The organism is Furfurilactobacillus rossiae DSM 15814, assembly GCF_000428925.1.
GTDB classification, from domain to species: Bacteria; Bacillota; Bacilli; order Lactobacillales; family Lactobacillaceae; genus Furfurilactobacillus; species Furfurilactobacillus rossiae.
Genome location: NZ_AUAW01000010.1, coordinates 1 through 108,966, shown reverse-complemented (window position 1 = coordinate 108,966; position 108,966 = coordinate 1). Strand labels below are relative to the sequence as shown.

Annotated in this window: 82 protein-coding genes, 1 tRNA gene and 2 pseudogenes; 54 read left to right on the top strand and 31 right to left on the bottom strand. The window is 43.7% G+C overall.

The window, feature by feature from the left end:
- On the top strand, positions 1-365 hold a 365-nt coding region (locus G400_RS16650; protein WP_051254421.1), incomplete at its 5' end, for a transposase.
- 26 nt (positions 366-391) lie between these two features.
- Here G400_RS16650 and G400_RS0107910 read toward each other — a convergent pair.
- The 5 genes from G400_RS0107910 to G400_RS0107890 form a co-directional block, all read right to left on the bottom strand.
- A complete protein-coding gene (locus tag G400_RS0107910; RefSeq protein ID WP_017263056.1) occupies positions 392-973 on the bottom strand; it encodes a hypothetical protein in 582 nt (193 codons plus the stop codon).
- The gene (locus G400_RS0107905; protein WP_017263055.1) at positions 960-2,231 is read right to left on the bottom strand and encodes an AAA family ATPase; all 1,272 of its coding nucleotides are present in this window, start codon (positions 2,229-2,231) and stop codon (positions 960-962) included. Before G400_RS0107905 ends, G400_RS0107910 begins: the two co-directional genes overlap by 14 nt.
- Positions 2,232-2,392: 161 nt before the next feature.
- Positions 2,393-3,166, bottom strand: a complete 774-nt coding sequence (locus tag G400_RS0107900; protein ID WP_017263054.1) for a CPBP family intramembrane glutamic endopeptidase — start codon at positions 3,164-3,166, stop codon at positions 2,393-2,395.
- A 44-nt stretch (positions 3,167-3,210) separates the two neighbouring features.
- Positions 3,211-4,281, bottom strand: a complete 1,071-nt coding sequence (locus tag G400_RS0107895) for a YdcF family protein (RefSeq protein WP_017263053.1) — start codon at positions 4,279-4,281, stop codon at positions 3,211-3,213.
- A 76-nt stretch (positions 4,282-4,357) separates the two neighbouring features.
- Entirely contained in the window at positions 4,358-5,272 is a 915-nt protein-coding gene (locus tag G400_RS0107890) for a helix-turn-helix domain-containing protein (protein WP_017263052.1), read from the bottom strand.
- Positions 5,273-5,404: 132 nt separating this feature from the next.
- Here G400_RS0107890 and G400_RS0107885 point away from each other — a divergent pair, with 132 nt between their 5' ends.
- Complete coding sequence (locus tag G400_RS0107885; protein WP_017263051.1) at positions 5,405-6,604, top strand: MFS transporter; 1,200 nt, start codon at positions 5,405-5,407, stop codon at positions 6,602-6,604.
- Positions 6,605-6,669: 65 nt separating this feature from the next.
- Here G400_RS0107885 and G400_RS0107880 read toward each other — a convergent pair whose 3' ends face one another.
- The 5 genes from G400_RS0107880 to G400_RS0107860 all read right to left on the bottom strand — a co-directional run bounded on the left by G400_RS0107880 (position 6,670) and on the right by G400_RS0107860 (position 11,876).
- The gene (locus G400_RS0107880) at positions 6,670-9,450 is read right to left on the bottom strand and encodes a cation-translocating P-type ATPase (RefSeq protein ID WP_017263050.1); all 2,781 of its coding nucleotides are present in this window, start codon (positions 9,448-9,450) and stop codon (positions 6,670-6,672) included.
- Between the two features lie 173 nt (positions 9,451-9,623).
- Positions 9,624-10,043: a GNAT family N-acetyltransferase gene (locus G400_RS0107875; RefSeq protein ID WP_017263049.1), complete on the bottom strand. Its 420-nt coding sequence runs from the start codon at positions 10,041-10,043 to the stop codon at positions 9,624-9,626.
- A gap of 25 nt (positions 10,044-10,068) precedes the next feature.
- Positions 10,069-10,824: an SIR2 family NAD-dependent protein deacylase gene (locus G400_RS0107870; protein ID WP_017263048.1), complete on the bottom strand. Its 756-nt coding sequence runs from the start codon at positions 10,822-10,824 to the stop codon at positions 10,069-10,071.
- A gap of 69 nt (positions 10,825-10,893) precedes the next feature.
- Positions 10,894-11,217 (bottom strand): HIT family protein, encoded by a 324-nt coding sequence (locus G400_RS0107865; RefSeq protein WP_017263047.1) that lies wholly within the window; start codon positions 11,215-11,217, stop codon positions 10,894-10,896.
- 17 nt (positions 11,218-11,234) lie between these two features.
- The gene (locus G400_RS0107860) at positions 11,235-11,876 is read right to left on the bottom strand and encodes a TetR/AcrR family transcriptional regulator (RefSeq protein ID WP_017263046.1); all 642 of its coding nucleotides are present in this window, start codon (positions 11,874-11,876) and stop codon (positions 11,235-11,237) included.
- 165 nt (positions 11,877-12,041) lie between these two features.
- Between G400_RS0107860 and G400_RS0107855 the strand changes: the two genes are divergently transcribed.
- Positions 12,042-12,839: an alpha/beta hydrolase gene (locus G400_RS0107855; RefSeq protein ID WP_017263045.1), complete on the top strand. Its 798-nt coding sequence runs from the start codon at positions 12,042-12,044 to the stop codon at positions 12,837-12,839.
- Between the two features lie 162 nt (positions 12,840-13,001).
- On the opposite strand, the gene G400_RS16560 is transcribed toward G400_RS0107855, so the two are convergent.
- A complete protein-coding gene (locus tag G400_RS16560; protein WP_017263044.1) occupies positions 13,002-13,124 on the bottom strand; it encodes a hypothetical protein in 123 nt (40 codons plus the stop codon).
- Positions 13,125-13,406: 282 nt separating this feature from the next.
- The gene (locus tag G400_RS0107845; RefSeq protein ID WP_017263043.1) at positions 13,407-15,056 is read right to left on the bottom strand and encodes a malolactic enzyme; all 1,650 of its coding nucleotides are present in this window, start codon (positions 15,054-15,056) and stop codon (positions 13,407-13,409) included.
- A gap of 107 nt (positions 15,057-15,163) precedes the next feature.
- Here G400_RS0107845 and G400_RS0107840 point away from each other — a divergent pair, with 107 nt between their 5' ends.
- From G400_RS0107840 to rihA, 17 genes are all read left to right on the top strand, one after another.
- Positions 15,164-16,042 (top strand): LysR family transcriptional regulator, encoded by an 879-nt coding sequence (locus G400_RS0107840; RefSeq protein WP_017263042.1) that lies wholly within the window; start codon positions 15,164-15,166, stop codon positions 16,040-16,042.
- 540 nt (positions 16,043-16,582) lie between these two features.
- The gene (locus G400_RS0107835; RefSeq protein ID WP_020479268.1) at positions 16,583-26,605 is read left to right on the top strand and encodes a KxYKxGKxW signal peptide domain-containing protein; all 10,023 of its coding nucleotides are present in this window, start codon (positions 16,583-16,585) and stop codon (positions 26,603-26,605) included.
- Positions 26,606-26,800: 195 nt separating this feature from the next.
- Positions 26,801-28,771 carry a coiled-coil domain-containing protein gene (locus tag G400_RS0107830; protein WP_017263041.1) on the top strand — a complete coding sequence of 657 codons (1,971 nt, stop codon included), beginning with the start codon at positions 26,801-26,803 and terminating at the stop codon, positions 28,769-28,771.
- Positions 28,772-29,354: 583 nt separating this feature from the next.
- Positions 29,355-39,155 carry a KxYKxGKxW signal peptide domain-containing protein gene (locus G400_RS14805; RefSeq protein ID WP_020479267.1) on the top strand — a complete coding sequence of 3,267 codons (9,801 nt, stop codon included), beginning with the start codon at positions 29,355-29,357 and terminating at the stop codon, positions 39,153-39,155.
- Between the two features lie 221 nt (positions 39,156-39,376).
- Complete coding sequence (locus G400_RS14800) at positions 39,377-41,323, top strand: hypothetical protein (RefSeq protein WP_017263040.1); 1,947 nt, start codon at positions 39,377-39,379, stop codon at positions 41,321-41,323.
- A gap of 409 nt (positions 41,324-41,732) precedes the next feature.
- Positions 41,733-43,295, top strand: coding sequence for an accessory Sec system glycosyltransferase Asp1 (gene asp1, locus G400_RS0107815; RefSeq protein WP_017263039.1), 1,563 nt, complete (start codon positions 41,733-41,735; stop codon positions 43,293-43,295).
- 3 nt (positions 43,296-43,298) lie between these two features.
- On the top strand, positions 43,299-44,024 hold the full coding sequence (locus tag G400_RS0107810) for a glycosyltransferase family protein (RefSeq protein WP_017263038.1): 726 nt from the start codon (positions 43,299-43,301) through the stop codon (positions 44,022-44,024).
- A gap of 160 nt (positions 44,025-44,184) precedes the next feature.
- Positions 44,185-44,841, top strand: coding sequence for an HAD family hydrolase (locus tag G400_RS0107805; RefSeq protein ID WP_017263037.1), 657 nt, complete (start codon positions 44,185-44,187; stop codon positions 44,839-44,841).
- A gap of 11 nt (positions 44,842-44,852) precedes the next feature.
- Positions 44,853-45,446 (top strand): RdgB/HAM1 family non-canonical purine NTP pyrophosphatase, encoded by a 594-nt coding sequence (rdgB, locus tag G400_RS0107800; RefSeq protein WP_017263036.1) that lies wholly within the window; start codon positions 44,853-44,855, stop codon positions 45,444-45,446.
- Between the two features lie 7 nt (positions 45,447-45,453).
- Complete coding sequence (locus G400_RS0107795) at positions 45,454-46,542, top strand: PfkB family carbohydrate kinase (RefSeq protein ID WP_017263035.1); 1,089 nt, start codon at positions 45,454-45,456, stop codon at positions 46,540-46,542.
- 290 nt (positions 46,543-46,832) lie between these two features.
- A complete protein-coding gene (locus G400_RS0107790; RefSeq protein ID WP_017263034.1) occupies positions 46,833-47,792 on the top strand; it encodes a PfkB family carbohydrate kinase in 960 nt (319 codons plus the stop codon).
- A gap of 14 nt (positions 47,793-47,806) precedes the next feature.
- Positions 47,807-48,499 (top strand): phosphoribosylanthranilate isomerase, encoded by a 693-nt coding sequence (locus G400_RS0107785; protein WP_017263033.1) that lies wholly within the window; start codon positions 47,807-47,809, stop codon positions 48,497-48,499.
- A gap of 40 nt (positions 48,500-48,539) precedes the next feature.
- Positions 48,540-49,169, top strand: a complete 630-nt coding sequence (locus G400_RS0107780) for a YczE/YyaS/YitT family protein (protein WP_017263032.1) — start codon at positions 48,540-48,542, stop codon at positions 49,167-49,169.
- 6 nt (positions 49,170-49,175) lie between these two features.
- Positions 49,176-50,333 carry an iron-containing alcohol dehydrogenase gene (locus G400_RS0107775; RefSeq protein ID WP_017263031.1) on the top strand — a complete coding sequence of 386 codons (1,158 nt, stop codon included), beginning with the start codon at positions 49,176-49,178 and terminating at the stop codon, positions 50,331-50,333.
- 24 nt (positions 50,334-50,357) lie between these two features.
- Positions 50,358-51,542: a NupC/NupG family nucleoside CNT transporter gene (locus tag G400_RS0107770; RefSeq protein ID WP_017263030.1), complete on the top strand. Its 1,185-nt coding sequence runs from the start codon at positions 50,358-50,360 to the stop codon at positions 51,540-51,542.
- A 26-nt stretch (positions 51,543-51,568) separates the two neighbouring features.
- Positions 51,569-51,955: a hypothetical protein gene (locus G400_RS14795; RefSeq protein WP_017263029.1), complete on the top strand. Its 387-nt coding sequence runs from the start codon at positions 51,569-51,571 to the stop codon at positions 51,953-51,955.
- A 27-nt stretch (positions 51,956-51,982) separates the two neighbouring features.
- A complete protein-coding gene (rihA, locus tag G400_RS0107760) occupies positions 51,983-52,927 on the top strand; it encodes a pyrimidine-specific ribonucleoside hydrolase RihA (protein WP_017263028.1) in 945 nt (314 codons plus the stop codon).
- A 73-nt stretch (positions 52,928-53,000) separates the two neighbouring features.
- Here rihA and G400_RS0107755 read toward each other — a convergent pair whose 3' ends face one another.
- Positions 53,001-54,323 (bottom strand): MFS transporter, encoded by a 1,323-nt coding sequence (locus tag G400_RS0107755; RefSeq protein WP_017263027.1) that lies wholly within the window; start codon positions 54,321-54,323, stop codon positions 53,001-53,003.
- A 12-nt stretch (positions 54,324-54,335) separates the two neighbouring features.
- On the bottom strand, positions 54,336-56,387 hold the full coding sequence (locus tag G400_RS0107750) for a beta-galactosidase (protein ID WP_017263026.1): 2,052 nt from the start codon (positions 56,385-56,387) through the stop codon (positions 54,336-54,338).
- Between the two features lie 138 nt (positions 56,388-56,525).
- Between G400_RS0107750 and G400_RS0107745 the strand changes: the two genes are divergently transcribed.
- On the top strand, positions 56,526-57,413 hold the full coding sequence (locus tag G400_RS0107745; RefSeq protein WP_017263025.1) for a helix-turn-helix domain-containing protein: 888 nt from the start codon (positions 56,526-56,528) through the stop codon (positions 57,411-57,413).
- A gap of 90 nt (positions 57,414-57,503) precedes the next feature.
- Here the strand turns inward: G400_RS0107745 and arfA are convergent, their stop codons facing one another.
- On the bottom strand, positions 57,504-59,009 hold the full coding sequence (gene arfA / locus G400_RS0107740; protein ID WP_017263024.1) for an arabinosylfuranosidase ArfA: 1,506 nt from the start codon (positions 59,007-59,009) through the stop codon (positions 57,504-57,506).
- A gap of 10 nt (positions 59,010-59,019) precedes the next feature.
- Positions 59,020-60,339 (bottom strand): glycoside-pentoside-hexuronide (GPH):cation symporter, encoded by a 1,320-nt coding sequence (locus tag G400_RS0107735; protein ID WP_404825489.1) that lies wholly within the window; start codon positions 60,337-60,339, stop codon positions 59,020-59,022.
- A gap of 286 nt (positions 60,340-60,625) precedes the next feature.
- Here G400_RS0107735 and G400_RS0107730 point away from each other — a divergent pair, with 286 nt between their 5' ends.
- Entirely contained in the window at positions 60,626-61,480 is an 855-nt protein-coding gene (locus G400_RS0107730; RefSeq protein WP_017263022.1) for a helix-turn-helix domain-containing protein, read from the top strand.
- 132 nt (positions 61,481-61,612) lie between these two features.
- Positions 61,613-63,976 carry a hypothetical protein gene (locus G400_RS0107725; RefSeq protein ID WP_017263021.1) on the top strand — a complete coding sequence of 788 codons (2,364 nt, stop codon included), beginning with the start codon at positions 61,613-61,615 and terminating at the stop codon, positions 63,974-63,976.
- 92 nt (positions 63,977-64,068) lie between these two features.
- Here G400_RS0107725 and G400_RS0107720 read toward each other — a convergent pair whose 3' ends face one another.
- Together G400_RS0107720 and G400_RS0107715 are read right to left on the bottom strand one after the other, a co-directional pair.
- On the bottom strand, positions 64,069-65,340 hold the full coding sequence (locus G400_RS0107720; protein WP_017263020.1) for an oligosaccharide MFS transporter: 1,272 nt from the start codon (positions 65,338-65,340) through the stop codon (positions 64,069-64,071).
- A 29-nt stretch (positions 65,341-65,369) separates the two neighbouring features.
- Positions 65,370-66,344: a glycoside hydrolase family 43 protein gene (locus G400_RS0107715; RefSeq protein ID WP_017263019.1), complete on the bottom strand. Its 975-nt coding sequence runs from the start codon at positions 66,342-66,344 to the stop codon at positions 65,370-65,372.
- Between the two features lie 255 nt (positions 66,345-66,599).
- On the opposite strand from G400_RS0107715, the gene G400_RS0107710 reads away from it, so the two are divergent.
- Entirely contained in the window at positions 66,600-67,490 is an 891-nt protein-coding gene (locus G400_RS0107710) for an ArsR/SmtB family transcription factor (protein ID WP_017263018.1), read from the top strand.
- Between the two features lie 52 nt (positions 67,491-67,542).
- Here the strand turns inward: G400_RS0107710 and G400_RS0107705 are convergent, their stop codons facing one another.
- On the bottom strand, positions 67,543-68,583 hold the full coding sequence (locus G400_RS0107705; RefSeq protein ID WP_017263017.1) for an aldose epimerase family protein: 1,041 nt from the start codon (positions 68,581-68,583) through the stop codon (positions 67,543-67,545).
- A gap of 275 nt (positions 68,584-68,858) precedes the next feature.
- Between G400_RS0107705 and G400_RS0107700 the strand changes: the two genes are divergently transcribed.
- Positions 68,859-69,962 carry a GntR family transcriptional regulator gene (locus G400_RS0107700; RefSeq protein ID WP_017263016.1) on the top strand — a complete coding sequence of 368 codons (1,104 nt, stop codon included), beginning with the start codon at positions 68,859-68,861 and terminating at the stop codon, positions 69,960-69,962.
- Positions 69,963-70,054: 92 nt separating this feature from the next.
- Here G400_RS0107700 and G400_RS16300 read toward each other — a convergent pair.
- Positions 70,055-71,431: pseudogene (locus tag G400_RS16300) on the bottom strand (sugar porter family MFS transporter).
- A 514-nt stretch (positions 71,432-71,945) separates the two neighbouring features.
- Here G400_RS16300 and G400_RS0107690 point away from each other — a divergent pair.
- From G400_RS0107690 to G400_RS0107675, 4 genes are all read left to right on the top strand, one after another.
- Positions 71,946-73,556 (top strand): xylulokinase, encoded by a 1,611-nt coding sequence (locus G400_RS0107690; protein WP_017263013.1) that lies wholly within the window; start codon positions 71,946-71,948, stop codon positions 73,554-73,556.
- Positions 73,557-73,568: 12 nt separating this feature from the next.
- Positions 73,569-74,297 carry an L-ribulose-5-phosphate 4-epimerase gene (locus G400_RS0107685; RefSeq protein WP_017263012.1) on the top strand — a complete coding sequence of 243 codons (729 nt, stop codon included), beginning with the start codon at positions 73,569-73,571 and terminating at the stop codon, positions 74,295-74,297.
- Between the two features lie 168 nt (positions 74,298-74,465).
- A complete protein-coding gene (gene araA / locus G400_RS0107680; protein ID WP_017263011.1) occupies positions 74,466-75,890 on the top strand; it encodes an L-arabinose isomerase in 1,425 nt (474 codons plus the stop codon).
- 438 nt (positions 75,891-76,328) lie between these two features.
- Positions 76,329-76,898: a sugar O-acetyltransferase gene (locus tag G400_RS0107675; protein ID WP_017263010.1), complete on the top strand. Its 570-nt coding sequence runs from the start codon at positions 76,329-76,331 to the stop codon at positions 76,896-76,898.
- Between the two features lie 55 nt (positions 76,899-76,953).
- Here G400_RS0107675 and G400_RS0107670 read toward each other — a convergent pair whose 3' ends face one another.
- Both G400_RS0107670 and G400_RS0107665 read right to left on the bottom strand, forming a co-directional pair.
- Entirely contained in the window at positions 76,954-77,655 is a 702-nt protein-coding gene (locus G400_RS0107670; protein ID WP_017263009.1) for an ABC transporter ATP-binding protein, read from the bottom strand.
- Positions 77,656-77,834: 179 nt separating this feature from the next.
- Positions 77,835-78,899 carry an ABC transporter permease gene (locus tag G400_RS0107665; RefSeq protein WP_017263008.1) on the bottom strand — a complete coding sequence of 355 codons (1,065 nt, stop codon included), beginning with the start codon at positions 78,897-78,899 and terminating at the stop codon, positions 77,835-77,837.
- A 192-nt stretch (positions 78,900-79,091) separates the two neighbouring features.
- Between G400_RS0107665 and G400_RS0107660 the strand changes: the two genes are divergently transcribed.
- On the top strand, positions 79,092-79,325 hold the full coding sequence (locus tag G400_RS0107660; protein WP_017263007.1) for a hypothetical protein: 234 nt from the start codon (positions 79,092-79,094) through the stop codon (positions 79,323-79,325).
- A 245-nt stretch (positions 79,326-79,570) separates the two neighbouring features.
- Positions 79,571-80,557, top strand: a complete 987-nt coding sequence (locus tag G400_RS0107655) for an aldo/keto reductase (protein WP_017263006.1) — start codon at positions 79,571-79,573, stop codon at positions 80,555-80,557.
- A gap of 76 nt (positions 80,558-80,633) precedes the next feature.
- On the opposite strand, the gene G400_RS0107650 is transcribed toward G400_RS0107655, so the two are convergent.
- Both G400_RS0107650 and G400_RS0107645 read right to left on the bottom strand, forming a co-directional pair.
- Positions 80,634-81,128 (bottom strand): GNAT family N-acetyltransferase, encoded by a 495-nt coding sequence (locus G400_RS0107650; protein WP_017263005.1) that lies wholly within the window; start codon positions 81,126-81,128, stop codon positions 80,634-80,636.
- A gap of 138 nt (positions 81,129-81,266) precedes the next feature.
- Positions 81,267-82,217, bottom strand: a complete 951-nt coding sequence (locus G400_RS0107645) for a helix-turn-helix transcriptional regulator (RefSeq protein WP_017263004.1) — start codon at positions 82,215-82,217, stop codon at positions 81,267-81,269.
- Between the two features lie 127 nt (positions 82,218-82,344).
- On the opposite strand from G400_RS0107645, the gene G400_RS0107640 reads away from it, so the two are divergent.
- The 8 genes and pseudogenes from G400_RS0107640 to G400_RS0107610 all read left to right on the top strand — a co-directional run bounded on the left by G400_RS0107640 (position 82,345) and on the right by G400_RS0107610 (position 86,163).
- On the top strand, positions 82,345-82,620 hold the full coding sequence (locus G400_RS0107640) for a Mor transcription activator family protein (RefSeq protein ID WP_017263003.1): 276 nt from the start codon (positions 82,345-82,347) through the stop codon (positions 82,618-82,620).
- A gap of 73 nt (positions 82,621-82,693) precedes the next feature.
- The gene (locus tag G400_RS0107635) at positions 82,694-82,957 is read left to right on the top strand and encodes a Mor transcription activator family protein (RefSeq protein WP_017263002.1); all 264 of its coding nucleotides are present in this window, start codon (positions 82,694-82,696) and stop codon (positions 82,955-82,957) included.
- Between the two features lie 128 nt (positions 82,958-83,085).
- On the top strand, positions 83,086-83,355 hold the full coding sequence (locus tag G400_RS0107630; protein ID WP_017263001.1) for a Mor transcription activator family protein: 270 nt from the start codon (positions 83,086-83,088) through the stop codon (positions 83,353-83,355).
- Positions 83,356-83,368: 13 nt separating this feature from the next.
- The gene (locus tag G400_RS15740) at positions 83,369-83,974 is read left to right on the top strand and encodes a DUF805 domain-containing protein (RefSeq protein ID WP_017263000.1); all 606 of its coding nucleotides are present in this window, start codon (positions 83,369-83,371) and stop codon (positions 83,972-83,974) included.
- A 12-nt stretch (positions 83,975-83,986) separates the two neighbouring features.
- Positions 83,987-84,619 (top strand): hypothetical protein, encoded by a 633-nt coding sequence (locus G400_RS14780; protein ID WP_017262999.1) that lies wholly within the window; start codon positions 83,987-83,989, stop codon positions 84,617-84,619.
- A pseudogene (locus G400_RS16645) lies at positions 84,620-84,691 on the top strand (zinc-ribbon domain-containing protein); the annotation flags it as partial. It abuts the gene before it with no gap.
- A gap of 99 nt (positions 84,692-84,790) precedes the next feature.
- Complete coding sequence (locus G400_RS0107615; RefSeq protein ID WP_225351486.1) at positions 84,791-85,558, top strand: hypothetical protein; 768 nt, start codon at positions 84,791-84,793, stop codon at positions 85,556-85,558.
- Positions 85,559-85,578: 20 nt separating this feature from the next.
- Positions 85,579-86,163, top strand: coding sequence for a hypothetical protein (locus G400_RS0107610; RefSeq protein ID WP_017262997.1), 585 nt, complete (start codon positions 85,579-85,581; stop codon positions 86,161-86,163).
- Positions 86,164-86,284: 121 nt separating this feature from the next.
- On the opposite strand, the gene G400_RS0107605 is transcribed toward G400_RS0107610, so the two are convergent.
- Positions 86,285-86,356: transfer RNA gene (locus tag G400_RS0107605), tRNA-Asn, on the bottom strand.
- Between the two features lie 237 nt (positions 86,357-86,593).
- Here G400_RS0107605 and G400_RS0107600 point away from each other — a divergent pair.
- A complete protein-coding gene (locus G400_RS0107600) occupies positions 86,594-87,421 on the top strand; it encodes a mechanosensitive ion channel family protein (RefSeq protein ID WP_017262996.1) in 828 nt (275 codons plus the stop codon).
- A 17-nt stretch (positions 87,422-87,438) separates the two neighbouring features.
- On the opposite strand, the gene G400_RS0107595 is transcribed toward G400_RS0107600, so the two are convergent.
- Genes G400_RS0107595 through G400_RS0107580 form a run of 4 tightly spaced genes read right to left on the bottom strand, consistent with a single transcriptional unit; the run spans position 87,439 to position 91,012 of the window.
- On the bottom strand, positions 87,439-88,335 hold the full coding sequence (locus G400_RS0107595) for a polysaccharide deacetylase family protein (RefSeq protein ID WP_017262995.1): 897 nt from the start codon (positions 88,333-88,335) through the stop codon (positions 87,439-87,441).
- Positions 88,316-88,633 (bottom strand): hypothetical protein, encoded by a 318-nt coding sequence (locus G400_RS0107590; RefSeq protein WP_017262994.1) that lies wholly within the window; start codon positions 88,631-88,633, stop codon positions 88,316-88,318. Before G400_RS0107590 ends, G400_RS0107595 begins: the two co-directional genes overlap by 20 nt.
- Positions 88,633-89,847 (bottom strand): glycosyltransferase, encoded by a 1,215-nt coding sequence (locus G400_RS0107585; protein WP_017262993.1) that lies wholly within the window; start codon positions 89,845-89,847, stop codon positions 88,633-88,635. Before G400_RS0107585 ends, G400_RS0107590 begins: the two co-directional genes overlap by 1 nt.
- A gap of 19 nt (positions 89,848-89,866) precedes the next feature.
- Positions 89,867-91,012, bottom strand: a complete 1,146-nt coding sequence (locus G400_RS0107580; protein ID WP_017262992.1) for a family 20 glycosylhydrolase — start codon at positions 91,010-91,012, stop codon at positions 89,867-89,869.
- A gap of 347 nt (positions 91,013-91,359) precedes the next feature.
- On the opposite strand from G400_RS0107580, the gene G400_RS0107575 reads away from it, so the two are divergent.
- From G400_RS0107575 to G400_RS0107535, 8 genes are all read left to right on the top strand, one after another.
- Complete coding sequence (locus G400_RS0107575; protein ID WP_017262991.1) at positions 91,360-92,295, top strand: phosphate/phosphite/phosphonate ABC transporter substrate-binding protein; 936 nt, start codon at positions 91,360-91,362, stop codon at positions 92,293-92,295.
- Between the two features lie 71 nt (positions 92,296-92,366).
- On the top strand, positions 92,367-93,149 hold the full coding sequence (gene phnC, locus G400_RS0107570; protein WP_017262990.1) for a phosphonate ABC transporter ATP-binding protein: 783 nt from the start codon (positions 92,367-92,369) through the stop codon (positions 93,147-93,149).
- Positions 93,146-93,931 (top strand): phosphonate ABC transporter, permease protein PhnE, encoded by a 786-nt coding sequence (gene phnE / locus G400_RS0107565; protein WP_017262989.1) that lies wholly within the window; start codon positions 93,146-93,148, stop codon positions 93,929-93,931. Before phnC ends, phnE (G400_RS0107565) begins: the two co-directional genes overlap by 4 nt.
- Positions 93,931-94,734, top strand: a complete 804-nt coding sequence (gene phnE / locus G400_RS0107560; protein WP_017262988.1) for a phosphonate ABC transporter, permease protein PhnE — start codon at positions 93,931-93,933, stop codon at positions 94,732-94,734. Before phnE (G400_RS0107565) ends, phnE (G400_RS0107560) begins: the two co-directional genes overlap by 1 nt.
- Positions 94,735-94,744: 10 nt before the next feature.
- Entirely contained in the window at positions 94,745-95,689 is a 945-nt protein-coding gene (locus tag G400_RS0107555; protein WP_017262987.1) for a nucleoside hydrolase, read from the top strand.
- A 287-nt stretch (positions 95,690-95,976) separates the two neighbouring features.
- Positions 95,977-98,355: an ATP-dependent DNA helicase gene (locus tag G400_RS0107550; RefSeq protein WP_017262986.1), complete on the top strand. Its 2,379-nt coding sequence runs from the start codon at positions 95,977-95,979 to the stop codon at positions 98,353-98,355.
- A gap of 1 nt (position 98,356) precedes the next feature.
- Positions 98,357-98,971, top strand: coding sequence for a uracil-DNA glycosylase (locus G400_RS0107545; protein ID WP_017262985.1), 615 nt, complete (start codon positions 98,357-98,359; stop codon positions 98,969-98,971).
- A gap of 167 nt (positions 98,972-99,138) precedes the next feature.
- Positions 99,139-99,780 carry an SDR family oxidoreductase gene (locus tag G400_RS0107535; RefSeq protein WP_017262983.1) on the top strand — a complete coding sequence of 214 codons (642 nt, stop codon included), beginning with the start codon at positions 99,139-99,141 and terminating at the stop codon, positions 99,778-99,780.
- Positions 99,781-99,959: 179 nt separating this feature from the next.
- Here the strand turns inward: G400_RS0107535 and G400_RS14775 are convergent, their stop codons facing one another.
- On the bottom strand, positions 99,960-100,820 hold the full coding sequence (locus tag G400_RS14775; protein ID WP_017262982.1) for a VOC family protein: 861 nt from the start codon (positions 100,818-100,820) through the stop codon (positions 99,960-99,962).
- Positions 100,821-101,088: 268 nt separating this feature from the next.
- Between G400_RS14775 and G400_RS0107525 the strand changes: the two genes are divergently transcribed.
- The 3 genes from G400_RS0107525 (at position 101,089) to G400_RS0107510 (ending at position 106,322) form a co-directional block, all read left to right on the top strand.
- Entirely contained in the window at positions 101,089-102,279 is a 1,191-nt protein-coding gene (locus G400_RS0107525) for a sensor histidine kinase (protein WP_162129512.1), read from the top strand.
- Between the two features lie 1,068 nt (positions 102,280-103,347).
- A complete protein-coding gene (locus G400_RS0107520; RefSeq protein ID WP_017262980.1) occupies positions 103,348-104,502 on the top strand; it encodes an MFS transporter in 1,155 nt (384 codons plus the stop codon).
- Between the two features lie 677 nt (positions 104,503-105,179).
- Positions 105,180-106,322 (top strand): cation diffusion facilitator family transporter, encoded by a 1,143-nt coding sequence (locus G400_RS0107510; protein ID WP_017262978.1) that lies wholly within the window; start codon positions 105,180-105,182, stop codon positions 106,320-106,322.
- Between the two features lie 84 nt (positions 106,323-106,406).
- On the opposite strand, the gene G400_RS0107505 is transcribed toward G400_RS0107510, so the two are convergent.
- Complete coding sequence (locus tag G400_RS0107505) at positions 106,407-106,625, bottom strand: P8 family protein (protein ID WP_017262977.1); 219 nt, start codon at positions 106,623-106,625, stop codon at positions 106,407-106,409.
- Positions 106,626-106,759: 134 nt separating this feature from the next.
- Here G400_RS0107505 and G400_RS0107500 point away from each other — a divergent pair, with 134 nt between their 5' ends.
- The 3 genes from G400_RS0107500 to G400_RS0107490 all read left to right on the top strand — a co-directional run.
- Positions 106,760-107,074 (top strand): DUF7671 family protein, encoded by a 315-nt coding sequence (locus G400_RS0107500; protein WP_017262976.1) that lies wholly within the window; start codon positions 106,760-106,762, stop codon positions 107,072-107,074.
- 322 nt (positions 107,075-107,396) lie between these two features.
- Complete coding sequence (locus G400_RS0107495) at positions 107,397-108,425, top strand: lipoate--protein ligase (RefSeq protein WP_017262975.1); 1,029 nt, start codon at positions 107,397-107,399, stop codon at positions 108,423-108,425.
- 317 nt (positions 108,426-108,742) lie between these two features.
- Positions 108,743-108,966, top strand: a 224-nt coding sequence (locus G400_RS0107490) for a helix-turn-helix domain-containing protein (RefSeq protein ID WP_027827214.1), incomplete at its 3' end; no start/stop codon positions are given.

The window sequence follows — 108,966 nt, the reverse complement described above, 5'->3', positions numbered from 1 at the left end:
CCAGAGTTCAACTCCAAAGTGACGAAGGTAAGAAGATTTATGGTCAACGAAAAATCGAGGTCGAACCAGTCTTCGCAGATGTGAAGGCTCATTTGAGGTTTACTCGATTTTCGGTTAGAGGGTTAGATAAAGTAAACAACGAAGTTGGATTGGTCCTAATGGCCATGAATATGATTAAATGGGCCCGAGAAAAGGCCCATATAAACATAGAAATTCGAAAAAACCAGGGCAATGAAAAAATCGACCAGAGAAAAGCAAAAATCACTTTTCTCTGGTCGATTTATTTTGAGTTATGTCCCAAACTCGTTATCTTTTTAACGCGTATGTTCAAACATTTGAGAAATTTTGCATCACATAGTGTTTAAGGCGACATCAACAATTGCATAGGCAATCATTTTAAAAGATCAGCCAAATATCCGTAATTCCTGGGGAAACTGCGTAAACTGTGTTTATGTTTCATATCCGTTTGGACATGTTTAATGGCAGCGACCAGTTCTTGAGGAGCATTGCACCAAAGGTTATATACATAATCATATTGCTTAATATTTGTAATGCCAAGACCACCGTGACCGTGGTTGATGAAAAATGCACTGGGTTTTGCATCTTTGCCGCTCATATGCTGCTTATATTTACCATACTGAAGCAACCAATTTTCATTATGGTACAAATGAATTGTTTCAATCTCTTCGCGTGTCACATAATATTTAACCAAGCCAACTTGGTTACTATACTTAGAAAAATCTAGCTTCTTATTCGGGTTGTCCAACAATACGTGTACTTGAACCGGCTCGTCAAAATCATGGTTTAAAAAGTCTTTTGCAAACTTACGAGGGTTCAAAGAATCAAAAATAATTTTTCCGGAATTGTTTTCCAGAAATGTGTCTCGTTGTATGTTCAAGAGGCAGTTTTCGACCAGAATATCTAATATTGCCTTTTCAGCAGCGCCTTCCACTACAAAACTATTTAACGTCACGGCTGTTTTCTCCTGACCCCATAGTGTTGGTAGCATCCTGTGATAACGATTGATTGTGCTTTACAATGGTTCTTTTCAAGTTCATGTAGCGGGTGTAGCTTGGGGCGGTGCCTTTTAGATAGTTGTTCTGAAATATTTCACTGTTTTTCAATTCTGTACGTACTTTGGCGTCATTTAGACGACATAATTTCGTTTGTACTTTGCGAATTAGGATGTACTCTTCATCTTGTCTGTCTAAATCGTCTGTGAGTTCAATGTAGTGAGAAGAATAGACCAACGTTGCGTTATTTACATTAATTTTAGGATCTGAGAAAAAACCGATAAAATCTCGAACAATTTGTTTGTTTACATGCAACTCGATTTCGTCAACAAGTAACGTAGCGCCCTGACGAAGTGCATTTAAAAATTCGTAAAAGAGTGTAATTCCTTTGATAGTACCGGATGACAGATAATTTGCAATATCACTTAAATTTGAAACAACAATGATGTTTTCCTCACCCTTGAATTTGAGAATATAACTTAAAGTATGACCCGAGTCATCGACTTTATATTTCAAATAATCAATGGAACTATCGAGGTATTCCAGCAGTTCGGGTGGAGTTTCATCGGCGAAACTTTTAACAACGTTGCTGTCAGTTAAGGAAACTGTCGAAATGACGTCATAAAACATGGTAGATTGCTGTAGCACGATCCTAAAAATCGAGTCTTTAGGACTGAGTAGTAAACGTTCTTTTTGACTCAGTGCTGATCTTTGAGCAGCTAACTGATTTTCTTTAAATTCAAAATATTTTGACTTAGACGCAGCTGTCTTGCTGTGGTAAATTTTTTCTGCCGTGATAAGCCACTCAAATTGCTTCGTGGGCGCAGGTGTGGTGGATTCATCTGCCAAAGTTTGAGCAAAAGAGGTATCAGCACAAAAACGATCGTCAGTGTCTGATGCAAAAAAAGTACGGACTCTTATTCGTCGTTCATTGGAACGAAAAGAATGAATGAGGGAGGTTTGATCAATAGACAATGATTTTAGATAGAGGTCATTTAGGCCTTTAAAAATTTCCATGAGAGTACTCTTGCCAGTTGCATTAATACCTACAATTCCAATCGTTCGGTTGAGTGTTAAGTGGCCGTTGAGCTGATAAACACGACTTTTAGTGCGGCTTGTAACCTGACTGGCGGTCTGAATAGAAAAAATAGAACCATCCTGAAACAAGGAGTGTCCAAAAATCTGGAAACCAATCAATTTTATTTTAGAATTTTGCATGCTGTCCTCCAGAAAATTACATTTAATTTGTAATTTATATCCAAAATAACACGAAATTTAGAAAAAACACAGTCATAATCTAATATTGGATTCAATTACGACGAAAAAACCTCTTAGATTCATGTGTCTTAAACATGAATCTAAGAGGTTTAACAATGCTGTTATAAATTTCCCGAATAATCATACAGCAGATGACTTGCCGTAAACGTCCACAGGTTCCGCGTTCTTAACCACAGGCAGCCGTCCAGCAACGTTGGCAGCCCGACATCAATCAACACTTCCGTCATGTGGTAGCTATAGGAGCTGTAATGCCAAGCGCCAAACAGCAATGCGGTGATGAGAAAGGCAAGCCAGTAGCGTAGCGTTGGTCGTTTGATCCACAGCAGCGCAACGAAAATTAGTGAAAAGAGACTCAGTCGAAACACGTCCTCACTGGGAATTTCATACCAATTATTGATGGCGTAGCTGATGAACTTGTGCCACGCGGTGCCGTGGAAGGTGACGCTACTTTCTGCCGTGTCGGTGACCGTTTTGACATGCAGTTTGGTGATCAAGCTGTCGGCAATATTAGCGACGACCCCTTGTACAAACGTAATGATGACGACCGCACAAATACTTTCAAGCCAGCCCGTTCGCCGTTTGACACGCGGACGGTTCGGCATCCAGCGACTTAGCTGCCAGAAAAAGAAGAACACAGTTCCTGCAATATAGTAGCTGTACAGCCCGCCAAGCGCGGTCAGTAAGCTTAAAGGCGGCGGTGAAACCAGCAGGTGGAAATGCTCAAGGTCGGGCACCACTTCCGTAATCACGCCAGCCAACGCTGTCAGTGAAATTAATACCCATGCCAAGGCAGAGCTGCGGCCGTATTTGAAGGCCAAGGTGATATCGTCTTGGTCGTTTTTGTCTAATACGAAATATTTTTTGATTCTCGACAAACAAATCACCTGCGTTTCGCGTATGTAATGGGTATAGGAAAAAGCTAAAGGACGTGATATTCGAAAAGAACAGTTAAACCGCCCAGAATCAGCAACGATGCAATGGTTAGCGCATGGGCCCACTTGTGACGGGCAAACACTGCAATGTACTCGCGAATAATGGCGTTTGGTAAGAAGAACTTAGCAGTGCGTGAACCAATTCCATCAGCTTTGAGACCGGCACGCCGGGCAATCATCCCCGCACGGAGCGTGTGGTAATTACTGGTGACAAAAATCGCGTTAGGCTGCTTGCCATCATTAAACGTCATTAGCTTTTTCGAGAACAACATGTTTTGTAGCGTATTGATGGATTGGTCCTCGGCGATTGCGTGATCAGCGGGGATGCCATGTTGTAAAGCATATTCACGCATCGCAACACCTTCTGCGCGGGTCTCGTTGCCACCTTGACCACCTGAGAGAATCAAGATGGGTGCCTTACCTGTCTCACGTAATTGCCGTTGATAGAATTCAATCCCGCGGTCGACACGTTGTGCTAACAGTGGTGGTACGTCGCCACCATTGATCAGTCCGCTACCAAGCACGATGACATAACGCTGATTGCGTTTGGGCCGGTTGAATTGATAGAGCACCAATACGGTAAGGTAGTTATAAAACCAAAAGAGTAGGTACAGCACGACGATATCGGTCACCATGTTGAAGAAAACGAACCATGGTTGTGGTAGCAAACGGCCGGCCCAACCGTCAATCCAGGGAATCAGTAGCACGCCGATACCGAGAATTAACGTTAACATATTGCCGAGTGAGTGGCTTTCCCTACGCCAGACGATGACGGCATTCCAAATTAACAGGATACTTTGAAGTGCAAACACCAACCCAATTGCAATTATGGCCAAAACGAACGGAACACCGAATAGCACGATCAGAATATGATTTTCCATGTTCAAAATCGTTGACCCCAGCGCCAGCAACATCGAGTAGAAGGCGATGTTAAACCAGATACCGTTAATCAGCCGGCGCTTATCTCGGTACCAGGACCAAGCAAAGATTAGTGCAAAAATAATAGCAATCAGCCAGACCGATTTAATTAGTGGACCGGCCCCATAGTTGAAGTGCATGAATCGAATTCCCCCTCGTGTTCGTAACTCAATTGTGCAGGTTGAACGCTATTTTGACAACAATTTACAATTAATTTTATGCGCTGGGAGCGCGGTCAACAGCTTCGCGTAGTTGTTGCCAAACGTCTGACGGCATAAAGCGTTGCAGGTAGTTGATTTCGTGTGCCAGCAATGCTGGTGTGCCAATCTGTTTAACAATGATTAATGCCGCTTGTAGACGATTCAATCCAGCATCTTGTTTACCAGTTAAGTACATAATCATGCCGACAAGAATTTGATATTTAACGGTCTCATAGAATTGCCGAGGATGGATTAATAGGCGTTTGAAGAGTACCAAAAAGTGCTGAGCAGCTTCTAAGCGATTATGTTCAGCACAGGCACAAATCAAGTTGTTCAAGATGCGGAATTGGGCAGACACATTATCCGTTTGTAAATTCACGTAGGTCAGCCCGCGTTTATACATCAGGTTGGCTAAGGTGATTGCCTGATCGACCGGCAGGCACATCAGCGAGTTACCAAATAAGTAAAGCTCGTAGAATCCCCAATGTTCTGCGCTTGATAGGTAGTTAATGATGAGTTCCTGCGAGGACGACGCCAGTGTTGTTTGGGTTAGTGATGCAATACAGGCATCTAACATTGCGTCATTTAAATCGAGAAAGAGTGGCAACAGCTGTTCGTGGTCTTTTCTAAATGTGCTTTTTAACTGACGTAAAGCGCCAATATTATCTGCCAGATATAAACGGCTCACGTCATGCAAATACTGCTCGTTTGTCGAGTGATCTGACTGTGCGGACTGGTCAAAATAGACGAACTCTGCGATGTCGACATTAATCCGTTCGAGCAGGCGGGTTAATGTTGCAAACGAAATATCAGTTAGACCACGCTCGTATTTGGATAAGAATGACGCAGTAACGATGCCATCACTGACCTCTGTCAGCGACAGATGTTTGCCACGACGCAATTGACGGAATGTTGCACCCATTGAGGACATAAAAGGCTTCTTTCTATTTGTATAATATGACAATTTCAACACGCTATTCAGAGTCTAATGCTAATGTGAACAACGAACAATAGCTATTTATTAAACGCGTCGACGCGTGATTAATCGATATGAGGTGTTGTCATGATTAAATCACGCTTTAATTTTCAATTTTTGTGGCTGTCTTTCACAGTTTCGACACTGGGCGACTGGCTACTAAAAATCGCTTTGCCAATTGCCATTTATCAACTGACTGGTTCAGGTGCGCAAATGGCCCTTATCTACGGGATTCAATTTTTACCTTGGCTGTTTATTTCAGTCTTTAGCGGCATTATGGCTGACCGCTTTGAAGAACGCCAGATTTTGTTCTGGGGTAATTTAGGTGCCGCCTTGGCTACCAGCTGTCTAGCCATCTTAGTGTATAGTCACACAACTGGATTCTGGTTCTATCTATTGATTTTCGTGCAGGCTAGCTTCGCGCCGTTGATGCATCCAGCATTTCAAAGTATTATTGCACGGATCGTTGATTCAACGAGACTGTATAAGGCGAATGCTTCTTTACAGGTTGTGGACAACACACTGAGCCTAATTGGTCCGATGGTCGGTGGTTTGTTGACTGCGATTATTGCACCACAGTTAGCGGTTTCCATTGATGCGGCAAGCTTTTTACTGGCGGCCATCTTGAGTTTTGCTGTCCACCCCAGCGCAAAACGTCAAACTGCATTAATTTCAGAATCGACAGTAAGCGCCATAAAGGCCGGCTTCGTTGCTTCATATCAAAACAAAATTGTTTGGTATGGGGCTCTGTTATTCTTTTGGACAAACTTGGGTACCAACATGTTTGCCGCTAACTTCATTTATTTTATGCGCCATTCGCTGCACACATCTGTTTCGATTGCTGGTATCACGATGGGATTAGCAGGCATTGGGGCTATTATCGGCTCTCTTGCGACGCCATGGTTAAGTCGTCATTTTTCGGCAGGCACCTTAATTGTTGGTACGACATTATTAGCAGGCATCGGTTTGGTTGGTGTTGGTCTGAGCCACCACTTCCTTTCAGTAGCAGCCTTTTATGCGCTGGTTAATTTCTGTGGCAATGTGAATGCGGTGGTGTTCTTTTCATTACGGCAAACGGTTATTCCACAAGCAATCCTTGGCCGTGTCGTCAGTGTGACGCGAATGATCTCGTACGCGTCGATTCCCATTGGTAGTTTTCTGGGAGCGGGGTTAGTGGCGGCGCATTGGCCGTTAGCAGTCATCATTGTAGTAGCGGGGATGATTCGTTTTGGCGCCGGTGTATTTGGCTGGTTTACGCCTTTAAATTGTTCTTCGACCGTCAATTAATTTGGTCACAAAAAGTCCGCAATAACTGATTCTAATCAGTCATTGTGGACTTTTGAAACGAACTTTTATTGTTTGGCGTGATGTTGTCGAACCAAGTACTTACGCAATTCTTCCAGCAAGAATAACGGAATTGGAATGACAACCAGAAAAATCCATTCACTAACACCTAGTGGCGCCGTGTTAAATAGTCCCTGCAAGAATGGGATATAGATCAAGCAGGCTAGTAGCAATACTTCAAACGCAATTCCCCACCAGATGCGGTGGTTGCTGAAAATACCGATGCTGAAGACTGAAGATATCTGTGTCCGACAGTTGATAGCTGCGGCAATCTGACAAAAGACAATTGCGGCCAGCGTCATGGTGGTGGCTTCGCGGTAAATATCGCCATTGCTTGCCAGCGCGATACCAGGCCAACCGTTCATCTTGTTAACGAAGAAGTAGGCGACCGTTGAAATAACGGAGGCGACTAAACCATATAAGCCAAACGCTTTCCAGATGATGGACTTGTTTAACAAGTGGGCTGTCCGCGGACGCGGTGGCTGATCCATAATTCCTGGTTCGCTTTGTTCAGCACCAAGGCCAAGGGCAGGAAGCATATCCGTCCCTAAATCAACGGTTAAAATCTGCATAACGGTTAATGGTAATGGCACCAGCCCGCGGGTGAACAAGAAGATAACGGATGGTGCTGCTTCTGGTACGTTGCTGTTTAGAATGTACAACAGGAACTTTTGCAAATTACTGTAAACGGTCCGGCCTTCTTCAATAGCTGCCACGATAGAAGCAAAGTTATCGTCAGTCAGGATCATGTCCGCGGCATCCTTAGCAACATCTGTCCCAGTGACACCCATGGCAATCCCGATATCAGCCTTCTTTAAGGCTGGTGCGTCATTGACACCATCACCAGTGGAGGCAACGATATCGCCGTTTGCCTGACAGGTGGAAACGATACGGAATTTATGTTCAGGTGCAACGCGGGCGAAGATAACTTCACCTTTGACCGCTTCACGAAGTTGATCGTCACTCATTTGGTTGAGTTCATCACCGGTGATGACGCGCACTTTGTCAGAAGTGAGCCCAATTTTGACGGCGACACTCTTGGCAGTTAACGCACTGTCGCCAGTGACCATAATGATCCGGATGTTGGCGCGGTGACACTTTTTGACTGCGTCGTAAATTTCTGGACGTGGCGGGTCGGCCATAATGGTCAGCCCAACGAAGATCATGTGCCGTTCAGCTGCGTCGATACTGATTGCTTTGTTGTCTTGAGGGAGCGTTGAACTATCCGCGCCGACTTCTCGATAGGCAAACGCCAATGCGCGTAACCCTTGAGCCGCGTACATTTCATTGGCGTGATTAATCTCGTTGCGGTCGGCTTCGGTCATGGCACGCACATTACCGCCATCTAGAATCTGATCACTGATGCTTAGCATGCCATCGAGAGCACCCTTTGTGTAAATGACGCGGCCACCATCAGCGGTGGGGTGAATCGTCGTCATCCGTTTGCGATCAGAGTCAAACGGCAATTCAGCCAGCCGCGGCATCTCCTTGGCAACCGTTGCCTTATCCAACCCAGCCTTAGCTGTTAAGATATCGAGGGCTGCCTCAGTCGGCGTGCCCAGAATTTTCGGTGTATCTTGACTGGTCGCTGGCGCCTGAACCTGAGTATCGTTATTAAGTAGCGCAATTTGTAGCAGTCGTGAAAGGTCTGCATCCTGTGTGGCATCGAAGTCTTTGCTACCAAACTGAATGTGGCCGTTGTTGACATATCCAGTGCCCGTAACAGCATAAGTGCGGGTCGGCAGCCACACATTGTTGATGGTCATTTGATTTTGTGTCAGCGTCCCGGTTTTGTCGGAACAGATGACGGTCGTTTCACCCAGTGTTTCCACACTGTTGAGTTGTTTTAGCAAGGCGTGTTTTTTGGCCATCCGTTGTGTGCCTTGAGCTAATGATAGTGTGACAGTTGGTAACAAGCCTTCGGGGATGAATGCCACAATCATGCCGAGCGCAAAGATAAACGATTTAGCGACCGGATAGTGAACGAAGAAGATGGCCAGAACAAAGAAGACAACACCAATCATAATCGCGATAAGTGATAGCTGCCTTGTTAGACGGTTAAGCTCTTGCTGCAACGGTGATGCAGTTTGCTTTTCGTTCTGAGTTAGACTAGCGATTTTACCAAATTCTGTTTGCATTCCAGTGCTGAGTGCAATCGCGGTTGCCGTGCCACTAGTGACCACGGTGCCGGCGTAAACGATGTTCTTTTCGGCAAACTGACCCTCGCCATGATTATAGGTTGAACGTTTGGAAGTGGGGACGGACTCACCAGTGAGGGCTGATTCGTCGACTTGCATCGAGGAGACTTCGGTCAGGCGGGCATCGGCAGGAATCGCGTTACCAGCCTGAATGGCGAAGACATCGCCCGGTACCAGATCATCCGCATTGATTTGCATGTCCTTGCCATCGCGCGTGACCTGGACAAACGTTGGTAACATCTTGCGCAAGGAATCCGTTGCCTTTTGTGCGGCGTGTTCCTGCCAAAATGAGAAACACCCATTGATCAAGTTGACAGCCCAGATGGCAATGCCGAGTTCCACCATTCCAGCGAACATGGCGATGAAACCACTGACCCACAGCAAAATGGCCATCATCGACGTAAAGTTCTTGAGAAAGCTTAGTAACTGCGACTGACGTTTGCCATGCTGAATGGTATTGGTTCCATATTGTGTGAGTCGTTTTGCCGCCTCATCATGACTGAGCCCTTCTGCTGAAGTGCCGAGTTGTTCTTGTAATTGACTGATATCCATCTTAGCAAAATCATCATTTGTTAATGTTTTCGTTGCCATCGTCCTCGCCTACTTACATTTCTAAATTTAGATGCTAGGGCCAGTATAGGCCTTTTATAATTTTCGTTAAATTAGAGTACATCGAAGTCCAAAACAGTCGAGTGAGTGATTACTCACCTAACGAATTGACTACAGCATACGCTTCTCATTAACAAAGTCAAATTTGGATGGATTTATTCACGATGCCACACCATCCCAATGCTTTCGGGAGCCGTTGGTTGGAAACCGAACTGTGCGTATAGGTGGTCAGCGGGCACATCGGCGATCAAACTGACGTCTGCGTCCGCGGGGGCATTTTCAGATAAATAGTTGGTTACAGCGCGCATTAATTGTTTGCCGAGACCGTGACCTTGCTCACTTGGTGTGACGGCAACATCGACGACTTCGAAGACGATGCTGCCATCGCCAACAACGCGTGCCATCGCCACTAATTGGCCCTGTTTACGGATTGAAACGCCCATTAAACTATTTGGCAGACCGCGAGTAGCTGAGATTAGGTTACGTGGACTTAGACCTGCAACTTTGCGAAGTGCACAAAATTCTTCTGGTGTGGGCACAGTGAGTGTTAATTGATAATCTTTTTCGTTGGACATGTTAGCCATCTCAATTCTTTTATACTTAGTTGGTTACGGTCATAATAGGTAAATTTAATTTGTCTGCCAATGCAACAAATGTTTTATCAGCTGTCGCACGAATCACTAAAGTGGCTCGATCATCGAATTCCGTTTGGGCGGGGTTGATGTCAACTAGGGTTGAGCGACTTTCAACATGGTCGTAGTATCCATTAGCGCCAGTGACGAGGACTAAGTCAGCGGTGTTTGTCCATAGATCAGCCCGTTCGCGTTCGGCGGGCACTGTCGCAATATTGCGGAATATGGGGTCTGGCGAAATGAGGCCACCACAGTTTGGGCAGTGAGGTACTGGCTCACGCAAAATTTCGAGGGGATAAATGCGACCGCACTGCACACAGTGATTAATGTTCAAACTACTCCAAATATTGGCTGTGTTGTGACTGCCAGCACGCTCATGAAGATAATCGACATTAGTCGTAATCACGCCGTCTAACAGTTGATGGTGTTCAAGCTGAGCTAAAACTTTATGCGCGGCGGTCGGGCCGACATTAAAAATAGGATCGATAAACAGCTGGTGAAATTGGCGATAAAAATCATCGGGGTGTGCTTCAAGGTAACTTTCAGATGAAAGTGAACCTGTCGTACCGCCACTCAATTGTTCCAAGTCGGGGATGTCACTGGCCACCGAGATGCCGGCACCTGTTAGCGCAATGGTGTGATGTGAATTTGAAATAAGCTGAGCCAACTGATTAATTTGTTCGTCAAAGTTGGCTGATTGATGGTGCGTTAAAGCATTAAACATGACTGAGGACCTCGATAACATTTTTTATTAATAAACGGTCAATTATGAAGGATGTAATGAGGGTAACGTTTACGCAACGGGCACAAGGTGAATGTGAGCGTGATCAACTCGTTGACCAGCAATTTGGCCGACATGACTAAAAACTTGATAACCTCGGGGATGTAGTTGCACATCGAGTGATTGTTTGGCCTGTGATAGTAAATCCATCATGGCATGTTGTTCCTCTGGTGTGGCGTCAAACAAGGTTTGGCAATGCCGTCGCGGCACAATTAACATATGACCGGGAGCCATTGGATGAATGTCATTAAAAGCGACCGCCAGATAGTTTGATAATAAAATTTCGTTAGCTGGCTTGTCACAAAATGGACAATTGGTTTGTTTAGAGGTAGTCATGGAAAGGACGTCCTTCCTTAAAATCGTGATTGAAGAAGTTTGCTGATAGTGGGGTCTAAGTCACGCACACGCAGTTGTCCTTGGTATTCGGGACGCACCACTTGTTGGTATTTAAAGTTTACGTAGTCAATTAGTGCTTGTCGTGCACTCAATGAATGGGTGACAAGATAATGTTCGTCGAGCAGTGTGGAAATCATTTCGTGATCCGCCAGCAGCCAGAGTGTTGGGTTAGCTTGATTGAACAATTTCAGTGTCTGACCATGCGTGTAAAATTGTCGTTGTTGTTGGTCAAATTTTTCAATCGCAGTATTTAGTGTTGAAGATAATTGGGGATATTCAGTCGCTAATTCTTGGCGAAAACGGCGCGACAGACTGCTCTCAAACAGTAATTGAGCTTTAATCAATTCATTAAGGCCGATGAGCATGGCCGTTTGATCATTATTAGCGGTGGGTAGTTGCAAGTCGTCGATGAAGTCGCAATACTCTGTAATGACAGCTATCATTACATCATCTTTTGACGAGAAGTAACGGTAAACGGTTGTGCGGCTTGCATGTGCAATCCGGATAATATCGTCCATTCGCAGGTCCGAAAATCTGTTAATGTTCATATAGCTTATAAGATGATGTAACATGTCGGTTCGCTTTGAAGTTTTGGCCATGATACACTTCCTTTCCAATCTCAGCTAAAATCCTTCATAATTGTGGACGAGTATAACACCATTCTAAAAAAAGTGTACAAAAACGACTAAAAATGTTCTTTTTGTTTCATTCATTACAAGAAAACAGTTTATAATGATGCCAATTAGAAAAGTGGCGAATGAATTATGAAGCGACATACCAAGGTTTTACTGATTATTAGTCTTTTATTGCTCGGATTTGTAGGGTGGGATGCTGGGCACAGTCTCCTATATCAACACCGTTTATTGACACTTCATGCAAGACAGACCCACACAGCCACAGTGTTTATCGGTGGTTATGGTTCAAACGCCAAGGCTTTTGACCAGATGACGACACATTGGCAACGGGCAGGGATTGCTAGCCATCGCGAGCTGGTTCGCATAAACCATCGCGGACAACTCAGCTTTTCTGGTGATCGACGGGCCTCAACTAATTATCTGGTTCAATTGGCGTTTGCAGACAATCGTGATCCGGCTGTTCAAATCAGACTGTTACCTAAAATTATGCATGAATTGCGGACCCGACAGCACATTACCGAGGTTAATTTTGTAACGCATTCGATGGGTGGTGGCGTTGCATATAGTTATCTGGTTACCAATCACCATGACGCACAACCGCAAGTCCGTCATTGGGTCGCCATTGCCAGTCCGTTTGCAACAATTAACAGCAATACTTCCATCGCTCACAGATATAACCGTTATCTCAAGCGGGCGGCTGACCTGCCACGTAATCTGAAGATTCTGGCGATCGGGGGTAATGTGTGGGGCTTAGGCACGGACACAGAGGTATCAGTTGCTGGTGTTAAGGCATTACGACCACTTGCAGCGCAATATGTTCAAACGTACCAGCAGCACATTATTAACGGGGATATCTTATCTGTTCAGCACTCAGCGTTACGTTCTAATCCCGAAGTCGTTTGGCAAACAGCACAATTTCTGTTTTAAAATAACTGTATAAAGTTAACTGGTTACGATTAACGAAAACCAATTAATAAAGGGATTTGTTAATGAAATCGATTTTCTAAATGCTGCATAAAATAAAAAATACGTTGACGTTTAATTGCCATCTTCTGATGGTTAACCAAACGTCAACGTATTTTTTCAAACTCACATTTCAAACATGACAACCCACATCATGTGAATTGCTTCGATAAGCATTGTTAGCAACCCTAATCCTAGGACGCCCCCAGCGACATACCACAAGGCGCGTTGCAATTTAACTTTATCCATGGCAATCTCCTCTATTCACCTTGAATTCTAGTCGAAACAGTCTGGATGTGCAATTAGTAAATTTATGATAGGTGATTATTGGTGATGCGCCAAAGAAAATAGTTTGTTTATGAACGGTCGGCACTCGCTGTTATTTGTGTGAGCCAATGGGATATCGGCATTGAATTGACATATAAGCAAAAAAACGTTCACAAATACTCGCCAGTTATTGACGGGTGATTGTGAACGGTTTGTTTTCGACAAAATGTCAACTCCGATCAGGCTAGGTGCACGAGTTGGAACTTAGTCGTCTAAATTCAGTTTGGTATATTCTGGTGTCCATTTCGTATCCAGGACGGCAGCCTTCACGTCGTCAATCGGTTTCTCGTTCAAACCTTGATCGACAGCGCTTTGAGCAACAGCTTCAGCAACTGTTTCGGAAAAGACATTGAGTTTTTCGATGGGTGGTAATACGGCTGCACCGGGTTCGTTCACATTGACGATCCCGCCGAGTGAGTGGGCAGCCTTGCTAATCATCGTGTCGTTTAGCACTTTGGCAGAAGCGGCGATGGTGCCAAGACCTAAGCCGGGGTAAACTAGTGCGTTGTTGGCCTGACCAATTTTATAAGTAATACCGTTATAGTCAACATCGTGAGCCGGAATCCCTGTGGCAATCAAACCACGGCCATCGGTCCATTTGATGAGATCATCAGCGGAGGCTTCTGCTAACTTGGTTGGGTTAGACAGTGGGAAAATGATTGGCCGTTCCGTGTGGTCCGCCATGTCGCGGACGATGTCTTCCGTGAATGTTCCTGGTTGAGTTGATGTACCAACTAGAATTGTCGGGTGGATAGCGTTTACGACGGCGGCAAGGTTGGTTAATTCATCTGCGTTTGTAAATTCACTTCGTTGACGAGCAAACGGCCGTTGTTCGGGGGTGAGGTCAGTCATGTCATCAAACAGCAAGCCCTGTTTGTCGACCATGTAGAAGTGTTTGCGTGCTTCGTCGGCACTCAGACCCTGTTCGACCATCTCATCGAAAATGCGTTTGGCAATGCCGGCACCAGCGGATCCTGCACCAAACGTCAGGTAGGTTTGGTCGGTCAATTTTTGCTTTGAAATGTTCAATGCGCCGAGGATGCCAGCGAGGGTGATGATACCAGTCCCCTGAATATCATCGTTGAAGGTGACATACTGGCGCTGATACTTCTGCAAAATTTTAGCGGCATTATTGCGACCAAAGTCTTCAAAATGAAGGTACATATTCGGGAAGAGCGATTCAGCAGTGGTAACAAACTGATCGACGAATTGGTAATACTTGTCGCCTTCGACACGTTTGTGGTGATTGCCGAGATAAAGGGGATCGTTCAGCAAGGATTCATTGTTAGTACCAGTGTCCAGAACAACAGGTAAGACTTTGTGAGGATCAATGCCAGCTGCGGCGGTGTAAACCATGAGCTTACCGACAGAAATATCGACCCCTTGAACGCCCCAGTCACCGATGCCGAGAATTCCTTCACCATCTGTGACAACGACCAACTGAATGTCGCGGTCGCCAGCCACATTCTTTAAGGTTGTCGCCATGTCATCGGGGTCGTCAATGGAGAGGAAGGCCGCATATTGTGAGCTTAAAAATAGTTCACTGTAATTTTCAATCGTTTCAGAAATGGTTGGATCGTATACAACGGGCATAAATTCAACGACATGTTGACTAAAAAGCTTATAGAAGAGAATCCGGTTTTCATTGAATAGATTCATCAAGTACAGACGCTTGTCCAACATGGTGGACTTGGCTTGATACTGCGCATAAACACGGTCTAACTGATTTTCCATCGTTTGGACGCGTGGTGGCAACAAACCAATCAGACCAAATTCGCGGCGTTCGGCGTCGGTAAACGCAGTGCCCTTATTTAAAAATGGATCTTCTAAAATTTCAGTTGGTGTCATTTTCATATTAATGCCTCCATGGACGTTTTGATAAATTAAAGATACAACCCTGTTATAATCATAGTCAAACAGTTAGTTTGATATAAAAGATAACAATATGGAGATTATTAAAAATGAATACACGTGATTTGAAATACTTTATGGCTGTGGCGGAGCGTCAAAACTTTTCCGCCGCCGCAACTCAGTTTCACGTTAGTCAGCCAACCATCACGTTAGCGATTAAACGGTTGGAAACAGAGTTCGGTGATACCTTGATTCAACGGGACCGGACCCACGCACAGGCACATTTGACCCCGGCAGGAGAAATTTTACAACGGCGGGCCACTTTGATTTTGCAAAATTTGAAATTATCACAACAGGAGATTATTCAGACCAAAGCGACGACCATTCGGTTTGGCTTGCCACCAATTATTGGAACGGTCTACTTTCCCAAATTAGCGGGTAAACTGATGGCAGACGGCATTCTCACACATATCCGCACACGGGAGGCTGGTTCTGACCAGTTGCTAAAAGAATTGAAGAATGGCGATATCGACATCGCATTGTTGGGTTCAATTCAGCCACTACCAAATGACCTATTGCACACGCAGTTACTGGCGGAGCGGCCCTTTCACGTCATCGTCAGCAAGCAGCACCCTCTGGCTCAACGTGACCGGGTAAGCTTTCACGAACTCGCTAAGGAACGGTTCGTCACGTTAACGGATAATTTTATTCATCCGGCGGCGCTGACTGCTTATTCAAAAACGGCCGGTTTCACGCCAAACGTCATTTATAAGTCGCCAGACATTAACTTGATCAAGGGATTAGTGGCAGAAAACCTTGGCGTCAGCATCATGGTTAGTGATGCCATTAAGTCGGGGGATGAGGTTGCCTCGCTGACGATTGCGGATGCCCTGACAGAACGTTTTAATATTTCACTCGCGTACCGGCAAGGTTTTGTGCCAAATGAGATGCAACAGCAATTTATTGATGATTTAAAGCGCTTAAGATGACCAATATAAACGTTCAGTATCTATTCTGTTCATGTTAGGAAAAGGATATGAATAACAATCGTCCATAAATGTGTTTGATTTTGTCAAGAAAAGGTACAGCTACTAGAAACTTTACTAGCAAAAAGGCGGGTGTAAGTTAACTAAAATGGTTAGCAACTGTAAATGTTATTCACTTATCATTTTATAATCTTAAACTTGAAACTACTTGGTGCACAACTGATTTCGAAACTGGTCTAAAAACGCGTCCTGTCAATCTTAATTGTAGGTGATCAAATTTTCGATTTGGTCGTTTGCAATTTGTGTACAAACAATATTTAAGCGTGCTAAACTGCTTTTGGAATCAGGTTAGAGGTGGTAATTGTTTAGTAACTAGACATTAGTTCAAGTTAAAGATGGACTTGAACAATGGTTGGTTTGTTAACTTACTTTGGTGCAATTTCGTGACCAATCGTCGATGTACATATAGCGAGACGACGATTTAGCCAGCGATGAATATTAAATCAATTACAATTTGGATTCACTTTCAAGGGGGTATTGATTATGTCTCGCAGGAATAAAGAAATCGCAGATACGATAACAAGTGAGAAAGAGCATTACAAGATGTATAAGTCTGGCAAGCAATGGCTGTTTGCCGGAATTACTGTATTTACGTTCGGCGGCTTCCTCGTTAATAGCGAAAAGAACGTTGAAGCAGCAACAGATCCTAATGGCGGCGGGGCGCCGAATGATCCACAATCGGACGCTACGAAGCAAACCAACACGCCACTGGAGTTTACGTCGACAGTAACGCAAAACCAGGCGACTGCTAGTGCCGTACAACAGCCTGTTGGTTCGGCAACAATGCCGGTTAGTCAGGCGAATAGTGTCGCCCAGAAGTCCACGTCTACAGCATCGACGGATCAAACGACTATTGAGCAGAACACTAAGACCCAACAGCAACCACTACAAATCAACGCAACATCTGCGGCTAGCCAAGCACCAGTTAGCACGACAAATGTCCAAACTAAGTCAGTAGCTACGCCTCAGGCCAGTCAGGCGCCGCAATTAAGTGCCACGCCAATGGCTGCCTCCACTGCACCAATGGGGAGTCAGTCACCTACATCGGCTGCTAGTGGGAAGCAAAACGGCGTCACTAGTGATAGCTCGTCAGCAACAGCCACACCTACTAGCCAGGCACCAACGGTTACGGTATTGCCAAATGACGCGACGAGTCAGCAGGTTGCTGATGCAAAGACGGCTGCCCTCAAGGCGTTTGCAGAAACTGGCACGCCGCAGGAAATCACTCAGATGGATGCTACTAGCACTGCCGCTACAACGCCGACTTCTGGCGTCACCTCTGATGCCACAGCTGCTCCTACATCTGGTGCAACTATGGGTGTCACTTCTAACGGCACTTCCGGCGCCGCTACAACCGCTACTTCTGACGCAACTTCCAATAGTGCATGGGCGAACTATTCTGGGGTGCTCGCAAAGGTCAAGGACATTGTGCGGTCAAAGTATACCAGTGCATCATATGCAGTGCTCAATACTGCTTTAGCCAATGCAGCCAGTTTGACTGACACTTCTTCGCCAATTGCGTTGAAGCAGGCACAAGAACAGGTTCAAAGCGCCTTAAATGGATTAGTTATTATGCCTGGATCCGATGCTGCCGGCGATACTAATGCACTGATTGCAGCTGATCAAACGCATTATCCGGTTAGTGATGCTTCGCAGTACACCATCGCTGCTTGGCAAGCTTATCAAGATGCTTTATCAGCAGCGCAAAATGCTGCTTCGGACAACGCCACGACTGCCAATACCTTGGCTGTATTGAGCAAAAAACTTAACGATGCCACAGCCAACCTTGAATTAAACAAAGCTGATGTTTTGTTTGGTAAGTTAACAAGCTCACTCGGCAGTGCGGCAACAGCCATCGATAATGCCGGAACGTTTACGATTGCTTCGATTCAGAATTTGAAGAAGGCCCAAGCAGTTGCCCAAAAGTTGACAGCAACTAGTTCAGCTCAAGACATTCAAGATGCTTTAACAGCCTTAAACGCCGCTCAATCAGCGCTGATTCCAGCCGGTTCATTGAAAAACTTGCAGGATCAATTGAACACTGCCAAATCCACGTACATGAACTTCCAGTCTTCTGACGCAACGGCTACAAACTACGCCTACAATGCCTATACCAAGGCCAGCTGGGATTCATTTACGAGTGCTTATGTATACGCACGGGCCGTCATGAATAACAATGCTGCCACTCAGGATCAGCTAAGCAATGCGATTTTTAATTTGAAACAAGCAACCCAACAATTAGTTAGTGAAAAAGCTGCTCAAGATGAGCTGAACACCACGATTACCGGTGCGCAACAGCTACTGGCTGAAAATAATGGTGGCGCTTACAGTACAGATAGTACCTATAACTTGAATGTAGCGGTTCAAGCAGCACAGGCATTACTTGATTCAACGGGCGCACCATTGAAGACTACCACGACTGACGAATTGGTTAACGCAACGACTGTAATTCAAAATGCTGTTAACCAGTTATCAACGGTTGCCAACACTGATTGGGCTGACCTAAACAAGATGATTAGTGATTCCAAGCTGCTTAATCCTGCTAATTTTGATGGCAAGACATATGGCAATTTGGTTGATGCGCGTTCGAATGCCGTTGCTGATTTGTATGATGAACCATCGTCTGCCTCGGTTAGAACGGACACGTCGAATTTACAGACGGCTATTTGGGGTACCATTGCGAATGATAGTGCCGCGGCTTCAGCACGTGCCGCACTTGGGCAGATTATTACTAGTGAAGGAGCGGTCGATCCATCCCTGTACACAAATGAAACATACGGAATTTATAAATCAATTTTGGATAACGCATTGAACTTGATGAACACCGGCAGTTTGGACACCAAAAAGTTACAACAAGCAGTTAGCGATTTGCCTTTCTACTTTAACAACCTGCTAAAAACGGTAGATGCTGATCAAACAGCTGCAGTTGTTAATATTCAAAAAACTTCAGGAACGATGACACTTGGCATCGGTTCATGGGATACGGTAAGTACAACGAACACTGGTCATGATATTAGTTTTGGTGCAGCCGGATCTTTTAACAAAACTAATGATGGCAATGGGACAATGATCACTAAAATCACGTTGCCGGCAAGTTTGACACCATTCTTCAAAACATCAAATTGGCAAGATTATACGCAGCTGGCTTACAACATTGAAGTCAGCAATGGTCTTATACCGACGGATACAGGGACTGGGTTAACTTTTGGCAATGTTGATCCAAGTAAGGCAATTTCATTAACCGACGCGTTGGCTAAGACACACGTAATTTCATCTACCGCTGGTTCCGTTTCCGACTTTAAATTATCACTGAGTTTCGACGCTCAAGGACGACCTGTTTTAACTATTATTACCGGGAAATCGGCCAAAACAGGGACTTATAATAACGACCAGTTCTGGTTTAGAATCGGGATTTCTAATTGGGCTAAAGATTCCCACCAGTGGCTTGCTAGAACCACTGGCGATCAAGCGTCAAACGAAGTCATTGTTGAGTCCCACATTAACGGGTTGCCAAGCATCTCACAAATCGGTAAATCTACTATTTTGGCTAATCACTACAGTAGTACGGTTCCAGATGAGGTAACGCCGCCGGACGCCGGTTTGAATTACTCCAGCGATGCCATTACCGCACCTGATCCAGCTGTTAAAAATCGCTCAGACGGTGGTATTGCCATGGTTGGGCTGACCTCAACTGATAGTGAGGCTCCGGAAAAGTTGGTTCAACAGGCGGTACCGCAGTTTAAGACAAGCAATGTTTCATCAGACATTGTCCAAGGAACCAACACCATCACCGGTAACGTGGCGGTTGATCACACAACGGATGACCCTGGCGATACCTATCAGGTTGTCTTTAATGACACAAAGAAAGTTACGATTACCAACTCTGATGGCACTAAGTCCACAGCTTACCAAGTAGTTGCCACAGCTGTCGGCAACATTGATAGCAATGGCAATTACACAGCTAGCTTTGGTCGTCACGATGGCACGACAATGAGTGGTGTCACTGTGCAAACGGGCGATATTGTGACGGCCTACATCCAACGGGTGAACACAATTAGTGGTGCTATTTCACAAGGTACGATGGGCTACGCAATTGCCAGTGTACCGTCTGCTCAGACTCCATTTGTTTACGTTGATTCTGACACTGTTAAGGTTGGCTCATCCAAGATTACTGGGACGATTTCAAGCCTGGTAGCATCTTCAGTGACTGCCTCTGATGCAGTAAACAAGAAAGTTTCCCCAGACGACATGAATGTTTACACCGTTACGGTTACGGTTTACAACCCGGATGGCTCAGTAAATGCCTCTAATAACACCCAAGTTGAAAAGGATGGCTCATGGACGAGTACTGTTGGCACGCCGTTGACCGCCGGCAAGTATGTTCAAGCGACTGCACATGTGTTACAGGGTATTGTGTCCGGCACAAACGCAGTACAGCCGACAGGGGTTCAACTGACTGATTTAGATACCAATGTTTCTGATTCCATTTATGTATTAGCTAATAAAGATGTTTTAAACGCTGCCATTTCTGATGGCACCACCGTTCAAGGTAGCGTGGCTGATCCTGCATACGCCACTGCAACTAAGGATGACTGGGCTAACTTGAACAAACAGATGACAGCCGCGATAACCGTTAATAATGATAAGGCGGCTACCCAGGATGCCGTTAACGATGCCGTCAAGAATTTGGATGCGGCCATTACGCAAATCACTAAGTCGAAGAACGGACTGGAAGCATCCATCAAGTCTGCTCCCGCGGCTACTGAGGCACAAAAGTACACGCCGACAACATGGAGCAACATGCAGGCTGCATTGACAGCGGCGACACTGTTGGATGCTAAACCGGCTGATACCTTAACGGCAGCACAAATAACCGATGCCACTAATGCATTGCTTGATGCAATTAATGGTCTGCAGTTTATGAGTGCCTCTCAAACGACGGGGACGGCAGCTGGTGAGGCAACATCAAACGCAACAACTGCTAATTCAGATGCCGAAAATGCGACGGCCAATGCCAGCGCGGCTGCTCAAAATGCTGACCTTGCTACGTCAGCTGCTTCACAAGCCGCTGCGTTAGCTGCTCAAGGCTCTGATGGAACCACTGATTTGATTCAGGCGGCAATCAATTACACAACTGCCCAAGGGTTGGCTTCACAGGCCGCATTAAACGCTCAGCGGGCGACCGCCGAAGCTAACGCCGCCTCAGCAGCTGCTGCTCAAGCTACATCGGCCGCTGTTGCTGCGAATACGCCTGAAGCTAAGGCATTGGCCAACGATGCTGCTACGGCAGCGAAGAAAGCAGTTGATAACGCAGCAGCAGCCAAAGTTGCTGCAAATAGTGTTGCGAATGCTGTGGTTGCAGCGACCGCTGCTTATGACGCAGCTCGGGCAAACATTGCAACATCAACGGCTAACACAGCAATCAAAGATGCTCAGAAGCAAAATTCCGCGGCTAGTGATGCCATTACCCAAGGTGATAAAACCGCGGCTTTGGCAGCATTAACTACGGCAGATACAGATGTCGCCCAAGCTACCAAAGCATTGGGACAGGCTAGTGATGCCTTGAAAGTCGCCCAATCAGAAGCTGATGCAACAAGCACAGCTGCTGCATTGCCAACGGCGACTGATAATGACAGGACCGCCGCCACGAATGCCGAGAATGTTTACCAGGCAGCTAGTGACGCTGCTACAGCTGCGCAGAAGAATCTGGCGGCTATTCAAACCGCTGTTCAGGCTACACGCAAGGTTGCCGAAGCAATGACGGACGCCGGGACGAAAGCTGATCCGGCTACCAGTGATGCGACAACTAAGGCGACCACGGCTGCATCAAACGCCACCAGTGACGCAACGACAGCAGACAGTAACGCGGTTGATGCCAATAATGCGGCAATAGCTGCTAATAGTGATGCTGCGGATGTTGCAACCTTGACTAAAGCTGGTTCTGATGCCACAGACGCGTTGATTAGTGATGCTGTTAATGTTGCCAGTGCAGCCAACTTGGCTTCACAAGCAACAAGCAATGCTGCAAAAGCAACCAGTGAAGCAACAGTAGCTAGTGCCGCAGCCAGCGATGCAGCCGTCGCGGCTACTAAGGCCGGTACAGATGCCGCTAAGTCGCTGGCAACGTCAGCCAGTGAAGCTGCTGCTGCAGCAATGCAGAAGGCTACGGATGCTACTAAGGCTGCACAGACAGCGACAAACGCTGCTAAGGCGGCTCAAGCAACTTATGATGCAGCTAAAGCCAATGTTGCCACGGCTGCGGCCAGTGCAGCGGCTAGTGATGCCGCGGCGCAATTGAAGACTGCAAATGCAGAGATTACTAAGGGCAATCAAGATGCCGCTAGTGACGCTTTATCAGCCGCTAGCGTGGATAACACCAAGGCAACCGCCCAGTACAATGCAGCTAGTGCCGCTTCAAGCACAGCAACCGCTGAGGCAAAGGCGTTAACAGACGCAGCCAGTGGCGCTGATGCTACGGATGCAGACAAAACGAACGCAGCGGCTGCCGCACAAGCGGCTAAAGATGCTGACGCTAACTTGCAAGCAGCTAAAGCTAATGTTGATAAGGCTGCGACTGATTACACGACTGCGCACACCAGTTACACTAATATGACACCTGGTGCAGGCACTGTTGAAAATAGTGACGGCAGTGAGACAACTACTGTAAAGAACGCTGATGGCTCAACGACAACCACAACGAAGGATAAAAATGGCAAAGTTATTGACACGTTAACCACCAAACCAGATGGTTCAACGGATGACGTTAAGTATGGTTCAGATGGTTCTTCCACAGAAACAAAGAAGAATCCTACAGGTAACGTCACGCAAACCGTTGTTACCAATAGCGATGGTTCAAAGATAACCACGACACCTAATGATGATGGTTCTGTTACTACCGTTACCCAAGACAAGAGCGGTGCAACAACGTCCACCCAGACTAAAGATCCGTTTGGCGGCAACACCACGACGACTACGCCAACCAGCGATGGTGGCAGTCAGACCGTTAAGAAGACAGCGGCCGGGAAGACGATTGAAACGAGCACTACTAATCCGACGACTCATGACACCACGACGGTTACGCCAACGAGTGATGGCGGTCAGAAGACGGTGGTTACCGATCCAAACGGCAAAGTGATCAGCACCACAATTACAGATGCGAGTGACAAACCAGTTTCGACTAGCACTGTTGATCCGACGACTGGCGACACGACCACCACGACGCCAACGAGCGATGGTGGTCAGAAGACAGTTGTCACTGATCCAAATGGCAAAGTGATCAGCACCACGATTACGGATGCGGATGACAAGCCAGTTTCAAAGAGTACCGTTGATCCAAAGACTGGCAACACCACGACTACCACTCCAACAACGAATGGCGGTACTCATACAGTGGTTACCGATCCAAACGGTAAGGTGATCTCCGATGTTACCAAGGATTCAACTGGCAAGACGACTAATGAAATCATGACGGATCCAACAACCGGTGATACCAGCACGACGACGCCAACTAGCGACGGTGGCACTCACACAGTCGTAACGGATGCCAGTGGTAAGACGATTTCTGAAACGACCAAGGACTCAACTGGCAATCTGAGTTCGTCCACGACCACGGATCCCAAGACTGGCAATACGGCTACCACAACGCCAACGAGTGACGGTGGCGAGCAAACAGTCGTCAAAGATCCAAGTGGCAAGACTATTTCGACGACGACCACGAATCCAAAGACTGGTGATACCACAACTGTTACGCCAACGAGTGATGGTGGGGCTAAGACAGTTGTCACTGATCCAAATGGCAGCACAATTTCGACGACCATTACCGATAAGGATGGCAAACAAATTGACAAGACGACGACTGATCCGACAACAGGTGATGTTACCCACGAAACGACCGGCTCTGACGGTCAGCACATTACGCAAACAACTGGCTCTGATGGTCAGATCATCAGTCACCAGGTCACGGACCCAACGAATCCTAAGCAAAAGGTCACGACCACAACGACTTCTGATGGTGGCACAGTCACCGAAATGACGGATGCTGATGGTAACGTAATCAAACGGGTTACACGTGATCCAAATGGCAATGTCGTTAAGACGGAAACCATGGATCCGAAGACCAGTGACACCACCACCGTTACGCCAACGAGTGACGGTGGTAGTAAGACGGTTGTCACAGACGGCACCGGCAAGGTCATCAGCACGACTATCACGGATGCTAACGGAAAAGTGATTTCTGATAGCAAAACGGATCCGGTTACTGGTAATACAACCACGACGACGCCGAATAAGGATAATCCTGCCAACACAGATATCACCACGCCAACATCGGATGGTGGCAAACAGATTGTCACGAAGGATCCACAAGGTAACGTGATTAAGACGGTTACTGAGGATCCAAGTGGCAAGCCAATTAAGACGGTGGTAACCGATCCAAAGACTGGCAACACCATCACGACCACACCGACATCAGATGGCGGTCAAGAAATTGTGACGAAGGATCCACAGGGCAACGTCATCAAAGACGTGATCGAAGATCCAAGTGGCAAGCCAATCAAGACTACGACGACGGATCCAAAGACTGGTGAAACGACAGTTACCACGCCAACAAGTGACGGTGGCACGACGAGTCAAACTACTGGTTCTGATGGTAAGCCGATTTCCAATACGACGACGGAACCAACATCAGATGGCGGTTCAACATCTACCACCACTGATCCAACGGGTAAGCCAATTTCGTCGACGGTTACGGATCCTCATGGTGACACAACGATGACGACGCCAAATAGTGATGGAACGACAACCGTGGTCAAGAAGGATCCAGCTGGCAATTTGATTTCGTCCACGACGACTGATCCTACGACTGGTAAGCAGACGATCACCACACCGACAACAGACGGTAAAGGCACTGTTCAAACAACGAAGGGACCAAACGGCAACGTTACCGAAGAGTTAACAACGAACTCAGATGGCAGCACCTCTGACAAGCAATTTAACCCTGATGGCAGTTACACCATTGTCGACCGTGATCCAAGTAAGAAGGTCACGGGGGCAACGTTTGGCGCGACCGATGGTTCCAAGACAACGTTTGCTAAGAATCCTGATGGGACAACAACAGTAACGGCTACCGATAAAAATGGCAAAGTCACTGATACCAAGACGATTCCTGCGAATGGTGGGGATGCCACAGTCGGTAATGTACCTGTTAGCGTTGGCTCGGACGGAACGATGGTGGATCATGCCACAAAGCCAAACGGTGTGACGACCCGGGTAAATCCTGACGGCACAATCGCACTGTTCAGAAGCATGGTTGATCCCGTATCAACGTTTGTCACCAAGGATGATTTCTACGACAACACGCAGCCAAAAACTACGGTGCAGAAGAATCCTGACGGCAGTACGGTTAGCGTGACGACGGATCCAACAACGAAGGCTGTAACTGATGCAACCCTCAAGGGTAGTGATGGATCAACGGTTACCTTGAAGAGAAATGCCGATGGGACGACAACCGCGACGACTACTGATAAGGACGGCAAAGTTACCGGAAGCGCCACGATTCCGTCAACAGGTGGCAGCGCAACTGTTGGTACCACGCCGATTACGGTTGATTCTGACGGTACCATGATAGTCGCAGGACCAACTCAAGGTAGTACTGGTACAAAGATCAATCCGGATGGCACGGTTTCATTATTTAGAGAACTCGTTGATGCTGTTGGCGTCGAGGTTGGCAAGAAAGACTACTACGATAACACCACGCCAACAAGTAGTAGTGCGTCCGACAGCGACAACGGTAATTCGACCGGTTCAACCAATGCGGGCTCCAACGCAACTCCTGGCAATTCAGCAGGCGCTGGTTCAACTAGTTCAACAAGCAATACTGGTTCTGGTTCGAACAATACTGGTGTTCCTGGATCAACTGGCACTGGTTCTAACAGCACTGGTTCAACGTCGACAACCGGCGGCTCTAGCGCACCAACTAGCACTGTCGGTTCAACGGCCAATGCAATCTCAAATGCTGTGACCGAGGCCCGTCCTTCGAACAATTCAGCAACAAGTGAAGCTAGTTCCAACGCACCTCAGCCGAATGTGGCCAGTGTGGAACCCAGTGTAACGGTGGGCGCCCACCAAGGGACTAATATGGGCACACCCGTTGCACCATCACCGACCGTCGTTCCAACAATTGGTGGTTTGTCAACGAACACAACGGTTAGCGGAAACAGCAATGCCGAGGCCCAACCGCTTGCGAACACAATAGTTGGATCGCCGATGACGTCAACAGTCCGTTTGAACAGCGGATCGGCGTCGACTGTTACGACTGGTATGAAGGGTGAAACGCCGGCAACGAAAGCAGCTACAGATGGTATTTTGCCCGATACTGGTGAAGACACGGACACTGCAGGAGTCATGGGATTACTTGGTGTGGCAGGTTTGACGGCCGGATCAGCAATGTATATGGCTAAGCGGCGCAAGCACGAAGCATTAGAACATGCGACTGACAAACGTCATTAGAACAGTCGGCCCGAATGAATTAGATGATGGGAAGCACAAATGTTTCCCGTCACCTATTGAGGGGATTTTCTGTTGAAAGTCCCTTGAATAGATGACGCAATACTCATCGAAGATTAACTAAGAGTAAGTTAAATAACAGCTTTTTAACAAAACAACGAGATGGACTTTTAAAAGATAGACTGGGGGTAGGGTTTCATGAAGTTGTTTGGTGGGAAAAGACAAACTACGGCGTCAGCACATCGCCATGTATTGCCTTCTAAAACGAAGGTTTCCAATTCAGCGGCAAGCCAACAGTCTGTTGCGGCAACAAAGACGGTGATCCACACAACGGCCCAGCTCCGCGATGGTCAAGATGACAAACAGGATGTTGTGACCGATGAAATTAACCGCGATGATGCACGATCATTGGAAGTTGCGATTGAAGAACGGCAACAACTTGAACAACAAGTGGATCAGCTGAATGAACAATATGGGACTGCGCGTGGTCACTTGCGCTCCAAGCTGTTGACTGAAAAGGACTTGTTACGGTCACAATCCCGTCGTGTTAATCGTTTATATGAAGTTGCCAGCGAACAGCGCAAGGATCATTTTGAGATGTTTGGGAAATTACAGGCAAAACGAACGGCCTTGTTGGCACAGATCAAGCAAAATGATGCACATCGTCAGGAACTGCAGCAGTCTTGTGAGAAGCATGATCGGACATTGCGGATGCTACAGGCACAGCTTGCCACGGTTAAAAAAGAACGGCAGTCATTGAGTGACCAAGAACACGCATTGATTGGCGCGATTAACACGCAGTCAAACTTGACGGACATGATGTCTGTCATTAATGACAAACGGCAACAGATTACTGCAATTAATGCACAAGACCACGATCTCAAGCTGACTTTGAGTGGTTTAAACACGAGTGCTGCTCAGGAGCAAGCCACAATTGATAAACTTCACCATCAGATTCAATTAGCAGCGCAGCAGGACGCTGACAATCAACAGATTATTAATCTTAAACATCAGGTTGAAGTGTTGACGACCCAGTTGTCAGATAAACACAAGCAATTGTCTAAGGACGATGAAAAGCTTGGCGAACTACGCTCACAAAAGAATGTTTTGAGTCAGAGTTTTGATGAGCTGGCAGACCGAATGAAGTTTTACTTCAACTCTACTAAGGTTATTGATACGTATAACTTTGATCCCAAACGTCATTATGTTCTGTATTCTAATACGTTGTTACCACTAGGCCAGCTTAATGGCGAATTCAGTTTGCAACGCATCGACCAGCTCTTCGATAATACGCGTACAAAATATGATATCCTGACGACTGATTTCAACCGTGAGTTAGGTTCAATTTGGGCCACTTATCAAAGTCAGGGAATTTTGCGACATGCACACGATTTGATAAATCCATACTTAGCTATGCAACATGATGGTCGCCATCAGGCCCATCAAACGGACGTTGTCTTGCCACTGGATCAAGCGCAAGAGTGGCAGGTGGAAGAAGGAACGCGCGAACAGCCGGAAAAAATCAAGTCTAAAACCGGTTCTCAAGTGGTCACACTGCAGTATCGTACCGATCAGTCATTATCGAGTGTTATGTATTATCAAGATAAGCAACTTTATAAGATGGCAATTTATGACGCACAAAATGTTTTGTTGGCTACTCAGTACGCCGATCCGCACGACGCAACTAAAGCTGCTTCGGAAATTTACTACCGACCCGACCACAGTGTTGCGTTGGAAAAGGTCTACTTCCCAGATCATGTGGTGGTTCAGTCCACAGAGGATGCCAAAATTGTCGAACACGCCTTTGATACTGAAGCGTCCTTCTACGAATGGTGGCTGATCTCACACGCTTTGACACGGAGTCAAGATTCTTTGATCATCGGCACTGAAGCACCATTCTTTAAACAATTGCTGAATGACTGCGCTCGTAAATTTGAATTGGTACCACTGATCAGTTCCACTGCCGATGTATCACTTATAGAAGCAATCATCGCAGATGACTCACCAATCAATAATGTGTTGGTCAGTAACGAGCAGGTTCACCAATCGTTGCTCAAACGCCTGAATCGTGACATGCACATTCAGGTTGTCGATCCAACAGGCATGGTAGCGCCAAAGCCGAAGGAAAAGAAGGTTAAGACACGGATTTATATTCCTAAAGTAGGATAGTTTGAATGATGCCAATAGTGGTTTTTAAAAGGAGTACTCATTGTGAGTGCTCTTTTTTTGTCGGATTATTTATTTAGTGCTGAAAGTTTGATATTGTCCACATTTTAATTGAATGGTTAGTGTGTTTATTTGAAAGTGATCCAATAATAGTTAAAAAATTAAGACACTTTAGCAAATAATCTAGTCAGGGTACTAAACCGATTTCAAAATAAGTTAGTTAAGCGGCTTAAATTCGTAATTACTTGGTGCACAACTGATTTAGATGACGCACAATATTATTGGTATACCAATTGTACATACGTGTTTATTAATATAGTGTTTTCGGCATAAATTATAGTTGTACAAGTAGACCAATTGCGTGCTACACTCTGTTTGAAATCAATCAAGGGGATGAATGTTAATGAAAAAAAGGCGGGTCACGTATAGTCAATAGTACATGGGGTAAACAAGCAACAGGATATAACGTTAATAAACATAGTTAATAAAAATCTATATATTATTTGAACCCAATTACAGATTGATTTTATCCATATTTATTTTTTAGTTACTTTATCAGTGTTTAATTTCAGGGGGGTTATTGAAAATGTCACGTAAGAATGAAGAGATTGCAGACACAATAACAAGTACGAAAGAACACTATAAAATGTATAAGGCGGGCAAGCAGTGGTTGTTTGCCGGCATTACTGTTTTTACGTTCGGCGGACTCTTAGCCGGTGGTGAACAAGCCGCAAAGGCCGATGCAACCAGCAGTAATGGTAGCGCTGCTGCTGATCCACAAGCAGATGCAACTAAGCAAACGAATGCACCGTTGGAATTTTCAACGAGTGTTACACAAACAAATACCACAGCAAGTGCTGCAGCAACTTCTGTTGCACCTGCTTCTGCAAGTCAGTCTTCCGTAAAGACCAGCACAGCTTCTGTGCAAACGGCGAATTCACAAGCGTCAACTGAACCTAGTTCTGTAGCAAGCAAAACACAGACCGCACAAACATCAACTGCACCGACATCTGTGACGAGTCAAGCAAGTGAAGCACAAACATCGACTGCAGCTACATCGACAACTAGTCAGGTGAAGGATGTTCAGACATCCACGTCACCTGCATCCGTAACAAGTGCTACGAATGATGTTCAAGGATCAACGGCGCCTGCCTCTGTGACAAGTGTTGCAAAGGATGCTCAAACGTCAACTGCACCAGCGTCGGCAACAAGTCAGGTAAAGACTGATCAGACTAGTCAATCCAAGGATGCACCGACATCGACAACTGCCACATCGATAACAAGTCAGACTGAACAGTCGTCGGTAGCACCTGCATCTACAGCAACAAATACATCAACAGCAGCATCACAAACATCAGCGGCTTCTACAGCGCCGACTAAACAGGTGACCGCTTTACCAGACAATGCGACTAGTCAACAGGTTGCAGACGCCAAGTCAGCAGCCTTGGCGGCATTTGCTGAAACAGGCACACCACAAGAAATTACGCAAAAGGATGCAACAGTTACCAGTGCTGCTACTAGCTCGGCGGCTACTTCTGCAGCAACAACCAGTGCGGCTGCTAACCAAGCGTGGAGTGATTTCAGCAAGGTATTAGCTGCTGCAAAGGCAGAAGTTGCAGGTGGCTACACAAGTGCAACGTATGCCGCACTGCATACTGCTATTCAAAATAATGCCTCGCTAACTTCCTCATCGGCTAAAGTTGCATTGAAAGCAGCTCAGGAACAGCTCCAAGCTGCAATCGATGGACTTGTTAATAACTTGGGGGGATCTGGATACAATGATCTCACGAATGTCATTAAGGCCGATCAAGGAACTTATCCGGACACTAGTTCCACACAATATACGACAAAATCTTGGCAAACCTACTTGGATGCTTTGTCAGCGGCTCAAAGTGCTGCAGCAGATCCTAACACCACAGGCAGCACTTTCTCGGTGTTGTATCAACGTTTGAATGCTGCAACAACAGACCTGGAAGCAAATAAATCAACGGTTCTATTTGATCAATTAACAAATCAAATTTCTAGCGCTGCAGAGAATATTAATACACCTGGTGCATACACCGTTGCATCATTGCGTGATTTACAGGCCGCTCAATCTGCGGCTCAAACTCAGACAACAAAATCCAGTGCACAAGATATTCAAACGGCACTCATCAATCTTAAAACTGCTCAGTCAGCTTTGGTTCCATCTGGTTCGTTATCTGGACTACAAGTTGCTCTTAATACAACTGCGCCAACCTATACAACATATCAAACAGACAGTTCGACCGCTGACAACTATGCGTATGCTCAATATACACATTCTAGTTGGGATACTTTTGCCAGTGCGTATGTTTACGCTAAGGCCGTTATGAATAATGGCGCCGCTACTCCTGATCAGATTAGTACTGCCATGTACAATTTGAAGCAGGGCTATCAGGGCTTGGTAGGTAAGCAAACAGTGAGCGATGCTTTGAGTGACGCCATTGCAGGCGGAAATCAAATACTACAGAAGAGCGATAGTGTCACTACGGGTTCAGATGGCAAAACTACAACAACAACTGTTTACACGAATGCATACAGTTCAGATAGTACAAACAATCTTATCGCTGCAATTACGGCAGCTAGCACTTATCTTAACAGCAGTAATGCAGTCAAAAATAATGCCACTCCAGATCAATTGATTGCTGCGACTAATCAAATTCAAGCGGCACTCTCAGCACTAGTTACAACAGCTGCTGCAGCTCAAAATGATTTAAATAATCTGATAAATACAGCTGGAGGCATGAGTGCTGGGGATTATAACTCAGACGGTTATCAGGCGGTTCTAAGTGCAGCGGCCAATGGCAAGCGTGCTTTGTATGACGATTCTTCAGCTGCCGATTTTCAAACTGTTGCTGGTAATTTAAGGACGACAATTTGGAGTTCCATACCGAGTGATGCCACGGTTGCAAAGGCTAAAGCAAACTTGAGTGCTGCCGTCGCTAGTGCTTTACCAGAGGTGCTAAAAAAAGATCAATATTCTCCGGAAACTTATGATCTGTTTGCCACTGAACTTTCAAAGGCTCAGAAATTATTAGATACTGCTAGCCTAGATTCAGTTACGATGCAAAAAGTTGCTACTGATCTAGCATTTTATCAAAGTGATTTAGGCGGTGTAGTGGTAACTAAAAACTCTGGGGCCTCTCTTGTTAATTCGGCTGGCACTGAGTTGCCTAAGACAGGATTAATACCTGGCGTATTCAATGGTTCAGGATGGGACACTGTAGGGCTGACTAGTTCAGGACACAAAATCAATGTTGGTGGTGCGGCAAACTTCGGCTGGGGATTCAATACCAATTCAAGTATTACTTCAGTGCTGACGCTGCCGCTTAGTTTAGTACCATTCTTTAAATCAGCAGATTGGCAGAAGTATGTGTCTGCAGCCTACTACATTCATTCATCAACATGGGTTTTAAATATTCTTCGTGCATCCACGTATGGAACTGGATTGTCTAGTAATGATAATGTCGATCCATCAAAGGCAATAAGCTTATTAAATACTAAAGATGCTCAAGGAAATATGGTGCCTGGTGCCTTGTCTAAAGGCGATTTCAATATGCGTTTAACGTTTGACACTGAAGGTCGTCCTGTATTGACCATTATCACAAGGTCATTAGGTAATTCGTCTGGTAGCCAAGTTCAATATTATTTTGAACTTGATATTCCGACATGGGCAAGTGAAACAAAGCAATACCTTTCCAGAACCACTGGAGACAAGACATTGGATGCTGTGTCGTTTTATTCGCATATAAACGGTGCTCTCAATGGTGAAATTGGTGATACATCCGACAAACTTGAAAATGTGTTTGCGGCTAACACGAATAGTGCCTTGACTCCAAATGCACCTCAATCCGACTTTTCTAGCGATGCAACCGCTGGTACAGCAACACTTGTAGTGCCAGCAACAGCATCCACTAATGCACAGACGCTTGTTCAACTGGCTGTTCCACAGTTTTCTCCGGATGATTTAACTTCCGTTATTGTGCAAGGAACTAATACGATTTTAGGAAAGGTTAAATTGGATCATAGTACAGATGCGGTTGGTGATATTTATCAGGTTGTCTTTAAGGACCAGACAACTGGTAGACAAGCAGTTGCTAATATCAACTCTGATGGCACGTTCGTAGCTAGTTTTGGCAACACGATTGGAACAACTACAACTGGCCTTAACGTCAATACTGGTGATTTAATTACTGGCCAAATTCAGCGGGTTAACACTATTACCGGGCTTGTTTCACAAGGCACGATAGGCTATGCATCCCAAAGTGTGCCAGCAGCCCAGACGCCATTCGTTTATGTAAACTCCGATGATATCAAAGTTGGTTCAAGCACGATTTCTGGGACAATTTCTAGTCTTATCGGGGCAACAAAGGCTTCTTCCGAAGTTGCAAATTCACCTGCAATGAACAAACCATCCTCTGATGATTTAAATGTTTATACCGTAAGTGTTACCGTTTATAACCCAGATGGTTCGGTTAACGCGCAAACAACAACTCAGGTTGCCAAAGATGGTACTTGGACAACTCAAGTCGGGACGCCTTTAACAGCTGGTAAGTATGTTGAAGCAACGGCTCATGTTTCAGTGGGAATTATCTCAGGTAGTAATGCCGTGCAACCCACGGGTGTTCAATTAACAGACCTGAGCACGAATGTTTCCGACCCAATCTACGTTGAAGCGAATAAAGATGCGTTGAATGCGGCAATTACAACTGCTGATGGTGTTTCACAAAAGCAAGGTGCTTATCCAAATACTACAAATGCACAATGGTCAACACTTGCCGGAGCATTGAGTGATGCGAAGACAGTAACGGCCGACAAGACAGCAACACAAACAACCGTTAATGAAACACTTAAAAAGTTGGATGCTGCAATGACGGCAATCACGTTATCCAAGTCAGGTCTTGAAGACGCAATTAAGGCGGCCCCATTGGCAGGTAATGCTTCAAAGTACACGCCAACTAGTTGGAGTAATTTGCAAACGGCCTTGGATCAGGCACATGCAGTCGATCAAAATCCAGGTGCAACAGCCGATCAAATTACCAGCGCAACAAATGCATTGTTAGATGCAACAAGTGCTCTTCAGTTTGTCACCGCTGCGACTACGACAAACAATGCTGCTAGTGATGCAACTTCAATGGCTGCTAATGCCAACAGCGATGCAACACTTGCCACTAGTGGCGCAACGGCTTCTAAGGACGCTGCCAGTGCAGCTAGTCTGGCAGCATCTGCAGCTGATGATTTGGCTTCAAAGGGATCGGATGCAAGCGACAATTTGTTAACAGCTGCTGTTAAAGCAACGCAAGCCCAAGAATTAGCTGCCCAAGCGGCTGCGAATGCCACACGGGCTGCTAATGAAGCGAAGGCTGCTTCACTATCTGCTAGTGCTGCTCAGTCAGCTGCGACTGCGGCCAACACGACAGAATCTAAAGCAATTGCTCAAACCGCGACATCTGCAGCTCAAGAGGCAACGCGGAATGCTGCCACAGCTCAAGCCGCCGCTGCTGAAGCAGCTAATGCTGCGCAAGCAGTTCAAGCAGGTTACCTAGCAGCTAAGGCAAATGCAGCAACTGCTGCTGTTAGTGCCGCTGCGTCAACCGCTAGCGCACAGACATCTGCAGCTACTTCCGCAATTGCCGTCGGTAATCAAAGTGCCGCCAGTGCAGCATTAAGTTCAGCAAGCGCAGCATTATCTGATGCTAAGACGAAAGCATCGGCCGCCGACACAGCTGCTAAGGCTGCTGCCAGTGCAGCTAGCGATGTTCAGTCTGCCGCAAACGTAGCTGGAGCACCAGCTAACGCACAATCGAACGCAGCTGCTGCCAGTGAGGCCGCTGCTAAGGCTGCCGCCAATTTGAAAGCTGCAAACGACAGTGTCACCGCGGCGTCAACCGGTTACGATACTGCTAAGACGGCCTACACAACGATGACGCCAAGTACCGGTGGCACGACTGGTTCAGCCGGCACAACCGGTACAGATGCTAACGGTAACAAAGTAACGACAACATTAAACAGTGATGGTTCAACAACGGCTGTTACCACTGATAAAAACGGGAAGACTATTTCCACGGTCAAAACTAATGCTGATGGCAGTTCCAGCACGACCACACCAAACTCTGATGGCTCAAGTACCACTGTTAATAAGGACAAGGCTGGCAAGGTTGTAACGTCAGCAACAACAACGCCAAATAGTGACGGGTCCAGCACAACAGTTGTGACGGATGCTGCTGGTAAGACGGTATCGACAACAACAACCGGATCTGATGGCAGCACGACGACAGTCATTCCAAACAGTGATGGTTCAACGACGACTACGCAACGTGATCCTCAGGGTAAGTTAGTATCCGAAACTAAGAAGAATGCTGACGGTACAAGTGTCACGACAACGCCAAATTCGGACGGATCATCTACTAGTGTAACCAAGGATGCTTCCGGAAAAGTAATTTCGTCTATGACAACTGATCCGTTTGGTAACACAGCAACAACGACGCCAATGAGTGATGGTAGCAGTCAGACGGTCTTTAAGGATCCATCTGGTAAGACATTGTCGACCGTTACAAAGGATGCCAACGGCAAGGTTACATCCACTGTAGTTCCGACGAGTGATGGTGGAACGGTTACAACGACGCCAACGAGTGATGGTGGTAGCGTTGTGGTCACCAAGAATGCAAATGGCGACACACTGTCAACTGTTACAAAGGATGCTAACGGCAACGTTGTTTCTAAAGCAACAACTGATCCGAATGGTAATAAAGTCACAGCAACGACTGGCTCAGATGGTTCAACAACGACAACCACTGTGGATCCATCTGGTAAGACGATTTCAACAACGATTAAGGATCCAGCCGGTAATACTACGACGACAACTATTGGTTCAGATGGCAGCACAACAATTACGGCCAAGAATCCTCAAGGTACTGTTGTTTCAACAACAGAAAAGAAACCTGATGGCAGTTCAACAGTCACTACGCCTGCTAGCGATGGTAGCACAACGGTTGTTACTAAAGACGCCACCGGCAAGGTAACTGCAACAACGGTTACTGGCAAGGACGGTAGTTCGACGACTACCACACCAAACAGTGATGGCACCGAAACTGTAGTGAAGAAAGACGCCAGTGGTAAGGTCATTTCTACCACAACGACCGGTGGTAATAGCGGCAACACAGGGTCGACCACAACTGGCTCAGATGGTAGCACAACTACAACATTGCCTAATGGTGACACAACCACGACTGTTAAGAACTCCGATGGCTCTACTACAGCAACTACTAAGGATCCATCCGGAAAGGTTGTTTCCACGACACAAACGAGTTCCGATGGTAGCAAGGTTGTCACTGAAACGGGTTCAGATGGAACTGTGACGACCACAAACATTGATCCAAGTGGTAAGACGACCAGCACGTCAGTTAAGAAACCAACTGGTGAGACGACTACTACAACGGTTGGTAGTGATGGTTCAACAGTAGTTGTCACGACTGATCCAAGTGGTAAGACGATTTCGACAGTTGACAAGGATGCTAACGGAAATGTTACGTCTAAAGTAACGACCAATCCGACAACTGGAGAAGTGACAACGGTAACGCCAACCTCAGATGGCGGCACAAAGACACAAACTACGGATTCAAAGGGCAACGTTATCTCAACTGTCACTAAAGATCCGTTTGGCAACACCAGCACGACGACACCTAATTCGGATGGCACCAGCACAACGGTTAACAAAGATCCGAATGGCAAGGTAATCTCGACTGTTGATACCACGACCTCGGGTGCAACTGAGACGACAACGCCAACAGCCAATGGTGGCAGCCAGACAGTCACTAAAGATCCAAATGGTAACGTTACTTCGACAAACGTCAAGAACTCTGATGGATCAACCGTTGAAACTACACCAACCTCAGATGGTGGTTCGCAAACGGTTACTAAGGACCCAACTGGTAAGGTAACATCCACGACCACAACGGATCCGAAGGGTAACACATCTACGATCACGCCAACCTCAGATGGCGGCACGAAGACGGTTGAGAAGGATCCAAACGGTAATACTACGTCAACCACAATCAAGGATCCAGCGGGTAATGTCTCAGTTACTACACCAACCTCAGATGGTGGCACGAAGACAGTTACGACTGATCCAACTGGTCATGAGACATCTACAACGACCAAAGATCCGTATGGAAACACCTCAACAACGACACCAACTTCAGATGGCGGTACACAGACGGTTACCAAAGATCCAAATGGCAACATCACTTCAACGACTGTTAAGGATCCAAGCGGTAATACAGCAACAACCACGCCAACCTCAGATGGTGGTACTGAAACCGTTAATAAGGATCCTCAGGGTAATACGACATCTACCGTTCAAACGGGCTCGGATGGTTCATCCACTACTACGACGCCAAACAGTGATGGTACGAGTCAAGTTGTTACCAAGGATCCAAGCGGTAAAGTAACTAATACCGAAACGACAGGAACGCCCGCCACAGATAGTCAGACGACTCAGAATAGTGATGGTACCAGCACAACGGTTACTAAGGATCCGAAGACCGGGGCAGTCACCACGACGACTAAGGGCGTCAATGGTAACATCACCGATGTTGCAACGAAGAACAGTGATGGTACTTCCACGGACAAGCATTTCAACAACGATGGGAGTTACACAATTGTTGATAAGGACGCGGACGGCAACGTCACTGGTGCAACAGTTGCTGATCGCAATGGTGGTAAGGTTGCGCTCGTTAAGAATAGTGACGGCACAATAACAGCAACGACAACCGATCCAACGGGGAAGGTTACTGGAACTGCCACAATTCCTGCTAAGGGTGGAACAGTTACGGTCGGTGGCAAGACTGCAACAATTGGTAGCGATGGTACTATGACCGTCGGCGGTCCAGCTGCTGACAGTATTAATACAAATGTTGATCCGAAAGGCACGGTTACATTATCACGGGCACTAGTTGATGCCACTGGCGTTTCCGTAGATCCTAAGAATTACTACGATCACACTTCTGCTGCAGGCAGTGACAGCGCTGGCTCGACGGGTACAACAGGATCAGACGGTAGCACTGGTTCAACAGGAACTACTGGATCAACAGGGACAACAGGATCAGATGGTAGCACTGGTTCAACAGGAACTACCCCTGAACCAACGGTTACGCACAATTCAGATGGTTCGACAACGACGACAACTACTGATGCTTCGGGCAAAGTGATTGATGTCGTTACCAAGAAACCGGATGGTAGTTCAACAGAAGTGAAGACAACACCAGCTGGGACGGTAACAATCAATCGCGATCCAGAAAACAAGGTAACTGGTTCAACAATCAGCAATCCAAGTGGCACAAACGTTACGTTTGCTAAGAATTCTGATGGTACCACGACCGCTACAGCCACTGATGCCGCAGGGAAAGTAGTTGGTACACAGGTATTTCCAGCTGCTGGTGGAACTGCAACCTTAAATGGTCAAGCTGTCACAGTTGATCCAGATGGCAGTGTCACTGTTGCAGGTCCTAACGAGGGCGATATTGCCACGACTGTTGACCCAACTGGCCAAGTTAAGCTATTCAGGTCCTTGGTAGATGCACGGGAAACAACCGTAGATCCAAAGGACTACTACGACAACACGACTTCCGCCGGTTCAGGATCAACTGGTACGACTAATGGGTCTGATGGCTCGAATGGCACTAACGGCACAGCAGGAACTAACGGTACAGACGGCGCAGCAGGCGTCAACGGAACTAATGGCACCAATGGAACGGCTGGTACAGACGGTTCAAACGGCGCTAACGGAACCAATGGCACTAACGGCACAGCAGGTGCCAATGGCACAAATGGTGTAGCCGGTACGAATGGTACTGCAGGTGCTAATGGCACTAACGGCACTGTAGGTGCCAATGGCACAAATGGCGTAGCCGGTACAAATGGTACTGCAGGTGCTAATGGCATCAGTGGAACCAACGGCACATCGGGCGTCAATGGTGTTCAAGCTAACGGGTCCAGCGCGGCTCAACAATCTGCCGGGACGAAGACGGTTGCGCCGGTTGCTGAAAAAGCTGGCGTGGTCACAGCCCACTCAGCTGTTGCACAACCACTAGGCAACGCAACGGTTCAAACGGCCTCTGACGCTAAGACGACAACACTTGCAACACCTTCTGCCAAGCAGAATGTTCAAACAACTGCTAAGAAGGACGCCAACGTTACTGAAAACAAGGCAACTGCTGCCGCTAACACATTACCGGATACCAATGAATCATCGGCTGGTGTTATGGGATTACTTGGTGTAGCAACGTTAGCTGCTGGTTCAGCAATGTTGCTTGGCAAACGTCGCAAGCACGAAGTTGATAATTCGGACACAAATGAACAAAAGTAGTAAGTAAACATGTATTTAAGATGACGGAAAGCAATTTGGCTTCCCGCCATCTATTGAGGAGACTTTCTGACAAAGCCTCTTGAATAGATGGCGGTAAGTCAAGGTGTTCAAACGTCAATGCAGTGACATCGTTAACGTCTACTAAGGCGTTTGATACAAAAAGCGAATTTACAGAACGTTTGAATCGTACTTTTCATCAAGCGAGTTGGGGGAGATAGCTTATGAAATTATTTGGACATGGTAAAAAGGTGACTGATTCAGCAGCACCGGCAACTGCACCGGCGGAATCGCAGAAGCAGCAAATGTCGACTGCTCAGGCAGTCATTCATTCCACAGCGACGGTTGAACCAGCAGATGTTAAAAAGAACGAACATGTATCAGTTCCGAACCCTGTCGCTAGTGAGGATGCATACCAAAAGTTAACCACTAAGCGTGAGCAACTTGAAAAGCATGTGAATCAGCTTAATCAGCAGTATGGGGATGCACGCAATGAACTACGCTCGCAGCTTCTAACCGAAAAGGATTACCTTCGCGCGCAATCGCGGACTGTCAATCATGATTATGACAAGTTGGCGAAGCAACGCGATGCTGACTTTGAGGTCTTTTCTCAACTACAGGATCGTCGCAATAAGGTTGCCGCCAAGCAGCAACAACTGGCTGCATCGTTGAACGAGACCAAACAGAGGTTTGCGGAACAATCGACTATTTTAGCCAAGATGAAGGCTCAATCTGTCCAGATTGCCAAGCAACGTGAACGCTTAGACAAGCAGGAACACAAGCTACTTAACGAGCTTGGTCAACAAGGTAATTTAAATTCTTTAATGGAAGAGATCGATGCCAAACGCAAACAAATTTCAGATATCAATGTGCACGATCATGAGCTAGAACAAGCTGAAGACGGCATGAATCAGGATATTGTTAAGCAAGAAAAAGCCGTTGCTACTTTGAATAAACAGGTTTCAGTTCAAGAGCAGGCCAGCAGCAATGATGATGCGACCGCGGATTTACAGAAACAACTGGCTGCAATCGACAAGCAGTTGAGTCAACAGCAGGATAAATTAACTTCCGATGACGATAAACTAAAAGCGGCCAAGCGAGAAAAGGCCAACTTAGCAGAACAGTTTCAGCAGTTAACTGACCTGATGAAGTTTTACTTCAGCTCAACAAAGCTCATTGATAACTTTCAATTTGATCCATCACATCACTACGTTTTCTATTCCAATACGTTGATTCCGCTTAACCAGCTTAGTGAGCAAAACGGATTGGAGATTATTGATCATCTATTCGATAAGACTGACGCCCATTTTGATGTGCTGACGACTGACTTTAATCGTGAACTGAGCGAAATTTGGGACAGTTATCAGCATTCAGGTGTTGTACATCATGCAGGGCGTGTTATTAATCCATACTTAGACTTTCAGCGTGACGCTGGTACGCAACAACATGCCGATGTTGCCTTACCACTGGACCAAAGTCAGGACTGGCAAGTAAATGCTGGTACCGAGGAACAACCTGAAATGATTCGCTCGGCTAGTGGCAAACAAAGTGTTACATTGCAATACCGGGCAGACCGGTCACTTGAAAGCGTAAAATACTTCCAAAATGACAAGTTGTTCAAGATGGCCATTTATGACCAGCAAAACGTTTTAGTCGCAACGCAATACGTTGACCCACGGGATGCTAAACACGCTGCTTCGGAAATTTATTATCGTCCCGATCACAGTGTTGCTTTGGAAAAAGTGTTTTTTGAAGATCACGTGGTTGTTCAAACGACGGATGCTGGCAAGACAGTTGAACGGACGTTTGAAACGGAGGATGATTATTACGCTTGGTGGATCAAAGCACACGCCTTAACCCGGCCAGAAGATGCGCTGATTATTGACACCGAAACACCATACTTTGAGCAGTTGCTGAATGATGATGATCGTCGTTTTGAATTGATTCCACTTATTACGACTGTTGATAACAAGGCGTTGATTGAGCAGCTTGTTGCTGATGATTCACCAGTTAACAATATGATTGTTAGTGACGAATCTGTTCATCAGGCTATCCTCAAACAGCTGAAACGCGATATGCACATCATGGTTTTAGATCCATCCGGTGTGACAAACGAAAAGGCGAAGGCAGCGACTATTAAAACTAGAATTTATATTCCTAAGGTTAGCTAAGTGGTGATTAATCTAGTTAATCTGGGCGGTTTCACCCGTTCAAATGAAGCCGCCTTAAATATCCCCTAATCGATTCGCGTTTAATGGGTCCCCCCACCCAGTAAACGCGAATTTGTATTTAACAGCATGGAACTTTGACTTAAACAATACTATTAACGATAGAGTCCGCTTACGGTTGCCAACATTGAGACAACACCGTGGGACAACCTCTGAGATGTGCATTTCAGCTCAAAATTGAAGTAGAAGATTTCGAGTTTTAGAAGGCTGATATCTGTCACCACGGAACGGTGACTTTAGGTGGCACAACGTCAGAAGATTCACGAAAACACAGGCGTTAGTGCTAACTCTTAGGAATACGAAAGTGGTTAAATAAGGGTAGAGCAATTATCGGAAACGAGGGAGTGACAAGATGATTTATTTCGTTGATTTTTCAATGCCGGAGAAGAAATCAGGGATTGAACATGCCGAGTTAAAACGGCTCGCACTATTTCGTGACCACGGGATGGCCGCACGACTGCTGACACGTGATTATAGTCCGCGGTTACATTGGAACCTTAATGAAGCTCAAGTTAGTGATGCTGAAAGTATGAATATGTTTGACTACTTTCAGGGCGCTTTGGCTGCCGCATCACAGCCGCTAACGATGAATGATTTACGTTTTCCTGCTAATCATGAAGGTTTAGATATTCAGTGGCATGAGGACGAGGGTCGCTTTTACGTTCTTCAAAATGGCCAATTATACCGTCGCGTCAGTTTGTTTGCTGGTACCCAACAAGTTAGTAACGTTCAGCTGTTTGACCGTTTCGGTAATTTGTACCGTGTTGACCAGTACGACTGTCGTGGCTTTAAAACGATGGAGCAGTATTATTCACAGGACAACAAGGTGGATATGGAACGTTACCTACATTTGGACGGGTCGCCAGCCATCATTCGGTATTTAAAGAATGACGCGGGCGGGAATGAAGTTGATAGCCGCTATACGTTGCTCGATTACCAAGGACATGATTACGATTTCGACGGGATGAAAACATTCTTGCGTTTTTACCTAGACGAAGTTGCTAAGCACGATCCGCAGGTCAGCGTCTTCATTTCTGACCGCACGATGATCGACGATTGGTCGATCAGTCATATGACTGCCAAAGCGTATAAAGTCCTGCACTTACATAATTCACAAACGGTTGACGCCAATGATCCAGCGCATGCAGCACTGAATTACAATTATGCGTATGCTCTGCATAATCTTCAGGATTGGGACGCCATCGTAACAGCGACTCAGAAACAGACACAAGCTGTAAAAGATCGCTTTAAACCGAAGATTCCTGTATTCACGATTCCAGTTGGAATTGTTCCAGCAGCGACATTGTCGATTCCTCACGTGCCGATGGCTGAACGGACACCTGGTAAAGTGATTGCTGTGGCACGAATTGCCAACGAAAAACGGCTGGATGATTTGATTAAAGCTGTTCATCAGGCACGCGAATCGGTTGATAATGTCACACTAGATATTTATGGTTATGAGAACTCCGAAGACAATTTTGCGGAACCCAAAAAGATAAAAAAGCTCATTAAAGAGCTGGATATGGGCGATGTAGTGACGCTAAAGGGTTACGTTCCTAATCTGACACCGGTCTATAATTCTGCGCAGATATTTGGTTTGACCAGCCGAATGGAGGGCTTTGACTTAGCGTTACTGGAGGCCGTTTCACATGGTGTTGTTGGTTTAGCTTATGATGTTAATTATGGCCCTGCAGAAATTATTGAAAATGGCAAGAATGGTCGGTTGGTTGATTTAGGCAATTGGCATCAAATGGCAGACCGACTCGTCAAAATGCTTAAAAATCCTGTTCGGTTGCAGGAATATAGTGATGCAGCCTACACCAGTGCCGGCCGTTTCGGGGCTGAGCCCGTTTGGAATGCTTGGGTTCAGTTACTGATTGACGCAAACTCTAAAGTTGCCGACAAGGAGGGGTAGATCATGGACTTTTTATTGGATAATCGACTAGTTAGCCAAGATGCACATGTTGTAAAAGAAGCTGTGGATCAGTACAAGCTCTTTCTGCCGAGTCATCCAGACGCCCAACTTTTGATTACGCAGTACACGCCTGAACTAGCTAGAATTTTGGCCAAGGCAGACATCAAACCAAACCGCGTGCTAAGCGTCTTTAATTTACTGCAGCAAGCTGTTCACGTACCGCAAAAAAAGTTAACTAGTGAACAGTTGACAAAGGTCCCACCAGTTTATTCGGTTACGCCGGATGGAGAGAATCGGGCGAAAGTCGAGGATGCTGATGCCATACTGGCACGCATCAGTTACTATCCCAAGAGTGGTGAACAAGTCGAGAAGGTTGAACACGTTGATCGTGTCGGAAACGTGACCTCGATTGATACTTATGATTGTCGTGGCTTTCTTTCGCGCACACAAACCTTTCATCGCAATCATGCACTGGCGACGGAACAATACTTCACGGCGGATGGCACAGAGGCCTGTTTAAACATCTTCATGAATAACGACCAAGGTCAGCTAACCAATACCGTTTGCCGCGTCATGAATTCGCGCGACGAAATTTATGAATATGATAACTTGGAACAACTTTTAGGGATAACGTTAGATCGCTATGCTAAAGAGCAAGATGGTGTTCGAATTTACACGAATGAAGCACATATCATTCCGACGGACATTACCATTTCACCGATTGGATAAACTAAAATTTAAGCGCGGTCCGCACTGGTAGCAAGGTGAGGGCTGCGCTTTGCTTTTGCATTTTCGATAATTGAATCACAGCTAGGTAACAAAACATGATAAACTGATAATAATTTGCGAATCTTAACAATAATGAATTCGCGTGGGTGGGAGCAAACTAATGACGAATGTGTTAACGTTTGATTGCTATGGGACGTTATTAAACGAAGACGGTACCTATAATGAAATTGAACGGCTGGCAGCTCAGATTGGTGTTGATCAGAAGCTGGCGCGACAACGTTTCATTAGTTATCAGGATGACCGCAACAACATGCATCCATATATTGACTACGACTTGTTGACCCGTAACAATCTAATCCATCTCGACTATCAGTTTGGACTGGAGCATCAGTTTGAACGCTATTATGTAGAAGTTCTGCAAGCTCATCGAGAGTTGACGCCATTCCCCGAGGTCATTGAAATACTGCAAACCTTCGTTGACCGCGGCTATAAACTTGTGATGATGTCCAATTCATCGTGGGATATCATTCCGTTTAACGCCAAGACGCTACGAGTGCCATTCGACGTTTGGACCGCAGAGGATGTCCATGCCTACAAACCGGATTTGAAGTTCTTCAAGGCAATTGAACAGCGTTATCATTTCAATAACGACAATCACATTCACATTGCTCAAGGTTATGGCAGTGATGTCGTGCCTTGCGCTGAGCTTGGCTGGAATTGTATTTGGGTCAATCGTGATGGTCGCAAACCCACTGGTAGTGAACGACCGATGCATGAGGTACGCACGTTGGATGAAGTGATGCAATATTTGGATTAAAGGAGTTTGACATGACAAAGTTAGTGATTGCGACTGGAAACCAGAATAAGGCGAAAGAATATCGAGAGATGTTACCGACTGGGATAGGTGTAGATGTCATCACACTTACGGATCTGGAAAATGTTCCTAACATTGTTGAGAATGGAACAACATTTGCTCAAAACGCTAAAATTAAGGCTACTACTATCATGGAACATTTTAAATTACCGGTGTTAGCCGATGATTCAGGACTAATGGTTGAGGCATTAAATGGTGAGCCTGGCGTTCATTCTGCTCGATATGCAGGAGATCATGATGATAAGGCAAATCGTGAAAAACTGTTAAATAAGCTAAATAGTGTGTTAAACCGTGCGGCAACATTTCATACGACGATTTATGCCGTTAAGCCAGATGGAAATGTATTGGAAGTTACTGGTGAGGTTAAGGGGCAAATAGTTGATGCACCACGTGGGAGTGAGGCCTTTGGTTACGATTGTTTGTTCCAACCCGATGGCGAGTCACGGACGTTTGGTGAAATGACCAGCGAGGAAAAAGACGCAATCAGTCATCGTGGTCGGGCAATGCGAAAGTTTTTAAAGAGCTTTGACCAATGGTGGCAGAACTGAGGTAATCATGACAGATCGAGAAGAACAAATTTTATCCTGGATTAAACAAAATCCAATGATAAGCCAAAATGAACTGGCAGAATTAGCAGGTATCACTCGGTCAGGTGTGGCAGCTCATATTTCCAATTTGATGAAAAAAGGTTATTTGCGTGGCAAAGGCTACATTGTGACACCACCGAGTTATGTGACAGTTATTGGTGGAATAAATATGGACATCTTTGGTGTTGCCGATGAAAACGTGGTCGATAAGAGTTCCAATGCCGGACATGTTTACTATGCGGTTGGAGGACTTGGCAGAAATATCGCATTAAATTTGCGGAAACTTGGTGTTCAAAACTACTTTATTTCTGTCTACGGCGATGATAACAATGGTGAACAATTTAAGGCAGACGCGCTGGCAAATGATATGGATATTACATATTCCAAACAGTTTGCTGATACCAATTCGTCGACTTACTTATATGTCAACCAGCCTGGTGGTGATCGCGTGGTCGGCCTTGACGACATGAGTATCAACGATCGAATTACACCAGAGTTTTTGGAAGATCGTGAAGATATGATTAACAATTCAACGTCAGTTGTTATTGATTCGAACCTTCCACAACAAACCATTGAGTGGTTGTATGATCATTGCCAACGACCGATGTTTGCCAAGGCAGTTTCAGTCACCAAAGCTGGCAGATTGTTAAAAGGCATCGGTTGTTTAAATACGCTTGTTTTGAACGCGGTTGAGTCAAAGACTTTATCTGGGATTGAGGCCACTGACAAGCACACAGCGATTCAAGCGGCTCAGCGAATAATAGATAAAGGCGTTAATAACGTGTTTTTATATATTGATGAAGTGGGTATGCTTTATCAAGATGAGCGTCATCAGTTATTTTATCCTGAGCAAAAAATTAATCAACGTAATACTAATGGAGCCGGAGCAGCTGCAACGGCGGCATTAGTATGGGCACATAAAAATGAAATGTCATTTGAAGATAGCGGTCAGTTGGCTAATGCTGCTGCATATCTTAGTATGGAGAGTATTCAGGCAGTGAATGAAAATCTGACTCACAGAACGCTCGAACTTAAGCGTCATGAACTGTTTGAATAAAAATAAAATTTAGTTAGATGAAGACCTTGTAGGAAACTGCAGGGTCTTTTTGCTTGCTCGGAAACGGCGGCCAATGAGTATTGATTATTAATAAAATGGATCTTTGTGAATAAAAAAATAAATGAAACCTCTAACTGTGTATGTACAAAGGATTTGTCAGTTCAAACTATGAAAGCGGTAACTATTTTTGTTGACAGGGCGAGACAATGGGTATAGATTCTAAAGTGTCAAATGTTTATGCGCATAAACAAATGTCAGTAAAGGGTGAATTCAAATTAAGGAGAACAATTATGATGAATTATTCACAAGCTGTTTCACCTGACGATTATGTTGTTGTAATCGGTGGCATGAACATGGATATCTTTGGCATGCCAAGTGACAAAGTTGTTGATCGAGATTCAAACCCAGGAATAGTCGGAATGTCGGTTGGCGGGGTTGGTCAAAACATTGCACAAAATTTGGCTCATTTGGAAGTGCCAACGTACTTAATTACCGTATATGGTGATGACTACAATGGTCAATTACTAAAGACATCCTGTGAGAATAATCATATTCATCTAGACTATGCAGAACAGCTAGCGCATCAGCGTTCATCTACCTACATGTACATTACGGATGAAACGGGTGACATGCTTGTTGGTGTGAATGATATGGATATTTGTAAGCAGATCACACCGGAGTTTTTAAAACAGAGATTAGATTTTATTAACGACGCCACGATTTGCCTATTAGATGCCAACCTTGATCCTTCTACGCTGAATTGGATCGGTACGCACGTGACAGCCCCATTGTTTGGCGACACTGTGTCAACGATTAAAGCACCTCATTTTGATGGCATTTTGGATAAAATGACGGTTTTAAAACCCAATGCATTAGAAGCATCGTTGCTATCTGGCGTTAAAATAACGGATTTGAATACGGCCAAACGTGCTGCAGAAGTTTTGCTTGATAAAGGTATTGCAAATATTTTCATCTCGATGGGGGCACAAGGAATTTTATGTGCGAATAAAGATGATATGGCGTTTGTTAAACCCTTTAAAACAACGATTGTTAATGCGAATGGGGCTGGCGATTGCGGAATGGCGGCCATAACCTGGAGTTACTTTGACGAACCTGATCGCCCGCTACATGAAATTGGACGAATTGCACAGGCCGCTTCAAGTATCGCTTTAGAGAGTGATAAATCTGTTCCTGATATCACACCAAAACTGGTTCAACAAAAATTAATGAGTGACACAATTGCAAATTAACGGAGGCAAAAGTAATGATTAAACAAATTTATTCCCTAATTCAGTATGACGAAAGTGTTAAGACAATGGACGCCGGCGCGGACAATATTGGTTTGGTTCCAATGCAAAATGGTGGTGTTCCCGCACATCGCGTACCACTAGACCGTGTTCGCAAGATCTTTGATGAGGCCAAGCGTCGTGGCGTTACCTCTGTTGCAATCATGCTTACAAATGATCCTGAAGAAATGCTGAAGCTCGGTGAAGAAATTCAGCCTGACATCTTACACATTGCGGGTGACGGGTATGCAGCAGACGAAACGTTTGCCAAACGGTTAAAAGATGTTGCGCCACATACAAAGTTGATGCAGGCCGTATTGGTTGATAATGAATCAGCCATTGACCGTGCCAAGAAGTTCGAACCGTTCGTTGATTACATTTTGCTAGACTCTGGGCTTGCACATGACACTGGTATTGGTGCAAGCGGTCAAACGCATGATTGGAATATTGATGCACAGATTGTTAAAGCCGTTAATGTGCCAGTTATTGAAGCTGGTGGCCTTGGACCTGATAACGTGGCTGATGCGATTAAGAAAATTCGGCCATACGGTGTTGATTCATTAACGAAGACAAGTATTAAGTATGAAGGCGGCAACATGGAAAAAGATATCGACAAAGTTCGTGCTTTCTGTGAGAATGCTGACGCTGCTGCCAAGGAATTGGGACTGTAAACTAACGTTAAAATTCTAAGGAAGTTAAGGGAAGGATTGCGTGACAAAAAATCGACTTACCGTTAAAAAAACAGTTATTGCGCTAGTTGGCATTTTTCTGGTTTGCATCGGCGTGGCATTTAATAACAACACGCGATTAGGTAATGACCCAGTCGGAATTATTTACGATGGCTTGCGGGCTGCTTTTCACATTCCACGAGTTCAACTAGGAATGGTTTCCAATGTGTTAAACATTTTTCTGATTTTGCTGCTGTTTCTTGTTGGCCGTCATTACGTAAATGTTGGTACTGTCATGTATTTAGTACCGTATGGCATGTTTATTACGATTGGCTCGCATCTATATCCACATATATTTACAAATGACGCACTAATTACCCGTTTAACTGGCGGTGCAACAGGAATCATCCTGTATTACATCGGGATTAGCTTGTTTGTAGCTGCCGATATAGGTGTTGATCCATTTAATGGATTTATGTTGACCATTCGAGACAAAACGGGCTGGAGCATGCGGCGTAGCAAAATGACATTTGATGTTTGCTTAATGCTTGCAGGTTTTTTGATGGGTGGCAAGTTTGGCATCATCACGATTGTCACAGCGTTGACTACTGGACCGACTATTCAAGCATTGAGTGAATTGATCCAAAAAAGAGTATTTATGGAAAGGACTTAATAAAAGATGGACTTTAAGTTACTTCAAAAAGTTAAAGTTGTCAGCACAGACCACCTTGACGAAACATTGTTAGAAATTATGAAAACGGAAAATTATCAGCGTCCCCTGTTTGTTATGGACCATTTTCTATCGCAGGTTGAGATTGTTCAGGATGTTCAAACGGAGTTAAAAGCAAATGGTATTGAATATGCAGTGTTCGATAAGGTTGTTTCGGATCCGCCAACTAGTGTTGTCGATGCCGGCGTAACGGCTTTTAAAGAGCATAAGGCAGACAGCATCATCGCAATTGGAGGTGGCAGCTCGATTGATGTTGCCCGCGGTATCAACATTGTTCGCGTAAATGGTGGAAAAATCTCAGGTTATGTAGATCCACAAGCGGCAATCAAACCTTGTCCAGGGCTGATTTCCGTGCCGACGACGTCTGGGACAGGTAGCGAGATGTCTAACGCACTGGTTGTTACTGACGAAGCAAGCAAACAAAAGCTGGCAATTCTGGCAGATGATGCGGTTAGTGAATACGCAGTCCTGAATCCTGATTTATTATTGTCATTACCTAAAAACATGACAATTGCTACAGGATTAGATGCTTTCTCTCACGCTGCAGAAGGATATCTGTCTAAATTGGCTTCACCGGTAACGGATGCCATTTGTGAGAAAGTTGTGTTCCTTCTATATAACTACTTGCCACGAGCGGTTAAAAACGGTGCTGATCGAGAAGCTCGTGAACGGGTTATGGTAGCCGCAACTTTGGCAGGTTGGATGTTAAATAATGCAGGTACCAACGTTGGCCATTCGATGGCACATGTGTTGGGATCTAAATATCACATCGTTCACGGTGAAGCCGTCGCATATGCTTTGCCTGGTGTCCTTCGTTTTGTTGGCCCCGTTATGCCACATAAGGTCAGAGAAATTGGCCAGATTTTAGGTGCTGTTTATCCTGAAAATGCACCTGAGGAACAGACAACGCTAATTGCGGAACGGACTTATAAAGACTTCCGTGACCAGATTCTTGGTCTGCATCCATTTAGTGATTACAAGATTAGCCACGAAGAGTTGGCAACTAATGCAGAGGCCGTTGCACACGAACGCTTTGCAGGTAATACACCACGCGAAGTTACTGTCGATGCGGCTGAAATACTATTGGCCTCGTACGGAAAACAATAAAACATAGAAGGGTAGTCGGAGATTATGAACTTTGTGTTCTTATTAACCGGGTTAGCACTTGTGTTTGGAATTGGTTGGCTAATTAGTAGCAACCGTAGAAAAATTCGGTATAAATCAATTGGCATTTTGTTTGCATTGCAGTTAATTATTTCTTTTTTATGCCTGCATACATCAGGTGGGGTCAAAACATTAGCTGGAATTTCGTCATTCTTTAACTGGCTAATGGTTCAAGCCGCCGGTGGGGTTAATTTCGTCTTTGGCGGATTAGTTATCAAACCCGGCGGTTCCGTTTTCTTCCTCAACGTTTTGATGCCGATCGTCTTTATTTCCGCTTTAGTCGGCATTTTGAATTACATTAAGGTATTGCCATTCATTATTAAGTGGACCGGTTGGGCATTGAACAAGGTTGCCGGAATGGGCGAACTTGAAAGTTACTTTGCCGTTTCCACCGCTATTTTGGGCCAACCAGAAGTATTTCTAACTGTTAAAGATCAAATTCCGAAGTTAAACGAACAACGCTTGTACACCATTTGTGCGTCAGCCATGAGTGCTGTATCAGCTGCTATGTTGGCCTCATATATGAAGATGGTGCCTGGTAAATTCGTTGTGGTTGCGGTCTTTTTGAACATTTTATCAGCATTAATTATTTCTTGTATTGTGAATCCATATGAGACGGAATCAAACGATGAACTCGTTCAAATTTCCAAAGGAAACAAAGAACCATTCTTCCAGGTTTTGGGTAATTACATTGTTGACGGTTTTCAACTAGCAATCACTGTTGGAGCAATGCTAATTGGGTTTGTAGCGTTGGTTACCTTCCTAAATAACACGTTCTTAGCTCTATTTAACGTCAGCTTTACGACACTTATTGGGTATGTGTTCGCACCGGTTGCGTTCTTAATGGGTGTGCCAAGTCATGACATTATTAAAGTTGGTAGTCTGATGGCAACAAAGTTAATCACCAACGAATTCGTGGCCATGGGCACATTGCATGGCATGACAACCAGTTTGAGTGCGAAAGCAACGGCCATTATTTCTGCTTATCTTGTGTCATTTGCAAACTTTGGTACAGTTGGGATCATCACTGGTTCAATCAAGTCCATTAGCGAAGAACAAGGAGCTTACGTGGCGAAGTTCTCAATGAAGCTACTTCTCGGTGCAACACTGGCTTCCGTTTTGACTGGTACAATCGTCGGTTTGTACTTTTAAATAGACAATCTAGATAGGTGATTTTGATGAAGACGATAAAATCAAAGCTTGTAACGACAGTAATGATGACAATTGCTTTATTTGTCAGCAGTAATTGGCTAGTTACCAGTGGGCATTCACAGGGGCAGACGACGGGGATGCTGATTAGATCTTCGGCTTTCGTGATTTTGTTATATGCGTGGGCGCTTGTTCGTTTGCTGAGTACGAAGCGGTTTGCCAAAGCGTTTATGATATTTGTAGATACAGTCTACCTTATGGGATTCGTAAGTATTATTGCGGTCGCTAGTACAAAGTTGACAGGTTTTATACAAATTAGCGCAATATTGATCGCCATTATTGGTTTATTGGCTTGTTTAATCATCTTCTACTTAATCAAAAAATATCCGCTAAACGTAGTTAACAAGGTAAACTAGACATAGGTAACCTGAAAGGAGTTTGACATGACAAAGATTATTTTAGATTGTGACCCTGGACATGATGATGCGCTAGCAATGACTATGGCGATTGCTTCACCAAAGATTGAATTAGCAGCTGTAACAACTTCAGCGGGGAATCAAACACCGGAAAAAACGCTAAACAATGCTATGCGCATGTTAACATTAATGCATCGCGAGGATATTCCCGTTGCTGGCGGAAACCGGACACCATTAGTTAATAAGCTTGCAACCGCTGGTAACGTTCATGGTAAGACAGGACTAGATGGTGCGGAACTGCCAGACCCAGATTTCAAACCACAGAATATGACAGCGATTGAATTAATGGCGAAAACCATTAGAGAGAGCGATGAGAAAGTTACGCTGGTTGTGACTGGGCCGATGACGAATGCTGCCTTGTTCCTGCGTGTTTATCCAGAACTTGCTGATCGAATCGAACAAATTGTTTTCATGGGTGGCGCTATGGGGTTAGGAAACTGGACCCCGTCCGTTGAGTTCAACATTTATGTGGATCCTGAAGCCGCTAAGATTGTGATGAATGCTGGCATTCCTTTAGTTATGGCACCACTTAATGTTACGCATCAAGCGCAGATATTGAAGGATGAAATTGAGTCCATTGACGATATTAAAAATCCTGTTGCGCATGCCTTTCGTGGTTTACTTGATTTCTTTGAAATCTATCACGAAAACCCGAAGTGGGGATTCAAAGGTGCGCCACTACATGACCCATGTACCATTGCCTGGTTGATTGACCCGACGCTGTTTGAAGGTGAACAGATGAATGTCGATGTGGAAACACAAGGCGAATTAGTTAAGGGCGAAACGGTCTGTGATTACTATGAACTGACTGGTAAACCGAAGAACACTAATGTGTTGTTGAAGGTTGACCGTGAACGGTTTATTAAGCTGATTATGGATTCGCTAAAGGCTTTTGATGATCTGAAAAAGTAATAGAAAAATGATTTTACTGTCGTCTTCAGCCAATGAGTAGCTTTTTGAAGACTAACAGTAAAATCATTTTTTGTTATTTTGCTTCCTTAATTGAAAGTACCAAAGCGGCGCCAACCAATGCAATGACGGTAAGTATAGGAAGAATTGGAAGGTAATTATGTCCTACAATTCCATACAGAATTGCACCAATTACGGGACCCAAAATCTGCCCTCCTGTGTTGGCAAGATTGAGAATTCCGAGGTCTTTGGCAGAATTAGCTGGGTTAGGCAACACCTCTAAGTTCAATGCCTGATCTACTGAGAAGAAGATACCTGATCCAATTCCAGCGAAAACCCCATATACTAACATGACAACAGGATGATGAAGAAGATATGGAAGCAATGTTCCCGTTGCAATAAGAAAAGCAGCAAAGGCAACTGGCCATTTTCGTGTTTTCATTTTATCGGAGATGGGACCGGAGATAGTTGAAAACAGTATGGCGGCAATCATGGTAATGGTGCCCATCAGTGAAATATATTTACCTGCGCTTGAACTTCGTAGGCCCATATCTGTTGTTAGTATAAATAATTGATATGTTGCAAAAGTCGTGGTGGTGATGTTAATTAGCATTTTTCCGAATAATGCTAGATAAAAATTTCTGGTATTGTGGACTGGAAAAATAAAGTATTGCATAAAACGCTTCCAGTTCATTTTCATTCGTGGCATTTTTAAACTGGATTTTTCCTTTAACATTAAGGCTGCAATTGGACCCGAAAGGAGCATAAGAAATGCAAATACAAAATAACCCACATTTACTAATCCAGGATTGTTGGTTTTTAAGAAGGTGCCACCGACGACAGGACCACCATACTGTCCAATAACGAATCCTGTGGCATAAATAGATGAGATCAATCCACGATGCATTGGAGCCACACGATCTGCTATAACAGCGAGCAACGGTGCGACAATCATATTGATAAACGTTTGAAGTAAGCACCATAGAACAATGAAGAATGGCAATCCAGATTTGGAGTTTATTAGCCCCAAGCCAACCATCACAATGGCTGTTAAAATCGAGCCGACTATTAGCCAAGGAGTGCGGCGTCCCCATCTTGATCGTGTGAGGTCTGATAGTGCTCCAATAATAATGGTTGTAATTGTCGAGGTAACTGCTCCAAGCGTACCTAGCAATGCTAAAAAGTTATTTACTTGACCACCGGCACCGCCCATAATATTTGCCAATTTGGCAGGATTCAATAAATTATTCATTCCGTTAAATGGTCCTAACCACAGCAGTGCGCCGATGCCTGTTGCTAGTCCAATCATGATTGGGGCTTTTGGTTGTTCAGAATCACTAATATCCGCTTTCCATGAAATTTGTGAGTCGTTTTGGTTTGATTGTAAGTTGTTTACCATTGTTTTTCCTTTCTAAAATGATGTGGAAAAAATTTGTAGATCCCAAGGTTTCAAAATAAAGGTGTCTTGATTGTGAAGATTCTCATGAGTAAACAAAGATGTTCCTTCCGACGAGTAAAAGATGACTTTTTGTGGCTTGCTTGAGTAGTTGAAGTAAAAGTCTAAGTGATTTCTGTGTACACTATCAATTAAACGTTTATTGATAATTGGGAAACTTTGCTCCTGGCGGTTTGACCAAACGCCTGTCTTTTTGAGGATGTATTTAAAAATAATCTTCATATCTTTTTGATCAAAGAAACTACCAATATAGAAAGCTTTTCCTTTTCCGTATTTATTCTCTGTTATAGCTGCATATTTTCCCCAATAGTCATGATTGTATTGCGCTAAAATTTTTCCGGTGGTAACAGTCAATAGTTCCATCCAGTCGTGAACTGCTGCATTTTTTAAATCAGCCAATTCACTTTGGCCAGAGACCGTGACTAAATTTTCAACCTCATTTGTTCCTGCGTTTTGGTTGGGATCAACGAATAATTCGTATTCTGCTCCAATTGCTTTGGAAATGATTCCCGGTTGTACTGTAGTGCGAACCTTAACATTTTCGTTTGTGAATCCTGACCTGAATCCATAGACAATGTTTCCGCCTTCATGAACATATTGGTTCAATGAAGAAAGTTGTCCGTCGGTAGCTGAATAGAGCATTGGCACGATGAGCAGGTCGTATTTGAAAATTTTTGGGCTGTCTATTGGCAAAATATCAACTTCAGTATTCAGTTTATAAAGGGTGTCATAATAATTCCGCAACACATCATTATATTGATGATCTTCACTTTTATCTCGAAATGGGAACCAGTCAACACTTGTTAAGCTGTCATTACTTACCACAATGGCAATGCGATTTTGCTTTGTTGAATTAACAAAATTAGAACCGATAGATTGAAGTTCTGCTCCAATTTTTTTGGCCTCGTTGTAAACTGGATTGGGCTTAAAATCGTGACTTAATAGACCTTTCCAATATGTTTCGAAACTATTGTGAATTGAATGCCAGTGCCAATATTCAACCATTTTTGCACCGGATGCGATGTGACTATATGCTTGTAAACGTAATTGCCCGGGATATGGTACCCAGTTTTTAAAGGATTGTGCTTCAGTTTCCATAACGATGTAGGGCTTGTCTTTTGTCGATCTGGCAATATCACCGCCAAACGCAATTTCAGCTCCTGTAAGATGACTTTGAGTGGGGTGGTAAATATCGATAGCTGTGTCAGTCAGAACTTTCGACGTTTTATAAATGTCGACTGCTGCATTTAGACCAAATGATTGATCTCGCCATTCAAGATCGAAGTTGTTTGTAACGAACTGATCTGAACGCTTGTAATCGTTGACAATGTTAACTTGCCATTGGAGATATGCTGTGACTAAAGTGCGTTGGAATTTTTCGAAGGCCGATCCAAGACTACCGTTGATTGTACTGTTAATTGGTGGAAAGTCTTCCCATGCATTGATTCGATTACTCCAATAATCCATTCCAAATTCCGCATTTAATTGGTCAAGGTTGCTATCAAACCTATTTTTCAACCATTTTTGAAAAGCAATGTATACATTATTGCTACTTGTGCTGAAATGCTTTGTTTCGTTGTCAACTTGAAAGCCAATTACATTTGGTTTCTGTGAAGTTCTCTTGAGCATCTTTCTAATGATACGTTCGGCCAAAAATTTAAAAGTTGGGTGTGTAAAATCAATTAGCTGCCTGGCACCATATTGATGTTTCCCACTTTTATCCGTTAACATAACTTCAGGGTACTTTTTGGCCATCCAAGTTGGAATTGCGTAAGTTGGGGTGCCAAGGATGACATTGATGTGCGCAGTTGCCATAGCATCGATAACTTTGTCTAATTTTGAAAAGTCAAATTTGCCTTCTTGAGGTTCGTACGTACTCCAAGTGCTTTCCCCAATTCTGACGACATTAATATTTGCTTCTTTCATCATTTTTATGTCTTCATCTAATCGTTCATATGGCAAATATTCATAATAATAGGCTGAACCGTAAAGAAAATGATTTAACACAATAAGACTCCTTTTCTATTTAGAAAGCGCTTTCTATTTCGATGAATTAAGAGTAGGTTATTTATTGAGAGTTGTATAGGTGCGAATAGCTTAGGAAAATATCCTTTTATGATATTTAGTTCTATATAGGTGATGAAAATGAATTTTTTAAAAAATGCGAAACGGCTGCCTGTAATAGATTGGAACTTATCGTTTTTTGGCGCTCACGAACAAACCGTCGATGCTAAATGGATAGTACCGGTTGAAAAGCATTATGCGTTTGAATGCATCTTTATCTTGCATGGCAGTGAATTTATAGAGATTGGTAATGAACAGTATTTATTAAATAAAGGAGATTTCTTTATAATTCCTCCAGAATTTTCTCATCAGGTTTGGGCAGGGTCTTCTTTAACATATTTTTGCTTTCATTTTGATATTGATAATCCAGCTTTAAAAATTAGATTGATTCAAGGATTGAGGTATCTTTATCAACAGGATTCCGATCTGTGCAAGAAATTGGCGCCTCATCTAAATCGCTTAGATGGATTAATTCAAAATGGCAGGTATGACTTTGACACTCAGATGATAATCCAGATTGAATTGTCGCAAATGCTTCAAGATTTTTATGAGACAACAAAATCAGCAACGGTTGAGGGATCCACGGACACTGCGGAATATGCACGAATGATTGCAGACTATCTAAAAAATGAATTAACTAAACAGGTTTTGTCGTTTATTAAGAGTGGATGCGAGATCGAGAATAATTCTTTAGCTGTTTCGAAAGCAATTGGCAAGGTTGGTTTTAGTGACGGATACGGTTTTAGAATGTTCAAGGATACTTATGGAATTTCACCCAGAAAATATTTGTCCAAGCTGAAAGTTAACGAAGCCAAAAAATTATTAGTTAAGCCACAATATTCTGTAATGGATGTCGGGGATGCGTTAGGGTATAAGAATAGTGCAAATTTTAGTCGACAATTTAAAAGATGGACAGGATCAACTCCGAATGAATTCAGAAAGTCGCAAATGAACCATTTAATATCATAAAAGGATATTAAATGGTCTAGGTAAAACAAAAAGTTGCTCCACATAATGTACAAATACATTATGTGGAGCAACTTTTTGTTAAAAATTCGTTTACTTCACGGCCATTCGAATCATATTCCAAGATAATGGTTCCAATTTAGCGCTGATATTTTCTCCAGTAAGTTCAACGCTAGTTAATGGCCGAATTGCCATCTTGCCATCGCGGTTATCAGCCTTAACGTCATAACCGTAAAACTGGGTTGCTTCTACGATGTGATCAATGTCAAAGCCAGTAGGATTGATTGATAAGTCGGCGTTTTCGCGTTGGCTTTTATTTTCAGCAAAAACAATCAGTTCATTGGCGTCTTTATTATAGATGGTGACGCTGTCCATCAATGGAACATTTTTAAATTGACGAGAGTTGTATGTTGGAACATCAACGCTACTATTTAATACAACGCCATGCCCATACGTTGCCATTTGCATGAATGGATAATAAATGGATTGTAACCACACGCCGCCGTCTGTATCTGTCATAATTGGCGCAATAACGTTGACAAGTTGTGCAAGGCAAGCAATCTTAACGCGGTCAGCGTGTTTTAGCAATGTCATTAGTAAACTACCGACGAGTAAGGCGTCTTCAAAGTTATAAACATCTTCCAACAAGTGAGGACCGACCTGCCATGGTTTGATCTTGGTGTCGGCGTCGTTTGAATGGTACCAAACATTCCATTCATCAAACGATAAGTTGATTTGTTTGCTTGACCGTTTGCGGGCCTGAACAGCGTCACACATAGCAACGACACCACTGATGAATTGGTCCAAGTCCTCGTTTTTCGCTAAGAAGTTATCCAATTCGGTTGGGTCGTCATCTCCGTAATAGCCATAGTAACGGTGTAAGGATAAGTAATCCACATTATCGTAGCATTCATCTAATACTGTTTCTTCCCAGGTGCCAAACGTTGGATTGTCGAGGGATGAACTGCCACAGGCAACTAGCTCAATACTATCATCCACTTGTTTCATTGCCTTAGCAGTTTCGTTAGCCAGATGTGCATATTCAGATGCGGTTTTAGTGCCAATCTCCCAAGGGCCATCCATTTCGTTACCTAAACACCAAGTCTTAATAGCAAATGGTTTGGGATCGCCATTTTTGACGCGCAGATCACTTAGTTTAGTGCCACTTGGGAAGTTACAGTATTCGACTAAATCAGCTGCCTCTTGAATGCCACGGGTCCCTAAATTAACAGCCATATTAGGCACGGCTCCGACCTTTTTTGACCAGTGCATAAATTCATGTAGGCCGAATTGGTTTGTTTCCAGTTCACGCCAAGCAATGTCTAAGCGGGTTGGTCGTTGATCTTTGGGACCGATACCGTCTTCCCACTTGTATTGTGATAGGAAATTGCCACCTGGATAACGAATCAATGGAACGTGCAGACTTTTTACTGCTTTGATAACATCTTTGCGAAATCCTTCTTCATCTGCTTCTGAATGAGCAGGTTGATAAATGCCGGTGTAAACAGCGCGTCCTAGTTGTTCAATAAATGAACCATAGATACGATTATCAATTTTTGAAATGGTATTACTTGCGTCGGTATTGATAATAGCTTTCATAGAATTACCCCTAACTTTCTTTAATTTGACCACGACGATCGATTAGTGTTTCTCGAATCGTCGTTTCTTTACGTTCGAACTTTAAATAGGCGATCATAATAAGTGCGCCACCGATGAAGAAAATGGCGGGAAGATAACTAAAACAGAACTTGATAGCGGAAAGTGACGCTGCATTTTGCGCAATGCCTGCCTTGTATCCAGCGTGGTTAAGAATCATTGATGGAGCCCAACCACCTAGACCGGATCCCATCTTAATTGCGAACGAACTGCCGATGGCGGTTAGGAAACCGCTTGCACGAATCCCGTTTTTCCATTCACCATAATCGACCGTGTCCGATAGCATTGCGAATGGCATTGAGACGGAAATTCCAGTACCGATGGATGCGATGCTCCAGGCAACAGCTAAGGCAATGAAAGAGTGACCGGTAAATGCGATTGCAATTTGACCCAAGGCTGCAAGTAATAATCCGGCAATTAAAACTTGTGTTTTAGCAAATTTTTTAACAAGGAATGGAATTAATAACATACCGACCATTTGAAACATAACCAATGCGTTCAATACTGATGCAAATCCTTTAGCACCGAGATTGTATTGCGTGTAATACACTAAAACAGAGGTTCGTGAAGCGTTTCCAAGCCAGTAGAAGATAAAACCAAGAACCAAGATGAACCAAGGCCAATTAGATTTGGCAGCTCTGATCGAGTCTATGATTGGTAAGGATTTCTGTGATTGAGTGTTAATTTCACGAGTATCGAGGAAAGCGAACATTAAAAGGGCGAAACCAATAACAGCCAATACGAGAGCGGTTGTGCGCCAACCGGTGACCGCACTGCCACCGCCAAAAAAGGCGACAAAACTTAAAGTAAAGGTTGCAGTGATGAAAAATCCGATGTTACCACCGATCATTCGTGTGCTATTCAACTTGATTCGTTGGTCAGAGTCATTACTGAGGTTTGGCAAAATGGAACTTATGGGAGTTCCGACCCCGGTATATGAAATTCCAAACAGAAGGTAGGTAATCATTGCCCACCAAAACTTGCCAGTTGAACTTAGCGAAGGTGACCAGAACATGAGAATAAAGAATATTGCAAAGGGAAATGCAATCCATAAAAAGTATGGACGACTTTGTCCCCAACGCGTATGGGTGTGATCAATGATAAATCCCCATACTGGCGCATCAAAGGCATCAAGGATTCGTGCTGCTAAAAGAATCGTACCCGCTGCGGCGACTGACAATCCGAAAACATCAGTATAATAGTACAAAATAAAAGTTGTAACAGTGGTATAAAGCAAGTTTCCTGCCATATCTGTACTGGCATAGGCTAGCATCCGATGAAACGGAATTTTGGTTGAAGATTTGAGCGATTCTGCAATGTGGCTTTTCACAATGGTTCCTCCTGAGGTGAATAAGATTGGTCGATATTTTTTTAAAAGCGCTTTCATTGACCTTAATTTACCCATATCATTAAGCAATTAACATTCAATAGCTCACAGAGTATTTATAAAAAATCACACTTTTAAACTAGCGATGCAGTTTTGAAAGAGCATCGGACGCATAATAAGGGGCGATAGGGAATTGATGGCTGGTGGCGACGAAAACGCACGGAGGAAGACAATGACTCAATATTTATCTATATCATGCTTGCCCTTTCCAACATTTATCGAAGGTGGATATGCGACTTTTGAAGTGGGCGAACAACATCCAAATCGAGATGATTTACAATATTTCATCCTTATGGTTATGCGTAAAGGTTGCTTGTTCATCGCCGAAGATGACGCTCACTATACGATCAAGGCTGGTCAGATATTTGTATTGCGTCCAAGACATCACCATTACTCGTGGAAGCCAGTGGCAGAGCGAACGGAGTACTACTGGATTCATTTTTATGTGGCTGGAGAATGGAGTCAAAGCGTCAATCCGACACCATTAACACCAAGTATTGCCGTTCCAACGCTACATTACTACACACCGTCAACAACTGTTTATTTGGCAAAGCAATTCAATATTCCAAATCAAGATCAGCTCATGCCAACAATTCGGCAAATTTTCGAAGAAAGCCAACAGTCCAACAGCTACGGTTTTTGGCGATCTCAGCAGTTATTTATTGATGTACTTCAAGCCGTACAATATAGTTCGGCCAAGGAAACTCGTCTTGCAGAATTAGCAGCACATGTTCAAGAATACTTACGTACTCATTACCAATCACGGATTACAAATGAGGAATTGAGCCGGGTCTTTCATTTTCATCCCAATTATATTAGTCGAGCAGTTAAACAGACGACTGGCTTGACGCCGGATGAGTTTGTTAAACAGTATCGGATGGAAGAAGCAAAACGTCAGCTACTTAATACGTCACTTCCAATTTCTACTATTGCTGAAAGGGTTGGTTATCAAAACATTTATTACTTTTCAACTTCGTTTAAGAAGCAAGTCGGTGTCTCGCCTCGAACATATCGAATCAATGGTTAACGCAGCATCATAACAAATCGATGTGTGATATTTTATAAATTTATCTTTGGCTTTTACATTTATTGATGTGCTAGAGCGCTTTATACTCACCGTAAAGCGCTTTCGTTAATTTAAAAATAGTGAGGTACAAACATGCATTCAAAACGCTTCGACATGCAGTACAATGCCCATGGAGCAATTACAAGTCTTGTCGATAAGGAAGACACTGATCAGATGAACTGGGTAATTAATCCTAGTTACTTAGATAGAGTAGGATACACTGACAGAGATAAATTGTTTGGTGAATTCGAAATAGTAATCGGGGACCATCGTTACAAAAGCATTGAATTAACGCCGGTTCTTGAAGAAACTAATGAACAATTGATAGTTAAATATCAGCTCCCCGAAGCAACAATTTCGTTGAATTATGAATTGATTAACAATCAGTTGCAGTGGCAAATTCTGTTACAGAATAATACGTATGAGCCTGTAAAAATAACAAGTCTCGGTGTCTGGTGTTCGCTGGCATATGTTATGTTTCGAGATCGAGATGTTCTCCAAAACATTCATCGTTCCACAGCTGTTTTTCCTTCAGTTGCCCCGAACTTCACTAAATTAGCCGGAATGCGTCGTGATAATGAAGGAAAGAACATGGGGCTATTTCAGACAGCAGGTGTGGTTCAGTCAGTTGGAACCGCTTGTGAGTGGACGAATCGATTCTTTGAAAATGTATCGCCGTCATTGGATGGTATGTTGTTTCATCAACTTATCTTGGCTGGCGGATATCCACAAACAAAAGCACCAGAAAGAGATTGGATATACCCGCATAGTAGTATCACTTTAACCGACGAAATGAAGTGGTCTTTTGTTCTCGCCCCCTTTAGCAATCAGGATAATTTTACTGATGTGGCCCAACATTTTGGTCACCCGCGCATAACATATCCACCAATTATCATTCAAAATCAGACAGCTACAGTAACAATCGAGGGACCAACGAACGATTTGGTTGAACGAATTGTTTTACGTACTAATGTTGATAACAAGATTATTGAACGTGATGTAACCTCCAGTTTTAAACAAAACGTGTTGACGTTAACGCCAACAGAGGTGAGTGAACATGAGCTGCTGATTAATCTTGAAAGTGGCAGACAAGATCGCGTTGTGTTTAATGTTATGCCGCCGCTCCAACAAGTTATTCAACAGCGCGTGAATTGGCTAAGTACTCATTCTTTCGAAGGTGCCTCAGGAAAACATCCATATGCATTCAATCCAGTTTCTAACCAAGGAGAATCATTAGGAAAACTGAGTTTGATCTTGATGGCAAATCTGCTAAATCCGACCGAAAAAACAGTGACTCAGGTACGGCAGGTCGAACAGAGTGCTGTATACTACATTCGTCAAAAATGGTTTGTTGATGGTGATTTTAGTAAACCGACGTCCCTATATGGAGACTTTTATCGCGTAATGGATTTCGAATATATTGGGCATGTCTACTACTTGTTATCACTGTTTGGGGAAAATATTCTAACACTCAATCAACCGACAGTTTATCTTCACTGGGCTGCGGATGTCTTTAATTTACGAGTTAATCCAGACATGCATGAAAGCCAGCGTGCAAAGGAAGAATCGCAAATGTTAGGCGTGTACTTTTTATACATTGACGGTCTGCTGAGTGACTTAAAAGCTCATGGCATGAATGAGGACTATCGGCTAATTAAGGATTGTTGGGACAAAGCCGTAAAGCGTGTGGCAACTGATAGCCAATCATATAAAGCTGCCATTACAGAGCACTTTTATGATAATGCTGGTTTTGGACCGGCCACTGGAGCTTTGGCCAATGCAGGCTATACGAAGGCAGCCAGTCGATATGCAGAATTGTTGAAAGCCAACATAGGCTTCAGCAATGATTTTCGAAGCCAGGCGCCAGACCGTTGGTGGGAAGCGCTTTCTTATATGATTCATTCATTATGGGGCGGGATTACAGCTGCTTCTAGCCTGCTAGCCTATGAAAAATTGGGTGACACTGAGCTGTTACGAGGCGCTTATCGTGCATTTGCGGGTGTGTTATACATGTATGATGCAAACGCAACCACGCCAGATCGTTTGCTCAAACCAGGAGAGGCTGCCTCGACATATAGTATTGCAGGGCCAAACATTAATCGACCGGATCTATCTCGAAATCGTTTTGGCCAATCAGCTTTTGCTCAAGACGGTGGTATTTTTACCAGACTATTTCCTGATGGTGATACAGGTCACGATGATTGGGATATGGGCGAAGAATTAGCCGCTTACTTAACAGGATTTGGACAAAAAGCGTACATGTATACAAAAGCAGATGGAACACTTGGTGTGATAAATGGTAACTTGGCCAAACTGGGCCATGATGAGTACAAGGTTACCAGTTATGCACCATACCCTAGCGAAATCCTAGATGTTGAAAGAGACAGGTATTTAAAGACATCGAGTAAGACGGTTCGTTACAGTATTCAAAGTGGATTTAAAGCGAATGAGGATTAGCATTCTTGATTAAATGTTTTATATAAAATAAGCCATTAAGGAGAGGCTGCAACCGTTCCTTAATGGCTTATTTTTGTTACATTTTCGATTGCCTAATTATCTGAATCATTTGCTGGCGTCGGTGTATCTTTTGGCGCCTCGACTTCACCAGCCTGTACTTTATCCTCTTTCTTCAAGAAGAATGCAGCGAACAGTGTAATGACGAAGACTAGAACACCCATCCAGATGTACGTGTGTTGGTAACCGATCACATCGTATAATTTACCGGCAACAGAGGAGAAAATGAAGACCGATATTTGCTTAGCAAAGTTAGACGCGAGGGCATAAACCGTAGCGTATAAACGAATATCAAAGGCACCGGCGATGTACTTCATGATAGACGTCAATAATAACGGCATTTCCAGTCCGGCGAGCAAACGGAAGAAGACAACCCAGCCCCAGGTTGGTGACAAAGCAGAACCTAAGATCCGAATGCAAGTGATGAAGCCGTAGATGATCAAACCATTTTTAGAACCGATTTTGTTGATGATCCATGGCATTGGGAACATGAGCAAGAATTCAATGGCCGTTTGACCGGAAGTCATGTAACTATAAACCAATGTACCTTGTGCGGCGGTGTGGAAGAACGTCTTGAAGAAGATAATGAATTGTTGGTCGAACACATCGAAAATAGCTGATGCGCCCATGTAGAAAATGGCCAGAACCCATAAGTTTTTAATCTTGAACACAGACATAACGGTCTTCATGTCCAAAGAGTTAGATGTGTCCCCAGCGGCAGAAGCGTTGTCCATGTCGATTTTGTCACTGAATAACAGTAAGCCAGTTAAGATAATGGCAGCAACGGTACATGCCCAGAAGATTGAGTCTGGTGACCACAGGAATAAACGACCGGCAATCAATGAAGCGACAACACCGGCAACGGAACCTCCGACACGTGAGTGAGCATATTCAAACTTGTTAGCTAAACTGGCGCGTTGAACATACTGTTCAATAACGGAAACCCCACCGTTTAAAACAAAGCTGAGGAAGGTCCCAGTGACAATGGCAACCAAGAAAGAATTGATATGGAGCAATGGTAAGAAGACCCATTGGAAGTAAGGTCCGATAAAAATAGCAACGACAGAGATTAGAATAACTAAGTTCTTTTTGAATAACAGCTTGTCGGAAACGACCCCGAAGATTGGTTGGAAAATAAGCGAAATTCCGGCCATCATTGAGAAGACAGCTCCAGATTCAGTTCCGTTTAAGTGACCAACTTGTTCCATCCATAGTGTTAAATAGCCATAGACGGTAGCCCAAATGAAGAAATAACTAAAGTGGGAGAAGGGGAACCCCCAAAAGTGTTTTGATTCAGTTTTTTGCATGATGTTTTTAACCTCTATTTTCTAAATGATTAGTCATAGTTGTAAGGCACTGGTTTGCCAAAGTTAGGGGTGCCATCATCGTTCCACGTAAAGGGTTGAACCTTCGTATGGCGATTTGGATCATACAGTGGATCGCCCTTGATTTCTGTGTAGTCACGGCAGTGGTAAACCAAAATATCTGTTTGACCGTCTTCGGCTACTGTGAAGGAATTGTGGCCAGGCCCGAATTGGTCATGGTCAAGGTCACTTTGAAAGACTGGTTTTTCTGCCTTGTGCCACTGACTGGCATCAAGTAAATCAGCATTTTCATCAATACTTAGCATACCCATGCAGTAATTTTCATCGGTCGCACTAGCTGAGTAAGTTAAGAAGTATCGCCCATTACGATGGATTACGGCAGGACCTTCGTTCACCCAGAAAATCTTTGTTTCCCAGTCAAATTCCGGTTTAGTCAACATTACAGGCTTAGTTTTAAGTGTCCAAGGGTTGGCCATTTCAGCAATGTAGATGTTGGAATTACCCTTAATGGCTGGATCTTTTTGTGCCCAAACGTAGTACAACTTGTCGTTGGCTTTAAAGCACGTTGCGTCGAGTGAGAAAGAATCCATTGGCGTTTTAACTTGGCCATGTTCAATCCAATCATCTTCGCTGCGCATTGGATCAGCGTTATCGCATTCAATACAGAACATACGGTGTTGGAACATGCCATTTTTGTCGAATGCCGTTGTTTCGGCTGCGGCAAAGTAGATGAACCACTTGCCGTCGATGTAATGAATCTCTGGTGCCCAGATCAATTGACTCATTGGACCGCTGTCATGTTTACGCCAAATAGTTCTTGGTGCGGCATGGGCGAGGCCGGCCAATGTTTTGGCACGACGGATTTCAATGAGGTTATATGCAGGTACCGAAGCGGTGAAATAATAATAGCCGTCTGTGTGCTTATAAATAAATGGATCGGCGCGCTGCACAATTAGTGGATTAATGTAATCTGTTGCAGTTGTCATATCAACTTGTCCCTTCATGTCTTGTTTGGTAATCGGACGAACGACGTTAGCTAACTTGTTATCCTTTGTACAAGATTAGAGTACAGGCAGAAGCAAACGCTTACAATGATGTTAATGATATTTATTCGAATAAATTTGGATAATGTAAGCGTTTATATTATAATTTCAGTAAAAGAAACCGCTTTATATTAATTTAAAGCAATATAAATGTTGTTTGTTACCGTCTGATTAACAAAAAGGTTGGTGTTATTCGTAATGAAATTAGATTTGTCTAATGAATCCCTGCTGACGTATAAAGCATTGGCCAGTCCGGTAAGACTGGATATTCTTAGAAAACTGTCATATAAGCATTTAAGCGTTCGCGAATTGGCTGAAGAAATGAATCTTAGTAGCACGATCGTTTTAATGCATCTCAACAAACTGGCTGAAGCGGGTCTGATCGAATTTGAACGAGTCGGTCATAACAAGGTGTCTAAGTTAAAAGTTGATCATATCAATGTGAACTTTCCCCAGGAAATTTACACAGCGTTTGATGTCCAAACAACTGACGTACCGGTGGGTCACTTCACTAATTTTTCGGTGAAACCATCATGCGGTCTGGCCGGAAAGGAAAACTATATTGGTAAGGTCGATAACCCGGCATACTTCATGGATCCAGAACGAATGAGTGCGGGGATGATTTGGTGGACAGAAGGATTTGTTGAATATCAGTTTCCAAACTATCTGGCTAGAAACGATACGTTGCAGATGTTAGATTTGTCCATGGAGCTAGGCTCTGAATTTCCATTTTCTAATAACGTTTGGCCTTCTGACATCACGTTTTCGATTAACGGCCACGCAATCGGCAATTGGACAAGCCCTGGTGATTTCTCTGATACTCGGGGAAAGTACACGCCGTTGTGGGTGCCAGATAACGTTAATCAGTATGGTATTTTAAAAACGGTTCGTGTCACTGATCACGGGAGCTATCTCGACGGACAACCATTCTCTGAAGCGTCGCTAGATGATCTAAAGATAGACGGTGATACTGTCACAGTTCGTTTTGAAGTTAAAAAGAATGCCAAGAACCGTGGCGGCTGCACGATTTTTGGCAAAGGGTTTGGGAACTTTAATCAAGATATCGAAATGAAGATGTTTTATAGCTAGTTTAAAAACGCTGAACCATCAAAACTGGTTCAGCGTTTTAATATTCATTCGGTTAGTAGTGGAGACGGTAGCCAATTGTGCTAACGGATGTGTCGCCAGCAGTGAGGACAATGTTACCAAAACCGGTATGTTTGGTGGCATCGGGTAACGTCTGTGCTTCGAGGGCGACACCTTCATACGGTTGACCAGTACCGTTGGAACGTTTGAAGTTCATATTATCGTGTGTGAAAGAATTAGCTGTGAAGACAACGAGTCCGTTACGTTTTGAGAGCACATCAACGGCGTGACCGGAAATAGGATCTGTCAAAGTGGCAATCCGGTTATTATCGTCTGGGGTCACTTTGAAGAGGTCATCAAAGCCTTTTTCTGCAGTATCTTGCATCCTAGCAATAGCAGTGCCAAGTGTCGTGGCCTTCTGGAAATCAAATGGTGTGTCTGCAACTTCAATTAGCTCACCAGTTGGAACCTTTTTATCATCAAAGGCTAAATGTTCTGTACTGTTAATTTGTAATGTATGCCGTTTAATGGTTTCGTTGTTTCCAAGATTAAAGTAGGTATGGAGTGTTGGATTGAAGACTGTGTCGGCGTTTGATCGCCCAACAAAGCTGATTCGCACGACGTCATCATCACTGAGCTGGTAGTGAATTTCGGCATCCAGATCCCCAGGGAAACCATCTTCTGACGACTTCTGTAAGTGACGGAAGACGATTTCTGGCTCCCCATTTTTGGTAGAAATTTCACCATCCCAAAGCTGTGAGTTGAACCCATGCGGTCCACCATGTAGGGTTGTTGACCCTTCATTAACTGGGACGTGAATCGTTTTTCCGTTCATCGGGAATTCACCATTGCCAATGCGACCGCCTGTGCGCCCAATACCCATGCAAACGTAAAATGGATTGGCTAAGTAATCAGCACTATGGTGATAATTCAAGACGAGGTTGTCGCCACTTGGCAATAAGATTTCATAAAGAGTTGCGCCAAGGCTTAAGGCAGATACGGTGACACCATGGGCGTTGACAAGACTAAAACGATAGATTTGCTGACCGTTAAAGGTATCAAACGGTTGAACTGTTGCGTGAATAGATTGTGACATACGGAAAACTCCTTTATTAAGTATGTTTCACATATATATTCGAATGAATTAAATGTGAGGTTTTAATGAATTGAAATAAATATATAATTACATTACCACATTTTACGAGAAAGTAGACCGTTAAAGAGAAAACGGTTACAAATAAATTTGTAAATTTATTGTGATATCGGAACTTTTACACTACACTAGAATGAGTGAATGATTCGTTTCAATTTATTAGTAATGGTGGCGTGTCTTAAAAGTGAGCATCATTACATATCAAATTAGGTGGAAATATGGAAAACAAGTATCAAAAAGTTAAAGATGGTTTGAAAGAGGCAATTCTAACAGGGAAATATAAGGTCAACGATAAGTTGCCAACTGAAACAGAATTAATGGCGATGTACGATGTTTCTCGCTATACAGTTAGAAGAGCCGTGGGGGATTTAGAGGGTAGTCACTTCATTTATCGGATTCAAGGCGGCGGGATGTTTGTCCAAGACTGGCATAAAGACTGGTCGAATGATAATGATAGTAAAATGATTGGCGTCATCACAACGCATATCGCGGATTACATCTTTCCAGATATTATTTCTGGGATTGATCGTATTATTTCAGATGCTGGCTATTCTTTATTGATTAGTAATACACATAATAACCATGAAAAAGAACGTAAGAGCTTGATCAATATGTTGGACACTAAAGTTGCGGGCCTAATCATTGAGCCCACACAAAGTGCGCTGCGTAATCCTAATATGGACTTATACCAAGAAATTAAGGATGATCAGATTCCAACATTATTTATTAACGCCAAATATCCTGACTTGGACTTCCCGAGCGTTACGACAGATGACAAGGCTGCTGAAGAACGCATGATGGAATACCTTTTTCGAATGGGACATCAAAGCGTTTTGGGCGTTTTTCAGGTAGATGACATTCAGGGTGTTAACCGAATGAATGGATTTGTTCAAGCATATCAACGGCACCCTGAATTTTCCTACCAGAGTAATCTCATCATGTATCAATCAGGGGATGACTTTGAACGGGTCATGGGTCGAATCCGGATATACTTGGAGCAGGATGAACGACCAACGGCGATTGCTTGTTATAACGACCGTTTGGCGATTCAAGTTATGGACTATCTGCGCTCGAACGACTATCGAGTGCCTGAAGATGTCTCAGTTGTCGGCTTTGATGATTATTTGATGTCTCAATATATGAGCCCCTCATTGACCACGTTGAACCATGAGAAGGAAAGAATGGGTGAAGACGCAGGGCGCATGTTGATTAAGTTGTTGAATCGTGAAGATGTTCAGGATATCAATTACGAACCAGACTTAGTCAGACGGAGTTCAGCCGTTAAACCTGCTGATGCTACTGTTGATACTAAAACTGAATAAGAACTAGCTGGAAAAGGCCGTTTCGGGAAGAAATTAATCTTCTCGAAGCGGCCTTTTTTAGGTTCCTACTAACTCTCAAACACGATTAAATATTATTTGTTTTCAGCGTTTGAAACAGTATTTTCATCGGCTGTGCGTGAACGTAAATCAGCTTCAATATCTTCAAGCGACTTGCCACGAGTTTCCATAAACTTAGTGTGTGTGATCCAGATACAAATTGCACAGATTAGAGCGTAGAAGAGGAACGAGTTAGCCAATCCCATAGTGCTCAACATTGTAGGGAACGTTAACGAAACGAGCATGTTAGCTGCCCAGTTTGTAGCAGAACAAAGCGATGTTCCCAGACCACGAATATTTAATGGGAACACTTCACTGATGAAGACCCACGTAACAGGAGCCCAAGTTGCTGCATAAAAGGCCACATAAATAGTTAATGCAAGGGCACTCACAATTGCCGCAACTTTTGAACCGTTATCAAACTTCAACACAGTACTCATGATTAAAAGTGACAATCCCATCCCGGTTGCACCAAAAATGAGCATCTTTTTACGATCAATGTGATCCATCAAAAGCAAAGCAACAACAGTGACAATGACATTGATAACACCGATACCAATATGGGCTAGCAGAGCGGCTTCCACACCCCATCCAACTTTGGTGAAGATGGTTGGTGCATAGAAAATAACCGTGTTACTGCCAATAATTTGTTGAAAAATCGCGACACCTAATCCAGTGATTAAAGCAGGACGAACAGTCTTACCAAAGAGTTCACCACAACCACCGGCTTTTTATGAGGCTTGAGCTTGAATGTCGGTTAGTGCAATTTCAACTGCTTTATCATCGCCGTTGTTGGTGTTTTCCAAAAAGGCTTTGGCTTCATCTAATTTACCAACTTTGACTAAGAAACGAGGACTTTCTGGTAAATATAGGGCACCAATGAACAATAGAGCGGCTGGAATAGCTGCGAAACCAAGCATCCAGCGCCAGCCCGTGAATAGTCCTGAAAATGTGTAGTTCAAGATATAAGCTAGTAAAATCCCAATCATAATCATCAACTGCCACAGAGTTGTGATTGCGCCACGACGCTTTTTAGGCGCCAGTTCCTGTAGGTAGGCAGGAACCAGAGCTGAGGTAATTCCCACACCTATTCCAAGGATGATTCGTGTGACTAACAAAACATAGAATTCTGGAGCAAATCCAGAACCAAGTGCGCCAACGAAGAAGATCCCGGCGGCCCACAGTAGCAAAATACGGCGACCGTATGTGTCCAAGAACTTACTAGTAGCAAGGGCACCAATGATCGCACCAATCAAGACAGCTGAAACAACCATCCCTTGTTGCCATGAACCTAACCGCAATTGCTTTTGAATAAATAAGATGGCACCGGATACAGATGCAATATCATAACCAAACAGAAGGCCACCTAACGAACCAAACGTATAGATGAAGCCATTCGACACTTTTTTCAAGACGAACCCTCATTTCTATAAATAGATGTGAACCGTTGAGACGCCAACTGAAGAAGGACATCAAGCAGTTGAACTAATCGCCGATTCAGACGCGAAGTAAAAAATAGCAAATACAAACACACTAGGTAAAAAATGAAAATTTGTCGACAAAAATAGAAAACGCTTTCAGAAAACAATCTATATCATTCATTCGAATAAATCAATAGAAAAACGACAAATTTATGCGATTGTAGTATAACTGGAACAAATTTTATGATTAATTATGTGAGACCAAATAGCTGATTTAAAAGCTTCTGGCAGCTTTCATCAGTTGCTATCTAATAGATAAGAAATGGGAATTGCGTGATTGTCGTTACCTATAAGTAACTACGCGAAGATTATTTAGTTCACTGTATTAATACGTATAAATAAAAATACTGTTGATTTATTCGAATAAATATTTTACACTATGGTCGTTGACAAAAATGAAAACGTTTTATTTTACTTTTTGAATTTGTATTTGGAGGATGTTCACATGAACTTAGTTGAAACCTCCCAAGCGGTTAAGAGCGGTGATGTTTCACTAGGTATCGAGCTTGGTTCAACACGAATCAAGGCGGTTCTGGTAACTCACGACTTTCAGACAATTGCATCTGGCAGTTACGTTTGGGAAAACCAATTCGTTGATGGTGTATGGACGTATCCACTAGAACAGGTTTGGACTGGTATTCAAGCCAGCTATACCCAGATGGTGGCAGAAGTTCAAAGCAAGTATCACAGTCCGTTGACTAAAATTGGGTCGATTGGTGTCAGTGCCATGATGCATGGCTATCTGGCATTTGATCAGGCCGGTAAGCAATTGGTTCCCTTTAGAACCTGGCGTAACAACATTACCGGTCAGGCAGCTGATGAATTGACGGCGTTATTCTCATTTAATATTCCACAACGTTGGAGTATTGCTCATTTATATCAAGCAATTTTGAATGATGAACCTCACGTTAAGGATATTGACTTCATTACGACATTAGCTGGTTATGTACATTGGCAATTATCTGGCAAGCGTGTTTTAGGTGTCGGTGATGCATCTGGGGTGTTCCCGATTGATGAAAAAACGGGTACGTATTCCGAGGCAATGTTGGAAGCGTTCAATACTCAGGACGCTGTTAAACGTTACTCTTGGAACACAAAAGACATTCTGCCGGCCGTTTTACCAGCAGGTCAGCAGGCCGGAACATTAACGAATGACGGTGCTAAACTGCTCGATGCTAGTGGCAATCTTCAGGCGGGTAGCGTAATGGCTCCACCTGAAGGAGATGCTGGTACAGGGATGGTTGGCACCAATAGTGTGCGCAAACGGACTGGGAACATTTCCGTTGGTACGTCAGCCTTTTCAATGGTCGTTTTGGATCAACCTCTAAAGGCAGTCCATCGGGACATTGATATGGTCATGACACCAACGGGTGCACCAGTCGCAATGGTTCATATCAATAACTGTTCATCTGATATCAACGCCTGGGCCAACTTGTTTAGTGAGTTTGCGGCCAAGTTGGGTGTGGATCTTAAACCTGATCGGTTATATGAAACGTTGTTCTTACAAGCTACCCATTCAGATCCAGATGTTGGTGGGCTAGTGAACTACAGCTACTTATCAGGTGAGAATATCACCAAGATGTCAGCTGGTCGCCCACTCTTTGTACGGACGCCAAAGAGTAATTTTACATTAGCGAACTTCATGGCAACACAGCTCTATGCTGCGTTTGCACCACTCAAAATTGGGATGGACATCCTGACAAATGAAGAAAACATCAAAACAGATGTCATGATTGCTCAAGGTGGTTTGTTCAAGACACCAGTTATTGGTCAACAAATCCTCGCAAATGCTTTGAATACGCCAATTACGGTGATGAGCACCGCTGGCGAAGGTGGTCCATGGGGGATGGCAGTGTTAGCCATTTATGCATTACCTGGCGAGAACGAAGATTCCCTTGAAGACTTCCTGGATCGCAAAGTTTTTGCCAATCCAGAAAGTATGACCTTGAGTCCAGAACCAGATGGCGTTAAGGGCTATCAACAATTTATCGAAAATTACCAAGCTGGCTTGCCTGTTGAAGGTGCTGCCATTGATGATATTCCAGAACGAAAGTGAGGCTGACTGTTAATGCTGGAAGCGTTAAAACAAGAAGTTTATGAAGCAAATATGCAATTACCAAAGTTGGGACTTGTTACCTTTACATGGGGCAATGTTTCAGGCATCGATCGTGAAAAGGGGTTATTCGTCATTAAACCATCAGGTGTTGAATATGACGAAATGAAGCCTTCTGACATGGTTGTCGTGAATTTAAAAGGTGAAGTTGTTGAAGGAGACATGAACCCTTCAAGTGATACACCGACTCACACGGTGTTATATAACGCCTTTCCAAACATTGGTGGAATCGTACACACACATTCACCATGGGCCGTTTCGTTTGCGGCTGCCAAGATGGATGTGCCTGCGTTGAATACCACGGCTGCAGATACGTTCTTTGGGGATGTGCCCGCTGCTGACGCGTTAACTAAGGAAGAAATCGAAGAAGACTACGAAGGTAACACGGGCAAGACGATTGTGAAGACCTTCAAGGAACGTGGTTTGGATTACGAAGCAGTGCCTGCTGCCCTAGTAAGTCAACACGGTCCGTTTGCTTGGGGTGCTACTCCGGCCAAGGCTGTTTATAACTCTAAAGTTCTGGAAGTCATCGCTGAAGAGGATTATCACACTTTGCAATTGACTCGTAGCGATACCGAATTGCCCCAGTACTTATTGGACAAACATTATTACCGTAAGCACGGCAGCAATGCGTACTACGGTCAAAATAATGCGAAGTCCAAGTCGCATGCGTTAAGAGAGTGAGCGTGACTAATCCCGTGTGAATTTGAGCAATAAGAAGGAAGGCGAAACATTCGGTGGTTTTCCGAATGATTTGACTTTCAGCTTATGCACAGAATTCAGGGATTAGGGAGCGCGTTATCACTACGTAGTAGTAAAAATAAAAACATTAAACACAAAGGAGAATTCATTATGTTAGCAGTTCCAGATTACGAATTTTGGTTTGTTACAGGTAGTCAGTTCTTATATGGTGAAGATCAATTAAAGCAGGTTGCTAAGGATGCCGAAGATATTGTTGACAAGCTGAACGCTAGTGGCAAGCTTCCTTATAAGGTTGTCTTTAAGGATGTTATGACGACAGCTGATGGAATCACGAAGTTTATGAAGGAAGTTAACTACAACGACAACGTTGCTGGTGTTATCACATGGATGCACACTTTCTCACCAGCTAAAAACTGGATTCGTGGGACTAAATTGTTACAGAAACCATTACTTCACTTGGCAACGCAATATTTAAACAAGATTCCTTACGACACCATTGATTTCGATTACATGAACTTGAACCAAAGTGCTCATGGTGACCGTGAATATGGTTACATCAACGCACGTTTGGGCGTTCACAACAAGATCGTTTACGGCTACTGGGGTGATGAAGAAACACAAACTGAAATCGCTAAGTGGGAAGACGTTGCTGTTGCCTACAATGAAAGTTTCAAGTTGAAAGTTTGCCGTTTCGGAGACACAATGCGTAATGTTGCGGTTACTGAAGGTGACAAGGTTCAAGCACAAATTGACCTTGGCTGGACCGTTGACTACTACGGTGTTGGTGACTTGGTTCAAGAAATCAGCAAGGTTAGTGAAGCTGATGTGGACAAAGAATACGAAAAACTGGCAACTGACTACACCTTGGTTCAAGGTGACAATGATCCTGAAACATATAAGCATTCAGTTCGCGTTCAATTAGCTCAATACCTTGGTATTAAGAGTTTCTTGGACCGTGGCGGTTACTCTGCATTTACGACAAACTTTGAAGATTTGTGGGGCATGGAACAATTACCTGGTTTGGCCGCTCAATTGTTGATGCGTGACGGTTATGGCTTCGGTGCTGAAGGTGACTGGAAGACAGCTGCCCTTGGCCGTTTGATGAAGATCATGTCACACAACCAAAAGACAGCCTTCATGGAAGACTACACGTTAGACTTACGGAAAGGTCACGAAGCCATTCTTGGTTCCCATATGTTGGAAGTTGACCCATCAATTGCTAGTGACAAGCCACGGGTTGAAGTTCACCCATTGGATATTGGTGGTAAAGCTGATCCAGCACGTTTGGTCTTCACTGGTTCTGAAGGTGACGCGATTGACGTTACGTTGGCTGATTTCCGTGATGGATATAAGTTCATCAGCTACCCTGTTAACGCAAATAAGCCAGAAGCTGAAACGCCAAATCTGCCGGTTGCTAAGCAATTGTGGACACCAAAGGTTGGCTTAAAGGCCGGTGCCACAAAGTGGATTGAAAATGGTGGTGGTCACCACACTGTCTTCACCTTTGCTTTGGACGAAGAACAAATCAACGACCTTGTTACCATGTTTGGTTTGAAGTCGGTGGTTATTGATTAAGAGTAGAGTGTGAACAACCCCGGGCTTAAACCCGAGCAATAACATGAAACTGGCACGATACGGGTGATTTTCCTGTATCGTGCCAGTTTCGGGTTATGCACAAGGTTTAGGGGTTGAGAACACGTTTCGGCTATGTAGGTAGCGAGCACATGCAGGTGAATTTTCCTGTATGGCAGCAGTTTTAGGTTATGCGCAGGTTTCTGGGCGACAGTGACACGTTTCGGCTATGTAGATTGATACGGGTGATTTTCCTGTATCGTGCCAGTTTCGGGTTATGCACAAGGTTTAGGGGTTGAGAACACGTTTCGGCTATGTAGGTAGCGAGCACATGCAGGTGACTTTTCCTGTATGGTAGCAGTTTTAGGTTATGCGCAGGTTTCTGGGCGATAGTGACACGTTTCGGCTATGTAGGGCGTAGTACAAACTTGAGGTAAATAAATGATAAAAACAAATAAACAAAGAATGTTAGCAGGCGATATTTTTGACGTTTACGACGATGAACTTGTCGCTGAACGTGCGGAAGCACGTAAACAAATTGAGGAATTTAATGCACTAGGAGAACGAAATCCTGAACGCAGTACGGCGATTATTAAAAAGTTGTTTGGCGAGACGGGGCAAGACTGTAGTGTCCATGCGACTTTCCGTTGTGATTATGGATATAACATTTATGTTGGTGACGATTTCTTTGCCAATTATGATTGCGTAATGTTGGATGTGGCGCCCATCCGAATTGGCAAACATGCTTTGTTGGGTCCCAAAGTACAAATCTATTCGGTTAATCATCCTGCTGATCCAAGGTTGCGCCGTAACGGAGCGGAAGGTATTGGCAAACCAGTCACAATCGGCGACGATGTGTGGATTGGTGGCGGCGCAATTATTTGCCCTGGCGTAACGTTGGGAGATAATGTCATTGTCGGTGCTGGGAGTGTCGTGACGAAGTCCTTTGGTGACGATGTCATTATTGGCGGCAATCCGGCGCGCGTGCTTAAGACAAACGTTACAAAATGAAAAATCGCATGTTGCGGAAGCCGTTAAACTTCTACAACATGCGATTTTTAGTTTGTTAGTTGTGTGATTCGACAGTTTCCTTATTCTCAAGCTTCTGCATCTTACCATCATCGATTTGATACACAACATCGCTTTTAGTAATCAATCGTTCATCATGAGTTACCATGATAATCGCTTTATTTAAGTCATGAGCCTCGCTGACCAATCGATCAACGACATCAAACGAACGGGTCGAGTCCAAGCTGGCCGTTGGTTCGTCGGCTAAGATAATGTCAGGCTCGTGATATAGCGCCTTAGCGATTGCGACACGCTGGCGTTCACCACCGGACAGTGCGTTTGGATAGGCATCATCTAGGTTCTTCAAATCTAGTCTATCCAGCAATTGCCGCATTTCCTTTTCTTGAAATTTTTGGTGGGCCAAACGGTCAATGAGTTTAAATTGTTCAGAGACAGTCAGATAGGGAATCAAATTTGAACTTTGTAGAATAAAGCCGACATGATCAAATCTGTACTGTAACCGCTGTTTTTCTGATTGGGTGGCTAAGTCAGTACCGTTTAGCAAAACTTTGCCACTTGTTGGTGTTTGTAATCCGGCCGCGATGGTCAAAAAGGTACTCTTACCAGATCCTGATGGTCCGATGATTGAAACAAATTGGCCTTGTTGGATTTCGAAGTTTACATCACTAAGGGCATTCACTGCGGTATGGCCGCTTCCGAAACGTTTTGATACGTTAACAAGTTCCATTACGTTTGCCATGTTTTTCTCCTTTACGTCTTGCTATTGCTCAGCTTCTCCCGGGCCTTCGGCACCACTTTCATAAACGTGCACCTGACGCCCAGAAGCTTGTGCATAACCCGTAGATGAATGATTCGGAAAATCACCGAATTCTTCATCTCCATGTTATTGCTCAGCTTCTCCCAGGCTTCGGCACCACTCTATTTAATTGCTGTGACTGGGTTAATTTTGGCAATCGTGCGCCAGGATAGTAGGGATCCTAGAATTGAAGCGAGGATTAACGAGATGGCATAAATGCCGAGTTGTGGGTAGTTTAGTGCAAACGGCATGCCCGTTGGTGCGATGGCGCCGATACCGATCGTGATCAATAATCCGATGGCAACACTGATTACGCTCATAACGGCGGCCTGTGTCACAACGCTAGCAAGGATGTGACGTGTACCGATTCCTTCAACTTTCAGCACGCCAAATAGTGACTGCTTTTGTAAGGTTAGAACATACATAAAGATTCCGATAATGGCCAGTGACATGGCGAACAAGAAGTAGATCATTGTGTTTAAAGTTGTCTGTTCAGCACTGTAACCAGGCAGATTTTGTATGAAATCATTGATAGGGAGCCGTTGCAAATTGTGTTTGTTCCCAGATAACTGGCTGTCTTTGGTGATGATTGCATTGATGCCGAGCGGTTTTGTGACAGGCGTGCCAGCAGCCTTGATTTTGGCCAAGGTTGCCAAATTCATATACATGGTTGGGGCAATACTGTATGTGCTCTTACCGTAACTGCCGACAACGGTTAATTTGGTGTCGTTCGAGCCCAAACGGACCTTGTCACCAATCTTAATCCCCTGGTCCTTCAGGTTTTGTGAAATAATGATTTGATTATCACGTTGAACTTTATGGCCGCTAGTAACTTTAGGCATAATAAAGCTGTTATTGGCAGTTCCCAGAGCGGAAATGTCGATTTTGTTATTACTACCAATTTTGCGAACAACGGTACTATCAAGCGCAATGTTTGCGACCTGCTTACCCTTGACGTCATTAGTTGCATCGGTGGTTAACTGTGATGCCATAATGTTTTTGTTAGCGTCCTTGTTCAAATAAACGTATTTAGCCTGCCATTGATCGACTGCTAAACGATTGCCTTGAGAGAGACCACCAGCCAATCCGGCTAGAATGAAGACAACAAGCGCAATCAGAACCATCACACCAGTTAACAGACTGTAGCGTAGCTTTTCATAGCGCATTTCTTTTAGCCCTAAATACATGATGATTTCTCCTTTTCTTCCGTAAATTTAGTTTTATTTATCAAGTGATAAATAAGATTATAACTAATTGTACGCTTTTTCCTAAGAAATGCAATTTGAGCGCTTTTTCTATCGTGATTTGGCATGCAAAATAATTGTTTTAACTTAACCTAAAATATTTTTCCTGCTATAATGTCACTGGAGGTGGAGTCCATGACAACGATTTATGTGGCACCAAATGTGAAGCAGCAAAGCGTTGAATTGTCCGATGGCAGTCGTGGTGAAGTTGAGGCAGAAACTGAGGGCGCTGGTCAAACCCGATACAGTTTCGATTTTAATTATCATTTGCACCCGAGCTTTTGGGTTGATCGTCCGTTAAAGAACGGTATGACAGTAAATGTGCAAACGTTGGACGGGCCTGAAAAGTTTCAAATTGAATTACGTTGATTGTTTTATATATTTATTGGGTCGAGCGTACGTGATTATATATAAGATTGGCAACAAATCTGCTTTAAGCCGCAGGTTAAATGAAAGAGCATCAATTCACTGATATCACAGTGGTTGATGCTCTTTTATAGTGAGTTGGGTTTTCCTGAAAACGTTTGCAATAAAAATAGGTAAAAGCCTATAATTAACAACAGTATAACCGCGTCAAATCGGCGTTGGCCGCAATTTTAAGTGGAGGTTAAAGTATGTATTTAGCAAACGAACATCGGTATGAACAGATGATGTATCGGCGAGCGGGTAAGAGTGGCTTGAAATTATCCGTTCTCGGTCTCGGATTCTGGCACAATTTTGGTAGTGTGGACGAGTATGAGACCCAAAAGCAGATCGTCCGAACGGCGTTTGATGCAGGTATAACTTATTTCGATTTGGCGAATAACTATGGCCCAGTGGCAGGCAGTGCTGAGACGAACTTTGGACATCTGATGGATGAAGACTTAAAACCCTATCGTGATGAACTGGTTATTGCTAGTAAGGCAGGACACCGTATGTGGGATGGCCCGTATGGCGACGGTGGTTCGATGAAGAATATTCTGGCTAGCGCTGATCAAAGTCTGCAGCGCATGCACTTGGATTACGTGGACATCTTCTATTCACATCGACCAGATCCTGACACGCCAGTTGAAGAAACGGCATATGCCTTAGATAAGCTGGTACGAGAGGGGAAAGCCTTATATATTGGGATTTCGAAGTACAATCCAGAGCAGACAGCTGCCATTGAGGCGGTCTTTGACGATTTGCACACGCCATACATTGTTCATCAAGATCGCTACAATCTGTTTGACCGCCACATTGAGGATGGTCTGCTAGACAGATTGACGGCTGATCAAACGGGACTAGTAACGTTCAGCTCGTTAGCTCAGGGCTTGCTGACAGATCGTTATCTGAACGGTATTCCTGAAGACTCCCGTGCACATCGATCCACGAGTCCGTTTTTGCATGAGGATCAGGTTGAACAAACACTGAGTACGGTCAAACGGCTGAATGAAATCGCCCAACAGCGTGATCAATCGTTGGCCGATATGGCAATTGCCTGGTTATTGCATCATCAACAAGTCACAAGCGTGCTGATTGGGGCTAGTCGTCCGGAACAACTTAGAGACAACTTGGGTGCTTTAAAACACTTGGACTTTAGCGATGACGAGCTGGCCGCTATTAACGCTGCTCTGAAATGATTATAGATAGCGAAAAAACGTTTGAACTGACGACTTCATTCGAAGTCATTAAGTTCAAACGTCTTTTTATTATGCATTAATAGTGACGGCCCAAAATGATCAGGTCGCGAGGAGTTCCTGCCATATTAGCGATTCTTGGCAAATGTCCCCATTCTTCGTAACCAAATTTGTGGAACAGATGCAGGCTGGCTGCGTTGGAATCGAAGATGTATGCCACTACGCTGGTGAAATGGAAGTTGGCAATCTGTCGTGCTAGTAACGACATCACCTGACTACCATAGCCATGACCGGTAGTTTGTTGATCTAAATAAATAGAAATCTCGGTCGTATGAGCGTATCCACCGCGCCCATAAAAAGGCGACAGGCTGACCCAGCCAATGATGCTATCGTCATCTTTAACCATCCAAATGGGATAACTATCTGATTGGTGTGCCTCGAACCATGGCTGCCGATCATCGACGGTCACGGGCGCTAAATCAGCAGTGACGGCATGGCTGGGGATGCTTTGGTTGTAAATGTTAACAATGGTGGAAAGGTCGGATTGGGTGGCAATTGTTAGGGTAAGGGACATGTGAAAGACTTCTTTCTAGCAGATTAAATTTAATTATAGAAATACTAATTGTGATGTGGCAAGGCTGAAAGCTGAAAAGTAATTAAAAAGATGAATTGATTTTTTCTTATTTTTGAACTTTGACATAAAATACGTTCATTAGTCGTCATATTTCTGAAGCATAGCGTGAAGATCAGCCCTTATTTCATCGCGCAATTTTGTCGGTTTTAAAACGTTTACCAAATTGCCTTGACTGAGTAACCACATTTTAGCGCCGGTATCGTATGTTTTTGCTTCAATCAGAACGCAATGACGAACTGAATCTCTTTTTTTTACAACGGAGTTTGGAAAACGATCTAAAGCAGCTTCAACAATGCCAGAAAACTCAAAGAGAAGGGTGATTGTCTGACCCGGTTGCATATATTGAATCTGTTGGCGCAATTTGCCATCTTCGAATCTGTCAGCATAGTTTTGAGTTATTTTTTTGTTAACCTGATGATAATCCTTTATTCGATCAGCTCGAAAGAAGCGATTACCTTTTCCATGAGGATTAAATGCGATTATATAAAAATAGTATTCGGAAAAAATGACGGATTCTGGCAAGATAATGTATGTTTTATATTCACCACGTTGACGTTGATAAGTTATTTGGATTGCTTGTTTTTTAATAATAAACTGACTAAATTGCCAAATTGTTCGTAGAAGTGGTTGATCATGATGGACTGGAAGATAGTAAAAACTTTCATTTTGAATAATCGGTCGAATTTCATGCTGTTCTTCAGGCGTTACAAGATTCAATAAGCCGTTCACTGTCGTTTTCATCTCTTTACTCGTCAAAGATCGACTAGCCAATAATGTTTTGATAATGACTAAAATAGATTGTTTTGAAATGCTATCTTGGTCTGTCTCTAAAACATAACCATTTAGGCCTCGCTTGTACTGCATTTGGTAGAAAAGCTGTTGATCATCAATGAACTGACGAATTTGACTAAAGTCTCTTTGAATAACCCGTGCGTTGACATTAAATCGTTTAACTAAATCTTGTTTGTGGACCACTAGACCACTTAATAATTGTTGAAAAATAAATAATTGTCGGTATGCTGCATTCATTATGTACACCGTCCTTGAAGCGACCTGAATTTTAAATATTATTCAGGTCGTTTTTATTTATAAATAGACTTATTGCGTCTATGCAAAATTTTAGACTGAATTTATTGAGTATACAAGGAGGCCAGTTATGAACGAGATTTATATGTGGAAACAAATTTATCAAGAATTTTATGAAAGCGTTGGTAAAGAGGCAACGTTAAAGATATATCAAACTTATTCTGGCAATCAAATTAGTTTCCCGAAACGACTATTGAAGCCCCAATATGAGTACGAACAAATTATGAACGAGTATAGAAGTGGTCTCACAATAACAGATTTGGCAATTCGACATCAGTACAGTGAAAGAACAATTTATCGAATTATTAATAGGCACGAAGGTGACCTGGACACCTTTAATCTGTAATGACATTTGCATTACAGGAGTCATAACGGGTTTGATAATCTTATCTTAAAAATTGATTAGTGGGGGTCATCATATGGATGTGACGCCAGAATTACTTCAAGAGTCATATGCACAACTAAATGAAGTGTTGGGCACCGAGCAAATGATGAAAGTGTTCGAGATATATCGTGGACGTCAAATTTCGTTTCCAATGCGTTTATATGACCGAAAGAAAGTAGCCCAAAAAATCATTGCTGAGTATAACGGGCATAACTTAGTGCAGTTGACTCATAAATATGATTATTCTCAACGATGGATTCGCCAAATTATTCGTCAAAATGGTTCAAAAACGGAATGATTTTGCATAGTTCAGGACGAATCTCGTGAAATCTTCACTACGTTTATACGGACATGTGCCTTGCAGGCCGCATTAGTAACTGCACAAGGTTGTTGCTATGATGAAAAACGAAGGTGAGGAGGGGGCTTATGGACAAGCAAAAGGTTGATCCTACCACATTACCGGACGTATATCGACGAATCTATGATTTGTTGGGTGAAGATAAGCTGTTATTACTGTGGGACGCATTTAAGGGCGAGGAGATTAATTTTCCAATTCATTTAAATGATCGTGACAAGGTAAAGCCTAAGATAATTGAAAGTTACAATGGTTCAAATTTAGATGCCCTAGCAAAACAGTATGGTTTTACCAAACGCTGGGCTCGTCAAGTAATTAAATTAGCAAAAAATAATAGTTGAGGGGAACTTTATCATGGAAGAAACGAAATTCTGTACAAATTGTGGACAAAAAATTAGCACACAGGTTAAATTTTGTCCTTTTTGTGGTGCAATACAAAATACTAAAGAGAATGATTTTTCTAACGAAACGGCCGAAAATAGTACTTTAAAAAATCAATCTGTGAGCCAAGGGCAAGCCAACAATGGCAGTAGTTCTAGCGAAAAGATGATTAGTCCAAATGAAAGTCACGAAAATGATTCGGCTAGTAACACATTTGCTTCAAAATCGTTTGCGGCCACTAAGGACGCTCTAAACAAAGTATTTGAGTTTAGTGGGCGGACATCGCAAACCGATTATTGGTATGCGCAGGTCGGATTGACTGTTATTGCAATATTGGGCTTTATTCCGATATTTATTCCAATTATCGGTGTCATATTGATGACACTGATTTATGTGGCACTGGCCATCGTTTCAATTGCTTTAAGTATACGTAGATTTCATGACACGAATCGATCTGGCGGATACTATTGTCTGATATTTATTCCATTCATTGGCGGCCCCGTTTTACAAGTGTTTATGGCGGAATCAGGCAATGAATATAGCAATCAGTTTGGGCCAGAGCCTGTGAGCTTAACGTAGTGGGTGGATGCAATGAAAAAGGGTCCAAAAATATTAATTGCAATAATCGTTTTGGTTGTTTTTGTTACTGGAATAGTTGGAATCAAGAATCAGTTCATTATTTCAAAGGATCAACTGGCTGCCAACATCACTAAAGCCACTCAAAATGAAGACGGTGACTTGTTTCTAAAACAGTTTGATAAAGATAGCCAAAATTTAGGCTTTGCCAAAATAGGAGCACAGAGTGTTGTTGAACAATGGCATAACCATGCTTCAGTTCCGACAGCGGAAGTCGGGAAGCGTATCACGGACGGGCATACAATTGCTGGTCCATCCGTTAAATACAAGTTTTATGTAGAGTCAAAGAAAGTATTTGGATTGTTTGATTCATACTATTTGGCGGCAAAACCAACATCCGTTCATTTTATGACCACGGATGATACAGCGAAAATGCGAATTAACATTACGAATGGTGGGAAACATATAAAAGCTACGGCACAAGATTTTAGAAACGGGCTGTTTCCCGGAAAATATAGCTTTCATGTTGACAGTCCTACTGAAGATGGGCGAAATCAGTCTGGTGATTTTTATGTAGCCGTAGCCGGTAGTGAAAATCGATTCGATATGGTTCTTTACTTTATTGATTCAGATTCAGAAGGGGAATAAATGAAAAAATGTGTGAATTGCGGGCATTTAAATCCCGACTCAGCAAAGTTCTGTCAAAAGTGTGGCACGCCTTTAACCAGTAATCCACACGGTGATAACAGGTCGAATGATGATCAAAATAATGCAAAGGTTGTACGCAAACATCATGGCTGCCTTTGGCTAGTCCTGATAATGATAATTTTATTGCTCGTTTCTGGGCTGGGTTATTGGCTTTACGATACTGGTCGAATCAACATTGGGGGTATGAATGCTGAATCAAGAAGTACCCGTCATGATAGTGAAGCAAGTAGTTTGAAAAAAGAAAATGAACGTTTGAAAAAGACTAAAGAAAGCATTACGAACACGAAGTCTACGAGTTCAAGTTCAATTACAAACTCGAGTTCGAGTGCTACAGCTTCGACGCAAACAAGCTCTAATGACGTTACCCCATTAAGTTCATCTCAAAAATCTGCAATTTCGTCTGCATTTACAAGCTGGGCATCTCATCGAGCCCAGATGGGAAATATGGCTGTTAGCGACTGGTATTTTGATCATGGATCAGCTGGTGATTCTGATTGGGTAGCAATGACCTCTGATGGAAAAGTGTTAGTGCAAGATAACGGTAATCCTGGTTCTGCAAATTACAAAATTCAAGCAATCGGTGGCGTCGTATTCTACTCAGCTAAGGATGGAACAACAGGTCTAGATAGTGGACTAAGCAGTGGTAGCAATGCTGACGGCTATTCAACAAATATGAGTTTTAGCAAGCCGATTAGTAAGTATTTATTAGCTAACAATGGAGTTGTCTATGAGCTTAAAATACCTGCTGGCACCAGCGCTTCGCCGACTACTGGTTTTACTAATGGAGAAGGTGCAGGTGATGGCAATCAGACTTTCCAGGTCTCACAGGATAATGCCGCTCAAAATGAATTAAAACAGTTAATTTCTCAAAATAAGTGAACTGAGAGGTAAGATTTAAAATGAAGAAAGCGATCCTAGTAGCTGTAGCTGTCTTACAATTAGGCTTGTTGGCGGCATGTAGCAGTAATAATTCAAGTAGTTCGAGCAGTAGTTCAGATACGGCAAAAAGCAGTAGCTTAGCCAGTTTGAAGCGAGAAAATAAACGACTAAAAGAGAAGAATAAGAAAGAAGCAAGTTCGTCAACTCAGAACTCGGTCAGTACGGAAAGCGATAGTGTTAGCTCTGACGCAAGCAGTGTTAGCACTAGTTCGGCAGTGTCGATTGCAAGCAGTTCGTCGCAAGCGCAATCTTCCTCCACTGCTCCAACGGGTCCAGCGGGTGAAACTGCCCAAAGCATGCGTGATTCATTAGCTAGTCAGTTTGGTTGTGATTCGGCAGCGTTGGCCTCAGTACCAGATAGCACTTTAGTTCAACAATATACTGCCTCTGAAGGCGCTGGAGAGGATATTGCCGGATTTTATAATCGAATTCATTCAGCGTATCCAAGCATAGGTGGTAATGTTATGGGGCAGAATCCTGATAACAATAGCAACGATAGTAGTGTTGATAGCAACGACGACAATAATGAAAATGATGATGATTAAAAAATATGGGTAACCACAAGTAAATGTGGCTACCCATATTTTTTGATCTGTGTAGACGAAATTATTGTTGGCCTTGAAAAGATGTAGATTAACAAATTCCTAATAAAATTAAGGCTTAAAACTGCTCGGGTTGGAATCGAACCAACACACTTTCGATTAACAGTCGAACGCAGTACCATTGTGCCACCGAGCAATATCAATCAAGTTGATTTGTTAATATTATCAAGCAACTTATGAGAAGTCAATGAGTAAATGAGAAAAAATAAAAGAAATCGTTTTCTTCGCTGATTCACCGCTCTTCAACAGTCGATATTCCGGCATTTTTTCAAATTTTCGTCACAAACGCTTAACTCCCCTCAAATTGAACAGATGAGTATGCTAAAGTTGTGAATAGTAAATCATCACGGAAGAACTGGAGTAACGAATGATAATGATGACCGCAGCAAGTTTTAGCGAATTTTTTGAACAGTTTAAGTGGCAGACGTTTGGCCCGCATTTATTGAATATGGTACTTCAAATTGCATTATATTCAGTGCTGTTCTGGTTCATTAACCGAGCAATTGTATTTTTGATTGACCGAAGTTTTGGCACCTACATGAAGAATCGGCGCATTAACCAAAAAAGGGCGGAAACGTTACATACCTTAGTTCGCAATACTACTCGTTACATCGTTGTCTTCTTTTTCCTCTATACGATTTTGAGTGTTCTTGGCTTTCCAATTGGAACATTGATTGCGAGTGCTGGAATTGTAACGGTTGTTGTTGGGCTCGGTGCTCAGGGGATTATTCGCGACGTAATTGCCGGTTTTCTGATATTAATGGAGCAACAGATGGAGGTCGGCGACAACGTCATCATCAATGGCACGACATCGGGACGCGTAGTTGCGTTTGGCCTGCGTTTGACAACGATTAAGGATGCTGATGGTGGACTTAATTACATCACCAATAGCAGTATCACCACGATTACGAATCAGTCACGCACAAACATGCGAGTCCAGATTGATTTGCCGTTAAAAGCTGATACAGCTACGAATCAGGCCATTAAAACTGTTAAAGCTGTGAATGACCGTCTGTTGCCCAAACACCCGGAAGTCGTTGGCCGTGCTGTTATTCAGGGGCCAACGATTTTGCCCAAGACCCACTTGCTGGCAATTTCAGTGACAATGTATGTAAAAAACGGGGACCAGAGCAATGTCCGATCCACGTTTACGACGAGCTATTTAAATGCGTTGCATCAAGAAGGAATTGAATTGCCTTAAGCTAGTCATTTTCATGCTTACAGTCGCGTTTGTTTTAACCACCGATGGACGCTAGGCCAACTATTCGTATTAATAATCACCCGCGGCGTGTTTTTCAGATCCGTGTTTTCATCAACGATACCAGTGTTTAGTGTGTAGATGACCTCCAGTGGTTGACGTTCCAGAAACTCCTGAACCTGTGCATCACCACTCCCATAAGGATACGTGAAGATTGGCGTTTCGGCGTCAATCTTTTTTTGCATCACATTTTGGCTGGTTGCGTAGTCACGTTTGAAACGCATAAAGTTGCGGGGAACATTGAAGACTGGTGTGCCGGCACTATTAAGATAATGCATGTTGTTAGTATGCACGGCAAACGTCACCAAGTCGCCAGCCTGTTTTCTCATGGCTAAAATTTGTGACCACGTTGCCAGTTTAGTGCCTGCTCGGTAGGCCCCAGTATTACCCGTAATGATGGAAACTGTAAACGGAAAGTGGTGTTTGATCATCACTGGGGCGGCGTTATCCACAGTAGTTCGATCGATATCATCAAACGTTAAGACAACGTAGCGACCATGAATGCGTCGGTGTGATTCCACCATTTGAACCATTTGTGCCGTGGAGATCACTTTAACGTGCTCACGAGCTAAAGTGGCCATTTGTTGCTTGAAATCACTGAGATTGACGTTGAAATCGTGAAACTGACTGTTGGGGGACAAACGCTCGTCCAACTTGACCGTTTTGTTGTCGTCCAAGATCCGGTGATAACAGAAAACCATGATGCCAGCGGGCTTCTTTTCATCATGAGTGGAAATAGCGTAACTAGGTTTATTACCCAATTCAAATGCAATATTGCGTTTGACGCTCACCGCTAGCACTCCCAAAACGAGTAGTAAAAAGCCGGCTAAAATCCATTTACGCGTTGTCTTGCTCACGATGCTTTGCCCTCCGTTTCAAAGTGTTAATGTGCAGTGTGCCAAAAAAGGTGATCAAAACAGCCACAATGATGACGAGAATTGCCAGCGTTTTGTACAAATGTAGTGATAAATTCAGGACAAGGTAATCCGAAACGAGGGCGTCAGAATAGACGCCTAGCAAAAAACAAACATTGATATAGATAATGAATCCAGTAATTAACCAAAGTACTAATAAAATCACTGCTCTACGCAGACGTTCCCAAAGTGATGGTCGTTTGCGGATGATCAATGAGCGAGGATCTTTTTGTTGACGCATTATAACCCCCGATCTGGACTACGCCATGTACCTGCATGGTGGGGATCCAAGAAGAATGAGGCCAGTGCTGACAGGCAACTGACCAAATTAATAAACCAGTAGAAAATGATGTAGACGGGCAACAGTAGCAAGTCTTGCCAGGTGATGAAATCGGACTGTTTGGAGTCGGCAAAGCCAATTAAAAATTGAATAATGCTGATCAGCACTAATAAAAATAGGACCACGCCATCCATAATTAATGTTTGTGTGAAGGCAATGGTAAATACATAAAAAAGTAGTACAAATGCACAAGCTAACGCCCAGGTATCACTGAGGACCATATCCAACAACAGCCATTGTGCGCTGAGTGGTCCGCGTAACAACATGCCCTTATTACGCCACAGTACTTCAAAGCCACCACGGGCCCACCGCTGCCGTTGATGTATTAGTGCACCGACATGTTCAGGTACTAAAATCCACGCCACGGCGTCAGGACAGTAGCTGACTTGCCATTGGTGTTGATACAAACGCCATGTGATATCGATGTCTTCAGTCAAGGCTTGCGGATTCCACCAGCCGACATCTGCAAGTGCTTCACGGCGGTAGGCCACCACAACGCCTGAAACAGTAGTGATGTGACCGGTGATAAAGGCCTGACCACGTTTGATAATGTCGATGACACCGATATATTCCAACAATTCAAGGCGCCCTAATAAACTAGTCCGGTTGCGCACGATAGGTTTGCCGGCGACTGCACCAAGATTGCGGTTGTCATAAAAGCGGGCCAGCATTGGTTGTAAGACATCGGCATCGACGTAACAATCGGCATCAAGACATAGCAAGAACTTACCGTGAGCCTGTTTAGCCCCCTCATTAAGAGCATTGGCTTTGCCACGATTAGGCATTAATGGGACAAGCTTGATATCACAACGTTTGGCATATTGTCGTGCCAATTTTTGCATAACATCAAACGTATTATCGTCGCTGCCGTCGTCGATAAGGATTAATTCGATGTGCAGGTAGCTTAAGGCGGCGACGGATTCAACCACACCGCTGAGGGTAGTGCCTTCGTTATGCGCCAGGATAAGCACCGATACCAAATCGTCTGGTTGACCAGTGGGCTGATTGACGAGAGGAACAGTGCGTTGTTGGATTGAAAAAAAGATTGAGCTGATGATCCAGATAATCGAAACAATTACCGGATATAAAATGACGTATGTGCTAATTAAGTTCATGATGCTCCCCGAAGTGTTGTTAGATAGGTTGTCGTGCAAGTTGAAGAAATTGACTCAAAAATTTTTGAGAAGCCGTTAATATTTGTTTGTCATTAATTTTGCTGTGGGCATCTTTGTCGGCCCAAATAGAGACACTGCTACCGACAATGTTGTGTAGTGAATTGAGGCTTGAATCGTTGTCGTTATCCCAGATGGTGGGGTCCCAATTTTGCTTCATGTCATTGGTCATGTACGCGACGTTGCGAGATTTAATGTTCTTTTGTGACAAATTAAAATAGAGGTAATAGTCGTTATAGTTGAATACTTTGAACCCATGATGAATCAATTCAGGCATTGTGGCCCACGCTTTTTGTCGTTCTTTACCAGGTGCACCTTTTTCATCGGCCGTCCAATTCCAGTAAGTAATCTGGATGTGCTTATCATATTGATTTAGTGCCCGACTCATATAACCATCATTCCATGCCTCAGGGATGAATCCTTGGGCCTGAATGTTCTTGGCCAGCGCATTTAGATAGGTTATGTAGGGCTTATTGCTTTTTGTTTGATCGGTAAACTCATCGCCGCCCAAGTGAAAATGCATGTCTGCCTGACCCGAAAATGACTGCGCCACTTCGTTATCAAGTTGTTTAACAAACGTTATGCTGGCGTTACTTAAGTGAAATTCGCGACCGTAACTCTTATTTTTGTATGTCAGTTGATTAATTTGTTGTGTTTGATGATTGGCACGCATCGTTTTGATCATGCCGTCAATGTGTGCGGGCGTATCGACTTCTGGAATTAGCGTAATGTGTTTTTGCTTAGCAAACGTAACCAGATCAGCGATCTGTGACTTACTATAAAAAGCCTGGTGCGTTTTGTTATTACGCCAAACCCCATTTGTTTGTGTTGCATTAGCCAATGTTTGACCAACTGTGTCATTTTCAATCGCAAACGACTGTGCGTCACTAAGATGTAGTTGAACAAAGCGGCCACGATTTTGGGCGACCTGCGAAATAAATGATTTGATTGTATCAGGTTGATAGTAGCGGCGTGCGACATCAAGAGTGAGGCCATTGAATTGGCCGTTTTCAGCTTGTTGAGTGGCGGCACAAACGTTAATTTGTGTTAAATAAATGCCGATAACGATTATAAAAGTGATGAGTAGCGAATAATGTCGTAATTTCATAACGTTGTTCCCTTCATAAAGCATCGTTTCATATCATACTGCATGCTAAGATTGAATAACTGAAAAAAATCAAAGCTTTATGAAAATGGTTTATTTTTCTAAGCAAACTTTAACAAGAAATATTTACAAATGTTTGCTTGTTTTATTGGAATGTTTTTTTAGAAAGTTCGTCAAAATGGCAAATAAAACATTTTACAAAATATAAAAATAATAATTTAACAGAAAACACAAACCATTACGATATTTATAAATTAAAAGTTCGTGAATTAGATTGAATTGTCACGGAACTGTCGTTTACAATTACTCGTGTACTTAAACAGCAAACTTTGTGAGGGGGATTCACACGAATGCATCGTAATTTAAAACGACTGTTAATTGGTTTGACTAGTACGCTAGCTGCCGCAACGTTAATGACGTTCGGACATCCAGGTGACGTATCGGCTAAGTCTACATATACGCCTAAATCTTTGACCGTCCAATTTGTCCCGTCTTCAAATGCCAGTTCCATTGAAGCCAAGGCAAAACCGCTGGAAGGCTTGCTTCAGAAACAGTTACATGTTCCGGTGAAGGTTAGTGTTTCGACTAACTACAATACGATTGTTGAAGCTATGGGATCGAAGAAAGTTGACGTTGGCTTTTTACCACCAGATGGCTACGTTCAAGCGCACAAGATGAATCATGCGAAAGTACTGCTACAAGCTTTACGTTATGGTGTGGATGAGCCAAGTGGTAAGAATAACAAGAAGTTGGTTAACTATTATCGTTCAATGATCTTGGTCAAGAAGGATAGCGGCATTAAGTCATTGAAGGATTTAAAAGGAAAGAAGATTGCCGTACAGGATACAACATCAACAGCCGGCTACATCTTCCCCGTGGCCGAATTAGCCAAGCATGGCGTCAACATCAAGAAAGACAATATCAAAACCGTCACTGTTACAGGACATGATCAAGGCGTGATGTCTGTGGTTAATGGCAATACGGACGCCGCTTTTGTATTTGCCGATGCCCGTCAGATTGTTCAGAAAGACGTTAAGGATGTCTTCGAGACTACTAAACCACTTTACCTCACAAACAAAATTCCTAACGATACAATTTCTGTCCGCGGAGATATGAGTCCAAAGTGGCAAAAGAAAATTTCTCAAGCGTTTATTAAAATTGGTAAGTCTAAAGATGGACGGAAAATCATTAAGTCTGTGTACAGCCACGAAGGCTACGCTCCAGCCAAGGACAGCACTTTCAACATTATTCGCAAATATGACAAACAAGTTAAAGATGCCGAATAAAAGGTGATTCTAATCATAAAGTGAACGGGCCTAACTTCGCTCACTTTATTTTTGTGAAGAGGGAAATGTTTATGACTAACCCGGAATTAAAACCGGTAATTGACGTGCAACACGTTTCTAAAGTTTATGACAATGGCACAAGTGGGCTGACTGATATCAATCTACAAGTTAGGCCTGGCGAGTTCGTTGTTATTGTGGGGCTTTCCGGTGCCGGTAAGAGCACGCTGATGCGAAGCTTAAATCGTCTGCATCAAGTGACGGAAGGACGTGTCCTAATTGATGGCCAATCAATTACTGAGGCTAAAGGTCGAAATTTGCGTCAGTTACGTCGTGAAGTGGCGATGATTTTTCAAAATTTTAACTTGGTTAAGCAGTCGACGGTGTTGCGCAATGTTTTGGCTGGCCGACTGGGATATTATCCGACATGGAGAAGTAGTTTGGGGCTTTTTAAGGACACAGACAAACAACGTGCATTCAAAGCATTAGAAAGGGTTAATCTGTTAGATAAAGTGTACCAGCGTGTTGATCAATTGTCGGGTGGCCAGCAACAGCGGGTTGCAGTAGCTCGGGCGTTTGTTCAGGATCCCAAAATTGTCTTGGCAGATGAGCCGACTGCCTCTCTTGATCCCAAAACGGCCCATTTGATCATGAATGATCTTAAAAGTATGAATCAGGATCTAGGTAAGACAGTGGTGGCAAACCTACACTCAGTAGCTCTAGCTAAAGAATATGCGACCCGAATTGTCGGCCTCCGTGCTGGCCGAATCGTTTATGATGAGGCGATTCGGGACGTCACTGATACTGACTTAACTGATATATATAATGGCGGTTCGTTAACGGGAGATGGCCAATGAGAATCCCTAAGCGAACAATTGCACAACGATTTCACGTTCGGCTAGTTGGCAGTCTGCTCATACTAATAGGCCTGTTAATAGTCAGTAATAAGTTTTTAAGGCTTGATTTTAATGCTTTAATTCAGAACTTTGACCAATTCTTGGCCCTTTTAAAGGATATGATGCATCCGGACTGGAAATCTGCACCATTTGTTGTTCAGCCAATGATGGAAACCATTCAAATGGCACTTATTGGGACTACGGTTGGCACACTCCTGGCGATTCCAGCTGCGGTGATTGCAGCCCGCAATGTCATCACGAACAAATGGATCACTGGCGCAGTGCGAATTGTTTTTAACATTGTGCGCACATTGCCGGATTTATTACTTGCTGCGCTTTTTGTAGCTATTGCAGGTATTGGTCCGTATGCTGGTGTGCTGACATTGACGATTTTCTCATTTGGAATGATCACAAAACTATTTTACGAATGTATCGAAACGATTGACAACGGCCCGCTTGAGGCTATTTTAACGACGGGTGGCAAACGTAGTGCCATGGTTGTCTTTGCGGTTTTACCACAAGTTTACAGCCGTTTCGTCAGTTATATTTTGTATACTTTCGAAATTAACGTTAGGGCCTCAACGGTGTTGGGCTATTTAGGGGCGGGCGGTATTGGTCAGCAGTTACAAACATCGTTATCCGAGTTTCGCTACGATCAAACTGCAGTTATTATTTTGGCGATTTTAGTTGTGGTTTTAGCAATTGACGGCGTTAGTAACTTCGCAAGGGAGCGTCTGCAGTAATGGATTCAACACAGTATAAGTTATCAAAAAACAATCATCTGAAACGTCGCTGGTTTTGGGCCCTACTTATTGTACTTGTTTATGGATGGGGAATTTTCGGCATAAATTTTAGTAAGGTACAGTCGTCAGCCGGTGCAGTTACCAGAGCTGTGTTAATGGGCATTGTACAACCTGATTGGCATTACGTGTACCAAGGTAATGGCGAGGATCTAGTTAGCGTGATGCTCCAAACATTGGCGATTGCGTTTGTTGGCACCATTATCTCAGCTTTTATCAGTATTCCGTTCGCCTTTTGGGCAGCCAAGCGGCGTCAACGACACTTTTCAGTTGTGTCCACTAGTGGCCGGGTCATCTTGGCTGTTGTAAGAACTTTTCCAGAGATTGTGTTAGCAATTATGTTTATTAAAGCAGTAGGACCAGGTGCCTTTGCGGGTGTATTAGCACTTGGCGTGCATTCAGTGGGGATGTTAGGCAAACTCTTTGCCGAATCAATAGAAGCAATCGATATTGGTCCTAGTGAATCAATTGCCAGTGTCGGTGGGAATGCTGTGAATGGTCTTATGTTTGCTACACTGCCACAAGTGTTGCCTGCATTTGCGTCCTACAGCCTTTATCGTTTTGAAATATCAGTCCGTTCCGCGACCATTTTAGGTATGGTTGGCGCTGGTGGCGTTGGGACGCCGCTTTTGTTTGCAATTCAAACGCGTTCCTGGAGTCGCGTTGGCATCATCCTTATTGGGATTATTATCACGGTGACGATTATTGATTATTTATCGGGCTGGTTGCGAAAACAACTGGGCTAAGGAGAAAGGAATGAATGAGATGAAAGTGTATTTCAACCATGATGGTGGCGTTGATGATTTAACTTCCTTATTTCTTTTGTTACAAATGCCAGAAGTGGAATTACTTGGCGTGGGGGTAATGGGTGCCGACAGTTATGTGGAGCCCGCCACTTCAGCGACTCGAAAGATTATTGATCGTTTTGGCAGCGGTAAAACAATTGAAGTTGCAAGTTCGGATGCTGGTACACGACATCCATTTCCAACGGCTTGGCGCATGGAAACTTTTTCTATGACAGCGTTGCCCTTGCTTAACGAGTACGAGCCAATCAAAACACCATTACGAGGCGACACTGCAGCGAACCATTTACAGCAAATCTTGAGTGGGGCGAATGAGCCTATAACGCTATTATTTACGGGGCCGTTAACGGATTTAGCAACAGTTATCCATAGCCAACCTGAACTAACAGATAAAATCGCACGCTTAGTATGGATGGGTGGAACTTTTCTTGATCGCGGAAATGTTGAAGAACCGGAAGCCGATGGTCACGCGGAATGGAACGCTTTTTGGGATGCAGAAGCTGTTAAAACGGTTTGGAATAGTGGAATCAAGGTTGATATGGTCGGGCTGGAAAGTACTAATAACGTGCCTTTAACGTCTTCCGTGCGGCGTCACTGGGCACATCGTCGGCAACAAGTCGGTTTTGATTTTTTAGGCAATAGTTATGCGTTAGTGCCTGAGCTGAGGCACTTTGTTGCAAATTCGACGTATTTTTTGTGGGATGTTTTGGCGACTTGCTATTTAACTCATCCAGAAATAACCACTACTAAATTGGTGTATGGTGACGTTATTACGGAAGGACCGTCGCTTGGTAGAACGATATTAGCAGCTGCGGGTCGGCCAATTAAGTTGGTTGAAACTGTGAATAGTGTACAGTTTTTCGATTTAATTGATACATTGGCTACAACAGCAAAATAGATTCATTTGTGGCGTGCTGATATTCTGCACCAGCAAGATTGTGCAATGCAAATTCGGCCGGTAGTTTGACATAAATGAAACGACCAGTTTGTTTTACGAAACGTGTGGTGAACGGTCATTGAGAGGATTGAGTCTAACTCTTCAATTAGGAGTGGGCTCATTTTTTCTTTGTGCTTGAACATAGACGCGAGACTACGTTCTTCCTTACCCATGACAAGTTCTGAATTTAACTTCTTCTTGTGCTAAAGTAGACGGAGACATTTTTCAGAAAGGGCGAGGTGAGTGACGTGGCGACAATCAAACTAGGTATCCGTGAATTGGTAGAATTTGTCTTACGAAGTGGCGATTTAAATCCACAAACAGATGCTAGCAGCAATACGGCACTCGCTGGTGCGAATATTCATCGCCGCCTACAAAAGCAACGGCTTAAAGATCATCCAGATTATCAAAAAGAGGTTGGGTTAAAGACGACTGTGACGATGAATGATCAAAGTTACAGCATTCACGGGCGCGCTGATGGCATTTTTGAGGCAGATGATCAGTTACATATTGAGGAAATCAAAACCTCTGATTTAGTCTTTGAAGATGTGCCAGAGAGTACTCTGACACTCTTCTGGGGCCAGGTGAAAGTATATGGCTATTTGTTGATGAAAGATCAACAACGAGATCACGTGACACTACAACTTACGTATTATCAAACAAACGAAGACAAAGTGACAATTCGGGAGCAAGAATGGTCGTTTGAAGAGTCGCAAAAATTCTTTCATACTCTCATTGATGAGTATGAGTCTTGGCTAATTTTACGGGCCGATATGCGTACTCAGCGAGATCAAACGATTTCGTCACTAAAGTTTCCATACGCTACTTACCGCACTGGTCAACATGAGTTGGCAGTGGCAACCTATAAATCCATTATGCTAAAAAAGCAAATGTTGGTGGAGGCACCGACTGGCACGGGAAAAACGATTTCAACGTTGTTTCCGACGATTAAAGCAATGGGTGAAGGGCTTATTCAGCGGACGTTTTACCTGACTGCCAAGCAAAGCACGCGGCGTGTTGCCGAAGATGCTTTATCTTTAATGGCTACTCAAGGTCTTTTACTGAAGAGCATCACATTAACAGCTAAAGAAACAATTACGTTTCCGGAGGAAGTCGACGTTGCACCGACGGATAATCCGTTTATGCTGGGGTACTATGATCGATTGAAGCCAGCGTTGATGGATGTTTTGACACATGAATACCAGATTACCCGGGAAGTTGTTGAAACGTATGCGCGCAAGCATACGTTGGATCCATTTGAGTTTTCTTTGGACATCAGCCTATTCTGTGACATCATTGTTTGTGATTATAATTATTTATTTGATCCATTAGTGTATCTGCAACGATTCTTTAGCGAGAAGGACGAAGACAATTTCTTCCTTATTGATGAAGTTCATAATCTGTTAAGCCGGGCACGAGAAATGTACTCAACTAGTGTGGATGAACAGTCGATCAAGGAGCTAAAACCACTGTTCAAAGGAGATCGCGGCTTCCATCGCCATGTCAACACGCTGGTTAAAACCTTCAAGGCATTGGCATCCTTATTGGACGATGAACAATCGGAGAATCTCACCATTCAGCCTCCACTGACGTCATTTGTTGAGGAGCTACAACACTTTAACGATTTCATTTCTGATTGGCTACCAAAGCAGGAAGATGGCGAAGAACTACAAAAGGTGCTGGACGCTTACTTTGCCTGTCTAGACTATGTTCGGTTAAGCGATAATTATGGCGAAGAGTATCGAACGCGATTGTTTCAAACAAATCGTGGACTCTGTGTGCGACTAGTTTGTTTGGATCCCAGCTCGTTTCTTAATCAGTCGATGCATTTGGGTCGTGGTGCCGTTCTATTTTCCGCAACTGTGACACCGCTTAGTTATTACCAACAGGTGCTGGGCGTTGATGAGGATGGTATCACTTATCAGCTGCCATCGCCGTTTGAGCCCCGGCACCAGGCAATTTTGGTGGCAAATTATATCCAAACGACATACCGTCAGCGGGATGCCAATTTGTTGAAGATTTTGACGAGTATTCATACACTAGTGGCGGGTAAAACAGGCAACTATCTCATTTTCTTTCCATCCCATGGTTATCTGACGACCGTTGTTGAGGCCTATCGGCAGGCTTACCCAGACGAACGGGTGATTCAACAGGAGTCGGCAATGCAGAGCGCAGATCGTGATGCTTTTTTGTCGAAGTTTCAACCAGATGCCACTCAGTCACTAGTCGGTTTTGCTGTCCTCGGTGGGATTTTTTCTGAAGGTATTGATTTGCCAGCGGATCGGTTAATTGGCGTGGGAATCGTCAGCGTTGGACTGCCTGGTTTAAACGTTGAGACTGATCTCATTCGGGACTATTTTGATGAAGCAAACGGTCATGGGTTCGAGTATGCGTATCAATTGCCTGGCTTGAATAATGTGCTGCAGGCGGCGGGACGATTGATTCGCAGCAGTCATGATCAGGGCATTGTCCTTTTGATGGACCAACGCTTCAGCCAACCACGTTATTCAAACCTATTTCCACCACATTGGCGTTTTTGGCGAGGCGTCAACAATGTCCAGGCATTGTCAGCTTGCATAGACGCATTTTGGAAACAGACACAAGCATCACAAACAAAGGAGTCTTAGTGTGGCCACATTTTTAACACCAGCACTTATTCAACATGCTCATGAATTAATTGACGCTAACGAAAATTTAGAGGGTTTTGTTCCTGGAGAAGGTTCGTTGACGCCTAAACTAGTGCTTGTTAGTGAGGCGCCAGGGGCAAAAGAGGCAGAATTAAGTCACGGTTTTCAGGGACCAGCCGGGACGGAATTGAACGATTGGCTGGCATTGCTTGGCCTTACTCGCGATGAAATCTACATGACTGGAGCCGTTCGAGCACGGCCATTTACAGAGAAGAATGGTCGCAAACGTGATCGACGCCCAACTCAGGCGGAGTTGAAGGCATTTGCGCCATTATTGGATCATGAATTGGCGGCTTTGCCGGCCGGAACGTTACTTGTTCCGCTGGGGAACACTGGCTTGCAGCGTTTGCTGGGTAACAAGATGAAAATCACTCAAGTTCACGGTGAATTAATGAAGATGCCGATTTTAACTTTCCATGCAGCAGTAGAAAAGTTCAGGCCAAGTGTGCGAACATATTCATTATTCCCGCTGTTTCATCCGTCTTATGTCCGTCGTTTTCCCAGCAAACGTTCGCTGGTTGAGGATGATTTAAAAATGCTAAAGACTTTCCTATAATAAAAACTTTTTAAGAAACGTTTCATGCCCGATTACCGCAAGGAAATCTGGAGCATGGGACTTTTTTTATTAAAAGGCAAAAAAGTGGTTTTAGTTGAACTTTCAATTGTAATGTTTATAATTACAATTGAAATTGAAAATCACACGACCATTTAAGGAGGTTCATTATGCAACATGTTTTAATTTTAGGTGCCGGTGGAAAGATTGCGAAATTAACTGAAACCATGTTATTGGCAGAAACGGATGCAATGATGACACTGTTTCTACGCCATCCTGAAAAGATTGCAGTTAGCGATGAACAACGAGAAACAGTGGTTACCGGAGACGCGGCCAACGCGGACGACCTTGCTCAAGCCATGAAGGGGCAGGACGTTGTTTATGCCAATTTAGCAGGTTCAAATATTGAAACGCAAGCGCAACAAGTTGTTAAGGCAATGAATGAAGCGGGTGTTAATCGTCTGGTATGGATTTCAACACTCGGTATCTATGATGAAGTGCCTGGTGCGTTCGGGAAATGGAACCATCAAATGTTGGATGATGGGTATTTGCCATCATATGCGGCTGCCGCAAAAGTGGTTGAGGACTCAGACCTAGATTACACGATTATCCGACCTGCTTGGTTACAAAACCAAGACGAGATTGATTATGAATTGACAAACAAGGGTGATGCCTTCAAAGGTACAGAAGTGTCCCGTAAGAGTATTGCTGCGGTTGTCACAAGCTTAATCACGGATCCGACAAAACACATTCGCGCTTCATTAGGAGTCAACAAGCCTAACACGGATGGGGCAAAACCTAGCTGGTACTAGTATGGAGCGGAGCTATTAATATGTAACTTTCGTCCGCATAGCGCGTGGCGATGCAGGTATTGTCACTCTAACTTAAAGCATAGTAGCGTAAATAACGACTGTTTGTGACCACGTCATAATGTGGGCCAAACAGTCGTTATTTTGGATGAAAACGCTACTCGTTTTTCAGGTGGACCGCATTATTGATCTTCACCAAAGACAAGATTGAGCGTATTTAGATCTGGGTCGGAAAGTTGGATTTGTTCGTCCGGCTGTTCAAATGGATAGTGTTGGTCGGTTAGTTGTTGAAGTAGTGCCTGCCATCCAGAACGTGTGCCAACATCAATGTCAAAATCCATCAATCCGGTTTGATTAGGGGCCATTTTTGGATAAGGACCGTGCCAATCGTTCAACGCGATGTGGTGGTGATAACCGTCAGCGGCTAGAAAAGAAGCATGGGGTACCAACCAATCCTTGAGGTCAAATCCCAGTGTCTGTTTGTAAAAACGCGTACTTACTGACAACTGGCTGACACGTAAATGAATGTGCCCCAGCCTAGAGCCCACAGCCAAGCCCTGCCAGTGACTGTCTGCTTCGCGAAGTAACGCATCTGTATCCAACGTAATCGTTCGTTGTGGCATGCGACCATCTGGCAGCACTAGCCAGTTTTTCCGAGGAAAGTCATAATACACTTCCACAGCATTCATTTCTGGATCCCAAACGTATAAGGACTGGCTAAAACGATGATCGGCCGCTAAAAATACAGGGATGTGATTTTGTTGATAATGCTGTAGCGTGTTGGCCAGGGCACGGTGTGTTGGTTGCACCCAGGCCGTGTGATAAAGTCCGGTTGTCTGTAAGTTACGGATGGTGTCATAACCTTGCCTAAGGGTTAACCGCGGGCGTTCATCGCCTGGAATCGTTAAAACAGAATTTTTTGACGTTTGTTGCAAGACCATGAGACCAACTTGTTGGGTGTAAAAGTTGGTCATTTTGACAAGATCGTGAACGCGTAAAGTGACGTGGCTGATCTGGGTGTGCGGAGAAATTTGAAATGTCATTAGATCACGCTTTCTGATAGTACATAAAATGTGTGTTTAAGACACTTTTAAACGGCTGAATCTGCTAAAAAAAGTATATGATTATGATAGAAACAATGACTGAGAGGATGACAATGTGCTTAACACCATTGTATTTATAATTACGAGCCAAAGTGCATTACTGACGTGGCTATTTTTTTGTTTTGCGATGCGCAAGACAATAACGAAAAGGCAAATATGGATTTGGTTCGGTCTAACAATAGTGGCTGAGCTTGTGGGACTAGGTTTAATGGCAGCGGGACCAACATGGCCCAAAGGGGTGCCTGCAATCTTGCCATTTTTTGTCGTTAATAGCTTAATGTTGACTTGGGTTACCAGAATTAACTGGATTACGGTTGTGCCATTATTAGTGATTTTTGACTCGTTTCGCCGTTTTGTTGGTGGGGTGCTTGGCCTCATCATTCAATTCTTTTTGACACCAACATTGACCATTTATACACGCACCATCTTTGACAAGAAGTTTAATCTCGCAATGGAATTAAATCAATTAATGGCTGTTCTGCTCGCAATGATTTTATTTCCAATATTCGGTCTTATCGCAGGGCGATTAAACAAACGTTATCATGTCATAGATCGGCTGGTTGTTCTGCGACCGGATGGGTCCGACTACACGTTAGTTGCCATTTACTTTATGGTTTACTTTGTCTCTTTATCAGCGGCGTTGGACCAAAAGCTCCAATTTTTGACCGACCTCACCATGATTTTAGGGATGTTGCTAGGCGGTTTTTATTATTACCTTGTATTATCACGTTTTGAACAATCACGCAGTGAACAGTTGTTAGAAAACTTACGCGGTTATGATGCATCAGTTAGTCGGATGAATGAAGAAATGCATAAAGTGTCACACGATTATCAGAATATTTTACTGGGCCTGAGTTATTTTGTTCGGCGTTCAAACGACAAGGAGCTACAACACTATTTTGCGCAGGTTACGCATGACAATAATCAGCGGATTGAAAGCATCAGCGATGGCGAAATTGAACGGCTACGTTATTTAAACAGCGGTTACGTAAAAGGATTACTGTACTCAAAGCTACTTGAAGCCGAAAAACGCCACATTAAGTTTGAGGTCCGCATCAACGAGGAGATTAAACTTCGTGAAGAACGTTCTGTTGACCTTGTTCGAATTTTTGGAAATGTCCTTGACAATGCGCTTGATGCTGCATTCGAAAGCGATAAACACGTTAAGTTAAGCGCCGCACCGTCCGAAAAATGTAACGTCTTTCAAGTCACAAATACGATTCCGCATGATGTCACTTTTGATCTGACTAAGGCTTCTCAAGTTGGCGTATCAACGAAGCGGGGTCACATGGGAATCGGCATGAGCAATATTCGTCGTTTGGCAAAACAAGGTATAACTGTTGAACAAACGATTGATGGCAATCAGTTTATGACAACTATTCATGTACCTAAGGCTTAAAAGGCGACAACTCGATATTTGTCAAAAGTGTTGATGCCTGAGTGAAAGGCGATAGAAAAAAAGATTATTTCAAACTGCCATTCAGTTGACCTAGAGGTCGATTGGGTGGCAGTTTGCTATTTAAATTACTTGAATCGTTGCACAAAAAAGGCTCCGAGCCTTCTCTACCCGGAACCTGTTACATCAAGGAAAGATCCTCAATCGGCGTGACATTCGTTTTACAATTCGGAATGAGCTAACACCTCAATATTTAATTTACGTAACGCCGTGTCCTGACCTACCTGCCCACTTGTAAACTGTCTGCTAATGTGGGCGGAGTAGTAATCAACATTACCACTGGCCGCTCATCACCATTTGATCGACAGGCAAACGGCGGTATCGGTATTACGCGTGGAACACATATGACTCTGTATCGGCCATACACCTCCCAAGTGAATCCTTTACGGTTTTGGTACGGGAAACGTGGAAACTCAAAGCATCGAGTTTCTGTTATACAAACTTGGTCATTGGTATCGCCTGCTTAGAGAGTTGAAAAACAACCAACATCACATGCTCAACTTGAAACTTTGGTATAGAACTTTTGAAACAGATGAAACAGAACTTGTTGGAGCTTTAATTCGAGTAGCTACCATAACCTACTAGTCACCGACTTTTGGCGCGGACGGCTAATTACGTCATCAATGCGCGACAGATGTCTTTCAACATCATAACTTTACGTGGCCTGCGGACTACCGGCTGAAAATGCCGGGGTAGCAATCAAACTGTCAACCGTGGTTCCAAGAACCAACCCGGCACAGTTTCTATGAGAAGGCGTCGACTGAGGAGGTAATACCTTTCCTCACCAGTATAGTAACACGAAACGTAACCGCTTACAAAAGAAAAACTCGCCAACTTAAGAAATTCTTTTAAAATGTTTTGAGAGCCATTTCAAAGTATTGGTATACCGGCAATATGAGAATTGATCATTGTAAAAATTTATTGTTTTGCCATAATAGATAGCAACCGGTTTAACCGGATTCATGGAAGGCGTTTGACATGCGCTGTTCTTGCGGAAGGATGTTTTGTCATGTGTTAAAGCACAAGTGGGTGTTATTAATCAGCATGTTGATCAACATGGGAATCGGATTAGTAATGCCAATTACGACGATCTATATTCACACGGTTCTCGGAAAGCCGTTGTCAGTGGCAGGCACGACGTTATTGTTTTTCTCAGGTGCATCGATGGTCGGCAACGTCATTGGTGGTCGGCTGTTTGATCGATGGAGTCATAAAGGTCCAGTTATTGTTGGTCAAACGATTGCTTCATTGTCATTATTAATTATTGCATTGTCGCCAACCTGGCCGCTGTATCCGATTGTTTTGGTCTTTTATGGGCTAGGTATCGGAACGGCGTTTGCATCCTTCAACGGGCTGGTTGCAATCTTGCAAGCTGATGAGCCTTTGATGTTCAACTATTCGTTCCTCGCAGCCAACGTGGGGATGGCTGTTGGCTCTTTGAGTGCCGGTGTGCTGTTCGCCATCAGTATTCACCTCACGTTTCTTGTTCCTGGAATCTTGTTTGGTCTAGCTGTCCTCATCGATATTTTCAAACTGGAGGATGGAAATGCTCAGACAGTTAAAGGACCGACGAATAATGTTGTTTCCAACCCAATCCATGGCGCGTTTCGTTCAATTATTTTGATTGCGTTCGCTTTCTTTGTGATTTGGATTGGATACTCGCAGTGGAACACTAATTTATCCACATACATGACTAGTCACGGGGCTAGTGTGGCCGAGTATAGTGCATTGTTTACACTGAACGCTGTTGTACTTGTACTGATTCAGCCATTTGGAAACCGAATCCTGCCACGCATCTTTCCACGCAAGAAATATCAAGTCATTTTCGGTACGGTAGTATTTGCATGTTCATTTTTAATGATTATTCACCAGCCACATTATATTAATTTTGTGATGGGGATGTTGCTGCTGACGTTTGGTGAAATGGTCGTAATGCCAACGATTCCGGCTTGGCTGAATGAATTTGCGACGCCAGGCAACCGGGGAACCATTCAGTCCATCAGTAGTCTGGCAGGCGGTTTTGGTCGGGCTGTCGGACCTTTACTAGGTAGCTTAATCATTGAAGCCACGTCGTATCCCGCCATGTTTATGTGGTTGTGTGCCGCGGATATTGTTGGCGCGGGGCTGCTGGTACTGGCCATTGACAGACAACCGAATGGCAAATAAACTTTGATTTGCTGTATTGCACAAAAAATTCAGTCATATTGAATATTTATCAAGTTGGAAGCTTGAAGGTGCTGATTGATGTCGCTTGTGGTTGTCAATAATGAAACTCCGTCGTGGGACCGGTTCAAGACTCCTGAAACCCAAAGCCTTTCACCTCGCCATGAAGCCTCGTGGGAAACCGAGGCTTCATGACAGTCCGTGTTGTAAATTCGAGAAAACCATTCGAATTTACAATTCTTGCACGCCTTGGTTTCAGTGTTGACGCCCTTCAGCTACTGATGCGCTCATTCGCGTCCATTACTAAGTCATCAAATTTTGTTATGTAAACGGAACTAATTTAAGATTGCGACCGTCCCATGAAACGGAGCCTCTGCCTGGCGGAACGCTTTCAAATCTGAAAAAAGTAAAAAAATAAGTCCACCGGCGTCGTTTGAAAACGGCATTCGGTGGACTTATTTAGTGTAAACAAACATTACTTGCTGAACTTATCGTCACGAACGAACAGGGTGACTTCAACACCATCAACATTGATGGTACGACGTTCTTCTTTGGCTTCTTGGCCTTCTGGGAATTCTTCTGCCATGTATGTTCACCTCTTTCAACGGTTATGAAAATTCATAACACAAATCTCAATTACAATTATTATTGTAGTCGTTTCACTGAAAGTTTGCATAATTTTGTGCACGAAAGCGACAAAGTTAATTAGCATTTTATTTAAAATAGATGGCAACTCACTTTACTTGTTTCAATACTTTAAAGTCGCTAAGCTGGATAGCGAAAGTAAAAGATGGAGCGCGACAATCATTAAGAATCATATTGGAAGACACATAGAACGAGAACAAAGAAATTGGTTACAAACGCAGGCAGCCGAAATTAGCAAATTGGGCGGAGCAATGCGACATTTGAGCTTGAATGTTGTGGCATATGTCTCAATTTCAGTTATTGAATATGCTTTGGCAGCAATAAGTCAGTCGCAAACTTTGCGTGCGGATGCGTTTAACAATCTTTCGGGGATTATATCTAGTTTATTGTTGATGCTTGGTTTGCACATTGCTAGGGATACTGACGACGATGAATTTGATCGTGGTGTCGGAATGACTAAACAAAAACAAACTATGGGAACGATGCAAAGGGTTCGTTTTACGCGATTTCGTGCTGAAACGATTTTTACTTTGGTTACCAGCGTCATCATGCTCGGTATTTCCCTGCAGGTTATCTATAGCGGCATTCGGGGACTTATTAATCCGGATACGCGTGTCATTCCGCAACCAGTGGCGCTGATTGGGGCAGCTATTGCCAGTGTCATCATGCTGATCGTATGGTATTTGAATCGGCAAGCAGGCAGAAAATTGAAAAATGCTGCATTAACGGCTTCTGCACAAGATAGTTTAAGCGATGCCTTTACCAGTATCGGAACGTTTGTATCAATCGCCGGGGCATTATTGTTTAACATTTCATGGCTGGATGGCGTGGCCAGTGTTGTGGTTGGCTTGTTTATTTTATTTGCTGGCTTGAAGATTTTCTTAGACAGCAGTCTTAATTTGGCGGATTACTTTGATCCTCGGATGGAAGCCACGTATCGTGATGCAATTGAAGATGTGGACGGTGTCCGTGGCGTGGGCGAATTAAAGGCACACTACAACGGCAATCTTGTGACACTAGACGTGATGATCTATGTAGATGCAGACATGAATATTTTGGACAGTTATGGTTTGAGTGAACGCATTGAACGTTTGATGCGTCATCGGTACGGCATTACTGATACTGACGTGGCTACTGTGCCAGACCCTGCAACTATTCACAAACACAAGAAGCATTAGATAGACAAACAAAATACCAGTCAGATGAACGATAAATTCGTCTGACTGGTATTTATTAATGGAATGTTTAATTGTCGTTCGCGACTACTTCTTTAACAACTTTTCAACCGCTGCCTTAAGTTCGTCGTCCTTCATGGACATGTAAGGTGCTACTTCGTCGGCCGTTTTGTTGGTGTCGTGAGTATCCTCGTCCATGTAGTGGTTCCATACTGCGTCGCGAATCGGTAGGGTGCTGTCGCTCCAGTCAAACACTTCGTTCATTGGTTGATCTAGTAACTTTGTCATTTCAACTGTTTGTGCCATGTTGAAATCAGCCTCCCTTTCTTTTATGATCACCATCTATGGTAGTCCTTTTTGACCAATGTGAACCAATTAATTGAAAATTTTTTTGAAAACGATGTGGTAACATCAAAATAGATAATTTGGAGGATTAACAAATGAAGGGTAAGTACGAAGTGACACGCTTTGTCGGCATTCCGATGACGACTGATGATAGTGGTAAATATGTTGTGAGTGGTGATGGCAAACCACATGAATGGCGGGTTGGCAAACATACGAAGGGCAAGTTCGATCGTTTGGGACAACTGTTTCTAACTGAAAACAACTTGATGGTGGCCATTATTGCGGCTTATCCAGTGCCATTCAAAGAACGTCACCAGTGGACGCCGATGCAACGGTTCACCAGCGAGCATATCAGTGATGATCTCGTTGAGCAATTACGTTCCTCAAACAATATTACTGACGGATTGTAGATGGTTCGCGCTTCCGCTTCCGGTTGCCAACATTGACACGCTCGCCGTGGGACCGGTTCAAGCCCGAAGTTCACGGTCTTTCACCTCGCCGCCAAGCCTCGTAAAGACCGCGAGTCTTGGCGACCGTCCGTAACCTAAATTCGGATAAACCACCGAATTAACGTTACCTTCACGGCTCGGTATCAATGTTGGCGCCCTCTCGCTCATATAGATAATGTAAAAACCAGCTCGGTCAGTTGAGAATAAAACTGTTTTATCGAACATGAAAAGGCTTACAATATAACCGATCTAGTCGCGTTGTGAAGCCAAGGGAGGATAAAGCATGTTTTTAATTGATGTTAGTCGCAATGGCAAACCGGTCTACGACCCGATTGTTAATCAGTCGTTAGACAATTACTTAGTAAACGATCTGCGTCTGCCAGGACACGGTCTTATCGTGTATGTAAATCAGCCGTCCGTTATTGTTGGGGTTCATCAAAATGCCTATGCAGAAGTTGATCTGCCATATTTGAAAAAGAAAAACATTAAGCTAGTGCGCCGTACTTCTGGTGGCGGAGCGGTATACCATGATTTTGGTAACATTATTTTTGAAAACATTGTTATCGGTGACACGAGTAAGTTTGGTCATTTTGATGCATTTGCCAACCCCATTCTGAATGCTCTTCATGATATGGGAGCAACGGATGCACAACTGCGTGGTCGTAATGATATGGTGATTGACGGGAAAAAGTTCTCTGGCATGACGATGTTTAAAGTTGGCGATTCATATGCTGCCGGTGGGACATTGATGTACAACTTAGATTTGACAGCGGCGAGCGACGTACTGACACCAGAAGCTGACAAGTTGGCATCAAAGGGTGTTAAATCGGTTGATAGCCGGGTGACAAACATCATGTCGTACTTGAAGCCTGAGTTCCAAAATTTGGATATTGAAACATTTCGCGCAGAATTATTAAAGCGGCTATTCCATGTTGACGACGTAAGTAAAATCGAAACTTATCACTTGAATGACCATGACTGGGAGATCATCGACAAACGGTTAGCTGGTAAGTACGACACCGATGCCTGGAACTATGGTGAGAATCCAGGTTTTGATGAATATCGCTCCAAACATTTTCAGATTGGCACCGTGGCGTTTAACTTTACACTTAAAGATAATAAAATTGCTGATTTTAAAACCTATGGTGATTTTATCAATGGCGGTGATCCAGCAATTGTTGATAAGGCAATGCTTGACGTTGCTTACACCAAGGATGGCCTAACAGAAGGACTCAATGCCGGTAATTACAAACAGAATATTGGCGACATTGATGTTAATGATCTGGTTGATCTGATCTTAGAGAAAGAATAGTTTTTGATTTGATCCCGGTTGCCGGTATTGACAAGCTCACCATGGGACCGGTTCAAGCCATCGAAGTGCGATGGCTTGAACCTTGCCGACCGTCCGTAACTTAAATTCGGATAAGCCACCGAATTAATGGTACCTTCACGGCTTGGTATGTTGGCGCCCTCTCGCTCATATAGTGACCGCTTTAAACAGACATTAATTAACATCAAATAATAGCTTGTGGTAGATTGTAAAATTAATCCGAACGCTGTTCGGACAAAAAAGATCAGCTTCCTTTAAAATGGTGTTTACCACAAACCCATCTTTTAGGAGCTGATCTTTTGTCTAGTATAACCTATTCCGAACGAATTAAAATCGAAACCTTTTGTGAACTAGGGCTGTCCAATATCCAAATGGGCGTTCGGCTGAACCGATCACCGTCAACAATTTCTTATGAATTATCTCGATGTCAACCTTATCAGGCTGAATTAGCACAAACAGATGCCGAATACAAGCGATCACGATGTGGTCGGAAAACTAAGCTGAGCGATGAGTTAAAGCAAAA

Bases quoted from the DNA above. Each gene is read 5' to 3' on its own strand.
- G400_RS0107905 (WP_017263055.1), bottom strand. From the start codon at position 2,231: ATGCAAAATTCTAAAATAAAATTGATTGGTTTCCAGATTTTTGGACAC.
- G400_RS0107895 (WP_017263053.1), bottom strand. From the start codon at position 4,281: ATGCACTTCAACTATGGGGCCGGTCCACTAATTAAATCGGTCTGGCTG.
- G400_RS0107890 (WP_017263052.1), bottom strand. From the start codon at position 5,272: ATGTCCTCAATGGGTGCAACATTCCGTCAATTGCGTCGTGGCAAACAT.
- G400_RS0107885 (WP_017263051.1), top strand. From the start codon at position 5,405: ATGATTAAATCACGCTTTAATTTTCAATTTTTGTGGCTGTCTTTCACA.
- G400_RS0107880 (WP_017263050.1), bottom strand. From the start codon at position 9,450: ATGGCAACGAAAACATTAACAAATGATGATTTTGCTAAGATGGATATC.
- G400_RS0107875 (WP_017263049.1), bottom strand. From the start codon at position 10,043: ATGTCCAACGAAAAAGATTATCAATTAACACTCACTGTGCCCACACCA.
- G400_RS0107870 (WP_017263048.1), bottom strand. From the start codon at position 10,824: ATGTTTAATGCTTTAACGCACCATCAATCAGCCAACTTTGACGAACAA.
- G400_RS0107865 (WP_017263047.1), bottom strand. From the start codon at position 11,217: ATGACTACCTCTAAACAAACCAATTGTCCATTTTGTGACAAGCCAGCT.
- G400_RS0107860 (WP_017263046.1), bottom strand. From the start codon at position 11,876: ATGGCCAAAACTTCAAAGCGAACCGACATGTTACATCATCTTATAAGC.
- G400_RS0107855 (WP_017263045.1), top strand. From the start codon at position 12,042: ATGAAGCGACATACCAAGGTTTTACTGATTATTAGTCTTTTATTGCTC.
- G400_RS16560 (WP_017263044.1), bottom strand. From the start codon at position 13,124: ATGGATAAAGTTAAATTGCAACGCGCCTTGTGGTATGTCGCTGGGGGC.
- G400_RS0107845 (WP_017263043.1), bottom strand. From the start codon at position 15,056: ATGAAAATGACACCAACTGAAATTTTAGAAGATCCATTTTTAAATAAG.
- G400_RS0107840 (WP_017263042.1), top strand. From the start codon at position 15,164: ATGAATACACGTGATTTGAAATACTTTATGGCTGTGGCGGAGCGTCAA.
- G400_RS0107835 (WP_020479268.1), top strand. From the start codon at position 16,583: ATGTCTCGCAGGAATAAAGAAATCGCAGATACGATAACAAGTGAGAAA.
- G400_RS0107830 (WP_017263041.1), top strand. From the start codon at position 26,801: ATGAAGTTGTTTGGTGGGAAAAGACAAACTACGGCGTCAGCACATCGC.
- G400_RS14805 (WP_020479267.1), top strand. From the start codon at position 29,355: ATGTCACGTAAGAATGAAGAGATTGCAGACACAATAACAAGTACGAAA.
- G400_RS14800 (WP_017263040.1), top strand. From the start codon at position 39,377: ATGAAATTATTTGGACATGGTAAAAAGGTGACTGATTCAGCAGCACCG.
- asp1 (WP_017263039.1), top strand. From the start codon at position 41,733: ATGATTTATTTCGTTGATTTTTCAATGCCGGAGAAGAAATCAGGGATT.
- G400_RS0107810 (WP_017263038.1), top strand. From the start codon at position 43,299: ATGGACTTTTTATTGGATAATCGACTAGTTAGCCAAGATGCACATGTT.
- G400_RS0107805 (WP_017263037.1), top strand. From the start codon at position 44,185: ATGACGAATGTGTTAACGTTTGATTGCTATGGGACGTTATTAAACGAA.
- rdgB (WP_017263036.1), top strand. From the start codon at position 44,853: ATGACAAAGTTAGTGATTGCGACTGGAAACCAGAATAAGGCGAAAGAA.
- G400_RS0107795 (WP_017263035.1), top strand. From the start codon at position 45,454: ATGACAGATCGAGAAGAACAAATTTTATCCTGGATTAAACAAAATCCA.
- G400_RS0107790 (WP_017263034.1), top strand. From the start codon at position 46,833: ATGATGAATTATTCACAAGCTGTTTCACCTGACGATTATGTTGTTGTA.
- G400_RS0107785 (WP_017263033.1), top strand. From the start codon at position 47,807: ATGATTAAACAAATTTATTCCCTAATTCAGTATGACGAAAGTGTTAAG.
- G400_RS0107775 (WP_017263031.1), top strand. From the start codon at position 49,176: ATGGACTTTAAGTTACTTCAAAAAGTTAAAGTTGTCAGCACAGACCAC.
- G400_RS0107770 (WP_017263030.1), top strand. From the start codon at position 50,358: ATGAACTTTGTGTTCTTATTAACCGGGTTAGCACTTGTGTTTGGAATT.
- G400_RS14795 (WP_017263029.1), top strand. From the start codon at position 51,569: ATGAAGACGATAAAATCAAAGCTTGTAACGACAGTAATGATGACAATT.
- rihA (WP_017263028.1), top strand. From the start codon at position 51,983: ATGACAAAGATTATTTTAGATTGTGACCCTGGACATGATGATGCGCTA.
- G400_RS0107755 (WP_017263027.1), bottom strand. From the start codon at position 54,323: ATGGTAAACAACTTACAATCAAACCAAAACGACTCACAAATTTCATGG.
- G400_RS0107745 (WP_017263025.1), top strand. From the start codon at position 56,526: ATGAATTTTTTAAAAAATGCGAAACGGCTGCCTGTAATAGATTGGAAC.
- arfA (WP_017263024.1), bottom strand. From the start codon at position 59,009: ATGAAAGCTATTATCAATACCGACGCAAGTAATACCATTTCAAAAATT.
- G400_RS0107735 (WP_404825489.1), bottom strand. From the start codon at position 60,339: ATGCTAGCCTATGCCAGTACAGATATGGCAGGAAACTTGCTTTATACC.
- G400_RS0107730 (WP_017263022.1), top strand. From the start codon at position 60,626: ATGACTCAATATTTATCTATATCATGCTTGCCCTTTCCAACATTTATC.
- G400_RS0107725 (WP_017263021.1), top strand. From the start codon at position 61,613: ATGCATTCAAAACGCTTCGACATGCAGTACAATGCCCATGGAGCAATT.
- G400_RS0107720 (WP_017263020.1), bottom strand. From the start codon at position 65,340: ATGCAAAAAACTGAATCAAAACACTTTTGGGGGTTCCCCTTCTCCCAC.
- G400_RS0107715 (WP_017263019.1), bottom strand. From the start codon at position 66,344: ATGACAACTGCAACAGATTACATTAATCCACTAATTGTGCAGCGCGCC.
- G400_RS0107710 (WP_017263018.1), top strand. From the start codon at position 66,600: ATGAAATTAGATTTGTCTAATGAATCCCTGCTGACGTATAAAGCATTG.
- G400_RS0107705 (WP_017263017.1), bottom strand. From the start codon at position 68,583: ATGTCACAATCTATTCACGCAACAGTTCAACCGTTTGATACCTTTAAC.
- G400_RS0107700 (WP_017263016.1), top strand. From the start codon at position 68,859: ATGGAAAACAAGTATCAAAAAGTTAAAGATGGTTTGAAAGAGGCAATT.
- G400_RS0107690 (WP_017263013.1), top strand. From the start codon at position 71,946: ATGAACTTAGTTGAAACCTCCCAAGCGGTTAAGAGCGGTGATGTTTCA.
- G400_RS0107685 (WP_017263012.1), top strand. From the start codon at position 73,569: ATGCTGGAAGCGTTAAAACAAGAAGTTTATGAAGCAAATATGCAATTA.
- araA (WP_017263011.1), top strand. From the start codon at position 74,466: ATGTTAGCAGTTCCAGATTACGAATTTTGGTTTGTTACAGGTAGTCAG.
- G400_RS0107675 (WP_017263010.1), top strand. From the start codon at position 76,329: ATGATAAAAACAAATAAACAAAGAATGTTAGCAGGCGATATTTTTGAC.
- G400_RS0107670 (WP_017263009.1), bottom strand. From the start codon at position 77,655: ATGGCAAACGTAATGGAACTTGTTAACGTATCAAAACGTTTCGGAAGC.
- G400_RS0107665 (WP_017263008.1), bottom strand. From the start codon at position 78,899: ATGTATTTAGGGCTAAAAGAAATGCGCTATGAAAAGCTACGCTACAGT.
- G400_RS0107660 (WP_017263007.1), top strand. From the start codon at position 79,092: ATGACAACGATTTATGTGGCACCAAATGTGAAGCAGCAAAGCGTTGAA.
- G400_RS0107655 (WP_017263006.1), top strand. From the start codon at position 79,571: ATGTATTTAGCAAACGAACATCGGTATGAACAGATGATGTATCGGCGA.
- G400_RS0107650 (WP_017263005.1), bottom strand. From the start codon at position 81,128: ATGTCCCTTACCCTAACAATTGCCACCCAATCCGACCTTTCCACCATT.
- G400_RS0107645 (WP_017263004.1), bottom strand. From the start codon at position 82,217: ATGAATGCAGCATACCGACAATTATTTATTTTTCAACAATTATTAAGT.
- G400_RS0107640 (WP_017263003.1), top strand. From the start codon at position 82,345: ATGAACGAGATTTATATGTGGAAACAAATTTATCAAGAATTTTATGAA.
- G400_RS0107635 (WP_017263002.1), top strand. From the start codon at position 82,694: ATGGATGTGACGCCAGAATTACTTCAAGAGTCATATGCACAACTAAAT.
- G400_RS0107630 (WP_017263001.1), top strand. From the start codon at position 83,086: ATGGACAAGCAAAAGGTTGATCCTACCACATTACCGGACGTATATCGA.
- G400_RS15740 (WP_017263000.1), top strand. From the start codon at position 83,369: ATGGAAGAAACGAAATTCTGTACAAATTGTGGACAAAAAATTAGCACA.
- G400_RS14780 (WP_017262999.1), top strand. From the start codon at position 83,987: ATGAAAAAGGGTCCAAAAATATTAATTGCAATAATCGTTTTGGTTGTT.
- G400_RS0107615 (WP_225351486.1), top strand. From the start codon at position 84,791: ATGATAATTTTATTGCTCGTTTCTGGGCTGGGTTATTGGCTTTACGAT.
- G400_RS0107610 (WP_017262997.1), top strand. From the start codon at position 85,579: ATGAAGAAAGCGATCCTAGTAGCTGTAGCTGTCTTACAATTAGGCTTG.
- G400_RS0107600 (WP_017262996.1), top strand. From the start codon at position 86,594: ATGATGACCGCAGCAAGTTTTAGCGAATTTTTTGAACAGTTTAAGTGG.
- G400_RS0107590 (WP_017262994.1), bottom strand. From the start codon at position 88,633: ATGCGTCAACAAAAAGATCCTCGCTCATTGATCATCCGCAAACGACCA.
- G400_RS0107585 (WP_017262993.1), bottom strand. From the start codon at position 89,847: ATGAACTTAATTAGCACATACGTCATTTTATATCCGGTAATTGTTTCG.
- G400_RS0107580 (WP_017262992.1), bottom strand. From the start codon at position 91,012: ATGAAATTACGACATTATTCGCTACTCATCACTTTTATAATCGTTATC.
- G400_RS0107575 (WP_017262991.1), top strand. From the start codon at position 91,360: ATGCATCGTAATTTAAAACGACTGTTAATTGGTTTGACTAGTACGCTA.
- phnC (WP_017262990.1), top strand. From the start codon at position 92,367: ATGACTAACCCGGAATTAAAACCGGTAATTGACGTGCAACACGTTTCT.
- phnE (WP_017262989.1), top strand. From the start codon at position 93,146: ATGAGAATCCCTAAGCGAACAATTGCACAACGATTTCACGTTCGGCTA.
- phnE (WP_017262988.1), top strand. From the start codon at position 93,931: ATGGATTCAACACAGTATAAGTTATCAAAAAACAATCATCTGAAACGT.
- G400_RS0107555 (WP_017262987.1), top strand. From the start codon at position 94,745: ATGAATGAGATGAAAGTGTATTTCAACCATGATGGTGGCGTTGATGAT.
- G400_RS0107535 (WP_017262983.1), top strand. From the start codon at position 99,139: ATGCAACATGTTTTAATTTTAGGTGCCGGTGGAAAGATTGCGAAATTA.
- G400_RS14775 (WP_017262982.1), bottom strand. From the start codon at position 100,820: ATGACATTTCAAATTTCTCCGCACACCCAGATCAGCCACGTCACTTTA.
- G400_RS0107525 (WP_162129512.1), top strand. From the start codon at position 101,089: ATGGCAGCGGGACCAACATGGCCCAAAGGGGTGCCTGCAATCTTGCCA.
- G400_RS0107505 (WP_017262977.1), bottom strand. From the start codon at position 106,625: ATGGCACAAACAGTTGAAATGACAAAGTTACTAGATCAACCAATGAAC.
- G400_RS0107500 (WP_017262976.1), top strand. From the start codon at position 106,760: ATGAAGGGTAAGTACGAAGTGACACGCTTTGTCGGCATTCCGATGACG.
- G400_RS0107495 (WP_017262975.1), top strand. From the start codon at position 107,397: ATGTTTTTAATTGATGTTAGTCGCAATGGCAAACCGGTCTACGACCCG.